Source organism: Pseudomonas sp. S32, from assembly GCF_016648095.1.
Taxonomy (GTDB): Bacteria; Pseudomonadota; Gammaproteobacteria; order Pseudomonadales; family Pseudomonadaceae; genus Aquipseudomonas; species Aquipseudomonas parafulva.
Genome location: NZ_JACVVF010000001.1, coordinates 56,717 through 171,106 on the forward strand (window position 1 = coordinate 56,717; position 114,390 = coordinate 171,106).

108 protein-coding genes and 2 pseudogenes (2 of these 110 only partly in view) are annotated in these 114,390 nt (G+C 60.1%); 60 read left to right on the top strand and 50 right to left on the bottom strand.

Annotated features, from left to right (window positions below):
• From arcC to gltS, 4 genes are all read left to right on the top strand, one after another.
• A protein-coding gene (arcC, locus tag IAE38_RS00260; RefSeq protein WP_201215207.1) for a carbamate kinase crosses the window boundary here: on the top strand, positions 1–123 show its 3' end. Its footprint begins 807 nt before the window's first position; the window shows 123 of its 930 coding nt (coding positions 808–930); the start codon falls outside the window, past its left edge; the stop codon is at positions 121–123.
• A 53-nt stretch (positions 124–176) separates the two neighbouring features.
• A complete protein-coding gene (locus IAE38_RS00265; protein WP_060483420.1) occupies positions 177–545 on the top strand; it encodes a DUF5064 family protein in 369 nt (122 codons plus the stop codon).
• 71 nt (positions 546–616) lie between these two features.
• The gene (locus tag IAE38_RS00270; protein WP_201163268.1) at positions 617–2,125 is read left to right on the top strand and encodes a sigma-54-dependent transcriptional regulator; all 1,509 of its coding nucleotides are present in this window, start codon (positions 617–619) and stop codon (positions 2,123–2,125) included.
• Positions 2,126–2,290: 165 nt separating this feature from the next.
• Positions 2,291–3,490, top strand: coding sequence for a sodium/glutamate symporter (gene gltS, locus IAE38_RS00275; protein WP_201163269.1), 1,200 nt, complete (start codon positions 2,291–2,293; stop codon positions 3,488–3,490).
• 111 nt (positions 3,491–3,601) lie between these two features.
• Here the strand turns inward: gltS and IAE38_RS00280 are convergent, their stop codons facing one another.
• From IAE38_RS00280 to IAE38_RS00290, 3 genes are all read right to left on the bottom strand, one after another.
• Positions 3,602–4,699, bottom strand: coding sequence for an acyltransferase family protein (locus IAE38_RS00280; protein WP_201215209.1), 1,098 nt, complete (start codon positions 4,697–4,699; stop codon positions 3,602–3,604).
• Positions 4,700–5,120: 421 nt separating this feature from the next.
• A complete protein-coding gene (locus IAE38_RS00285; protein WP_201163271.1) occupies positions 5,121–5,387 on the bottom strand; it encodes a bacteriocin immunity protein in 267 nt (88 codons plus the stop codon).
• Between the two features lie 3 nt (positions 5,388–5,390).
• Positions 5,391–7,175: an S-type pyocin domain-containing protein gene (locus IAE38_RS00290; RefSeq protein ID WP_201215211.1), complete on the bottom strand. Its 1,785-nt coding sequence runs from the start codon at positions 7,173–7,175 to the stop codon at positions 5,391–5,393.
• A 672-nt stretch (positions 7,176–7,847) separates the two neighbouring features.
• Between IAE38_RS00290 and gcvH the strand changes: the two genes are divergently transcribed.
• The 5 genes from gcvH (at position 7,848) to IAE38_RS00315 (ending at position 13,430) form a co-directional block, all read left to right on the top strand.
• Entirely contained in the window at positions 7,848–8,231 is a 384-nt protein-coding gene (gene gcvH / locus IAE38_RS00295) for a glycine cleavage system protein GcvH (RefSeq protein WP_201163273.1), read from the top strand.
• A 10-nt stretch (positions 8,232–8,241) separates the two neighbouring features.
• Entirely contained in the window at positions 8,242–11,097 is a 2,856-nt protein-coding gene (gcvP, locus tag IAE38_RS00300; RefSeq protein WP_201215213.1) for an aminomethyl-transferring glycine dehydrogenase, read from the top strand.
• A gap of 64 nt (positions 11,098–11,161) precedes the next feature.
• Entirely contained in the window at positions 11,162–12,283 is a 1,122-nt protein-coding gene (gene gcvT, locus IAE38_RS00305) for a glycine cleavage system aminomethyltransferase GcvT (RefSeq protein WP_442968245.1), read from the top strand.
• Between the two features lie 358 nt (positions 12,284–12,641).
• A complete protein-coding gene (locus IAE38_RS00310; RefSeq protein ID WP_028631500.1) occupies positions 12,642–12,854 on the top strand; it encodes a cold-shock protein in 213 nt (70 codons plus the stop codon).
• A gap of 90 nt (positions 12,855–12,944) precedes the next feature.
• On the top strand, positions 12,945–13,430 hold the full coding sequence (locus tag IAE38_RS00315) for an RDD family protein (RefSeq protein ID WP_028631501.1): 486 nt from the start codon (positions 12,945–12,947) through the stop codon (positions 13,428–13,430).
• Between the two features lie 82 nt (positions 13,431–13,512).
• Here IAE38_RS00315 and lptG read toward each other — a convergent pair whose 3' ends face one another.
• Both lptG and lptF read right to left on the bottom strand, forming a co-directional pair.
• Positions 13,513–14,574, bottom strand: coding sequence for an LPS export ABC transporter permease LptG (gene lptG, locus IAE38_RS00320; RefSeq protein ID WP_028631502.1), 1,062 nt, complete (start codon positions 14,572–14,574; stop codon positions 13,513–13,515).
• The gene (gene lptF / locus IAE38_RS00325; RefSeq protein WP_028631503.1) at positions 14,567–15,682 is read right to left on the bottom strand and encodes an LPS export ABC transporter permease LptF; all 1,116 of its coding nucleotides are present in this window, start codon (positions 15,680–15,682) and stop codon (positions 14,567–14,569) included. The genes lptG and lptF overlap by 8 nt, the downstream gene beginning before the upstream one ends.
• A gap of 298 nt (positions 15,683–15,980) precedes the next feature.
• Between lptF and IAE38_RS00330 the strand changes: the two genes are divergently transcribed.
• The 5 genes from IAE38_RS00330 to rlmF all read left to right on the top strand — a co-directional run bounded on the left by IAE38_RS00330 (position 15,981) and on the right by rlmF (position 22,449).
• Complete coding sequence (locus tag IAE38_RS00330; protein ID WP_201163275.1) at positions 15,981–17,474, top strand: leucyl aminopeptidase; 1,494 nt, start codon at positions 15,981–15,983, stop codon at positions 17,472–17,474.
• A 48-nt stretch (positions 17,475–17,522) separates the two neighbouring features.
• Positions 17,523–17,951: a DNA polymerase III subunit chi gene (locus IAE38_RS00335; protein WP_201215215.1), complete on the top strand. Its 429-nt coding sequence runs from the start codon at positions 17,523–17,525 to the stop codon at positions 17,949–17,951.
• A gap of 5 nt (positions 17,952–17,956) precedes the next feature.
• Positions 17,957–18,322 (top strand): hypothetical protein, encoded by a 366-nt coding sequence (locus IAE38_RS00340; protein ID WP_028631506.1) that lies wholly within the window; start codon positions 17,957–17,959, stop codon positions 18,320–18,322.
• Positions 18,323–18,518: 196 nt separating this feature from the next.
• Entirely contained in the window at positions 18,519–21,365 is a 2,847-nt protein-coding gene (locus IAE38_RS00345; RefSeq protein WP_201215224.1) for a valine--tRNA ligase, read from the top strand.
• 133 nt (positions 21,366–21,498) lie between these two features.
• Positions 21,499–22,449 carry a 23S rRNA (adenine(1618)-N(6))-methyltransferase RlmF gene (gene rlmF, locus IAE38_RS00350; RefSeq protein WP_201215226.1) on the top strand — a complete coding sequence of 317 codons (951 nt, stop codon included), beginning with the start codon at positions 21,499–21,501 and terminating at the stop codon, positions 22,447–22,449.
• A 50-nt stretch (positions 22,450–22,499) separates the two neighbouring features.
• Here the strand turns inward: rlmF and IAE38_RS00355 are convergent, their stop codons facing one another.
• Positions 22,500–22,781, bottom strand: a complete 282-nt coding sequence (locus tag IAE38_RS00355; protein ID WP_028631509.1) for an HU family DNA-binding protein — start codon at positions 22,779–22,781, stop codon at positions 22,500–22,502.
• 372 nt (positions 22,782–23,153) lie between these two features.
• Between IAE38_RS00355 and IAE38_RS00360 the strand changes: the two are divergent.
• From IAE38_RS00360 to IAE38_RS00380, 5 genes and pseudogenes are all read left to right on the top strand, one after another.
• Positions 23,154–23,438 (top strand): annotated as a pseudogene (locus IAE38_RS00360) (nucleoid-associated protein); the annotation flags it as partial.
• Positions 23,439–23,569: 131 nt separating this feature from the next.
• Positions 23,570–24,718 carry a tyrosine-type recombinase/integrase gene (locus tag IAE38_RS00365; protein ID WP_201215230.1) on the top strand — a complete coding sequence of 383 codons (1,149 nt, stop codon included), beginning with the start codon at positions 23,570–23,572 and terminating at the stop codon, positions 24,716–24,718.
• A complete protein-coding gene (locus IAE38_RS00370) occupies positions 24,718–26,397 on the top strand; it encodes a hypothetical protein (RefSeq protein ID WP_201215232.1) in 1,680 nt (559 codons plus the stop codon). The genes IAE38_RS00365 and IAE38_RS00370 overlap by 1 nt, the downstream gene beginning before the upstream one ends.
• On the top strand, positions 26,394–28,247 hold the full coding sequence (locus IAE38_RS00375) for an integrase (protein ID WP_201215234.1): 1,854 nt from the start codon (positions 26,394–26,396) through the stop codon (positions 28,245–28,247). Before IAE38_RS00370 ends, IAE38_RS00375 begins: the two co-directional genes overlap by 4 nt.
• Entirely contained in the window at positions 28,244–28,666 is a 423-nt protein-coding gene (locus IAE38_RS00380) for a TetR family transcriptional regulator (protein WP_201215236.1), read from the top strand. The genes IAE38_RS00375 and IAE38_RS00380 overlap by 4 nt, the downstream gene beginning before the upstream one ends.
• Here IAE38_RS00380 and yejK (IAE38_RS00385) read toward each other — a convergent pair.
• The 3 genes from yejK (IAE38_RS00385) to IAE38_RS00395 form a co-directional block, all read right to left on the bottom strand.
• Positions 28,652–29,653, bottom strand: coding sequence for a nucleoid-associated protein YejK (yejK, locus tag IAE38_RS00385; protein ID WP_201215238.1), 1,002 nt, complete (start codon positions 29,651–29,653; stop codon positions 28,652–28,654). The two genes, IAE38_RS00380 and yejK (IAE38_RS00385), sit on opposite strands and share 15 nt — an antisense overlap.
• 177 nt (positions 29,654–29,830) lie before the next feature.
• Entirely contained in the window at positions 29,831–30,868 is a 1,038-nt protein-coding gene (locus tag IAE38_RS00390; protein ID WP_201215240.1) for a nucleotidyl transferase AbiEii/AbiGii toxin family protein, read from the bottom strand.
• Positions 30,817–31,473 (bottom strand): DUF6088 family protein, encoded by a 657-nt coding sequence (locus IAE38_RS00395; protein WP_236403164.1) that lies wholly within the window; start codon positions 31,471–31,473, stop codon positions 30,817–30,819. Before IAE38_RS00395 ends, IAE38_RS00390 begins: the two co-directional genes overlap by 52 nt.
• A 1,235-nt stretch (positions 31,474–32,708) precedes the next feature.
• Here IAE38_RS00395 and IAE38_RS24190 point away from each other — a divergent pair.
• The 4 genes from IAE38_RS24190 to IAE38_RS23775 all read left to right on the top strand — a co-directional run bounded on the left by IAE38_RS24190 (position 32,709) and on the right by IAE38_RS23775 (position 35,414).
• On the top strand, positions 32,709–32,900 hold the full coding sequence (locus IAE38_RS24190) for an AbrB/MazE/SpoVT family DNA-binding domain-containing protein (protein ID WP_442968247.1): 192 nt from the start codon (positions 32,709–32,711) through the stop codon (positions 32,898–32,900).
• Between the two features lie 243 nt (positions 32,901–33,143).
• A complete protein-coding gene (locus IAE38_RS00400) occupies positions 33,144–34,190 on the top strand; it encodes a hypothetical protein (RefSeq protein ID WP_201215242.1) in 1,047 nt (348 codons plus the stop codon).
• Between the two features lie 22 nt (positions 34,191–34,212).
• The gene (locus IAE38_RS00405) at positions 34,213–34,521 is read left to right on the top strand and encodes a hypothetical protein (RefSeq protein ID WP_236403166.1); all 309 of its coding nucleotides are present in this window, start codon (positions 34,213–34,215) and stop codon (positions 34,519–34,521) included.
• On the top strand, positions 34,518–35,414 hold the full coding sequence (locus tag IAE38_RS23775) for an alpha/beta hydrolase (RefSeq protein ID WP_236403167.1): 897 nt from the start codon (positions 34,518–34,520) through the stop codon (positions 35,412–35,414). The genes IAE38_RS00405 and IAE38_RS23775 overlap by 4 nt, the downstream gene beginning before the upstream one ends.
• A gap of 36 nt (positions 35,415–35,450) precedes the next feature.
• Here IAE38_RS23775 and IAE38_RS00415 read toward each other — a convergent pair whose 3' ends face one another.
• On the bottom strand, positions 35,451–35,759 hold the full coding sequence (locus tag IAE38_RS00415) for a hypothetical protein (RefSeq protein WP_201215243.1): 309 nt from the start codon (positions 35,757–35,759) through the stop codon (positions 35,451–35,453).
• Between the two features lie 253 nt (positions 35,760–36,012).
• Here IAE38_RS00415 and IAE38_RS00420 point away from each other — a divergent pair, with 253 nt between their 5' ends.
• Genes IAE38_RS00420 through IAE38_RS00435 form a run of 4 tightly spaced genes read left to right on the top strand, consistent with a single transcriptional unit; the run spans position 36,013 to position 38,818 of the window.
• Entirely contained in the window at positions 36,013–36,336 is a 324-nt protein-coding gene (locus IAE38_RS00420; RefSeq protein WP_201215245.1) for a hypothetical protein, read from the top strand.
• A gap of 19 nt (positions 36,337–36,355) precedes the next feature.
• On the top strand, positions 36,356–37,564 hold the full coding sequence (locus IAE38_RS00425) for a PfkB family carbohydrate kinase (protein ID WP_201215247.1): 1,209 nt from the start codon (positions 36,356–36,358) through the stop codon (positions 37,562–37,564).
• A complete protein-coding gene (locus IAE38_RS00430) occupies positions 37,561–38,166 on the top strand; it encodes a 7-cyano-7-deazaguanine synthase (RefSeq protein ID WP_201215249.1) in 606 nt (201 codons plus the stop codon). Before IAE38_RS00425 ends, IAE38_RS00430 begins: the two co-directional genes overlap by 4 nt.
• A complete protein-coding gene (locus IAE38_RS00435; protein ID WP_201215251.1) occupies positions 38,144–38,818 on the top strand; it encodes a nitroreductase family protein in 675 nt (224 codons plus the stop codon). Before IAE38_RS00430 ends, IAE38_RS00435 begins: the two co-directional genes overlap by 23 nt.
• Here IAE38_RS00435 and IAE38_RS00440 read toward each other — a convergent pair.
• Entirely contained in the window at positions 38,759–39,586 is an 828-nt protein-coding gene (locus tag IAE38_RS00440) for an 8-oxoguanine DNA glycosylase (RefSeq protein ID WP_201215253.1), read from the bottom strand. The two genes, IAE38_RS00435 and IAE38_RS00440, sit on opposite strands and share 60 nt — an antisense overlap.
• Positions 39,586–40,224, bottom strand: a complete 639-nt coding sequence (locus IAE38_RS00445) for a DNA adenine methylase (RefSeq protein WP_236403170.1) — start codon at positions 40,222–40,224, stop codon at positions 39,586–39,588. The genes IAE38_RS00440 and IAE38_RS00445 overlap by 1 nt, the downstream gene beginning before the upstream one ends.
• A gap of 205 nt (positions 40,225–40,429) precedes the next feature.
• Between IAE38_RS00445 and IAE38_RS00450 the strand changes: the two genes are divergently transcribed.
• Together IAE38_RS00450 and IAE38_RS00455 are read left to right on the top strand one after the other, a co-directional pair.
• Positions 40,430–40,618 (top strand): hypothetical protein, encoded by a 189-nt coding sequence (locus tag IAE38_RS00450; RefSeq protein ID WP_201215256.1) that lies wholly within the window; start codon positions 40,430–40,432, stop codon positions 40,616–40,618.
• 170 nt (positions 40,619–40,788) lie between these two features.
• Entirely contained in the window at positions 40,789–41,553 is a 765-nt protein-coding gene (locus IAE38_RS00455) for a GIY-YIG nuclease family protein (protein WP_236403171.1), read from the top strand.
• On the opposite strand, the gene IAE38_RS00460 is transcribed toward IAE38_RS00455, so the two are convergent.
• Complete coding sequence (locus tag IAE38_RS00460; protein ID WP_201215258.1) at positions 41,542–41,931, bottom strand: antitoxin Xre-like helix-turn-helix domain-containing protein; 390 nt, start codon at positions 41,929–41,931, stop codon at positions 41,542–41,544. The genes IAE38_RS00455 and IAE38_RS00460 overlap by 12 nt on opposite strands.
• A gap of 162 nt (positions 41,932–42,093) precedes the next feature.
• Here IAE38_RS00460 and IAE38_RS00465 point away from each other — a divergent pair, with 162 nt between their 5' ends.
• Entirely contained in the window at positions 42,094–43,827 is a 1,734-nt protein-coding gene (locus IAE38_RS00465; protein WP_201215260.1) for a hypothetical protein, read from the top strand.
• A gap of 1 nt (position 43,828) precedes the next feature.
• On the opposite strand, the gene IAE38_RS00470 is transcribed toward IAE38_RS00465, so the two are convergent.
• From IAE38_RS00470 to IAE38_RS00490, 5 genes are all read right to left on the bottom strand, one after another.
• Entirely contained in the window at positions 43,829–44,692 is an 864-nt protein-coding gene (locus IAE38_RS00470) for a hypothetical protein (RefSeq protein ID WP_236403174.1), read from the bottom strand.
• Positions 44,693–45,260: 568 nt separating this feature from the next.
• Positions 45,261–46,382: a TniQ family protein gene (locus IAE38_RS00475; protein ID WP_201215262.1), complete on the bottom strand. Its 1,122-nt coding sequence runs from the start codon at positions 46,380–46,382 to the stop codon at positions 45,261–45,263.
• Entirely contained in the window at positions 46,340–47,230 is an 891-nt protein-coding gene (locus IAE38_RS00480; RefSeq protein WP_201215263.1) for a TniB family NTP-binding protein, read from the bottom strand. Before IAE38_RS00480 ends, IAE38_RS00475 begins: the two co-directional genes overlap by 43 nt.
• Positions 47,227–49,149: a Mu transposase C-terminal domain-containing protein gene (locus IAE38_RS00485; RefSeq protein WP_201215265.1), complete on the bottom strand. Its 1,923-nt coding sequence runs from the start codon at positions 49,147–49,149 to the stop codon at positions 47,227–47,229. Before IAE38_RS00485 ends, IAE38_RS00480 begins: the two co-directional genes overlap by 4 nt.
• Positions 49,146–49,694 carry a TnsA endonuclease N-terminal domain-containing protein gene (locus IAE38_RS00490; protein ID WP_201215346.1) on the bottom strand — a complete coding sequence of 183 codons (549 nt, stop codon included), beginning with the start codon at positions 49,692–49,694 and terminating at the stop codon, positions 49,146–49,148. Before IAE38_RS00490 ends, IAE38_RS00485 begins: the two co-directional genes overlap by 4 nt.
• A gap of 627 nt (positions 49,695–50,321) precedes the next feature.
• Here IAE38_RS00490 and IAE38_RS00495 point away from each other — a divergent pair.
• The 8 genes and pseudogenes from IAE38_RS00495 to yejK (IAE38_RS00530) all read left to right on the top strand — a co-directional run.
• The gene (locus IAE38_RS00495) at positions 50,322–51,635 is read left to right on the top strand and encodes a GTPase-associated system all-helical protein GASH (RefSeq protein WP_201215267.1); all 1,314 of its coding nucleotides are present in this window, start codon (positions 50,322–50,324) and stop codon (positions 51,633–51,635) included.
• A gap of 172 nt (positions 51,636–51,807) precedes the next feature.
• On the top strand, positions 51,808–52,593 hold the full coding sequence (locus tag IAE38_RS00500; protein ID WP_096425623.1) for a TRAFAC clade GTPase domain-containing protein: 786 nt from the start codon (positions 51,808–51,810) through the stop codon (positions 52,591–52,593).
• A gap of 3 nt (positions 52,594–52,596) precedes the next feature.
• The gene (locus tag IAE38_RS00505; protein ID WP_201215269.1) at positions 52,597–53,433 is read left to right on the top strand and encodes a hypothetical protein; all 837 of its coding nucleotides are present in this window, start codon (positions 52,597–52,599) and stop codon (positions 53,431–53,433) included.
• 4 nt (positions 53,434–53,437) lie between these two features.
• Positions 53,438–55,921: a GAP1-N1 domain-containing protein gene (locus IAE38_RS00510; protein WP_201215271.1), complete on the top strand. Its 2,484-nt coding sequence runs from the start codon at positions 53,438–53,440 to the stop codon at positions 55,919–55,921.
• A 27-nt stretch (positions 55,922–55,948) separates the two neighbouring features.
• Positions 55,949–57,049, top strand: coding sequence for a caspase family protein (locus IAE38_RS00515; protein WP_201215273.1), 1,101 nt, complete (start codon positions 55,949–55,951; stop codon positions 57,047–57,049).
• Between the two features lie 188 nt (positions 57,050–57,237).
• Positions 57,238–57,882 (top strand): hypothetical protein, encoded by a 645-nt coding sequence (locus IAE38_RS00520; protein ID WP_236403176.1) that lies wholly within the window; start codon positions 57,238–57,240, stop codon positions 57,880–57,882.
• 223 nt (positions 57,883–58,105) lie between these two features.
• Positions 58,106–60,277 carry a hypothetical protein gene (locus IAE38_RS00525; protein ID WP_201215275.1) on the top strand — a complete coding sequence of 724 codons (2,172 nt, stop codon included), beginning with the start codon at positions 58,106–58,108 and terminating at the stop codon, positions 60,275–60,277.
• Between the two features lie 166 nt (positions 60,278–60,443).
• A pseudogene (gene yejK / locus IAE38_RS00530) lies at positions 60,444–61,178 on the top strand (nucleoid-associated protein YejK); the annotation flags it as partial.
• Positions 61,179–61,191: 13 nt separating this feature from the next.
• Here the strand turns inward: yejK (IAE38_RS00530) and IAE38_RS00535 are convergent.
• Entirely contained in the window at positions 61,192–61,458 is a 267-nt protein-coding gene (locus IAE38_RS00535) for a GIY-YIG nuclease family protein (RefSeq protein ID WP_236403231.1), read from the bottom strand.
• 82 nt (positions 61,459–61,540) lie between these two features.
• Between IAE38_RS00535 and IAE38_RS00540 the strand changes: the two genes are divergently transcribed.
• Positions 61,541–62,413, top strand: a complete 873-nt coding sequence (locus tag IAE38_RS00540) for a hypothetical protein (protein WP_201215277.1) — start codon at positions 61,541–61,543, stop codon at positions 62,411–62,413.
• Here the strand turns inward: IAE38_RS00540 and IAE38_RS00545 are convergent.
• The 13 genes from IAE38_RS00545 to IAE38_RS00605 form a co-directional block, all read right to left on the bottom strand.
• Positions 62,392–62,877, bottom strand: a complete 486-nt coding sequence (locus IAE38_RS00545; protein WP_201215279.1) for a nuclear transport factor 2 family protein — start codon at positions 62,875–62,877, stop codon at positions 62,392–62,394. The genes IAE38_RS00540 and IAE38_RS00545 overlap by 22 nt on opposite strands.
• Positions 62,878–62,944: 67 nt before the next feature.
• Positions 62,945–64,225 carry a CynX/NimT family MFS transporter gene (locus tag IAE38_RS00550; protein WP_201215281.1) on the bottom strand — a complete coding sequence of 427 codons (1,281 nt, stop codon included), beginning with the start codon at positions 64,223–64,225 and terminating at the stop codon, positions 62,945–62,947.
• Positions 64,226–64,237: 12 nt separating this feature from the next.
• Positions 64,238–64,885: a FadR/GntR family transcriptional regulator gene (locus tag IAE38_RS00555; protein WP_060482213.1), complete on the bottom strand. Its 648-nt coding sequence runs from the start codon at positions 64,883–64,885 to the stop codon at positions 64,238–64,240.
• A 134-nt stretch (positions 64,886–65,019) separates the two neighbouring features.
• A complete protein-coding gene (hisC, locus tag IAE38_RS00560) occupies positions 65,020–66,066 on the bottom strand; it encodes a histidinol-phosphate transaminase (RefSeq protein WP_201215283.1) in 1,047 nt (348 codons plus the stop codon).
• A 2-nt stretch (positions 66,067–66,068) separates the two neighbouring features.
• A complete protein-coding gene (gene hisD, locus IAE38_RS00565; RefSeq protein ID WP_201215285.1) occupies positions 66,069–67,394 on the bottom strand; it encodes a histidinol dehydrogenase in 1,326 nt (441 codons plus the stop codon).
• A 130-nt stretch (positions 67,395–67,524) separates the two neighbouring features.
• Positions 67,525–68,160 (bottom strand): ATP phosphoribosyltransferase, encoded by a 636-nt coding sequence (gene hisG / locus IAE38_RS00570; RefSeq protein WP_201215287.1) that lies wholly within the window; start codon positions 68,158–68,160, stop codon positions 67,525–67,527.
• A gap of 91 nt (positions 68,161–68,251) precedes the next feature.
• A complete protein-coding gene (gene murA, locus IAE38_RS00575) occupies positions 68,252–69,517 on the bottom strand; it encodes a UDP-N-acetylglucosamine 1-carboxyvinyltransferase (RefSeq protein ID WP_028631518.1) in 1,266 nt (421 codons plus the stop codon).
• A 23-nt stretch (positions 69,518–69,540) separates the two neighbouring features.
• Positions 69,541–69,780, bottom strand: a complete 240-nt coding sequence (locus IAE38_RS00580; RefSeq protein WP_028631519.1) for a BolA family protein — start codon at positions 69,778–69,780, stop codon at positions 69,541–69,543.
• 117 nt (positions 69,781–69,897) lie between these two features.
• A complete protein-coding gene (locus IAE38_RS00585) occupies positions 69,898–70,200 on the bottom strand; it encodes an STAS domain-containing protein (protein WP_201163281.1) in 303 nt (100 codons plus the stop codon).
• Positions 70,197–70,844, bottom strand: a complete 648-nt coding sequence (locus IAE38_RS00590; protein ID WP_201163282.1) for an MlaC/ttg2D family ABC transporter substrate-binding protein — start codon at positions 70,842–70,844, stop codon at positions 70,197–70,199. The genes IAE38_RS00585 and IAE38_RS00590 overlap by 4 nt, the downstream gene beginning before the upstream one ends.
• A gap of 9 nt (positions 70,845–70,853) precedes the next feature.
• The gene (gene mlaD / locus IAE38_RS00595; protein ID WP_028631522.1) at positions 70,854–71,339 is read right to left on the bottom strand and encodes an outer membrane lipid asymmetry maintenance protein MlaD; all 486 of its coding nucleotides are present in this window, start codon (positions 71,337–71,339) and stop codon (positions 70,854–70,856) included.
• Positions 71,339–72,136, bottom strand: a complete 798-nt coding sequence (gene mlaE / locus IAE38_RS00600; protein WP_028631523.1) for a lipid asymmetry maintenance ABC transporter permease subunit MlaE — start codon at positions 72,134–72,136, stop codon at positions 71,339–71,341. The genes mlaD and mlaE overlap by 1 nt, the downstream gene beginning before the upstream one ends.
• Positions 72,136–72,945, bottom strand: a complete 810-nt coding sequence (locus IAE38_RS00605; RefSeq protein WP_201163283.1) for an ATP-binding cassette domain-containing protein — start codon at positions 72,943–72,945, stop codon at positions 72,136–72,138. Before IAE38_RS00605 ends, mlaE begins: the two co-directional genes overlap by 1 nt.
• 247 nt (positions 72,946–73,192) lie before the next feature.
• Here IAE38_RS00605 and IAE38_RS00610 point away from each other — a divergent pair, with 247 nt between their 5' ends.
• The 10 genes from IAE38_RS00610 to IAE38_RS00655 all read left to right on the top strand — a co-directional run bounded on the left by IAE38_RS00610 (position 73,193) and on the right by IAE38_RS00655 (position 80,206).
• A complete protein-coding gene (locus tag IAE38_RS00610; RefSeq protein ID WP_028631525.1) occupies positions 73,193–74,167 on the top strand; it encodes a KpsF/GutQ family sugar-phosphate isomerase in 975 nt (324 codons plus the stop codon).
• A gap of 12 nt (positions 74,168–74,179) precedes the next feature.
• Complete coding sequence (locus IAE38_RS00615) at positions 74,180–74,704, top strand: KdsC family phosphatase (protein WP_201215289.1); 525 nt, start codon at positions 74,180–74,182, stop codon at positions 74,702–74,704.
• 8 nt (positions 74,705–74,712) lie between these two features.
• On the top strand, positions 74,713–75,285 hold the full coding sequence (gene lptC, locus IAE38_RS00620) for an LPS export ABC transporter periplasmic protein LptC (protein WP_201163286.1): 573 nt from the start codon (positions 74,713–74,715) through the stop codon (positions 75,283–75,285).
• Positions 75,272–75,796: a lipopolysaccharide transport periplasmic protein LptA gene (lptA, locus tag IAE38_RS00625; RefSeq protein WP_028631528.1), complete on the top strand. Its 525-nt coding sequence runs from the start codon at positions 75,272–75,274 to the stop codon at positions 75,794–75,796. Before lptC ends, lptA begins: the two co-directional genes overlap by 14 nt.
• A complete protein-coding gene (lptB, locus tag IAE38_RS00630) occupies positions 75,797–76,522 on the top strand; it encodes an LPS export ABC transporter ATP-binding protein (RefSeq protein WP_028631529.1) in 726 nt (241 codons plus the stop codon).
• Between the two features lie 176 nt (positions 76,523–76,698).
• Positions 76,699–78,192: an RNA polymerase factor sigma-54 gene (locus tag IAE38_RS00635; protein ID WP_201163287.1), complete on the top strand. Its 1,494-nt coding sequence runs from the start codon at positions 76,699–76,701 to the stop codon at positions 78,190–78,192.
• Positions 78,193–78,271: 79 nt separating this feature from the next.
• Entirely contained in the window at positions 78,272–78,580 is a 309-nt protein-coding gene (gene hpf, locus IAE38_RS00640) for a ribosome hibernation-promoting factor, HPF/YfiA family (RefSeq protein ID WP_003255135.1), read from the top strand.
• A gap of 12 nt (positions 78,581–78,592) precedes the next feature.
• Positions 78,593–79,057 carry a PTS IIA-like nitrogen regulatory protein PtsN gene (gene ptsN / locus IAE38_RS00645; protein WP_028631531.1) on the top strand — a complete coding sequence of 155 codons (465 nt, stop codon included), beginning with the start codon at positions 78,593–78,595 and terminating at the stop codon, positions 79,055–79,057.
• A 2-nt stretch (positions 79,058–79,059) separates the two neighbouring features.
• Positions 79,060–79,914, top strand: a complete 855-nt coding sequence (gene rapZ / locus IAE38_RS00650; protein WP_201215291.1) for an RNase adapter RapZ — start codon at positions 79,060–79,062, stop codon at positions 79,912–79,914.
• Between the two features lie 19 nt (positions 79,915–79,933).
• Positions 79,934–80,206, top strand: a complete 273-nt coding sequence (locus IAE38_RS00655; protein WP_028631533.1) for an HPr family phosphocarrier protein — start codon at positions 79,934–79,936, stop codon at positions 80,204–80,206.
• 52 nt (positions 80,207–80,258) lie between these two features.
• On the opposite strand, the gene IAE38_RS00660 is transcribed toward IAE38_RS00655, so the two are convergent.
• The 6 genes from IAE38_RS00660 to pmbA all read right to left on the bottom strand — a co-directional run bounded on the left by IAE38_RS00660 (position 80,259) and on the right by pmbA (position 85,525).
• Complete coding sequence (locus IAE38_RS00660; RefSeq protein ID WP_028631534.1) at positions 80,259–81,152, bottom strand: ZIP family metal transporter; 894 nt, start codon at positions 81,150–81,152, stop codon at positions 80,259–80,261.
• A gap of 11 nt (positions 81,153–81,163) precedes the next feature.
• Entirely contained in the window at positions 81,164–81,775 is a 612-nt protein-coding gene (locus tag IAE38_RS00665) for a superoxide dismutase (protein WP_201163289.1), read from the bottom strand.
• A 1-nt stretch (position 81,776) separates the two neighbouring features.
• Complete coding sequence (locus IAE38_RS00670) at positions 81,777–82,232, bottom strand: hypothetical protein (protein WP_201215293.1); 456 nt, start codon at positions 82,230–82,232, stop codon at positions 81,777–81,779.
• Positions 82,233–82,258: 26 nt separating this feature from the next.
• Complete coding sequence (locus IAE38_RS00675; protein ID WP_201215295.1) at positions 82,259–83,635, bottom strand: class II fumarate hydratase; 1,377 nt, start codon at positions 83,633–83,635, stop codon at positions 82,259–82,261.
• The gene (locus tag IAE38_RS00680) at positions 83,628–84,029 is read right to left on the bottom strand and encodes a hypothetical protein (RefSeq protein WP_028631538.1); all 402 of its coding nucleotides are present in this window, start codon (positions 84,027–84,029) and stop codon (positions 83,628–83,630) included. The genes IAE38_RS00675 and IAE38_RS00680 overlap by 8 nt, the downstream gene beginning before the upstream one ends.
• Before the next feature lie 149 nt (positions 84,030–84,178).
• The gene (gene pmbA, locus IAE38_RS00685) at positions 84,179–85,525 is read right to left on the bottom strand and encodes a metalloprotease PmbA (protein ID WP_201215297.1); all 1,347 of its coding nucleotides are present in this window, start codon (positions 85,523–85,525) and stop codon (positions 84,179–84,181) included.
• Between the two features lie 156 nt (positions 85,526–85,681).
• On the opposite strand from pmbA, the gene yjgA reads away from it, so the two are divergent.
• Positions 85,682–86,203: a ribosome biogenesis factor YjgA gene (gene yjgA / locus IAE38_RS00690; RefSeq protein WP_028631540.1), complete on the top strand. Its 522-nt coding sequence runs from the start codon at positions 85,682–85,684 to the stop codon at positions 86,201–86,203.
• Positions 86,204–86,272: 69 nt separating this feature from the next.
• Here the strand turns inward: yjgA and tldD are convergent, their stop codons facing one another.
• The 8 genes from tldD to mreB form a co-directional block, all read right to left on the bottom strand.
• A complete protein-coding gene (gene tldD / locus IAE38_RS00695; RefSeq protein WP_060482225.1) occupies positions 86,273–87,712 on the bottom strand; it encodes a metalloprotease TldD in 1,440 nt (479 codons plus the stop codon).
• Between the two features lie 2 nt (positions 87,713–87,714).
• Positions 87,715–88,566 carry a carbon-nitrogen hydrolase family protein gene (locus IAE38_RS00700; RefSeq protein ID WP_201161936.1) on the bottom strand — a complete coding sequence of 284 codons (852 nt, stop codon included), beginning with the start codon at positions 88,564–88,566 and terminating at the stop codon, positions 87,715–87,717.
• 8 nt (positions 88,567–88,574) lie between these two features.
• Positions 88,575–92,390, bottom strand: coding sequence for a YhdP family protein (locus tag IAE38_RS00705; RefSeq protein ID WP_201215299.1), 3,816 nt, complete (start codon positions 92,388–92,390; stop codon positions 88,575–88,577).
• Between the two features lie 79 nt (positions 92,391–92,469).
• Positions 92,470–93,927 carry a ribonuclease G gene (gene rng, locus IAE38_RS00710; protein ID WP_028631544.1) on the bottom strand — a complete coding sequence of 486 codons (1,458 nt, stop codon included), beginning with the start codon at positions 93,925–93,927 and terminating at the stop codon, positions 92,470–92,472.
• 54 nt (positions 93,928–93,981) lie between these two features.
• Positions 93,982–94,581 carry a Maf family protein gene (locus IAE38_RS00715; protein WP_201161932.1) on the bottom strand — a complete coding sequence of 200 codons (600 nt, stop codon included), beginning with the start codon at positions 94,579–94,581 and terminating at the stop codon, positions 93,982–93,984.
• A gap of 32 nt (positions 94,582–94,613) precedes the next feature.
• On the bottom strand, positions 94,614–95,102 hold the full coding sequence (mreD, locus tag IAE38_RS00720; RefSeq protein WP_060501773.1) for a rod shape-determining protein MreD: 489 nt from the start codon (positions 95,100–95,102) through the stop codon (positions 94,614–94,616).
• Positions 95,102–96,058 (bottom strand): rod shape-determining protein MreC, encoded by a 957-nt coding sequence (gene mreC / locus IAE38_RS00725; protein WP_236403232.1) that lies wholly within the window; start codon positions 96,056–96,058, stop codon positions 95,102–95,104. Before mreC ends, mreD begins: the two co-directional genes overlap by 1 nt.
• A 223-nt stretch (positions 96,059–96,281) precedes the next feature.
• Entirely contained in the window at positions 96,282–97,319 is a 1,038-nt protein-coding gene (gene mreB, locus IAE38_RS00730; protein ID WP_003255163.1) for a rod shape-determining protein MreB, read from the bottom strand.
• A gap of 205 nt (positions 97,320–97,524) precedes the next feature.
• On the opposite strand from mreB, the gene gatC reads away from it, so the two are divergent.
• The 5 genes from gatC (at position 97,525) to IAE38_RS00755 (ending at position 102,343) form a co-directional block, all read left to right on the top strand.
• Positions 97,525–97,812 carry an Asp-tRNA(Asn)/Glu-tRNA(Gln) amidotransferase subunit GatC gene (gene gatC / locus IAE38_RS00735; protein WP_028631548.1) on the top strand — a complete coding sequence of 96 codons (288 nt, stop codon included), beginning with the start codon at positions 97,525–97,527 and terminating at the stop codon, positions 97,810–97,812.
• Between the two features lie 15 nt (positions 97,813–97,827).
• On the top strand, positions 97,828–99,279 hold the full coding sequence (gene gatA, locus IAE38_RS00740; protein ID WP_201161930.1) for an Asp-tRNA(Asn)/Glu-tRNA(Gln) amidotransferase subunit GatA: 1,452 nt from the start codon (positions 97,828–97,830) through the stop codon (positions 99,277–99,279).
• Positions 99,280–99,290: 11 nt separating this feature from the next.
• The gene (gene gatB, locus IAE38_RS00745) at positions 99,291–100,736 is read left to right on the top strand and encodes an Asp-tRNA(Asn)/Glu-tRNA(Gln) amidotransferase subunit GatB (protein ID WP_028631550.1); all 1,446 of its coding nucleotides are present in this window, start codon (positions 99,291–99,293) and stop codon (positions 100,734–100,736) included.
• Between the two features lie 128 nt (positions 100,737–100,864).
• Entirely contained in the window at positions 100,865–101,239 is a 375-nt protein-coding gene (locus IAE38_RS00750; protein WP_028631551.1) for a septal ring lytic transglycosylase RlpA family protein, read from the top strand.
• A 60-nt stretch (positions 101,240–101,299) separates the two neighbouring features.
• The gene (locus tag IAE38_RS00755) at positions 101,300–102,343 is read left to right on the top strand and encodes a calcium/sodium antiporter (protein ID WP_201215301.1); all 1,044 of its coding nucleotides are present in this window, start codon (positions 101,300–101,302) and stop codon (positions 102,341–102,343) included.
• A 71-nt stretch (positions 102,344–102,414) separates the two neighbouring features.
• On the opposite strand, the gene IAE38_RS00760 is transcribed toward IAE38_RS00755, so the two are convergent.
• From IAE38_RS00760 to IAE38_RS00775, 4 genes are all read right to left on the bottom strand, one after another.
• Positions 102,415–103,773 carry an amino acid permease gene (locus IAE38_RS00760; RefSeq protein ID WP_201215303.1) on the bottom strand — a complete coding sequence of 453 codons (1,359 nt, stop codon included), beginning with the start codon at positions 103,771–103,773 and terminating at the stop codon, positions 102,415–102,417.
• Between the two features lie 55 nt (positions 103,774–103,828).
• Positions 103,829–104,770: an AEC family transporter gene (locus IAE38_RS00765; RefSeq protein WP_201161927.1), complete on the bottom strand. Its 942-nt coding sequence runs from the start codon at positions 104,768–104,770 to the stop codon at positions 103,829–103,831.
• A 90-nt stretch (positions 104,771–104,860) separates the two neighbouring features.
• Positions 104,861–105,421 carry a response regulator transcription factor gene (locus IAE38_RS00770; protein WP_028631555.1) on the bottom strand — a complete coding sequence of 187 codons (561 nt, stop codon included), beginning with the start codon at positions 105,419–105,421 and terminating at the stop codon, positions 104,861–104,863.
• Positions 105,418–106,677 (bottom strand): ATP-binding protein, encoded by a 1,260-nt coding sequence (locus tag IAE38_RS00775; RefSeq protein ID WP_028631556.1) that lies wholly within the window; start codon positions 106,675–106,677, stop codon positions 105,418–105,420. The genes IAE38_RS00770 and IAE38_RS00775 overlap by 4 nt, the downstream gene beginning before the upstream one ends.
• Positions 106,678–106,878: 201 nt before the next feature.
• Between IAE38_RS00775 and IAE38_RS00780 the strand changes: the two genes are divergently transcribed.
• From IAE38_RS00780 to IAE38_RS00800, 5 genes are all read left to right on the top strand, one after another.
• Positions 106,879–107,595, top strand: coding sequence for an SIMPL domain-containing protein (locus IAE38_RS00780; RefSeq protein ID WP_201161926.1), 717 nt, complete (start codon positions 106,879–106,881; stop codon positions 107,593–107,595).
• A gap of 330 nt (positions 107,596–107,925) precedes the next feature.
• Positions 107,926–109,551, top strand: coding sequence for an ABC transporter substrate-binding protein (locus IAE38_RS00785; RefSeq protein WP_060482234.1), 1,626 nt, complete (start codon positions 107,926–107,928; stop codon positions 109,549–109,551).
• Positions 109,552–109,695: 144 nt separating this feature from the next.
• Positions 109,696–111,288: an ABC transporter substrate-binding protein gene (locus IAE38_RS00790; protein ID WP_201215305.1), complete on the top strand. Its 1,593-nt coding sequence runs from the start codon at positions 109,696–109,698 to the stop codon at positions 111,286–111,288.
• A gap of 173 nt (positions 111,289–111,461) precedes the next feature.
• Positions 111,462–112,841, top strand: a complete 1,380-nt coding sequence (locus tag IAE38_RS00795; RefSeq protein ID WP_201215306.1) for an OprD family porin — start codon at positions 111,462–111,464, stop codon at positions 112,839–112,841.
• 77 nt (positions 112,842–112,918) lie between these two features.
• Positions 112,919–114,390, top strand: partial view of an ABC transporter substrate-binding protein gene (locus tag IAE38_RS00800; protein WP_201215308.1) — the 5' portion only. The gene runs 139 nt beyond the window's last position; only the first 1,472 of its 1,611 coding nucleotides appear in the window; the start codon lies at positions 112,919–112,921; its stop codon lies beyond the right edge, outside the window.

The window sequence follows — 114,390 nt, forward strand, 5'->3', positions numbered from 1 at the left end:
GATTTCGCCCGGCATACCGGCAAGGTGGCAGTGATCAGTTCACTGGCCAACATCGAAGACATCGTCAAGGGCACTGCCGGCACCCGCGTTTCAACCGCAACCCCCGGGATCAGCTACCGTTGATTGCAGTCGGCGGGCGTGCAGCGCCCGCCATAACCTTTGCGTAGGAGACCCCCATGGCCAAGTACGAGCCCGGTCACGTACACATCGAGCGCACAGCGCTCAACAAGAACGACCACAGTTATGACCTGAAAGTGGACTACGAGGCGTCTACCGACCCCACTGAGGGCCGAGGCATCCAGTTCCGCATGCACGGCAGCATCGAGGGCAAGCCGGTGGATGAGGCCTTCTTCCTGCCCAAGGACCAGGTACTGCCCAGCTTTCTCATGCAACTGACGCGCAGGGCCCAGGCCTACCTGGCTGCGCCGAAGAAATTCGAAAGCCTGGCCTCGCCCCACCGCATCTACGACTGGATGTTCGAAGACATCCGCGCAAAACTGGATGTGAAGTCTGGCGACCCGATCAAGCCCGAACACCTGGGGTAGGCCGGGGCCGTCACGGGCGCGGCGATGTTGAGGCATACTAGCGCCCTCCCCGGCCATATCCGATTGCCCCAATGCGTATCCACGTCAGCTTCATCGACCGTGTCGGCATCACCCAGGAAGTCCTGGCCCTGCTCGGTGCCCGCCACCTCAACCTGGATGCGGTGGAGATGGTGCCGCCAAACGTCTACATCGACGCCCCCACCCTGAGCCCGGCGGTACTCGAAGAGCTGCACGATGCCTTGTTCGACGTAGCAGGCGTACAGGCCGTAGAGGTGGTCGACATCCTGCCGGGCCAACGGCGCCACCTGCAGCTCGATGCCCTGCTCACGGCCATGAGCGACCCTGTGCTGGCTGTAGACCGTGCGGGCAAGGTGCTGCTGGCCAACCCCGCCTTGATCGCCCTGTGCGGCCGCGAGTCCACCGGGCGGTCGGTGGGCGAGCTGTTCGGCGACCCGGCCTTGCTGCCCACCCTGCTGGAAAGCAACTTCCACCTGCCCATGCGCGAGATGCAGCTCAACGGCCAGAGCCTGCTGCTCGATGCCATGCCGATCACCCACACCGGCGGCCTGCTGACCCTGTACCCGCCAACACGCATGGGCGAGCGCCTGTCGGCCCTGCGCCACGACCACGCCGAAGGGTTCGATGCACTGCTGGGCGAATCGCCTGCCATTCGCACCCTCAAGGCACGGGCCCTGCGGGTAGCGGCGCTGGACGCACCGCTGCTGGTGCATGGCGAAACCGGCACCGGCAAGGAGCTGGTGGCGCGCGCCTGCCATGCCATCAGCAGCCGCAGCAGCGCCCCGTTCCTGGCCCTGAACTGCGCCGCGCTGCCCGAGAGCCTGGCCGAGAGCGAACTGTTCGGCTATGCCCCGGGCGCCTTTACCGGCGCACAGCGCGGCGGTAAGCCGGGGCTGATGGAGCTGGCGAACCAGGGCACGGTGTTCCTCGATGAAATCGGTGAAATGTCGCCCTACCTGCAGGCCAAGCTGCTGCGTTTTCTCAGCGATGGCAGCTTCCGCAGGGTGGGTGGGGACCGGGAGGTGAAGGTGAATGTGCGCATCATCAGCGCCACCCACCGCGACCTGGAGCAAATGGTGGCCGAGGGTACGTTCCGCGAAGACCTGTTCTACCGCCTGAACGTGCTCAACCTGCAGGTGCCGCCGCTGCGCGACCGGGGGCAGGACATCATCATGCTGGCGCACTTCTTCATGCAGCAAGCCTGCACGCAAATCCAACGCCCGGCCTGCCGGCTCACCCCGGAAACCCATTCAGCACTGCTGGCCAACCCATGGCCGGGCAACGTGCGCCAGCTGCAGAACGTGATATTCCGCGCTGCGGCCATCTGCGAGAGCAACCTGGTGGATATCGGCGACCTGGATATCGCCGGCACCTCGGTCGCCCGTGGCCACGACGGCGACGTGGCCAGCCTGGCGCAGGCGGTAGGCGATTTCGAGCGCGAGCTGCTGCAACGCCTGTACGCCAGCTACCCTTCAACCCGGCAACTGGCGGCCCGCCTGCAAACCTCCCACACCGCCATCGCCCAGCGCCTGAAAAAGTACGGCATTCCGGGGAAAGGCTGATTTTGTCGGCAGTTTCCCTGAATTGTTCAGACTTTTCCTAGGATTTCGCCAGATACGCTCTGACGTGTGCCTCGTAGAATGACAGCAGTGCAATCCTGCCTGTCACCCCGCTAAACCGCCCAAGAGCGGTCTGTGGTTCGCTACTGGATATAACGAGAGTACCTGATGTTAGAACTCGATTTTTACGGCACGCTGGTGGCTGCCTCCCTGGTGTTGCTGCTCGGGCGCGGCCTGGTCGCGCGCATTGGTTTTTTGCGCGCCTACAACATTCCCGAGCCTGTGGCCGGTGGCTTGGTGGTAGCCATCGCGCTGCTGGCGATGCGCAGTTTCGACCTGCACGTGCAGTTTGACACCTCCCTGCAAACCCCACTGATGCTGGCCTTCTTCGCCACCATCGGCCTGAGCGCCGACTTCGCCAGCCTGAAAAAAGGCGGCAGGGCGGTAGGTGTGTTCCTGCTTGCGGTCACCAGCCTGCTGGTGGTGCAGAATGCGCTGGGCATCAGCCTGGCTACAGCGTTGGGCCTGGACCCGCTGATGGGCTTGCTGGCCGGCTCCATCACGCTGTCGGGGGGCCACGGCACCGGTGCCGCCTGGGGCGCGACGTTCTCAGAAACCTACGGCCTGGCTTCAGCGTCGGAACTGGCCATGGCCTCTGCTACCTTCGGCCTGGTACTCGGTGGCCTGATCGGCGGCCCGGTTGCCCGCCTGCTGATCAAGCGGGTTACCCCACCCGGCCTTGCGGGCGATGCACCGCAACTGCCCACGGGTTTCGAGCAACCTGAAAAAGAACGCCTCATCACGTCCTTTTCCTTCATCGAAACCCTGGCCCTGATTGCCGTGAGCCTACTGGCAGGCACACTACTGAACGGGTTGCTGAAAGGCACCCCCTTCGAACTGCCGAACTTCGTGTGCGTGCTGTTTGTGGGCGTGGTGCTGCGCAACGGGCTCTCGGCCTTTGGTTTCTATCAGGTGTTCGAGCGGGAAGTATCGGTGCTGGGCAATGTCAGCCTGTCGCTGTTCCTGGCCATTGCCCTGATGTCGTTGAAGCTGTGGGACCTGTCAGCCCTGGCCCTGCCCTTCTTCGTGCTGCTAGCCGCGCAGACCTTGGTGATGGCACTGTTTGCCATCTTCGTGACCTTCCGCGTGATGGGGCGCAACTACGATGCTGCCGTGCTCGCTGCCGGGCACTGCGGTTTCGGCCTGGGCGCTACGCCAACTGCAATCGCCAACATGCAAGCGGTTACCCAGCGTTTCGGGCCGTCCCATGTGGCGTTTCTGGTGGTGCCGATGGTAGGGGCGTTCTTTATTGACCTGATCAATGTGGTGGTGATCAAGCTGTACCTGGCGTTGCCGTTTTTTCAGTGAGCCAAGCTGGCTTATGACGCTGCGGGTTATACCGTGAACTAGCCCCTCACCCGGGTACGGGCGGGGGGCATTAGCTGAGGTCAGGCGGCGCCCGGAGAACACTTATGACGCTCATTCTTGGCCGAGCGCTGCCGGGCGACGTTGACGCAGATAGCGCTGAACAGGGCGTTCAAGCCAGCGGTGGCTTACCAAGCTCAATGGAATGAGGATGGCAAAAAACAGCAGCATCACCCATTCCTGGTAGAACACCGCCCGCGGAAAAGCAAAGGCATCGAGCACTAGGGCAAAGATGATTTGCAGCGGAAAGTGAATGAGGTAGGACGCGTAGCTGATATCCCCCAGCCAGCCCCAACGCCGTCCGAGCCCTTGCCAACGAAAGCCCAGCCCCGCCAGCGCCGCCACCAGAAGCGGATAGCACACATATAGAAGCAGGTTACCGTTCAATGCATCGGCCCCATGGATCAACCACGCCCACGCAACGATGCATAACGGCACCGTAACCCACACGGCGCCGGTGTCGCCTGCCCAGCGCCTGATCTGTTGCAGCAACCCATAGGTCACACCGCCGATGAAAAAGCAGAGCACGCCGCTGCCAAGCTTGTACACCTGCGGGTAAAGATAGCTTCCCAATGCCAGTGCTAACAGGGTCAGCGGCCATCTCCAGCGGCGGCTCAGGCAGACCAGAAAGAATACGGCATACAACAACATCTCTACTGACACGGACCAGATCGGCGCGTTGAACGACCAACCTTTTTCCAGCCCCCACGCAGGCATCATCAACAGATTGAGTACGGCGTGGTAAGCATCATTGAAGGGGTAGACGAAATAGCCCTCATGACTGTTCGAATAGGCACTTTGTAACCCAGCCACTACCAGGAAGGTCACCAGGTGCAAAGGATACAACCGAGTTAAACGATCCCAGGCGAAGCGCGCAGCAGGAAGGGAGCGGCTGGCCACCTCGTTAGCGAAAAGCCAATAGAAAACAAACCCGGAAAGCGTGAAGAACAGCTGAACTGCCAGGCCCCCGTGCTGGTACAGCAGCGTAAAAGGCTTGAAGAACGGCTGCTGGGCAGGATCGAAATTGACAGGCGCGCCGCCGTCGTAGAAAAAATGCTGCCAATGCCAGAATACGACGCACAAAGCAGCCACGCCACGTAGCACATCTAGCGTGTAGAGCCTGTTTTCACGGTTGGGTAGAGCCACGTTCACTGCCTCGTTCGCTTGGCCATCACGGCCCTCACGTTACTTCAAATGCCTTACAGGCCCTGAAAATGTCTGACATCGTTGCATTTCAATGATGAGGTGCCTGAATACGGTTAGGACCGCAGGAGCAGCCGAGACAACCTCCTAGACAACGGCATTCGCATGCGGGGCGAGAATAGGTTTTGCGTTTTCTATCTGCAATGAAAACCGAGGCAGGCCTTGATCTTTGGGAAATGGATGACGAATGACTGACCGCGATGGCTGCCCCAATTTTTCCATTCGTGAGGCGTTCCTCAGTGACCTGATCAATCTGATGGTGATCAAGCTGTGCTTGGGGTTGCCGTTTTTTCAGTGAGCCAAGCGGGCTTATGACGCTATGCCGTGAAGTAGCCCCTCGACCGGATACGGGCGGGGGGCTATAGGGAGGTCAGGCGTCTTTGAAACCTGGCAGGCCTTGTTCTTGGCGCCAGCGTTTGACTTCATCGACAATAGCTTGAGGTGAATCTTTGATACCCACCTTGCTAGGTTTGAAAATCACATCACATCCTTTAGGGTGTTCCGAAAGCTTCTCGAATTTGATAATCCCGCTTGAGTGAGCACGGTCAGAGGGATACAACACCGGATCTGCATGATAGATACCGTAAACAAGTCTAAAAAATTCCTGTTCGGTATAGTCAGATATTTTTTCCTGCATAATTTATTTACCTTTATGCCTCTGGATGTGATGATGTGTACCCATTAAAACAAGGTTATCGAAATCATAAACACCTCCCCCATCAGAAATACTTACGATATGATGTAGCTCCCACTTATTCCGATGACCGACTCGCTCGCTGGCGAAAGCGACGGGGGCTCGCCCACGTCGCATCGCCAAAAGATCAGCAGTATCAAATTGCCCTTCAAACAGTGGGCTTCTTCCAATCATTTGCCAAAACCTTCGACGAAAAGCGCCCCAGCTACTAAATTTTTTTCCTCGCAACTTACTGGCAATCTGAGCAGGAATAGGTATGCCCTCCCGAGCGCCTTCGACAAGAAGCGTACCATCGATAAGTTTACCTTTCCCCGTCACGACCCCCGGAAGGTTCCGGCGGCTCTTGAACATCACATAAAGCGGAGCCAACCCGGAGTCGATCGGGAAAATGATGACGTAGTCATCGAACCCGACGTCAGGCAGGTCCGGGTAAACATCCAGCCGGCCGTCAAGCGGCTCCAGTGTCGGGCCTGCCAGTTTGTTGTCGCTGGGCGAGGTAGGTGGTAATACTGTGGAGCTGCCCGACGACTCTACCGCAGGCGTCCAGACCACTGTTCTGGAGGGTATGTCGTCCGTGGTAACGGTGTAGCTGCCGGTCTGCGCGTCATACTGGGCGACCAGTACCGGCACCGCCGAAGGAAGGGCTGAGCCGTCGGTACGCGCGGCGAACAACTCTGCAGGGCCATCGAGGTCCTGCCTCTCGCCCATGCGAAATGGAAGGTCTAGCGCCCCTCGTTCGACCGCCTCGGCCTGGGCCGCAGCATCAAGCTCAACCGAAAGCTCGCCCAGCGGCAGGGTGAGTAGATAGTTCCCCAAGGGCTTCGCTGGGCGCCGTCGTTCGGCATTACCCAATTTGGGCGCGTACAACAGGGCGGCGAGGCCAACCAGAAACGGCGCGACCAGCGCCTCCACCGGCGCCACACTCAATGAGCTGACAGCAGCCCTGATGGCACTCCCCAGCGCTGCGCCAGCGACCACTGCGGGCGGCGCACCGGACGACATGACCACCTTGGGCTCGGACACTGGCCCTGCAGGTGGCACAAGGTAGGTATTGGCCTGCCGAATAGCCTGCTCTGCCAAGGCCTTTTCGGCAGCCGCCTTGGCTGCCGCAGCCTGCCGCGCCTCGGCCTCAGCCTGGGCTCGAGCCAGCGCCGCTGCGTGCGCCGCCTTCAGGGCTTCCTCATGGGCCCGGCGCTGAGCCTCCTCATGGGCCCGCGCCTGCGCCTCGGCCTCGGCAAAGGCTTGAGCTTCGGCGTGGGCGCGAGCCTGGGCCTCGGCTAACCGTTCTGCCTCGGCCTGGATGGCAGCCTGGGCAACGGCATTCGCAACCTCTTGCCGCAGCGCTGCAAGCTGCCCTTCGAGCTGCTGAATTTCTGCATCGCGCAGCTGTACCGTATAAGCGGCGAGGTAAGCATCATTCAACGCCTGCTGCAGGTCCGATGACTTGATACGGCCCGACGCGATATTTTGAAATGCAGCATGAGCGTACGTCGATGGATGCTTGCCCAAAGGGCTGGAACCGTAAAAACGGTTGGCCAGTTCGGTGCGGTACGCGCGATCGGCATGTTTCAAGGCCAGTAGTTTTGATCGCCCCTGTATTCCATTGTTTAACCTTTCGACAACGGTTGCCGAGGGGGGGCAGTGACGCTGCGGCAAGGGCATTGACTTCCTGCTCAAGCGAACTGGGCAGGCGGGATAATTGTTCTGAATAAAAACGTCTGGCAACTTCATCTGCGATCCTGAATGCATTGCCAGCGGTGGCAGTGAACCCATCCAAAATAGGACCCGTTTGATTAGGTAAGTTACCTGAAGAACTATAGGCCCCTGGCCGACTGGGTTGCGCCCCGACGAACGTGGGTGGCAGGGTAACCTGTCTTTTTTTACGAGACACGCCATGACTCCTTTTCAATTATTGAATAGTGCTTTCCCTCCTCATTAACCTGACCAATGCAAATATAAATTCCCAGCGTGCACAATTACCTAAGGAAACCCAACTAATAACTATGAACGAAGGTTATCCCATTCCCGTTCGACAAATATTTCAGAAGCCGAATATAGGAAATTTCCGACTTATCTCTAAGTCGATTCCTAGCGTGAAGAATCAAAGGAAGAGTCAATGCACAATAAAAACAAGCGCCAAGCCGTATCGAATTCGTAACGACGTAACGAAAACGAAACGACCCTTATAAGGCGCACCCTCCCAACGGACTGAAGGGAAAAGGCTTTTTAGGTCGAAGCCAATCGTAATGAATTCGCTACACACCACCCCCACCAATAGCCTCATGACCCGCTCAACCCGCTGGTTTAAAGGGGCTTTCATCAGTTGGCCACATTATTGCTAGCAATCTTCTACCTAGAGCGCGAGCCCAATCGCGCCACTGTCCCGGTTCACGAGGAGCCCCCATGAGCGAGTTGCGTTTCACCGAAGATCACGAATGGCTGCGCGTCGAAGCCGATGGCACTGTCACTGTGGGCATTACGGCCTATGCTCAGAATGCCCTCGGCGATGTGGTCTACGTGCAACTGCCCGAGCTTCAGCACTACGAGAAGGGTGCCGAAGCGTCCACCGTGGAATCGGTGAAAGCGGCCAGCGGGGTGTACATGCCCCTGGCCGGCGAGGTGGTCGCCGTCAATGACGCCCTCAACGACAGCCCTGAGCGGGTCAACGAAGCGCCCATGGGTGATGGCTGGTTCTTCCGCTTCAAGCCAGCCGACATGAACGATGTCACCGCCCTGCTCGACCAGCAGGCCTATGACCGCCTGCTCAACGCCAACGACGACGCCTGAGGAAACCGCCATGACCATCAACCTCGGCACTGCCAACGAATTCATCGCCCGCCATATCGGCCCGCGCGCCGAAGACGAGCAGGCCATGCTCGCCACCCTGGGTTTCGACTCGCTGCAAGCCATGACAGACGCCGTCATCCCTGCGTCCATCAAAGGCACCAGCGTGCTGGGTGAGCACAACGGCCAGAGCGAAGCTGATGCGCTGGCAGCGCTCAAAGCCATCGCCAGCAAGAACCAGCTGTTCAAAAGCTATATTGGCCAGGGTTACTACAACACCCACACCCCTGCGCCCATTCTGCGCAACCTGCTGGAGAACCCGGCCTGGTACACGGCCTACACGCCTTACCAGCCAGAAATTTCCCAGGGGCGCCTGGAAGCACTGCTCAACTTCCAGACGCTGGTCTGCGACCTGACCGGCCTGCCGATTGCCAACGCGTCCTTGCTGGACGAAGCCACCGCAGCCGCCGAAGCCATGACCTTCTGCAAGCGCCTGTCGAAGAACAAGGCCAGCCACAGCTTCTTCGCATCGGTCCACTGCCACCCGCAAACCCTCGATGTACTGCGCACCCGTGCAGAACCCCTGGGTATCAGCATCGAGGTGGGGGATGAACGTGAGCTGGGCGATGTCAGTGCGTATTTCGGCGCGCTGCTGCAATACCCGGCCAGCACCGGCGAAGTGCTGGACTACCGCGAAGTGGTGCAGCGGTTCCATGATGCCAACGCGCTGGTGGCCGTATCAGCCGACCTGCTGGCACTCACCCTGCTGACGCCGCCTGGCGAATTCGAGGCCGACGTGGCCATCGGCAGCGCCCAACGGTTCGGGGTGCCGCTGGGCTTCGGCGGGCCACACGCGGCCTACTTCGCCACCCGTGACGCGTTCAAGCGCGACATGCCGGGCCGGCTGGTGGGCGTGTCCATCGACCGCTTCGGCAAAACGGCCCTGCGCCTGGCGATGCAGACCCGCGAGCAGCATATTCGCCGCGAGAAAGCCACCAGCAACATCTGCACGGCGCAAGTACTGCTGGCCAACATCGCCAGTATGTTTGCCGTGTACCATGGCCCCCAGGGCCTCAAGCGCATCGCCGAGCGCATTTATGGGCTGACCTCGGTGTTGGCAGCAGGCCTGCGTGCGCTGGGTATCCAGCCGGTGGGCAGCAGCGCGTTCGACACCCTCACCCTGGCCACCGGCGGCAATACTGCCAGCCTGCACGAAACGGCTCGCGCCCAGGGCATCAACTTGCGCCAGGTGGATGCCGGGCATGTGGGCATTTCGCTGGACGAAACCAGCACCCAGGCCGATGTGCAAAGCCTGTGGCAGCTGTTGGGCGGCGATCAGCCTCAACCTGATTTCGACGCACTGGCCGCCACCAGCACGGCGCTGCTGCCAGAGACGCTGCTGCGCAGTTCGGCCTACTTGGAACACCCGGTGTTCAACCGCTATCACAGCGAAACCGAACTGATGCGCTACCTGCGCCGGCTGGCCGACAAGGACCTGGCGCTTGACCGCAGCATGATCCCGCTGGGTTCATGCACCATGAAACTCAACGCTGCCAGCGAAATGATCCCCGTAACCTGGGCCGAATTCGGTAACCTGCACCCCTTCGCCCCGGCCGAGCAAAGCCAGGGTTACCTGCAGATGACCAACGAGCTTGAAGCGATGCTGTGCGCTGCCACCGGCTACGATGCCGTGTCGCTGCAGCCCAATGCCGGCTCACAGGGCGAGTATGCCGGCCTGCTGGCGATCCGCGCCTACCACCGCAGCCGCAATGAAGGGCATCGCGATATCTGCCTGATCCCATCGTCGGCGCACGGTACCAACCCGGCCACTGCCCACATGGCCGGCATGCAGGTGGTGGTCACCGCCTGTGACGCCCGCGGCAATGTCGATGTGGCCGACCTGCGGGCCAAGGCGCTGGAGCACCGCGACCGCCTGGCCGCGCTGATGATCACCTACCCGTCCACCCATGGCGTGTTCGAAGAGGCGATCGGTGAGATATGCTCGATCATCCACAGCAACGGTGGCCAGGTGTATATCGACGGCGCCAACATGAACGCCATGGTCGGCCTGTGCGCACCGGGCAAGTTCGGCGGCGACGTGTCCCACCTCAACCTGCACAAAACGTTCTGCATACCCCATGGCGGCGGTGGCCCGGGTGTTGGCCCGATTGGCGTCAAGTCGCACCTGGCGCCGTTCCTGCCGGGCCATGCTGCGCTGGCCAACCCGACAGGGGCCGTGTGTGCGGCACCGTTCGGCAGTGCCAGCATCCTGCCCATCACCTGGATGTACATCCGCATGATGGGGGGCGCAGGCCTCAAGCGCGCCTCGCAGATGGCGATCCTCAATGCCAACTACATCGCCCGCCGCCTGGAAGAGCACTACCCGGTGCTGTACACCGGCAGCAACGGCCTGGTTGCCCACGAATGCATCCTCGACCTGCGCCCGCTCAAGGACAGCAGCGGCATCAGCGTGGACGATGTAGCCAAGCGGCTGATCGATTTCGGCTTCCACGCCCCGACCATGTCCTTCCCGGTGGCTGGCACGCTGATGATCGAGCCGACCGAGAGCGAGTCCCGGGAAGAACTCGACCGTTTCTGCAACGCCATGATCCAGATCCGCGAAGAAATCCGCGCCGTCGAGAATGGCACCCTGGACAAGGATGACAACCCGCTGAAAAACGCACCGCACACTGCCGCAGAGCTGGTGGGTGAATGGGCCCATGGTTACACCCGCGAACAGGCGGTGTACCCGCTGCCGAGCCTGATCGAGGGCAAGTACTGGCCACCGGTAAGCCGCGTCGACAACGTGTATGGCGACCGCAACCTGGTGTGCGCATGCCCACCGATCGAAAGCTACCAGGATGCATGAAGCCGTTGCCTGGCCTGGCCGTTGCCAGGTCAGCCAGCCCTACCCGAGTCGCAAGGAGTCACTGATGTCCCAAGCACTGCTCAAGACCCCGCTGCATGCCCTGCACCTTGAACTGGGTGCGCGCATGGTACCGTTTGCCGGGTACGACATGCCCGTCCAGTACCCACTGGGTGTGCTGAAGGAGCACTTGCACACCCGCGAACAGGCCGGCCTGTTCGATGTTTCACACATGGGGCAGATTCTGCTGCAAGGCAGCGATGCCGCCCGTGCCCTGGAAACCCTGGTACCGGTCGATATCCTCGACCTGCCGGTGGGCCTGCAGCGTTATGCCATGTTCACCAACGAACAAGGCGGCATTCTCGACGACCTGATGGTGGCCAACCTGGGCAATGACACCTTGCTGCTGGTGGTCAACGCTGCGTGCAAAGACCACGACCTGGCCCACCTGCAAGCACACATTGGCGCGCGCTGCAGCGTGCAACCCCTGTTCGAGCAGCGTGCCCTGCTGGCCCTGCAAGGCCCCGCAGCAGCGCAGGTGCTGCAGCGCCTGGCACCCGAAGTGGCCGGGATGACGTTCATGCAACTGCATGCGGTGCGGTTGCTGGGCGAAGACTGCTGGGTCAGCCGCTCCGGCTACACCGGGGAGGACGGCTACGAAATCTCGGTGCCGGCCAGTGCAGCCGAGGCCTTGGCGCGCAGGCTGCTGGCCGAACCCGAGGTACAGCCGATCGGCCTGGGGGCACGTGACTCCCTGCGGCTAGAGGCCGGCCTGTGCCTGTATGGCCACGACATGAACCCCGAAACCACGCCGGTTGAAGCCAGCCTGCTGTGGGCTGTGTCCAAGCCGCGCCGTGCAGACGGTGCCCGTGCCGGGGGCTTCCCAGGCGCTGAGGCCCTGTTCAGGCAGCAGCGCGAGGGCGTCGCCCGCAAGCGCGTGGGGCTATTACCGCAGGAACGCACCCCCGTACGTGAGGGCGCCGATATCGTAGATGCCCATGACAACCCAGTCGGCAAAGTGTGCAGCGGCGGTTTTGGGCCGACACTCGGTGCCCCCGTGGCAATGGGTTATATCGACAGTGAACAGGCGGCAGTTGATACGTCGTTGTTTGCAGTTGTCCGCGGTAAGAAAGTGGCCCTGAAGGTGAGCAAAATGCCTTTTGTGACGCCACGTTACTACCGCGGTTGATGGGCATTGAGGCAGGTGACAAAACCCCGTTGTATAGACGTTTTCGAACCTGCCTAATAACTTTTTGAACACGGCGCCAGGCCAGCCACCATGCCGTTTCCGACACATTGGTCGGTAACGGGCAAGGCGCCGATTTTAGCCCCTGCCCAGGGCTTGTTTTTCGTTCGGGAGTTGGCGTAGAGTCACCTCACTGTGTTTGCATGGGTCGCAACAGTTCGTGACCTGGGCCAGTAGCCGCATTCTGCTACAACCCGTTCGACGTCTCTTACTTTCCTGCAACCCAGCCCGGTAATCTTTCGCGTACTCATAACGTGAAAGAAACTGTCATCAAAATTTAAGCGTCATAGGAAATAAGACAATGGCTGAGCGTCAGAACGGTACCGTCAAGTGGTTCAATGACGAAAAAGGTTACGGTTTCATCACCCCAGAAAGCGGTGCTGATCTGTTCGTGCACTTCCGCGCCATCGAAGGCAACGGCTTCAAAAGCCTGAAGGAAGGCCAGAAAGTCTCCTTCGAAGCTGTCCAGGGCCAAAAAGGCCTGCAGGCAGACAAGGTCCAGGTGCTCGGTTAACCCGCACCAGACCCACAGAAAAGCCCCTGCCAAGTGCAGGGGCTTTTTTTTGCCCGTAGAATAGGGCTCCGTTTTCTGGAGCTGTCCTGCATGTCCAAGCCTCTGCTGTTACCTCAGGGTGATTTTCCACCGGTTGGCCTGGGCCGACGCCTGGCTGCAATGTTCTATGACTTTTTGCTGTGTACGGCACTGCTGATCGTCACTGCCGGCGCCTACAAGATGATCCAGATGGCCATCATCGGCGAAGCACGCATGCGCACGCTGACCGAGGCCGGTGCACTGGATGGCGACCCGTTACTGTCCACCGTGCTGGTGTTCGTGCTGTTCGGTTTCTTTGCCAAGTTCTGGACCCACGGCGGGCAGACACTGGGCATGCAGGTATGGGGGATACGGGTACAGAACCCGGATGGTACGGCCATCAGCCTGTGGCAGGCGCTGCTGCGCTTCGTGGTGTCGATAGCGTCGTGGCTATGCCTGGGGTTGGGGTTTTTCTGGGCGCTGGTGGACACGCGCAAACGGGGCTGGCACGACATCTATTCCGAGAGCCAGTTGGTGCGGGTGCCGAAGCGGCGCTAGGGTGTCAGGGGCTTGGGGCTGCTGGGCAGCCCATCGCGACCTGCGGTCGCTCCTACAAGGGGACCGCAGGTCGGCGGGGGTATTACCCTGCTCTACGCAGTAACCACAACCCGGCCAAGGCGCAGATGCCGGCCGGCAACACCACGGCCAACAAGGGCGGGAAGCCGAACACCTGGCTGGATGGCCCCAGCAGGTCCTGGGCAATGCGGAACACGAAGCCCACCAATACGCCGGTGAACACGCGTTGGCCCAGGGTGACCGAACGCAGTGGCCCGAAGATGAAGGAAATGGCCATCAGTACCAGCGCTGCGGTCACAGCCGGTTGCAGCACCTTGGTCCAGAACGCCAGCCAGTAGCGCGCGTTGTTCAGGCCCTGGTCGGACAGGTAGTGGATGTAGTCCCACAGGCCGGTGATCGACAGCGACTCCGGTGCGACGACAACGGTATTGAGCAACTGCGGCGTAACCGACACATCCCACTTCTCTTCAGGGGCCTGCACTACCTCGGTATGGTCGCCGCGGAAGAACGTGGTACGCACATCGCTGAGTACCCACTGCTCGTTTTCATAACGGGCCCGGCGCGCGAAGCTGGAACTGATGATCTTGCGCTGGTCGTCGAAACGGTAGCGTGTCACCCCCAGCAGCAGGTTGTTCGGCTGCACCGAGTTGATATGGACGAACTCCTCGCCCTGGCGGTGCCACATGCCGCGCTTGGAGCTCTGCGCTTCACCGCCACCTTGCGCCAGTGAGCGATCGGCCTGGGCCGTATTCTCGGTGACCGGCGCCACGTATTCGCCAATCAGCAGGCCGACCAGCATCAGTACCAGCATGGGCTTCATCACCGCCCAGACGATACGGCCGATGGAAACACCCGCCGCACGCATGATGGTCAGCTCGCTGCTGCTGGCCAGGGTACCCAGGCCAATCAGGCAGCCGATGAGCGCCGCCATCGGCAGCATGTCGTACACACGGCGCGGGGCGGTAAGCAGCACATACTTGCCTGCATCCATCACCGTGTAGGTATCGCTCAGGTCACCCATCTCGTCGATGAAGGCAAACAGGGACGCCAAACCGAGGATGATCCCCAGTACGGCCAGAATGGCCATGAGCACGCTCTGGCCGATGTAGCGGTCGAGCTTAGCCACGGGTCACCTCCGCACGGCGGGCAGCACGCTTGAGGCGCAGGGGCTCCCAGTACATGATCCCCAGCCCGATCAGCAGGAACAGACCGTGGACCCACCACATGCCCAGGCCAATGGGCAGCTTGCCTTTCTCGAGGGCACCGCGAACGGAAATCAGCATTGTCAGGTAAGCCATGTACAGAAGAATTGCCGGCAGCAGCTTGAGGAAGCGCCCCTGCCGAGGGTTGGCGCGGGACAGCGGCACCGCCAGCAGGGTCACGATGAAGACCAGGATGGGCAGCGACAGCCGCCACTGCAGCTCGGCGCGCTCGCGCAGGTCCGTCGAGCCGAACAGCTCGGTGGTGGGGATGGCTTCGCGCTCGGTGACCTCTTCGCTCACCTCCGGCTTGGGCAGCAGCACACCGTAGGTGTCGTACTTGATGGCGCGGTAATCGGCCTGGCCCGGGTTGCCGTCGTAGCGGTAGCCGTTTTCCAGCACCAGATAGCGGTTGCCGTCGGCCTGGATTTCCTGGTGACCACGCTCGGCCACCAGCACCGATGGGGCGCGGTCCTTGGTCTTGTCCTGGTTGAAGCGTTTTTCCGAAATGAACACCCCGGCCAGGTTCACCCGGTCATCCGACAGCTGTTCGGTGTAGGTCACCCGGGAACCGTCGCGCAGGGTCTGGAAGCGGCCCGGCACCAAGGTGTCGAACTCGGTCAGGGCGTCCTGCTGGCTGATGATCTTCTGCACCTGGGCAACGCCCAGCGGTGCCAGGCTCAGGCTCAGCCAGGCAACCAGCAGTGCCACCAGCGCGGCAGGCGCCATGGTCATGCCCAGCAGACGCTGCTGGCTCATGCCCGTGGCCGACAGCACAGTCATTTCGCTTTCCAGGTACAGCCGGCCATAGGCAAGCAGGATGCCCAGGAACAGCCCCAGCGGCAGGATGAGTTGCAGGAAACCTGGCAGGCGGAAGCCCATGATCAGGAACAGCACGCCCGGGTCGAGCACGCCCTGGGCAGCCTGGGCCAGGTACTTGATGAAGCGGCCGCTCATGATGATCACCAGCAGCACTGCGCTGACGGCGCTCAAGGTCACCAGGACCTCGCGGGACAGATAACGAAAGACGATCAAACCAGACACTCCTGGGCTGTCAGCACGGACTGCCATTGAATGGCACCAGACGATGACTTAGTACATCCAAGGCCAATGCGGGTTCGCCACAGGCGAACCTTCATATAAAGTGCGCGCATTATCCTGTGATTGATCGCCCCTGTCACTTGGTGCGCATCAAGCCGCACAACGGGGTTGTCAGCACGCTTGCCGCAGGCTCAAACTGGCAGCTTTTCCGCTGGCGCGCCATGGCGCGGCCAGCCCCGTCCAGAGCGCCGGCACACGGCGCCACACGTATCGATCATTCGGGGACCCTCACATGGAACTGGTTGTAAAAAGCGTAGCCGCTGCATCCGTAAAAACTGCAACGCTGGTGATCGCAGTTGGTGAAAAACGTACGCTGGGCGCCGTGGCCAAGGGCGTAGACCAGGCCTGCGAAGGCGCCATCAGCGCCGTGCTCAAGCGTGGCGACCTGCTCGGCAAGCCGGGCCAGACCCTGCTGCTGCACAATGTGCCGGGCCTCAAGGCCGAACGTGTGCTGCTGGTTGGCTGCGGCAAGGATGAAGCCCTGGGCGACCGCGCCTGGCGCAAGCTGGTGGCAAGCGTTGCCGGCGTACTCAAGGGCCTGAATGGCGCCGATGCCGTGCTGGCCCTGGATGATATCGCAGTCAACAACCGCGACGCCCACTACGGCAAATACCGCCTGCTGGCCGAAACCCTGCTGGACGGCGAATACGTATTCGATCGTTTCAAAAGCCAGAAAGCCGAGCCCCGCGCCCTGAAAAAAGTCACCCTGCTGGCCGACAAGGCGGGTCAGGCCGAGGTCGAGCGTGCCGTGCAACATGCCAGCGCCATCGCCACCGGCATGGCCTTCACCCGCGACCTGGGCAACCTGCCGCCAAACCTGTGCCACCCAAGCTTCCTGGCCGAACAGGCCAAGGACCTGGGCAAAGCCCACAAGGGCCTGAAGGTCGAAGTGCTGGACGAGAAGAAAATCAAGGACCTGGGCATGGGTGCGTTCTATGCCGTGGGCCAGGGCAGCGACCAGCCGCCACGCCTGATCGTGCTGAACTACCAGGGCGGCAAGAAGGCCGAAAAACCGTTCGTGCTGGTGGGCAAGGGCATCACCTTCGACACCGGCGGCATCAGCCTCAAGCCAGGTGCCGGCATGGACGAAATGAAATACGACATGTGCGGCGCGGCCAGTGTGCTGGGTACGCTGCGCGCCGTGCTGGAACTGCAACTGCCGATCAACCTGGTGTGCCTGCTGGCCTGCGCCGAGAACATGCCCAGCGGTGGCGCAACCCGCCCGGGCGACATCGTCACCACCATGAGCGGGCAGACGGTTGAAATCCTCAACACCGACGCCGAAGGCCGCCTGGTGCTGTGCGACACCCTGACCTACGCCGAGCGCTTCAAGCCCCAGGCCGTGATCGACATCGCCACCCTCACCGGCGCCTGCATCGTTGCCCTGGGCAGCCACACCACCGGCCTGATGGGCAATGACGATGCGCTGGTGGGCCAGTTGCTCGATGCCGGCAAGCGTGCCGACGACCGCGCCTGGCAATTGCCGCTGTTCGACGAGTACCAGGAGCAGCTGGACAGCCCGTTCGCCGACATGGGCAACATCGGTGGGCCCAAGGCAGGCACCATCACGGCTGGCTGCTTCCTGTCACGCTTTGCCAAGGCCTACCAGTGGGCGCACATGGACATCGCGGGCACCGCCTGGGTCAGCGGCGGCAAGGACAAGGGCGCCACTGGCCGCCCGGTCCCCCTGCTCACCCAGTACCTGCTGGACCGCGCCGGCGCCTGACGCCCTCAGCCGGTGGCGCGCGGTGCGCCACCGGCCGGCGATATCCCCATGAGCAAAGTCGATTTCTATATCCTGCCCACCGACGCCCTGTCGGCGCGCCTGGATTTCGCCTGCAAGCTGTGCGACAAGGCCTGGCGCCTGGGCCACCGTGTGTACCTGCACTGCCAGGATGAGGCCCAGCGCATGGCGTTGGACCAACTGCTGTGGGCGTTCAGGGGTGAAGCCTTCGTGCCCCACGACATGGCCGAGACCCAACCCGATGCCAGCGTGGCGCTGGGGCTGGGCGAAGACGCAGGCGCGCACTGCGACCTGCTGATCAACCTGGGGGCAGCTGTGCCAGGCTTCGTCGGGCAGTTCGAGCGGGTGGCGGAAATCGTCGTGGAAGAGCCCGGCATCCGCCAATCAGCCCGTGAGCGATTCCGTTTCTACCGTGAACAGGGCTATGCTCTGCAAGACCACCGCTTACAGCGATTTTGACGACGATGGACAAGCACTCCCCCCTGCCAGATTCCAACCATCTGCTCGATGACCTCGAGTCGATCCGCCAGTTGCTCGGTGATGCCGACCTGCAGCCACCGCTGCTCACCGACACTGTGGAGCAGATGCCTTTGCACCTCGACGAGCCGGCCGGCAACGCTGCCCCCGCGGTTGACGGGCAACCCGCCGCAGCCGATGACAACCCGCAAGCGCGCCGCCAGGACACCCTGTTGCACCTGGAAAGCGAGCTGCGCGCTGCCGCACAGATGATCATGCAAGATGTGATCAACGACTTCACCCCGCACATCGAGAACGAGATCAAGCGCCGGCTGGACGCGCGCATCGAGCGGTTGATCAAGCGTTCGGAGTAACGTCAGTATTTGGTGGCGCCTGCTTAGCGGGTGAACCTGCTCCCACAAGGCATCGACGTGTTGCGGGCCGGTGGGCGCAGGTTTACCCGTGCAGGCTACCCCTGCCCCGCCAGATAGCAGCAGCCTGTCGCCTGCGGCCCCCAGCTTGGTTATACTTCTCGGCTTTCCCGAATTAATGCACAGGGTCCCGCCGCGCATGGATAAGACCTACCAGCCGCACGCCATCGAAACTTCCTGGTACAACACCTGGGAGGCCGAGAATTATTTCGCCCCACAAGGTGCAGGCGAGTCCTACACCATCATGATTCCGCCGCCGAACGTGACCGGCAGCCTGCACATGGGCCACGGCTTCAACAACGCGATCATGGACGCCCTGATCCGTTTCCGTCGCATGCAGGGCCGCGACACCCTGTGGCAACCTGGTACCGACCACGCCGGTATCGCCACGCAGATGCTGGTAGAGCGCCAGCTCGAAGCGAAAGGCCAGAACCGTCATGACCTGGGCCGCGAACAGTTCCTGGAAAAGGTCTGGGAGTGGAAGGACCAGTCCGGTGGCAACATCAGCCGGCAGATCCGCCGCCTGGGGTCGTCGGTGGACTGGAGCCGCGAGCGCTTCACCATGGACGACGGCCTGTCCGACGCTGTCAAGGAAGCCTTCGTGCGCCTGCACGAAGACGGCCTGATCTACCGTGGCAAGCGCCTGGTGAACTGGGATACCAAGCTGCACACGGCCATCTCCGACCTTGAGGTGGAAAACCACGACGAGAAAGGCCACCTGTGGAACCTGCGTTATCCGCTGGCCGACGGCGCCACCACGGCCGAAGGCCTGGGCTACCTGGTGGTCGCAACCACCCGCCCGGAAACCCTGCTGGGCGATGCGGCCGTTGCGGTGAACCCGGCTGACGAACGCTACCAGGCGCTGATCGGTAAATTCGTCGAACTGCCCCTGGTTGGCCGCCGCATCCCGATCATCGCCGATGACTACTGCGACCCAGCGTTCGGCACTGGCTGCGTGAAGATCACCCCGGCTCACGATTTCAATGACTACGACGTGGGCAAGCGCCACAACCTGCCGCTGCTGAACATCTTCGACAAGAACGCCAGGGTGCTGGGTGCCGCGCAGGCGTTCAACCTCGATGGCAGCGTCAACGAGCAGGTCGACACTGGCCTGCCAGCCCAGTACGCCGGCCTGGACCGCTTCGTCGCCCGCAAGCAGATCGTCGCCGACCTGGACGCCCAGGGCCTGCTGGTCAGCATCGATGACCACGCGCTGAAAGTGCCCAAAGGTGACCGCTCGGGGACCGTCATCGAGCCGTGGTTGACCGACCAGTGGTATGTCTCTACCAAGCCGCTGGCAGAACCTGCGATCGCCGCCGTGGAAGACGGCCGCATCCAGTTCGTGCCCAAGCAATACGAGAACATGTATTTCTCCTGGATGCGCGACATCCAGGACTGGTGCATCAGCCGCCAGCTGTGGTGGGGCCACCGCATCCCGGCCTGGTACGACGAAGCCGGCCAGGTGTATGTAGGCCGCAACGAGCAGGAAGTCCGCGCCAAGCACAACCTGGGCGCCGAGGTTAATCTGCGCCAGGACGACGACGTGCTCGACACCTGGTTCAGTTCGGGCCTGTGGACCTTCTCCACCCTGGGCTGGCCGGAGCAAACCGAATTCCTCAAGAAATTCCATTCCACCGATGTGCTGGTAACCGGGTTCGACATCATCTTCTTCTGGGTGGCGCGCATGATCATGCTGACCATGCACCTGGTGAAGAACGAGGACGGCACCCCGCAGGTACCGTTCAAGACCGTGTATGTACATGGCCTGGTGCGTGATGGCCAGGGCCAGAAAATGTCCAAGTCCAAGGGTAACGTGCTGGACCCTCTGGACATCGTCGACGGTATCACCCTCGACGCCCTGCTGGAAAAACGCACCAGCGGCATGATGCAGCCCAAGCTGGCCGAGAAGATCGCCAAGCAGACCAAGGCCGAGTTCCCCGAAGGTATCGCCAGCTACGGCACCGACGCCCTGCGTTTCACCTTCTGCTCGCTGGCCTCCACAGGCCGGGACATCAAGTTTGACATGGGCCGCGTCGAAGGCTACCGCAACTTCTGCAACAAGATCTGGAACGCCGCCCGCTACGTGCTGGACAAGGGTGAAGACTGTGGCCAGAACGGCGAAGCCTACGAGCTGTCGCTGGCTGACCGCTGGATTATCTCGCAGTTGCAGCGCACCGAAGCCGAGGTGACACGCCAGCTGGAGCAATTCCGCTTCGACCTGGCCAGCCAGGCGCTGTACGAGTTCATCTGGAACCAGTACTGCGACTGGTACCTGGAGCTGTCCAAGCCTGTACTGTGGGACGAGAACGCCCCGGTCGAGCGCGCCCGCGGCACCCGTCGCACCCTGGTGCGCGTACTGGAAGTGGCACTGCGCCTGGCGCACCCGTTCATGCCGTTCATTACCGAAGAAATCTGGCAGCGCATTGCGCCGCTGGCCGGCATCGAAGGCAAGACCATCATGCTGCAGCCATGGCCGGTAGCCGTTGAAGCCCGCATCGATGCCGCCGCCGAAGGCGATATCGAATGGCTCAAGGAACTGATGGTAGGCCTGCGCAACATCCGCGCCGAAATGAACATCGGCCCAGGCAAACCACTGCCGCTGTTCCTGAAGAACGCCAACGCCGACGACCAGCGCCGCCTGCAGGAAAACGAAGCGCTGCTGAAGAAGCTGGCCAAGGTCGAGTCGTTCACCGTGTTGGGTGATGCTGACGAACCACCTTTGTCGGCCACTGCCCTGGTGGGCGACCTGCAGGTACTGGTACCCATGGCCGGGCTGATCGACAAGGATGCCGAGCTGGCACGCCTGAACAAGGAAATCCAGCGCCTGCAAGGCGAAGTGGCGCGCGTGGGTGGCAAGCTGTCCAACGCTGCCTTCGTCGACAAGGCACCGCCTGCGGTGATCGAGAAAGAGCGTGCGAAGCTGGCCGAGTCCGAACAGGCGCTGGCCAACTTTACCGAGCAGCACGCGCGGATTGCAGCGCTGTAACCTGACATTGCGGATGTGACCGGCGGGGGCCATGCCCTCGTTCGCGGCCAAGGCCGCTTCCACAGGGGACGAACATCCCAGTGGAAGCGGCCTTGGCCGCGAATGGGCCGGCACCGTATCACCGGACCCAACCATGACTGAAAAGCCCACCCTGCACCCGCGTAACCGCCATCAGGGCCGTTATGACTTCCCCAGCCTGATCAAGGCACACCCCGACCTGGCCCGCTTCACCATCACCAACCCCTACGGCAAACCCAGCATCGACTTCGCCAACCCCGAAGCCGTGCGGGTGTTCAACCGCGCCCTGCTCAAGGCGCAGTACGGCATCCAGCACTGGGACATTCCCGCCGACTACCTGTGCCCGCCTATCCCGGGCCGCGCCGACTACCTGCACGTGGCCGCCGACCTGCTGGCGGAGGACAATGGCGGCGAAATCCCCAGAGGGGCCCAGGTACGCGTTCTGGATGTGGGGGTAGGGGCAAACTGTATCTACCCGTTGCTGGGCCACAGCGACTATCGCTGGCGCTTTCTGGGCTCGGACATCGACCCCGTCGCGCTGGCCTCGGCCAAGGCCATCGTGCAGGCCAACGGCCTGAGCAAGGCCATAGCCCTGCGCCAGCAGGCAAACGCTGCGCATATCCTCACCGGGCTGCTGCAAGCGGAAGAGCGCCTGGAATTGACGCTGTGCAACCCGCCCTTCCATGCCTCACGCGACGAAGCCACCCGGGGTAGCCAGCGCAAATGGAAGAACCTTGGCAAGCAGGACCCTAGACGCAAGTTGCCTGTGCTGAACTTTGGTGGCCAGAACAACGAGCTGTGGTGCGAGGGGGGTGAAATCCGCTTCGTCACCCAACTGGTTGGCGAAAGCGTGCAGTACGCGCAGCAGGTGCTGTGGTTCACCAGCCTGGTGTCCAAGGCCAGCAACCTGCCCGGCATCGAGGCCGCGCTGAAAAAAGCCGGGGCGAAGGCAGTACGCATCAGCGAAATGGGCCAGGGGCAAAAGCAGAGCCGCATGGTGGCCTGGAGCTTCCATGCGCAAGCGGCGCGCCAGGCCTGGTACGCCCGACCAGAATCGAAGGCATGAAAAAACCGCGCCCGGGCAAGCCGGGCGCGGTTTCGTCAAACCAACAAGAATTACTTGTTGATAGCGTCGGTCAGCACTTTGGCTGGCACGAACTTGACGACTTTCTTGGCAGCGATTTCGATGGCAGCGCCAGTCGAAGGGTTGCGGCCGGTACGGGCAGGACGCTCGGAGACTTTCAGCTTGCCGATGCCTGGCAGGGTGATTTCAGCGCCGTTTTCCAGCTGGTCGGCAACGATCTGGCCCAGTTGCTCCAGAGCGTTCTTGGCGGTGGCTTTCGGTGCAGAGATCGATTCGGCGATGTCGGCAATCAGTTGGTCTTTGGTCAATGCCATGGTGGTGTTCCTTCCCTATCAAATTCGATGGTTTTGCAGCGAACGACGACGTTATCGGGCCAGCCCCGTCAACTTGGCGGGCCGCGCCAATTGGGTATGTAGATACACAAATCGGCGTTTGGTTCGACGTGGCGAGCGTGCGCTGCCAGCAATGCGCCACAGCAGGGGCGCAAGACCGCGCAAAGCTATCACACGAATGAACAAATATCCGCTGCGCACCCTGATTTAATGCGGGTTTTTCGGGGGTTTTTCGCCTTAAAGCCACAAAGTTGCTTAAAAAACGAGCAACTGGCATTTGCGCCAACTTCCGGCCACTGCATCCCCCTGCGTCTGAGGTAAACTTCAGGCCTTTTGCAGCCCGTTGAGAATCCCATGCCAATCCGCCATTGCATCGTTCACCTGATCGACAAAAAGCCCGATGGCAGCCCCGCCGTGCTGCACGCCCGCGACACTGAACTGGCCGCCTCCGACGCCATCGAAAACCTGCTGGCCGACCTCAATGACAGCTACAACGCCAAACAAGGCAAGGCCTGGGGGTTTTTCCACGGCGAGTCAGGGGCCTACCCCCTGAGCGGCTGGCTTAAACAGTACCTGGATGCAGACAAGGATTTCACCACGTTCAGCCGCATGGCCGTCGAACACCTGCAAAAGCTGATGATCCGGCACCTGGAGAACGTTAAATATTTGTGCTATGCGTTATAGACATTTAAAAGCTCTGGCGCTTAAAGGTGCTCAAGGTCACTAGCTCTGCCTGAGACCACGCCAGGCGCCAGTGCTGGGGGCCACAGATGGAACTTGTGTGGGCTACTGAAGACTTGGTGATCGCAGGGCAGCCCTATCCTGGGTTTCCGATTCTGCTTTGGAACTCGATGGAGAGTTGCGCCCCCGCCAATCAGTTCTTCCGTCACTACCTGCTTCGCGGAGCCATTGGTTCCAAGCGCTCCTGGCCCAGTACAGGACGCGCACTGTACGACTTCTTCAGCTTTCTTGAAGCCCATGGTCTTGGCTGGCTCGACGTAGAACGCGGCGAGGCCAAAAGCCTTGTGGCGGCCTATCGGGACTATTGCTTGACGACATGCAAGCTGGCACCGAACACCACTCGCCAACGCCTGACTTACATCTGCAAGTTCTACGAATACGTGCTGAAGGAGGGTTGGGTGAAACGCCTACCCTTTGGCTACGAAGAACGTACCGTACGAAGTAAAAAGACCTTTCTTGAACATGTCCGCGCCAGCGGCGGCAAGACCTTCGCAAACGACGTGATGCCGCGCAGCTACAAAGCCCTGCCCAAGTTTTTGAGCATGCCTGAAATCAAGTCGCTCTTGGCCGCTGCGGAAAACCCCCATCATCGAATGATGATGCGCCTTGCTTTGCACACGGGCCTACGCCGCGAGGAAATCGCAGCCTTCCCACTGGCCTATGTTTTCGACCCAGACAAGGCGCAACGAACCGAGCGTAACCTGAGCATTTGTCTCGATCCCTTTGACGGAAGCGGCATGTTGACGAAGGGCAGCAAGCCGCGAACCATTTACCTCAGCCGCACGTTCATCGCCGAACTCTATCGCTACGTAGTGAAGGTGCGTGGCCAGCGCGTTTCGCCGAGCAAGCCTCCACAAAAAGCGCTATTTCTCAATCAATTCGGAGAGCCCTACGCCGAGGACGGTAAGAGCCTTAATCGGATCATCAACAACACCGGTATGCGGGCAGGCATTAAGGTCCATACGCATATGCTCCGGCACACCTACGCTACGCACACATTGGTCAGCCTTCAGCGCAACCCCGCGAACAGACTGGACCCCCTTGTGTTCCTTCAGCGACAACTTGGCCACAGCTCGATTCAGACGACCATGGTGTACCTGCATCTGATCAACGAAATGGCCGACGAAGCGGTGCTGGCCTATGACGATGAATTGAACGCACTGGCGGGGACAGCCTGATGGCCAAGCGCAAGGTGTTTGTCAGGAGCGACCTTAGCGTTCCTCAGGTCGAGCATTGCCACGACGCGGCCGGCAATTTGACCACCCTGCCCCAGTCTATCTCTGAGATTAACACTATCGTCGAGCTTGGACTGAATACGTCCAGGAGCCGTCGCTTCAACTTTGCTCGCTGGTACGGCGTCGGCATTGATCCCATCACCCACGCCTGTCAGCGCCAAATCGAACGCTTCCTCGCCAGACAGGATGGCGCCATCACCGCCACCACCGTGGCGAGCTACTGCGTAAATGGACTGCGCAACTTCCTAGACTGCTGCGTGCTGCAGGCAACCGCTTACGGCCGTGACTTACTCTTGAACGACATAAACCGGGTCCTAATCGACGGTTACCTCGGCCATCTGGCAGGGCTAGGCGTAGCAACAACGTCTCAAAAGGCGCTTTACGCGCAAACTAAGCCGGTACTACTTGCCTTGGGACGACGCGGGCTGATTCCTCTGATCGCCTTCGGCGATATGGCAACCTTCCCAAGCACTCCCTTCCCGAATAGTAATCGCAAGTTCAAGAGCGAGATCGCATTCACCACAAGAGAACGACAAGCCTTCAGTGCGGCATTGCGGCAAGCCATCAAGCCGATATGGATCGACGGCGTGACTGTAACCGGCGAGCTGCTGGCATTCGCATTGTTGATTGTAGCGCTGCACACCGGGCGTAATAGCACGCCACTCTTGGAAATGGACCGTAACTGCCTTCGCCCGCACCCGAAAGATGACACCATGTTCCTGGTTCTGTGGAAGCGGCGAGGATACAACACCAGCAAGGTGGTCCTCCGCGCCGAGCCGGACGCTGAACGCCTTCTTGCATCCACGCCGAGCGTAAGAATCAGCGTGGAACGTCTGATTCGTCGCGTTATGGTTCTGACCGAACCTCTGGATGCGGAGGCTCCGGCCAACCTCAAGGGCCGTATATGGCTGTATCGCACTCGCGGCTCGAAAAATGCCGGCAACGTCACAGCACTGACCTCTCCAATGGTGGCAGTCGCCGCAACACGACTTGCGGCGAAATATAGCCTGACCGACAGCGATGGAAAGCCGCTGCGCATTAACATTTCACGTCTGCGCGAGACGTTCGCCAGCGGTATCTTCGAGCTGACCGGCGGAGATGTCGCAACCACCGCCGCAGCACTAGGAAACACCGTTCAGGTCACCGACCAACACTATTTAGCGCCCACTGAAGAGTCCCGTCGCAACTGGCAGTTCATGGGTGAGGTACTGGTGCAGGAGTTGTTGAATCGGACCATCGGTACAACATATCGAGACACTCCCATGGGACGCTGCGCCGACCCGGAGAACGGCCAATACGCACCTAAGCGAGAGGGTGCGACTTGTATGAACTTCATCAACTGCCTGCGCTGCGAGCACTACGCGGTGACCGCCGAAGATTTGTACAAAGTGTTCAGTTTCTACTTCCGCACACTGACCGAACGCTCGCGCATAGATAAACGGCGCTGGGCACGAGAATACGCCCACATTCCCCGCTTAATCGATCACTACATCATTGATGAAGGGCTGAGACGCGGCATATTCAAAGCCGCAGAGGTAGAGGCCGCCCGTGAGCATGCTCGCACCCAGCCACATCCGTTTTGGTCAGTCGATCTGATCGAAAGCCTAGAGGTATTTGCATGAACGACAACCTTCTGGCAGCACTACCATGGACCACCTTCACAGCCCAGCCTGACGATGTGCGTGGACTCCGCGAATGCGACACCTTGATCATTAGCGCGGCCCAAGTCGATGGTATTTGGGTAATCCTCAGCCGCTATGGAGATGACATCTGGCAGCTCGACGGCTTCACCAGCAACGTGCCGCCCTGTCAGAAACGACTGAATTTCAGCCTCGTACCAAAGGCGTTTCGAGCTGTAATGAAGGCGATGCTGTACCGCTACCTAAGACGTGGACGACGACGAGGAACACGGCCTAAAGGCGGCGCAATGAAAGGTCTTTTCCATGATGCGACCCCGTTCTTACGTCATCTGGAGGCTCTTAAGCTGAATCATATTGGCGCGGTGACCCCCATGGTCTGCGCGGCCTATGTGAATACCTGCAAGGGTAAGTCACTGTCGCAACGTGGATTGAAAACCCGCTTTGAGGCTGTCGAAGCGCTCTATGAACTTAGCCAATACACCGAAGACCGAATGCCGACACATCCTTGGCCCGAGGCGTCCGCAATGGCGTTGGCGGGGCTTACCGGCGGTGGCGCTCAAGGATGCAAAACGCTACTAATCCCCGATGATGTGTTCTGCACCCTATTCCAGCGAGCCTGCGAGCAGGTTGAGCGCGGTCAACGACTACTTGACCTTCGCGATGCCCTGGATACGCTCACGGCGCATCGAAAGGGGCAGTCATACACAACAGTCAATGTCGCAAAGAACCGCCACCTGGATGCCTCTGGTTGGGAGGGTGGCCTGAAAACACTCAACAAAGCACTGATTGATCTGCGTACGAGCTGTTACATCGTTCTGGCCAGCACCTCCGGCTGCCGCAACCACGAGCTGGCCAATGTACAATCGGGTTCGCACGTGCGCACCCAAGACAATCAGGGCACGGTCTATCACTGGATGCGTTCAAGCTCGAATAAGACTGATGCGGGCATCCATCATTGGATGGTCCCCGAGGCGGCTGTACGCGCGTTGCGTGTGATGGAGCGCTGGGCTCTGCCATATCAGGCCATGATCATCGCCGAACTCCTGCAGCGACGCAGGTCTAACCCGTCTGATCCGCAGATCGTCGAGGCAAACAAACACCGCCATGCGCTGTTCCTCGGCGTGGCTCCGGGAGGCGACCGAGTACGCACGCTTTCCCTCGTTAGTTGGAACATTTACCTGAAGGCATTCGTTAAAGATTGCGGGCTGAGGTGGAACCTTAGCAGCCACCAATTCCGGCGCAAGTTCGCCAACTACGCCGCGCATAGCCGCTTCGGTGACTTGCGCTATCTCAAGGAGCATTACGCGCACTGGACGCTGGACATGACCTTAGGCTACAGCATGGACGACAGCTGGGGGCAGCACTTGGATCTTGAGCTGTATACCGACATTCAGACCGAGTTGGATGATATCAAGCTCGGGGTTGTCGACGGCTGGTTCGGTGATGCGCCTCTGGCCGGAGGCTATGGCCGCACCTTCAAGCAGTGGCAGCGAGAGCCGCAGAATTTGCTAATTTTCAAGGATCATGCCTCAATGTTGAAGTCCATTGCCGAGAGCACTGCAATTCGTAGCAATGGACATGCTTGGTGCACGGCGGACAATGACGGTTGCATCGGCAATACTTTTGAGCGCACAAGATGCGGCAACTGCAATAACGCCGTGATCGGGCGCACACACACGGCGATCTACCAGCGGCTCTACGACGAGCTGAAAAGTCTGCTGAACTGCTCAGACATTGGGGACGGCGGCCGCCAGCGCGTTGAGCGCGACCTGATTCGATGCCACAACGTACTAACACAGTTAGGAGTTCCTCTGGAGCGCCCGCCTTCATGAAATTCACGAAGAAGGCAGCCCACTACAAGCCGGCTGAGGATCGCGAGAAGGATCTGCGGCTCGCCCTTTATCGTATCCAGAAAGGGCGCCCCCATTCCGGAGAAACCAAAATTACCATCGCCGCCGTCGCCCGCGAGGCAGGCGTATCGACAGCGTTAATCCATAACTACTATCCAAAAGTTGCTGAGGCTATTCGCGAAGCTCAGGGGCGCTCCAGCCGCGCTATGCGTGATGTGAAACATCATGACCTCGTTGCCGAGCGCAAGATATCCGCAGCCTACCGCCATGAGATTGAGGAACTACGTGCCAAAATAGCCAGCCTGGCGTCACTCAATGAGGTGCTATTGGACGAGAACCGTGTGCTCAAAGCGAAAGTGAAGGACCGCAAAGTAACGGATCTGGGTTCAGCGGCGCTTTAACTGATCAATGAGTTGAGTGGGCAAGCCCTTAATGATCAAGGTACCGGCGGCCTCGTCGTATTCGATCTTTTCACCAAGTAGGTGCGCCTCGAAGCTGATCGACAGGCCTTCTGCGCGTCCGGTGAAGCGGCGGAACTGGTTCAGGGTGCGTTTGTCGGCCGGGATCTCTGGCGACAAACCATAGTCACTGTTGCGGATGTGATCGTAAAACGCCTGGGGGCGGTCCTCGTCGATCAGGCTGGAGAGTTCTTCGAGGGTGACCGGCTCGCCCAGCTTGGTCTGGGTGGTGGCGTAAGCGACCAGGGTCTGGGTTTTTTCGCGCGCGGATTCCTCCGGCAGGTCCTCTTTTTCGACGTAGTCGCTGAAGGCCTTGAGCAGAGTGCGGGTTTCGCCCGGGCCGTCGACGCCCTCCTGACAGCCAATGAAGTCGCGGAAATACTCCGAGACCTTCTTGCCGTTCTTGCCCTTGATGAACGAGATGTACTGCTTGGAGTTCTGGTTGTTCTTCCACTCCGACAGGTTGATCCGCGCCGCCAGGTGCAACTGGCCAAGGTCTAGGTGGCGCGAGGGGGTCACCTCCAGTTCGGCGTTCACCGCCACGCCTTCGCTGTGGTGCAGCAGGGCGATGGCCAGGTATTCGGTCATACCTTGTTGGTAGTGGGCAAACAGGACATGACCGCCGGTGGAGAGGTTGGATGCCTCCATCAGCGCCTGCAAATGCTTTATGGACACGCGGCTAAAGCTAGTGAAATCCTGGTTACCGTCGACATACTCCTTCAACCAGCCGCTGAACGGGTACGCGCCAGACTCGGCATGAAAGAACCCCCAAGCCTTGCCTTGTTTGGCGTTATAGCTGTCGTTGAGATCAACCAGCAGGTTCTCGATAGCGACTGACTCCCCAAGCTCCGAGTCGCGGGCATGGAGAACTGCCGGTGTGCCGTCTGGCTTTTTGTCGATCAGATGAACAATGCAATGACGGATAGACATCAGAGCGTTTCCTGTAAGGGGGCGTTGTTAAGAAAATATGCAGGGAGTGGCTTGATGGCTCTGATTGAACCGCACGACCCAAAGCCCGGTGGTGGTCTCAAGGCGAGCAGCACAGGCCTTTAACATCCAGGCGGTTCACTATTCTGCCCCTGGCAGCTATTTCGCGGCACCGAGCGCCTACGAGGCCTCCCTAGCCCCGAGGGTTATCCGGTTGATCTGGTCCTGCAAAGCCGCGAGTTCGGTGAGGATCTGATCTAGCGGCACAAAGTACTCGTTAAACATCCTCGCTTCGTTCATCGCCGCGTAATCGGACGCAAGCTGCTCCAAGCTCTGGGCATCCGGAATGAGTACCAAGCCACCGGCCAGGCAGTCCTCATATCGGCTAGTCGATCTGCGGAAGAAGACCTGCTTGATCCCAATCACGTCTGCCAAGAGATCAAGATCTGCAACAGCCTGCTGGCCAGTGGCATGACGCGCGAGCATCACCAGGTCGTACCAGTGACGCGATTGCCGCGATGAGTCCTGCTGCAGGCCGCGGTTGCACTCGTCATGAATCAGCGTGACCTTCTCCCAGTACGAACGTTGCGCGGCAAGCACCACAACGCCAACAGCCACCGGGAAAGCCACGCTCGGGAACAGATCAGCCACATCAGGGACAATCGTGTGCTCAGCATTCGGGTCGATGATGTTTCGGCCGCCAAACTCGATCTTCACATGGTCAAGCATGTAGCCATCTCGCTCGACTACACGGGAAGGGTACCCAATTAGAAGCGTGTCTTCATCGCGCCCGCTGACTGTGATCGCGCACTCCCCTCCACATCCCAGCGCTTGGAGCCGACCCAGTAAGTAGGGTTGGACAGTACCCGCAACGTACTCCCTCACCTGCGCTTTGAGCCCATCACTCAACCGTTTGCGCGCATTGGTAGAAAGCTTTGCCATCTCGGCGGAAGTCATCGCGCAGCCCAGCTCCTGGTAATCGATCGTGATATCGATGTCCTCGGAGAAGCGATGGATAACGGAGAAAACCTTCGATAGAGAGGTGCCGCCTTTGAAGGCCATTCTCTTGCGATCAGGCATCGAGAAAAGTTCACGAAGCACGACCGAAACCCAGATATCCTTCTCGATAATAGCTTCAGAACGCCCGGTTTTAATCGCCGCTTGGGCTAGCAGGCCGCTTTGATCTTCTGCAGACAGCTGGAAGTAACAGGTAGCCACTCAACGTCCTTAGCAGCCAACTCCAAGGCTGACTGCATCCATTCAGGCTTCCTAGAAGCCTGGAGAGTTTTGAATTCCTCAAGGCTCAACGACGTCAAGACACGCTTGATGAGTATCGTGGAGGCCTCTTTCTTGCCGAGATAGAACAATGCAGTAAGCACCACTCCAACTCGAGTACCAGCATGCTGCAGATGTTCATCCGGCGCGTGCTGAAGCCGCACTACCGCTTTACCCACGCGTATCAAGCGGGTGGTGCCGCTGGTGTAGTAGATCGGCTGAGTCTGCATTTGAGTGCTAATGCCAAGCCGCCTCACCGCTTCCGCGCCGTGGATCTGGAGCCTCTCTTTCCGCGCCCGAGCCACGGCCTCCACAACCTGAATCGGACTAGGAGCCAGGGGACCCAGAATTTTGCTCACCTTCGGACGCATGTACACGCCACGAATCACGCGCTCGAGGATTCCTTCTTGAACCAGGCGGGAGAGCGCTTTGTCCACAGATGTACGCGGACCAGCATTGAGGAACAAAGCGCCAGCGAACGGCTGACCCTTCCTCATGCGTTTGATCCGGTTGGAAATTTTCTCTGCGACAGAAATTTCTTCAGGCATTGTGAGCCCTCCCATGTCAGAAGTTAAAGCCTCTGTTCCTGACTTACAGGTGTACTATAACCCTTATAGCTCGTGGCTTCCAGCGCCACAACCACCACCTTTAAGCAAAGGGCAGTGATCCTCATAGTTGGCATGCCTACTGTTCCCAGCTCGAGCTGGTCACAGCAATCTCAATCGCCGGCTCGATTAGCGCCTCCAGCATCACCGCCGCGACTGTCTCCAGCTCAAGCTCGGTCGGGTCGGCTCATCTGTTCGAGCTCTGCCTGAGCGACATCTTGAGCCTGCAATAGCCGATCCGGGCCGTCATCATAGTGCAGCAGGTCACGATAAGATGTTTACCTGCAGCGTCTGGCGCTCTTGTTTGGCAGGTAAGCTGCGGTGATCGGATGCAAACCGACGTTTTGAGCCGACAAACTAGCAATGCCTGTCAAAAGGAAGCATCGCTGGCCTTGACCTCTCAACTTGCTTGAGCGGCTGCAGTGAGCATGTCTGCTCCTTGTAACGATAAACGCCCTCTGCGGGTTGAGCGACCACTATCCCTCCTTTGGCCAACAGCGCTAGTCGTGTGCCAACAGGTAACCCGGTCATCGCGCAGTCTTCAGGCCCGAGGTAAAAAAACGCATACACCATGACTCGTGCGAAACCCACCGTAGCTTGCTGTTGATGTAGGTTTTCGAATTAAATGCGAAATTTCCGAAATAGATGCGACTGGAATAGTCGTGCAAGCTGATCATGGCCTGACACACGGTTCGGTCATGGTGTTTGGATGAGGTTCGGATGAATGCGGGGTTGATGTAGCAGTGAACATCCTCACCAGCCAAATCACCGCGGTACCTCAGGTCGAGGGCTTCGCTCTCAGCGGCTAGCCGGGTCGGCGGCTAGACTGGAGGGATGACCTCACATCTAAGTGACGGGAGTTTCGATGGACAGGTCCACACTCGCGGCCAATGCCGACCACCGACTCGGTACCTCCCGACTGTCCGACCAGGGCTCGAGTACGAAAGCTCTCGGTCTTCTGGAGCAGTATCATCTTGGGCAAATATCATCCGCCGAACTGACTGCGGCGATCAGAGCCCATTCTGGGTTGCGGGGCAGTCCCAGTGAGGTCCATCCTTCACAGCGTGATACGGACGATTAGCTTGCCTGCGCAATGTTCCGTGCGCATATTGTCGATCGGGACATCTGTCCACAGCCTGGCGGGTAAAGTGAGGTGGCCTATGGATAAATCAGGGCGGATGACTGCTACGGCTCTAGATCCCGGAGATGGCAGTGGCGACGTCATCATCGAATTACCTCCCAAACTCCTCTCTGAGATGGGTCTGACCGTGGGTGATTTGCTGACCATCGAGCTCATAGATGGCGCCATTGTCTTGAAGCCTGTTCGTCAGAGCGCAAGCCAAACGACTCCAGAAGCAGGCGGCCCATAGCCTGCCGATGCCTAGCATCCGCAGCGCTTTCCAGTGCATTCCAGACGGAGCGGCATCGTCTCGATGGCAATCTGATGGTGTTTTTTGATTGTGCTCTACAGATCAATAAAGTGAGAATACGCGTGCTAAGGAAGCATGGCGCGCGCAGGTCGGCGCTCTCGTGGCAGGATGTCACCGGCTTCATGCCTCCGCAGCGATGGCTCCTCCGAGCCGGTGAGCAAATGCCAACTAGTGGAGAGTGATGTGCTGAGTGACGACGATAAAAACCTAGCCAAGATCCTGTTTGGCCTTCTCAAAACCGCGACCAGCCAGACCGTCGTCAAGGACTTTCTCAGGAGCAAGGGTATTCCGGTTTCCGCGCAGAACTGGGACGACCTGTACGAGAAGCGGATTGAGCCAGCACTCGCCGAGAAGAGGATTGCGACAAAGGACCTTCGTGACCTACTGCAGCAGGTAGAAGAGTTCGGCAAGCAACACACCTTCCTGTTCAAATGCTCGCAAGACCGCGCTGAAGGTTTGCTCAACCCGAACCGCATCGCCTCCATCGCAGAGGCTGAGGGCCTGGCTGAGCTGTTCACCAACCCGCTTGATCTGGAAATGCCCGACCATCCCACGGTCGTGGATATTCGCCTGCACCGGCCTGACCCACAAAAGCAGCCCGCCTCGCTGACAATCAAAGTCGTGGAGAGCCGAGAAATCCGGCGCCTGCACTCCGAGGAAAGGGACGCTGAATCCGGTCAATACCTGCGTCGCTACGCTACAACCAAAAAGCGTGCGGTGAACATCGTTCACCTGGACCATACTGGGCTTTTGGAATTCCGCATCGCTTCGCAGGATAACCAGGCTAAACGGTACGCAGAACTTCTGCTTGCCCTGAAAACCAAGGTTAGAAAACTGCTGCCAGATGAGGGGTTTGAAGAAATTTCCTTGCGAACGGCTAAGAATAAAATTCATAGCGATCGCGACAATCTTTCTGGAGAGCTTAGATATAGCAACTCCACGGCGAGAAATGAGTTTGGCGCCATGATGCAAATTGCATCATCGAGCACGGAAGAGAATCTTTCTGCCGATGAGGGCTCAATGAAAGCACTGGACCACTTCGTAGAACGTAATGGCGAAGTGACGGGAGCCAATATTTACGTTAAACTACCAGACAGTGATCCTCCCCGGGAATTGCGTCTTTTGATTTCGGGTGAGAGAAACGAGTTTGCGGTGACCGTAGCGTGCTCCGCCGGAGAATACGAATATGTTCGCGGAAAAGTTATCGCCTTTAATACATCGCCATCCTAACGAGGCCGAAGGCCTCAGAAGAATGGCAACTTACATCCAAGGCTTTGAATCCCAGGATGGCGAAGCTTTGCCGCGAATCCGCCTAAACCCGAATCGCATGTTTGACATAATGCAAGCGGGCACAGCTGCGCATCTCGCTATCTTGATCAAGATCTTGGTGACGGGCCATATCATCAAGCGATTTTTGATTGTTAGATGCCCGAGCGGCGAAGGCCTTTCGTTCCAGTCGTACGGCGAAATCCCCGAAATTGTACGCGACCCTGGCCATGACGTAGACGTTGAGGTCAGCGCAGACATCGTTGAACCGACGTACCGGCTGGTGCTCGATTGAAACCAGTCGACATCGTCACCCTCGTCAGAAGCACCTGGGACAACACCCTTCCGGCCCAACGGCTTGCGCAGCTGCAAGTGGTCCGTCGAGGGGTGCCAGATGAGCACCTGGAATTGTTCGAATCATTGATCGACATGCAGGTAGCCAGTATCAAGGACAGCACCGAGGTGATCACCCTCATGCTGGTCCATGGCATTCAAACCGATGGTGCTTGGCACGAGCTGGTTGAGGCAGCCTTTCGAGATGTGGCGTACGTCCGTGTTAAGCCCATCGGTTACAACTGCGTAACAGCCGCTCAGCTCGCGTGTCCTTTTCGCTCTGCGCCTATCAATCATGTTGTGCAGCAGTTCCGTGATGCCCAAACCATGGAGCCTACCGCTCGGGTTATGGTCATCGCACACAGCTTCGGCACCTACATCATCAGCCACATTCTGTCGAAGTTCTCAGACATCAAGATTGAGCGCGTCGTGCTCTGTGGCTCGATCATCAGCAACAGCTACCCATGGGACCTGCACACTCGACACATGGCGGCGGGTAACATCCTGAACGACGTAGGGACACGTGACCTATACCCTGTCCTAGCCTCCGTCTCTACGCTCGGATACGGTGGTAGCGGGCGTAATGGCTTCAAGAATACACGGGTCACCGATAGGTTCTTTAACTACGGTCACAGCGATTTCTTCGTCCCGGACAACGACCACATTGCCAGGTACTGGAAGCCCTACATCATCGACGGCACTGTGATCGAGTCGGAGTGGGACACGCAGAAACCCAAAACCCCTCTTGGGATTATGATGGCGTGCCACCCTTGGATCGGTAGACCTATTTTTGCTGTAATTGCAGCGTCTCTGCTAGGAGGTGCTGCATTGGGTGTGCTCAGTTTATTTAGCTAAGTGCTGCTGCCCTTAGGCAGCAGCACTTAGTAGAACCTATTTTGACGTATACTCGTATTCGATACCCTTCTTCACAAACTGGGCCTCAAACGGAAGGTTGTTTCCGATCTGGGCTACAAAGTCTATCCGATAAGGTTTGTATTCAGCTACTGCCGCGCGCATCATCGCCCTTATTTCGCGCTCGACTCTTTCTGCATCAGTCGACAAGTAACCATGCGACTTGCACCACACAGTATCTACATCATTTAGCTTTACCCACCCATTACTCTTCAAGTACTCATAAAAATCATCTCGATTGGGCTCTTTTTCCGCATAGTCCAGCGACAGCATTGCATACAGCGCCATAAAACGTCTCTCGCACTTATATTGCAGGGAGCCTGGCGATAACTTCGCCATCCAAACTCGCCGGCCTTTTTAGTACTGACAGAAGGCCGATTAAGCGTCAAGTAACAGTCAACTTGCTAGCGTCGTGAATGATTTACAAACAGTAACGATTGAGAGTTAACTGCATACGACTAAAGTCTAATAAGCACAAATGGCACTATGCCATTGCTCTGTGCTATTGCTACTGCATCGATAAATTGCAAGGGAACTGCACATGTCAGGCTTAGGTGGAGATCGACGCGGGCCTTCGGCGGACCCGATCGTGGCGTGTGATCAACTGTCGTTCACGGCTCAGATCGCTTCCCCCAAAGAGGAAGTTGTTCAACAGCTGCGCGAAGGCTACATGCTGGAAATCCTCGTCGGTGATCAGAACGGCCAATCCGTCGTGCTGGCTTACTGGAAGGGTCGCGAGGTAGGGGGTATCGCCGATCGCAGGCTGCAGCGCTTGCGCCAATGCATGACCGACGGCCACATGTACTCAGGCCGGGTGGTGTCGATCATCAGCGGGCAAGTCCGCGTGCACATTTCTCCCATCTGACTGAAGCACGGAGGCTTCGATGATCACCATTCTCGGCGGCGTGTACAGCGAGCACTGCGTTCGTCCAAGCTGGGACGATGTCTATGGATCTGCAGGTCGAGCCGCGACTGCTATAGCCCGGTTCGGAGTCCAGGCCGAACTCCATGGAGTCGTTGACGCTGACCAGCGTTTCGTCATGGAAAACCGCGCCGCCCTGGAAGGCTTTGTCTTCCAACCCACAGACATCAGTCAGGGTGTTTTGTTTGAGTATCTCCACGGCCTGTCCGACCCACTTGTGGTCAGCCCTGGAGGCAGCGCCCATTACCTGAATGCTACGGCTGAAAAAGTACTCCGCTTTGGCATGATCGAGGGCTCGGCGGTAGTAGATGCATCCTATGCCGTGTTTGACCCCCAAAGCGCAGACGCTCCTGAGCCATTTTCCGCCAACGGCTCCGAGGCCAAGCATTTGGCACTCGTGCTCAACCGTCACGAAGCCGCTTTGTTTGTGAGCAACCACACCCTGGCGCCCGAAGCGCTGATCGCAACCGTAGCCGATCAGCAACAGGCCGAAGTCGTTGTGCTGAAAATGGGCCCTCTGGGCGCCCTGGTTTACGACAATGGCCTCATCAGCCACGTACCGGTGTTCCGAACGGACCGCGTCTGGAAGATCGGCTCAGGCGACACTTTCGCTGCACATTTCGCCCTGGCCTGGATGGAGCAAGGTATGTCCGCTCGTGACGCTGCGCTTCACGCGTCCAAAGCAACCGCCTATTACTGCGACACCCAAGGCTACCCAAGCCCCCAACAGCTTGCACAGTACCAGGTGCAGCCATTGGTGCCGGCCGAGCGCTATCGCAAGGGCTTTGTGCCCAAGGTCTATCTTGCTGGCCCATTCTTCTCGCTGGCCCAGCTCTGGATGGTCAACGAAGCGCGCAAAAACCTGACCGCACTCGGGCTGCAAGTTCTTTCCCCTTACCACGATATCGGCGTCGGCTATGCCGAGGACGTGGTGCAGAAAGACCTCGACGCGATCCACGAATGCGACCTGCTGTTTGCCATCGGTGATGACCTGGACTCCGGCACCATTTACGAAGTCGGTTACGCACGAGCGATCAACAAACCCGTCGTCTTTTACGCCGAGAACGAGTCTGTCCAGGACAAGAAAATGATGGAAGGCTCTGGGTGCCGGATTACTGCCGACTACGTCAGCGCTATCTACCAAACTGTTTGGGAAGCCTGCACGCTATGAAAACGGCATTGTTGCTTTCCGGGGGTATGGACTCGGTGTCGATCGCCTGGTGGAAACGGCCCTCCGTAGCCATCACGTTGAACTACGGCCAGCTCGCAGCCGAAGCTGAGATAGCGGCATCGCGCGCCATCTGCAAGCAGTTGAACATTCCTCACCACGTCGTCGAAATCGACTGCCGGCATCTGGGTTCGGGCGACATGGCTGGCAGTGAGGCCGACCATCTGGCACAGGCCTCCGACTGGTGGCCGTACCGTAACCAGATGCTGGTCACCCTGGCGGCCATGAAGGCGATCTCGCTGGGTGTGACCCACCTATGGCTGGGTACCGTGAAATCCGACGGTTTCCATCGCGACGGCTCTCCAGAGTTCATGCAAGCCATCAGTCACCTGCTATCGCTCCAGGAAGGCGGCATGGTGGTCGAAGCGCCGGCCATCGAACTGTCGACAGCCGAACTGGTGCGAGCATCTGGCATACCTGCCGGATCATTGGCCTGGGCGCACAGCTGCCACAAGGCCAACGTGCCATGTGGCGATTGCCGCGGCTGCAACAAGTTCTTCCACGTCTTCGACGAGGTTGGCTATGACCTGGATCGACCTGGGTAATCCGGCACCCAAGGACACCATCGAGCCATACGAACTGGTGCGCTGGCCAACAGGACAGATCAAGCGACTCCCTAGCGGGTCAGCGCAGCACGACCACGCATTCGAGCAGGTGATCATCAGCCGGCGGACTGGGCGTGAGTTTCGGAAGATCGATGACGAGCAACTGGGTAGGCTGCTAAGACAAGCCTGCAGCAGTAGGGAAGCTTGGCCTTCAGACCACAGCTTCGACCTTGAGCATCGAGCAGCGCCGTCAGCCGGCGCGATTCATCCCATCCATCTGCTGCTGCACCTGCCCGACGATCCTCGGTGGTGGCTGTATCAGCCTCAAGGGCACTACCTGGTCGAAATCTGCGGAGCGGCTGCCCGACTGGATGTGTTGCTGCTCAAATGTGCCGAAGTCTTGGAGGGCAACAACGCAGTACACATTCTGTTTGTGGCCGAGCCAGGCAAGACGCTTGCGAAATACCAAGATGGCTGCAGCCTGATCTGGCGCGATGCCGGCGCACTGCTGGCCGTCATCGCGCTTACCGCGCATGCCCAGGGGCTCAGCTTCTGCCCGTTGGGTATCACCGGCGAGCCATGGGCCAGTACTCTAGCCGATCAAGGACAGCTGGTTGGTGTCGGGCTTGGCCTTCTTGGGGCGCCGCGCTGAAGCAGCCGGAGCCTGTCCCATACCCATGATCGAATGGACCGTAGCCGGCGAGGACATCATTTCCAGCCAGATGAGCGCGTCTAGCTCAGAAGCACGCACTCCGAGCCCTTTGCTGAAGTGTATGAATTGCTCTTCCAGCTGAAGATAGTGGCGCTCAACGGTCAGGTGGCTTTCGAAAAACTTGCCCAGCAGGCCGGCCCGCAGGATGTGAATGTCAAGGATCGCCACGTCATCGGCGTCCAACCAGTTGCGGGCGACCCAGGAAGCGGTCTTATACCCAATACCCGGTACGTCCAACAGCCAATCACGAAGAGCCCTGCCAGACTGGGTCGGCGCCTCTTCGGCAGCCAGCTTCTGCAGGGCGGCGGCCAGATAGCGAGCTTTCTGTTTGGCAAAACGGTACCGCACCAGGCGCCCATCCAAGGCCATGGGTTCACGCAACCATTCCAGCAGCTGATCCTCGGAGGGTGGCTCGTCACCAAAAGCGCCATGGGCTTTTACATGATGGTAGGCCGCAAGCCCAATCGTGGATGGGATGCCATGGCCGCCCAACAGGCAGGCTCCAACTTCTTCTTTCAGGGTTGAGCCGAGCTTGTAATTGATGCGCTCCCCGGTGAGCCGGCGGGCATAAACCTGGTAGGCCCAGTAGGCCGGCGTAGGGAATGCTTCCACCGCTCCCCATGGCACACCTGGAATGACTTCATCATTGGGTTTAGGCAGCTCGACGTTGAAGACGAGCTGGTCGATGAAAATTGCGCCTAATTGCATCAGGCGGCCTCCTCGGCAGTGCCGTAGTGTTCCTGCATCCATTGCAGGAGCTCATCTCGCTCAAGCGGATCCATACCCTCAATACGAGAGCGTAGGCGTGCCTGGCGACGCTGGATGGTTTGTCGATCTCGGAACGTCTCGCCGCGGTAGCGCGCGTCGTGCAATCGGCTTGGGGCCTCGAAGTTCATCCAGACCACTTCTTCGCGGACATCAACGTGTGTTTTCGCAGGGAAGCTGACCTTGCGCCACCCAGCGAGCTCGCGGTTGTAGAGCTCGTTGTCGTAGCCGGACAACATCACGTTGCATGGCAGCGACATCAGGCAGCGCAGCAACCGCAGGTGATCGTCGTCGGTGTAGTCGCAGCGGTACACCCTAGAGCGGCGGCGTGTCTCCGGCACATAGGGTGGGTCGACGTACACCAGTTCATCGCCGGCAAAGGGAAACGACTCAAGGAACGCCACGGCATCAACCTGATGCAGTTCACACGCGTCTGGCTGCTCGATTCGCCACCGGTCAATGACGCGCTCGTCGAGATCCAACCCAATGCTTCGCTGCGCAGTTTTTTTGTTGCGCATGACGGCGCCACCGCCGAGGTGGGATTCGATGTAGGTCTGATGCGGTGGCATCAGGTTGATCAAGCGCTGATAGCACTTGCCTTTTCCGCCTGAATATCTCATTGGCTAAGCATCGTCAGAATTGACGATGATGTCAATGACCGCTGGTCAAATGCCCGGATTACGGGGGTGGCAGCCATGGCGAACGGTTTTTCTTGCGGATCCTAATTTAGCGATGAGGCCTGCGGTTTGGGCCTCGCGAAACTTTCTAATTACGGAGACGCACCAAATGAAATCGATGAAAAAACGCGACATCAAGGCTGCAACCAAGCGCAAGCCTAAAGCCCCCGCCAAACGTAAATCCGCAATTAAGCCCAAGCGTGCCAAGGGCAAAGGTAAGCCACTGCAGCGCCCGTTCCCGCTCGGCTGCTCCCGCACGTTCACGACTTATGTGCTGACTTACTGCATCGCCCGCTAACCTAACCAGCTCCCAGTGAGAGGTCGCTGGGAGCATCTAGGACATTCGGAACCAGCAGTGGTCAGCGTGGGACTCGTTTCGTCTGACCGTCGCTTTCGACTTGGTGGAATGTCATCGGCAAAAGCATTTGCGTCACTTATTAAGCACCTCGTACGCTTTCGACAACGCTAATGCAAAGCGAAACAGGTGCAGAGATGAACCGAGAGGCAATCGAACAAGCCTACGAGCTCAAGCGCTTCATACAAGCTGCCATTGACGCTGGAACGATCCAGAACCGTGAGCAACTGATGACCGTCGCAACCCGACATGGTTTGTCCGTTACACGAAACGGAGACGATTACGCAGGTTTCAAGCTCGAGAGCGGAAAGCGCTTACGTGTCCACTTTCAATTTAACGACCGTCCACCGAAAGCTCCGAGAGCAAAAGGCCGACGCGAGCGAAAGGTTACAACTGGCTATTGGATTTATGCGCTCGTTGCCCAGAGCAAAGACGGCACGCGTAAGGCCTGTTACGTGGGCCAGGCAGCCGATCTACGCAAGCGTTTCTTTGAGCATCTGCACCGCCAACGTGAAGGATGTTGTTCCTATGCGCTGTTTCGCTGGGCGGCGCGGGAGCAAGTCGATATCCAAGCAACGGTGCTGACACGGGCTGAGGGGACGCAGAGCAATGCAACCCACTATGAGGGTTACTGGCTGCAGCGCGCGCAGAACGCCGGCTATGAAACGCCTGACGATGACAAGTGGGGCCGACTGCCGAGACCAGAATGCCTACCTGGGCAACCCCTTCACTGGCCTGCCGCACAAGTACAGGCCCACGCCATATCGCTGATCGAAGTGGTGATGCACAAGCTTACGCCGCGGGTGCTCTATCGTGAGGAATCGATGGATGTCGAAGACCAGGCCAAGCCAGCAAAAGAACCGTTCTCAGCTGGCTAACTTCAGGTGCTCGATCCGCTTGTAGGTCTCGTAGAGAGAAATCATGTCACCTTGAGCCATGATCTCCAGCGGCGAGCGACCGGCAAAAAACGGGTTATCGTTTTTGAAACCAGGGAAGCCCTTCACATTTTCCTGGTTGGAAAAGACTGTGCGCAGCGAAGCGTGGATGCCCAACACCAGCCCAATACGTTGCTGCTGATCCTGATCAAGCCGCTGCCCTGTGGCAATGCCGCGCGAAGCCCGACGGTAGGTCGAGGGCGAAATCCTTAGAATCCGGCACGCCTGGCTTTGCGTGGCTTCCCAGCCACCGATGATCTGCAGTGCCACCTTCAAGCCAGTGGTGGCCTGCTGCTCAGTAAGACGTTCACCAGTGATCATGCTGTTCTCCTCTGCTGTCAGCAGTTTACCCCCAATCGGTGAAGTAGAGCGGTTCGCTTGAGCAGATCCGTCACGAAACAGGCGCCATTTTTGCGTCGCGCACGGCAATGCAAATGGGTAGACTCCAGCTGATGGCGATCTACAATGATGGGGAGTTTAGGTTTGGCTGAACGGCTTCAACGCATCGATCTCTCATACTACCGGCCGAACCTCAGGCACATCGATAGCCAGGTCAAGATGCTGCAGGGCGACCAGCTTGTCTGGTGGTACGGGCCTGTCCGGCAGAACCCGAGGCTGCGGTCGGTACCCTTGGTCAAAGTTCATTTCAGACAGCTATTCAACGATGAACCAGGCCCACGCACCTCGGCCATCGTGCCCCTCAGCAGCTTGCCGCACTATCGTAAAGGCACCATCTGGCGCGACGGCCTATGCGTCTGCGATACAACCCTGGCCTCGGAGCCGGAAGACTTCGACGTCGACTTCGACCAAGACGGTTGGTCAGTGACGTCCAGAGCAGAACTGGTCCAGCAGACCAACGCTCAAGTTTTTCATCACGATGAATATCCGCTGCAATACCAGCTGGATCGCACTCGACTGCTCAGTTTCAAGCTTCCACAAAAAGGAAAGAATCTGCTCATCCCGTGCACGGAGTACTTCATCCGCGCCTACGCCAGGAACATGGAGGTTTGCCGGGCCCTAGCCACATTACGGTGGTCCGACGCCATGTCGGTTTTCTTTGATGACCCCAACCCCGACGCTTATAGCTGGTTGGTCAAGCCCTCTCGGAAGATGCGTCTCTACGATGCTGTCTTTCTCGCGCACCTGCTGTATGACAAATATGCAGCCCACCGCATCAGGCAAATCAACTCCCAATTCATCTCTCAAGGACCCTCATCCCAGATCTTTTTGGAGGCATCGCCCTGGTTCAAAGGGAAGGGAACACTGCGATGCCGCGGGCGGTGGATCAATGGTGGCAACACCTTCTTGTGCCTGAACCTCATCGGATCAAGCCAACCAGATGGTGGAGAGATCGAATGGGTGACAAAAAAGACCGATAGCAGCGAGGGTAAAGACGGCGGGCAGTACGTTTTGCCAAGGCCAGTGCGCACAGCAGAGGCAGAAGAGTTCCTCAACGAGCACTCCCACCTGGCACCGGATGGCCACTCAGAGACCATTATCGTCAAACCACCGCCCTTCAAAGTGCTCGGTACAAAACGCACGATCATAAAAAAGAAGGAAGTCATCAAGACCGATCGTGGTCGTCTGGGGCCTCATCCGCCTAACGCGGACTCACTCTCTTCAGGTGACGGGACGGGTGCTGGCAAGAACGTTGGTAAGGCTGAGCATGGGGCCGAAGCAGAACTGGAAACGCAGGGTTTCCTCTATGACATTTGGAACGCCTTCAGATCGATCATGGCGGATAACCCAGGTCGCGTGACCAAGGTGAACTGGTACACCCCTCCAAAGTTTCGAGACCAAGGCCCCCTGCGGGCGATCCGGCTTCAACCGGCAGCTGACTGGGACCCTAGGGATGTATCAGCTGCTAACTGGGTATACCTGGATAAGAAGACGGGCGAGCTCCGAGGCCTGTTGGTGCTGCGAATTGAAGTGGATGGGCAAAACTACTTTTGCTTCGAGATTCAGCCGATCAAGCCTGAGAAACCAGAATACCGAGGCGTTCTCATGAGATCACACATATCGACAGTGGAAGAGTTCGACGAATTCATCCAACAGCTATGCTCACGGGTGCGTAGGGTCGCTGGACAGTTCAAGAAGATGGAGTCGTTTTTCCCGCCCGGCACAAAAATCTTCAAGCATCATCAGAAAGATACGAAGGTGCTCTACCGCAGTCGGTTAATCAACGCCTTCGCGGACGTCGGCGTTGCGTTGCAGTGACTTAAGCTGGACGATCGCCGCGCTGATAGCTGCTCGCTGAGGGCACCCATAGGGGCTTGTCCTCGTGAATGACCTGGTAGCCCTCGACACCCTGATATTCCTGGGGCTCGAAAACGAGGCTTTTACGGCTCACCCTCGGCAAATCGTGGAAGTAGGCGAGCCCCTTCACGATCCAGCGAGCCTCGAAACTCTCATCAGCGGTCTCATCCAGCATTGCCACCAGGTCCCGTTCAGCCTTCTGCCGTCGAGCATTGGCCAACCATCTCACGTCCGGTTTCACCTGCAGCTCAAGACCGTGTCGCCTATTCAGATGGCCGATGAACCCGGTAACCGCAGCTACTTGACCAGGCGATCCTCTCCAGAACGACTCGAGGTTCTTCTGAGTAGGAAATGCGCCTGGCTTCACCTGCGCACTCTTGAGCAGGTTCGCGGCCGGACGCGCTGCCAACCTGATTGATCGCAAGTCGATGCCCCCTCGCTCATTTTTTGCACTCAAGGTAGCGACATACTCGCCCAGCAGCTGAGCCGACCAACTGTCCGCTGGCTCTGCGAGGATGGCCTCGAGCCGACGCCGCTCAGTCTCCTGGTCTCGAAGCTGGGTGCTGACGGTTACCACGCCGGTTTCAGTCAAGAAGCGCATGGGGGTTTCGGCTTTGCGCAGCCCTTGAGCAGCAAAATGCTGGAGCAGTTGCTCGTAAGAAGGTACTTCGCCCCAGGTGGCATCCAGCGCCTGGAAAAAGTGATAGTGGCCATTGATGCTCAGCGCAGCTTTGTGCGCACCAGACCTATCGAGCAGCCACTCACAGAACTGGATGTAAAGCGCGGTGATGCGGTCGGTAGTAAAGCCTTTGCTGTTGATGTTCAAACGCCGCTGCAAAAGGTTCTTCCACCCGCACTCTTCGCATTCTCGGCCGCGGCCGGCAGGTACAAGGGTGCCGCAGGACGCACAAGGATGGTCAGGTTTGGAGGTGCAGGGCTCGCAGCGTCCAACACCATCCTCACCGGTGATCAGCACACGGTGGCGTCTACAGCTTGGACACGTCGCCCTTTCGGGACCGCTGCATACCGGGCATTGGCGTAACCCCGTTGCTCTGCTTCGGGCAAGCCGCTGAGAGAGTTTGCCGCAGACCTCGCAGTGCTCGGCGATACGGAAATGGGGCGTGCAAGGTTTGCAGACTGGCCCATGCTCCGTGCGCAGCCCTGTGTCAAATTCGGCTTTCCCGCACCTGATGCAGGGACCAGACCGCTCGCAAGGAAGGCAGCGAGCTGCCGGGTCATGGACGGGGAGCCGAGCGAAATCACCACATCCAAAGCACATGCGCCGCTTGAAGAGTCTTGGATAGCACGTCCCACAGTACCGCTTGCCCGCATGAACCCTTTTGGCCTTAGCCATCTCACGTCCGCACCCATCGCAGGCCAGGTGGTGGGATGTGTCATGAGATGTCATGTCTACGCATCCTTCTCTGCAATCGATTCCACATATGCCACACCTCAAGGGGCGCGCGGGTGTGGCTTGGGCCTGACCGGCCACGCTTGTGCGGGGGATGCTGGCTGAAAGCCGTCGCCATCTGCTTGAAAATCTCGGGTACACCTAACGCCGGCAGTGGGAAGGCAGTTACAGGAAGCTCAGCATCAGCCGCAAGCTCCATAAACCGCTCAGGCCCCGCCTGCATTATCACCCAAGCCTGGCCCAGCAGCCCAGCGCGCTCAGCAGGCGTCGCATACTCGAATGGCAACCCCAGCGATGACGATTTCAGCTGGGACGTATCCACCCCAATGGCCTTGCAGAAGCGCAGCGCTGTAACCGTCGGATGCCGCGTCGCCTTTTTGAGGAAGCTGATCATAACCCGCGCAATGCTCATCCACTCTGAGAAGCTCAACGACACCCCGCCATAAGCCGCAGTCGAATGGCTTGCCGTATCGACGAACGTCTGGAATGCCAGTGCAGATTCGATCGCTGCTTCGGAACTCGAACTACCCAATGAGCAGCCGCAGTGGTGACAATTTGATAAAGGATGTTCAGCGGCTATTCGGCCTGGCTGCAACGCCGAATAGCAGCATGGGCAACGATCAATCAGCAAGGCGCGGTGCCGAGGGCAGGCGGTGTGCCAAGCCAGCCGGTATTGCTGCCTAAAGTAAGGTTGTGGGTCCATGATGCAGACAGGGCAGCACAACAGCCCGCCTGCATGCGACCGATTACGACACCCCAAGGGCAGGATCCAAGGTAGCTGCGACGATCGAAGTACTACAGGGTTTGGATGCAACAGTCGGATGATCGGCAAGAGTGTACTAGCCAGAAGGTCCTGTACGCGGAGACCAGTCATGGCCGCCAAGACCTCGTTATTCGCCCAGGGATGCAGTCGATCAAGATCGAAAGCCCATGCGTGAGTGCCCGGCCAAACGACACTGGTCAACGTACGCGGCTCGCAGCCATGGGCATGCGCTGTTCTCACCAACCAGGATGAGAACAGCTCATCAGGAAAGATCGACGGGGTGAGGGGCCATCGAGGCGTTATGCAATGCGCTCCCGGATGCCACGTGTAGGACGCTTCCACGACTTACTCTCGATGAGCTGTCGATCAATGCATTCCTTCCCAGAGTTGATGGCTTCCTTGGCACATTCAATCAACAGGCCGTGCAAATCGCCGGTGTTGCCGCCTGAAATGGAATGGATCAGCTGAGCCAGCTCAGGCTTGTAGAGCTCCGAGGGTAGCTTGAGTGGTAGCACCGCTTCGAAGGCCTTCAGCAGACGCTGGAAGTCCGCGTTAAGCTTCCAGGTCTCCAGCTTGATCACTTCAAAACGACTGGCGTGTTGAGGATCCAAGTGCAGGATCTGCACTGCTTCGGTCGTCCCCACACCGACGATGGGAATTGCCAACGTGTTGCACAGCAACTTGAGGGCATTCATTACCTCGCGCTGTTTCATGGCTGACCCCGTGAGCATCGAATGCAGCTCGTCGATGATCAGCATTTTCACCTTGAGCTCGCGCAACGCGTGAATGACCTGAAACCTCAACGTCAGCTTGGAATCCGTGGTTTTGTAAGGCATCCACATCTGATCCAAGATGGCGACGTAGAGCTCCTTTTCATCTGCAGACGACGGTGCTTCGGCCAGGATGACCGGTCGCACAGGTTCGGCGTTCTCGTCGACATACCCTTTCCCATGCGTATTCTCGAAATGCCGAACAATGGTGGTCTTGCCGTTGTTCGAATCACCGACAACAAGCAGGTTCGGCATCCGCGGGCGCTTAGGGGCCTCGAGCAGGCACTCCAGGCTGTCCAAGATGTGATGGGCCGCCTGGTAGCCAATCCAGCGGGGCTCACCCAAAAAGCGAATACGCTCGCGAGCGGAGAGCTGCAGGACAGGCCTGAAGTCGGCGTGCAGGTGTGCGTACTCTGTCATTGGATATCACCGATCAGGTCAACGTCGTCGAGCAGCAGTCCTTCGCCTGTAGGAATAAAAGGTACCGCTTCCACTGGTGCTTTAACAGGCCGTGCCGGCGTGGTGTTTTTGCTGTGCACCTTGTGTTTCTGCGCATCTCGCCGTGCCTTCTTAGTGCTAGCAGAGGCGGCGTCTACGATCTGGCGGCGCTCCAGGATCAGCCTGCCAATCAGCGCCTCGTCGACGTGCTGACGCCCTTCATCGACCGCCTGCTTCTTCGCAGCACGGAACTCCCACAGCGTTGCAGCTGGGAAGGCCTGGTTGGCCACCGGGACCCGGAAGTATTGCTTGAGTACAGGGTCGTAGAACCATATTACGCTGATGTCGCGAGGGTCTCGTCTGAAAACGAATTTACGAGCCTGGCCGGTTTCAGGGTCTGTGGTCCCGATCCAGTGACGCAAAGCTTCCGAGTAGTAGTAAACGTCCAACTGAACGCCATAGTGCTGGACCGTCCGGCGGTAGGAGGGCATGAAGTCCAACTGTACAGTCAGTTGATCAGCTGGTCGTGGAGGAATGCTTACCAACGCATCGACTCCACGGCTACCGAAGAAGCCGAGGTGCCATTTGCGCGCGGGGCTCATGTAGATCGCGGAGTGAATGTCGTTGTGATAGAGGATGATCGTTTTTACCAGCCACTCCTCGAATTCACCCATCGTGAGCGCTGCATGTTTGTCTGAGTCGTAGCCGTCTCGATCAGGAACATTGCTGTGCGTGGTGCCGGGCAGTTCATGCAGCGCCCGCATGAACGTGCCAAGAAGGCGTTCAATGTGGCCGCCGTACTTGGGTCGTTTCACTGGCCTGAACTGGTTTTCGATGTTGTAGTTCGCACACGAACGACGGAAGTTTTCGGCTTGGAAGTCAGGACCATTATCGGTGTGCACCACCCGAGGAAAGCCCCAGACCGGCCACTCGCCCTGGACGTTGTGCAGGTTCAGCCAAGCTTCCTTTGGTAATATCGAATGCGCTAAACACATGCCGACGGAAATCTCAGAAGGATCTTCGAGCGCCAGGTAGTAACCGGTAATCATCCGAGAGTGCACGTCGATCGCCAGGCTCAGCCACAGACGCCCTATGGGCTTGCGATGCCGGTCATCCACGATGATTAGGTCAATTGGCGTGTGGTCAATCTGCACAACCGCCAACGGATAGTCAGCGCCAGGGAATTTGCCAACGGAAGGGGTGTGCCGGTTGCGAGCCTGATCAGCGTAACCACGCCTGCGCAGAACGATCTTCTCGGGGATGCGCTTGATCCGGGCCCTGATTGCCGATGCACTGGGTGGGGTAATACCGAGCGCTTTGGCCTGGGATTCGATTTCTTTGATAGTCGACTGGACCGACCTACGCTGGATGGTCAGGTAGTGCTGATCGATCACTTGATCGATGAGCTTGTCAGCCTGGGCGCTCAGCCGGCTATTCCCTGATTGCCATCCGCGCTTGCGAGGGACAAGCGCCAGTACCTCGTTCCAGCTTTGATACCGATCCAGCCAACGATACAGAGTTGCAGTGTCGACGCCAACTTCCTTGGCTCGGTCCTCTACGCTGTTTCTTGGTAACGCAGAGTCGCGCAGAAGTGGCTTGATCGCCGAGAAACGCTGCTGGGCAATTGCCCACTCATCGGAGCTGATCGTCGAAATGTCATAGTTGACGTACAGACCATCAACTCGCTCTTGTTCAACAGGCTGCAACTCAGAAATTCGAAGCGATACGCTTCGGCCAGCTTCGACCTCAACACCGACGACATTCTGAAAGTCGAGTAGCTGGACGATGCGGTAATACTGCTTATCGCACCGAACCATCTCGCCGACCTCGACGCGCACCCGCTCTCTGGATGGCTCGAACGGCTCGAGGTGCTTGTCCGTGTCGATCTCGTAAATGTTCATGGCGTGGCCACCCAAAGCTCAAGGTATTCGTTCAACGGCTCGGTGATGTCGCACTCCACCCGACCTGTGGCGATCAGGTGCCATAGCAGTGCTACACCGCTGTCGCGGTACACACCCCTGAAATGGCGCGCCAGCAAATAATGTACAGGCGCAAACTCCATTTCGCGGAGCGTTTTGAGGACCATTTCGATCTCTTCCCGATCGAAGTCCAAGCGCTCGAACCGCTCTAGAAAGGTAATGTTGTCGAGCGGCAACCCACGGATACGCGACTCGTCGTAAATGCTGAAGGTCCAGCCTTCTTGTCGCGCGTACCGCCGTGCAGCCTTCCATTTACCGAGCCAGGTGCGCCAGTTTTTGCGCCACTCATAGGCAGGTTTGACTTCCACCAGCATCGGCTTGAAGTAGTCCATGTAGTCGACGCCTTCGGGCTGGCGGTGATGGACAAGGAAATCGGGGGTATAGGTCTGAGCGCGCCCGAGCGAGTCAATGAAGTCCACCTGAACAGGCTGAGCGATCACTGACTCGACCCTGTGCGAGAACCTCATTCGCTTGAGAAAATCGCGCTCGAGCAACGATTCGAAAGGGATGCCACCTGCGCCTCGGAAGGGTAGAAATCCAGAGACGCTGCGACGTGTCGGCTTGATCGGACGAACCTGCTGAGGCTTGTCGCAGCTATTTCGAGTAATTTTCAATTCTGTCGCATCCAATTCGGAAATTTTTCGCAGCTATTTGTGCAATCATGAATGGTGCTTAGCGGCCTCTAGCCTAATGGTTTCGCAGCTATTTCGAAAGCCTACAGTTGACCACTTCTGAAAACGCCAGAAGGATCACTGCGGTATAAATCCCCCTGATCACGCACGATGCATGCAGCCACTGGCGCCGGAGCCAGGCTGAGCTGGGTACGAAGAGATTCCAACAAATAGCGGTGCGCGATTACGCCTCATCTGCTGCCTGAATGCCGGCGTCGTCATACCGAATACGAAGGCACCAATAAACATCACCATCGGCATCAGCAAGCTCGTTGCCAGGTACCACCAAACGGGCGACACCGAAAATGGGCATGCTAATGGCGTGGGGTTGCCGCTATATCGCCACCATTCAAGTGGTATCATCGACAGTCAGATTCGGGACCAGTTTGCTTCACATTTTGACGAAGGCCGGGAGACCAAGGAATGGAACAAGAATTTTTAATGAGATTTCTGGAAATTGGCGCTATCGACCTAAAGGGAGATGACACCAAACTCGAAAAGCTTCGATCCACTGCCAAAGACCTGGCCGCCAGCATTCGAAAAGCGCCACCAAAGATTATTAGCTACACAATGGTGGCGGCCGACCCCAATATCGCGAGCACCGATCCGACCATAGAAGAGGCGATGACGTCCCTCCGTAAGCAATGGGAGACCGTTGCAAACGCGTTTTCCGCGCGTCCCGTGGGTGTTTTACGTGCCGTCCTTCTGGACGCGATCATGCAAGCAGCTCGCGCAGATGATGCGACTGCCGTTGCCTTCGTGAATACTGCTCGCAACGCGTTGTCTCATGCCGAAACCTCCGATGAAGCTGAGATTTGGCACGAAGCTGTCAGTGAAATCGAGAAAAAAGTCGATGCCCGTGCCGAGGCCGAGTGGGCAACGCCGGAGATGATTACGATAGATCCGTTGCAGTATACGCCGCCTGCTCCTGTGACTACAGATCACAACACTCCCACCGTTGATCAGGTTGCGCTAGGAGAGGAAATCCATTCGGCCTCGTCGCCGTGGGCACCTAAAAACCCAATTCAGCATGGGCCGAACTACCCTCAGCAGTGGGCTGCTGAATTTGCGCCTCGGATGAGCGTCGCCATCGCAAAAGTGTTGGATGAAATGGCCGAGCAGCTTTCGCCCATGCCGGTCGATTTGTCTGGTCCGCTATCTGCGCTGGCGAAGGCGGTCACGGCTCATGTTGACAAGGCTCTTTCCAGTTTCAGCGGTGCGACGGCCGGTCTGCAGCGTCGTACCAACCTGCTTTGGTGGAAGGAGGCACTGTATTCCCCAAGCGCCCACGCGAGCTACCTTGACCTGCCACCTTTCGAGGCCTCTGCGTTGATGGCGCTTGATCTACATGAGCAGGTGCCAACCTATTCTCCAGCGAGCGTCTCGGCATTCCTTCGTGAGGCGATTCGCTGCCTTCCGATCGTCAATGACGAGCATAACAACGGCGAGCGTGACATCGGCAGTCTAGTAGATGACGCTAGGACTATCGGATTCATGCAGCCTTTCCGCTTACTGGCGGCTAAGTACACTTCACAGCCAGCAGGGAGAGGTCCGCTGCTGTCGGTGATTGGACATTTCACAAATGGCGCAATCGATGCCGCAACTTTGCGAACCCTCAGTGGAGTTGACGCTTCCACCCAAATGAGCCCATCAGAATGGGGAACATACCTGTTCCGTGAGCTTCAGAGCGCACGCGCCATCAGTGAAAGCCAAACCAAACGGCCCAAGAAGAACTAAGACGCCCATGGACAGATGCCCACACCCTCACTGTTTCGCTGATGACAACACGACCTGCACGCTGGGCCACATGCGGCACGACCTATGCCCGGAGTGGAAGCGTGGATGCGACAGTGGAATAACTGCTGCGGCTGATTTCGAACAATTGCTCCTCCCATGGAGCGGTCTAGCGATGGGTGAGTCTGACCTCAACTTTGTCAGCGGTAGGATCAAACCCATCACTGTCGGCATCGTAGGGCCTGAAAGCGCAGGTAAGACGACGCTTCTCGGGGCGTTCTATCTGCTGCTGGGACAAGGTGCATTGACTACTGAGACCAATGTGTTTAGCAACTCTTACACGCTGGCGGGATGGGAAGCGGTAGCGACGTACCTGCGCTGGAAGCCGGGACACCCCCCAAGCTTTCCGCCCCATACACCTAGCGGAGCTGCTCGGGCACCCGGCATGCTTCATCTTGGCTTCCGCCGTGAAGACGGTTCGCTACGCGATCTTCTTTTTGCCGATGCGCCTGGAGAGTGGTTTCAGAAATGGGCGATTAACGAACAGGCTGCAGACGCTGAAGGAGCCCGCTGGATTGCTCGACACGCAGACGTCACGCTACTGATTGCTGACCGTCAGGCTCTTTCTGGATCGAAAATGGGGACCGCTAGAAACGACTTTCAGCTTCTTGCCCAGCGTGCAATAGCTGAATCTCGCGGTAGACGCTTGGCACTCGTCTGGACGAAAGGAGATGTCGATGTGGCAGAGGCTATGGAAGCGCAGATTAGAAAGGCCGTGGCGTCACACTCATCTAGCGTCCCAGAGTTCACAGTCAGTGTATCAGCTAGTGCCCAGGTAGACGCTGCAGAGGGCTTCCGGAAGGTATTCGACTGGATTATCTGCACCAAGCGTGCAGGGCTTGAGTTACCCATGACAGAAGTCGGTGGTCACGATCCGCTTTTTAGGTTTGGTAGGAGATAGCTGGTGGCCGCACAACACACCATCTTGTTAGTCGGCGAGTCGAATGTCGGTAAGACTCACTACGGGGCTCAGTTTTTGAAGCGGCTCATGGTGAAGTCTTGCGAGCTTGAAATGACACGCGCTCCGACGAACCTTGAGGCATTCACTACGGCTCTCAGTTGTCTGACTGAGGGGAAGGCTACCGACCACACACCGGCTAACATCTACGTCGAAAGTGTCTGGCCCATTACGGACCAAACCGGTCGGCGTGCGGAGCTGGTTTGGCCAGATTATGGCGGCGAGCAGATTCGCAGTCTCGTCACACAACGCCGAATTCCGGACGCCTGGCGCGAGCGAGTGGTAGAGGCCACGGACTGGGTAGTGCTAATTCGACTGCACTCTCTTCGCTCCGAAGAGGACTTGTTCTCGCGACCGCTGCAGTCATTCGCGACTGTTGAACCACAGGGTGAAGCAGCAGCACACGAGCTCTCAGATCAAGCCAGGACGATAGAGCTTCTTCAAATGTTGCTCTACTTGGCGCAGTTCAATTTAGATCGGCCTCTTTGTAGACCGCGCCTAACCATCTTGCTGAGCTGCTGGGATGAGCTTGATACGACAGAGATACCGAGTGATCTCTTAGCTTCACGACTGCCGATGCTGTGGTCGTTCGTGCGCAGCAATTGGGCCTCACCTACTGTTTTTGGGCTGTCCGCGCTGGAGCGAGCGCTCAGCAAGACAGATGCGGACCCAGATTATGCAATCCGTGGCCCCGAAGAATTCGGTTATGTAGTGCTACCTAATGGTGTGAAGAACACTGATATTACCCTCCCGATCCAACAGTTGATGGCAGAGGGGAGATAGAACCATGCGAGTTGAGCAGGCGATTTATGGCGAGATCCCTGGACGCGGTCATGGACTTAGAACATCAAGTACAAATGCACCGATAGCTGCGGCGATTGCATCAAAGCTCGACCTACCGGATGTAGTGCCCCCTGGCGTCCAAGCTTGGTCGCCGTTTGTTCGTGGTTTTCCTGTCGACGACTATTACCTTCTTGCTCGCACGTTCCTAGATTCGAGCGCGTCGCGCGGAGGCATGGTACTGACTCATGCGCTAATCGTCAGTTTGGACGACATGTGCAAGGTGGAAACCCTAGCCGCGCTATTTGGCCAACTGGCAACCTCAATTACAGAGTGCCCCACATCGGTGCTAACACTTGAGCTTGAGAGCGCCGGAAGCTCCGTGCTCGCTGCTGACTTGATAGGTGCTGCCAACGCTCTCTCAGCTTCAGGCCCCACTCCAGTGGTTCGACTGGGCGTCGATGGATTTGAGCTACTCCTTGATTCCTTGTGGAAAAATCTCTGGCCGGCTCTAAGACGCACTTTCGCGTTCCGACTAAGCTTTGGTCCGAGCGACCTTGTCGAGCACCCGGGACCGACCCTTGTATGCACGCCAGAACAGCTCCAATCTCGCTGGGTAAAGCACCGAATCGTCAAGTCTGATGACGAGTCAGCTAACTCTGAATCCGCCGGTATTCTTTGCGGCCAGCGCGATGTGCAGCCAATTCTCGACCTCGCTGAGGAGCTAGGCCTAGAAGTTCAGTCGTTCAGAGAATTAAGTCGGCTGGAAAGGCTGCAAGCTCTCCTCTCTGGCGGAGAAAACTTCGATGAATTGCTGGGGGCGATACGCTTAGCAGATGGACTATCAAATCAACCGACATTCGGTGCAACCATCAAAAACAGACTGACCGATCGTTTCACAGCCTTGATTCCAAGCGCAGGCTGCAAGCAGTTGATGCTGTTGAGGAACTTGGCGCTCCCTGGCTTTGCCAACACGCAGCCGTTGTGGTCGGCGGTTGAAATGCTCGTCAGTAATCTCGCATTTGCACGTGAGGACGATAGCGATTTGACGCAGATAATCGCAGCGGCCGATGATAAGGAACTTGCATTGCCGCACTGGTGCGCAGCAGTGAAAAATGGCCTCTCGACTGCAGCTCATCAGGGCAACAAAGCCATCTTCCAAGCACTCTGGAGATGGGCCGAGAATAACCATAGCGCGTTTGTCGTAGCGCTAGAAAACTTTCCGGCTGATGCAACAATTGAGCATCGTTTTGCGGGGCAAGCCCCCAGAAAGCTCCACGTTACATCTACAGACATTCTGCTCTCGCCTCTGCTGAAGAAGCACTGGTTGACCGCATACGGCGCAGTGCTAGCGGCAACGCTCCCCCCTATTGATGCAACTGGCCAGCAGCTAAAGATAGATAAAGACCTAGACCATCGTGAAGGATTGCGGTCGGCCCTTCGGTATGCGAGCCCGCTTGAAATATTGAATTGTGCGCTCGCGCATAAGGATCCACGTGTAGTCGACTTGTGCTCAGAGCAGGCTACTCTCCATCCTGAGATTCTGTCTCATATCCGCTGCGATGACATTATCGAGCAACGGTTGTGGGGTATGGTGATTGCTAGGGCCCCCTCCCTTTGGAACGCACCTGAAAATGCCATTGGTGCGCGTGACACGGTGTTCGCTCAACTAATCGCAGGACTACCTGTTGACACCGGTTTACTCAAGGCTATGGCGAATACACCCTTGGCTGACCTCTGTGCCACTCCAGAGCGGGCGCGACTCTGGTCAAAACTGCCCCCTTTGCAGCTTGGACATTACCTCCAAGCAACCGCATGCGGCTGGCTGGAAGTCGCGGCGAAAGGCCATGTGATGAGCACTCCTGAAGCCCCGCTAGAACAAGCAATCATGGCGAGCCCGAATCTGCGATCAATCCTTGAAAGGTCTTCGGTTCCCCTTGATACAAGTCTTGCGATCATTAGTAGCCTCCAGTCGTTTTCCGAAGAGAGATTTATTACCTGGCTAAACAACTTCTTGAAAAGTGCTCAAAAAATATCTTATGGGGTATCTGAGCAGTTGGGAGCTCTCATCGCGTCTCGACATTGGGAACGGGCAGCTATGTATCTTTCGGATCGGATTTCCGACCGGCCTGATATCAAGCCAGGGCTCAGGTTGTGCGCCGGCTTGCTTAGTTTTTATACGCGCTGGAAGCTTGGCATCACAAAGCTCAGCGTTGACGACAAGTGGAAGGCTTTCGAAGATGAGGCCCGTGAGCTCTATCCAAGCGGTCCGGATAGTGGAGAACTCTGGTCTCGCGCCGGAGGTAAAAACTCCGAACTACCCGGTCACTATCAAAATGGATCAACGCGTTGGCATACTACATTGTATTCAGTCCGCTCTGGCAGCCGTCCGACAGCCCGCGATCTTCTTAAGATTATGTCCCAAGACTTCCCCATGAACGAGAAGCTACGCCTCTTCATTGGCGATACGGACATTGTTGGTTGGCGTTAAACCTCTCACCTACCCTTGGCATGAATCATGAACTCGAACGGCTACCCGCAAGGCCATGCCCTACTTATTGGTGTGGCGAATTATCAGCATATTTCCAGACTGCCTAAAGCGATTCTGAACGATGTCAATGACGTCGCCGCTACGCTCTCATCGCCGGACTACTGCGGTTACCATCCTACCAATGTCGTCACCCTCCTAGACGCAAACGCAACGCGGACAGCGGTACTGGCAGGGCTAGACGAACTGGTTACTCGGGCCGGGCCTGATGATACGGTCTGCGTGTTCTTCTCCGGCCACGGTGGCATCGTAGGCGAACCGGGCATTGAGGACACCGTGCTGCTCACTGTGGATGGCGATCTCGCTGACATTGAAAACACCTCCATTAGCTCAAACGAGTTAGCGGTTGCGCTTGCACGAATAAAAGCAAAGCGACTATTGGTCTTGATCGATGCTTGTCATGCGGGCGGCGCTGCGATATCAAAATATTTGACTGATAACAGCGGCCACGAACTCAAGTCCGGCTACAGCCAGAATACATTTTCGAAGCTGGCAGTAGGTAGCGGGCGCGCATTAATGGCATCATGCCGCTCTGATGAATTGTCGTCTGTATTCTTTAATGCAAGAAACAGTGTGTTCACAACAGCGTTACTAGCAGGCCTACGCGGTTCTGCCGACAGGACTGCAAGCGGTTTCATAAAGGTTTTTGACCTATTCCACTATGTATCCGAAGAAGTACCTAAACTAATTCCCGATGAGCAGCATCCGATTTTTAAGGCAGACAACGTCGAAGGTAACTTCCCCATCGCACTGAGCAGAGGTGGAAAAAAGTCGGCGGATAATGCTGGAGCAACACCACTGATAAAAGATGAATCTTCTTGGTCGGCATTAGAGAAGATCTTGATCGAGCTCTATCCATTTGGCCCTAGAGATCAAGAAGTATGGAGCCGCGCCGGTGGAGACCTATCACGCCTGCAGTTTCACCCCTCAGGTCAGGCTGCGTGGCATGCATCACTTCGCACTCTCAAGCAAGGCGGCGGGGGCAGAGATATCAGCTTTGGCAGCTTACTGAGCACAGCGAAGGAGGACTTTTCAAACCACCCAGGTTTGGCTACGTTAGCGGAGCCTTAACCAGGGCTTTAAGTTCATAAAAAAATTTGAGAGCAGCACCTACTAATTTCGCAAGCTTGGCTCGTTGAGCAAAACTCAGCCAGCACTAGGCTATTTCGTTATATAGAGCAATAAGTTTCGGCATTTAGTATTTACTGGCTGTGTAGTGTTCACCACATCTCAAAGCCACCAAATCAGGACCGTCATTAATGGACGATAAAGAGAAATTTACTTTTTACGAGAAGGTCTTTTACCAAGAACTCGATCGCAAGGAAAAGCTGTACGCTAGGTTGAGCATGCCACTAGCAATGTTAGTTGCAATAGTCACATTTCTTTCTTACATGCTTAATAAAGCACCGACCACTGAGGGCGGTTTCGCGAGTGTTTTTTTCTGGATCTTCTACCTTAGCACATGCCTGATGCTTCTTATCGGCGCCCTGTATTTCCGTGCTGCATGGTCATTAAGGGACTCCGATAGAGGCCTTCCCACACTGATGGACCTTGAAACTCACCGGCTAAGCTTACGGAGTGACTACGAGAAATACTGGGAAACTCCAGAAGAAGCCGACGCTCATTTTAAAACCGTGCTATTAAACTACTTCATAGAAGGCGCCACGGTGAATGCAGAAAACAACGACAAACGTGGTATCTATCTCCGCTCGCTTACGAATTATGTGACGTCTGCACTGTTTGTCTCAGTGCTATCATTCCTTCCGTTCTACATACATCAGCAGGAGCAAACCATTAATGACCCAAAAGCCACCACCGCCTCCTCCTCCCCCGATGCGCTATGTAAAGGATCACCAGCCGAGGAAAGAGCCGCCTCCACCACCGCCGCGGCCCACCCCACCTAAAAATTGACTTTGTAGCTTCAATTCTCCCGGCTCTCATCGCTTAAGTCGGGGGTTCTTTTTCTGCTGGGGTTAAGCTCGGTTGTACAGCCGAGCATTACCCCACGTTGACTCTGCAAGCGCTGAAGGACGATCTGAGCTTCAGCGATTTTCTAGCGCAAATAGTTAGCAGTGATCGAGTATCACGATTGCAAAAAATATGGACAAGTTAAATTAGGGAGTGAATATGCTTACTAGATACGCTAATGAAATACGGATACTTTCAAAAAAGCATGTGGACGTCGATCTGGCTAATCAAGCGATCGCAAAAATAGTTGATAAACTACCTAGCTCGACAAAAAAACGTTACGAGCTAATAAAACTTGCAACCTCTGATCTTCTACGGAGTATCGGAGATAAAAAATATGATGCTTCTTTCGGGATGTTCAGATTTTTATTCTTCACTGGGTTAGAAAATCCACTTGCAGAAGCGCGCAAGCAAGGTGTCTTTAGGGCTTCAAAATCAAAGTTTAACCCTAAACTGATTAGGGAGTTATTATTAGAGTTATTCTATAGCCAAACACTCTCTGACGAAGAATTGCACTATGTTCAGTCGGTTCACGGACTGCTGCAGGTTGCTCCAGATATTCTCGACTTCAAAAATAAAATCATAGCTGCGATTAAAGCACGACGTTACTTTCTGAAAACAGTGCTTACCATCGCAGAAATGAAGTACAGTGATTTGCTTTTGTATTTTGATGAAAGGCTCGAAAAGCCATATGTTGATACGCTCTATAACAACAACAAGGAAAGCATATTGACGGCAGCCTCGTATTTGGTCCAGGTTTATAGGGAGGTGACTCCCGGCTTGAAGCTTAAAGATAGTAATGACATAGATGAAAGCACTAGCCAAACATTATACGACGATCTGTTTAAGACGGCGTTTGCAATAACTACTTATCTTGAGGCTGAAATCAAAGTCGACTTCTTTGACTATGAGGTCGTGGTGGATGAAACCAGAAAAAGAATCGCAGTAGATCGTCAAGACTTTGAGATTGCCAAGAGCTGTGGTTATACGAAAACTGATTTGAGATTGCTTGCGCAGGCGAGAATTTACTCAAAAATTGCAACCTCAAAAAGTTATAATGATTTGCTTGAGGAATTTTGGGATAGCGATAGCTTAGGAGAGGAAAGCGTAGTCTATGCCATTAAGAAAAATCCGCAGGAAAGGATTGTTCTAAAAGCAATTTTAGCCGCATATGGTCACGAGGCAAATATCTTTAGTCACAACACGCCATTCAGAGAAGAGCAGATGCAAATGCTGGCCCTGATGGATGAGAGCTATAATCCCAATGTGTTTGAGACAAAGATTTACAACGACTTCACTTGCATTGATTTGTTTAAACTGCAACGTTTTTTTGGGTTTGTGGCATTTGTATATAAAAAGGCATCGGAAAAACTGAAGGTCGATGGGAATCCAAATGCAGAGTCAATAAGACGGCGATCGCATCTTCCTGTATTTGACAGAGCGCAGCTTGTTGAGATATTTCAGAGCATTACTGGAAAAAACCAGACAGATTGCAAAGGGTTACTTGAACGATTATCAAATGACAGAGTGATTTCCGATGAGGTAATTGATCTCCAATACAGGCCTATACTCGCGATTGAACATCGCTGCTTAGTGATGCCAACCGTGTTCGCATATTCGAATCTTTGGAGGTCATTAGCAATTAGCGAGAATGTGCACTTTTCAGTATTTGGCAAACATGACCATATGGTGAAAAGCGTTTCTGACATCTTGATTGAGCAAGGTTTTAGAGTTGAGTGTGACTTCATATTTGGTGAGGACGAGGTCGATATTGCTGCAATTCTTGGTGGCCACTTATTCCTTTTTGAATGTAAGAATCCGTACCACCCAGTAAATGACTTTGAGTTGCGCAATACGTACGCCCATATTGTTAAGGGCTTTTCGCAATTAGAAAAATTTAGAAAGCGCTTTGAAGATCGTTTAGTGCGGGATCAGTTTCTGCGAAACATGAAGGTAGAGCCGAAATCGATAATTAAGGTTCATTATGGTGTAATCAACGCTAACAGGGCTTTGTCGGGCTTATCAAAAAATGGCGTTCGAGTGATTCATGCAAACGAGTTCATGCGTTTCGTGTCGACGGGTACGATTTCATCTGGAGATAGCGAATACGCATGCTGGCAGTCAGATGAATTTAGTGTGAATGATATGATCTCCTACATAAATGGGGAGCTTTTATCAGACGATATGGTTAGCTGCAAAGCTCCAATGCCATATTGTACAATTTTCAGAATCTATAAGATGTTTTTTTGTACGTTCCAGTACGATCTTAATGAAATGAATCTGCTGCACAAACGGAAATATAGGTATTTAGGGCCCGCGCTCGTTGAGTGAGGGTTATCTATCTCTAGCCTACTCTTCAACGCCCCTGGTCTCGTAGACACCTCCAAGCCTCATAGTGAGACTTGGAGGTGTCTACGAGACCAAAGGCGATTCATAGTTAGGTTAGGTAACCACTTGATTCTCTTGATCTAAACGTGAGGTAACTGTTAAGAAGGCTCCAGAACTGATGGAAGAGTCCAACCTCTCTACGGGCGGGCACATCCTGTTCGCCCACTACCAGCAGGGCATGACCGAGTACCTGGCCATCGCCCTGCTGCACCACAGCGAAGGCGTGGCCGTGAACGCCGAACTCGACGTCACGCCATCACGGCACCTGGACCTGGGCCAATTGCACCTGGCAGCACGCATCAACCTGTCGGAATGGAAGAACAACCAGAACTCCAAACAGTACATCTCGTTCATCAAGGGCAAGAACGGCAAGAAGGTATCGGACTACTTCCGTGACTTCATCGGCTGCCAGGAAGGGGTCGACGGCCCGGGCGAAACCCGCACCCTGCTCAAGGCCTTCAGCGATTTCGTGGAGAGCGAGGACCTGCCTGAAGCGTCCGCCCGGGAAAAAACCCAGACACTGGTGGAGTACGCCACGACCCAGACCAAACTGGGCGAACCGGTCACCCTGGAAGAATTGTCCAGCCTGATCGACGAAGAGCGCCCCAAGGCGTTCTACGACCATATCCGCAACAAGGACTACGGCCTGTCGCCGGAAATACCTGCCGATAAACGCACCCTCAACCAGTTCCGCCGCTTCACCGGGCGCGCCGAGGGGTTGTCGATCAGCTTCGAGGCCCATCTGCTGGGTGACAAGGTGGAGTATGACGAAGCCGCGGGGACGCTGATCATCAAAGGGCTGCCGACTACCTTGGTCGACCAGCTCAAGCGGCGCAAGGACTAAGGCCCAGGCTACCCTACACAGCGGCGGGTGCGGTATAGGAGGCCACCAAGGCCTCCTTCGCCGACTTGCGCAGCCGTTTGACCAGCCGCTCCTGACGCAGGGCCTCGCCCTTGTCCGGCCATTGCTCCACATACACCAGCGCCTGGGCCGGGCTGGTCTTGAAATACCGCGCCCCCCTGCCGTTCTGGTGCGCCACGAAGCGCCGCTGCGGGTCGTCGCTGATACCGCAGTACAGCGAACCGTTTGCGGCCCTGACCAGGTACACATACCAGGGTTTCATTGCCTGACCCGGCACTTGTTCACTCACGACGCCTGCCCTTTCCATCATTAATTTGATGAGCCCACACATCGAGGGCTTCATCATGCTTGCTTGTAAAACCCGTACGTGGCTGACCGTCGCACTGCTGGCGGCAGCCTCTGCCACCCAGGCGTCCATCGGCGAGAAAACCGCGCAGCGCATGCAGCGCAACTACGACGCTACCCCAGCACAGTGCGAAGGCAACGCCGTACCGGCCCATGCCTGCTCGGGGGTACTGCTCAGGTCCACCCGGCCATCCCCGCACTATCACACCTGGCATCATAGCCAGAACAGCAAGGATAAGGGCGGCGTTTCTTTCTCGTACCTGCGTCGCGATTTGCCTGTCACCCGGCTGGCCGCCGACGGGCGCAGCGGCTTCACCCTCTACCCCCTGCTGCAGCGGCCCAAGGGCTCGCTGCACTACGAGATGCTGTGCGCCTGGCCCACCGACGGTGACACCTGGGAGCGAGACAACCGGGGCTGCGGCGATAACCGCCAGACCCCTGAACGCGAAGCCGCCTGCCACGAGCAGGGTGTGGTTAGCGCCGAAGACTGGATAGCCCACTACAGGAAAACCGGCGACTACAAACGCCAGTGTGCCTTCGACATCCGCCGCACACGCGTGCCGGAACGGGCCGACGCCTTCTACCAAAGCCTGCGCGGCCAGCAGCTGTTCGCACAGGAAATGCCGTTCCCCTGGAACGAAGTGGTGGTGGGCGCCTGGGAAGAAGCCAGCGCCAATACCCTGCCCATCCAGTCGTTTTTCCACATCGAGGGCGAGTATGGGGCCTTGCAGCAGGCTCAGACCGACCAGCAAGACTGGCACAAGACCTACGGCGGCTTCATACCGGTGATACGCATCCGCCTGCCGCAAGATGGCACTGAACGCGCCACCTTCAGTTACTACGAAAGCGATCAGGCCGTCGCGCTACCTTGAGCATGCTGGAACGCTCGCAGGCCCTTGAAGGCCTGCTGGCGTACCTTACCCTGCAGCCAGGGTGTCCAGCCCAGCAGCAAACCCGGCGTGCCCAGCGCCTGGCGCGACCACCCCCACAGGTCGAAACTGTCGTCGTGCTGGTAGATCAGCCCGTCCCGAATCAGAAAACGCGCCTGAATGCGGTTGACCACCGTGCGCCCGGTCTGGGCAAACGTGTAGGTCGCCACCCACTGCGCCGCACCGCCGTGCTCATCCGCCCGCACCTTGTCGAAGGTAAGGGAGAACGCCTTTGCCCGCTGGGTCAGCATGCGCCACATGTCTGCGGCATCCTTGCCGCGCAGGGTGCCGAACACCGGGTCACTGAAGACGACATCGTCGCTGTAGCAGGCAGCCATGGCCTCGGCATCGAGGCGCTGGAAGGCCTGGTAGAAGCGGGTAATCAGTTCACGGTTGGCGTCGCTCATGGGCTAAAGGTCCTGGAAGGGCAAAGCCGCACGATAATCCGCCCGGCTCGCTTGCGCCAGCGGCCTTTCAGACCTTCTCGCTGGTGACCTGGACATGCAGGGCACGCCCCGCCCCCAGGCCGAACACGATGGCCCCCAGGCCGATAATCGCAAATACCCAGCCCAGGGCTGCCCAGCCACCGGTCAGGTCATGTACCAGCCCCACCGCGAAGGGCCCCATGGACGCCAGGGTATAACCCACGCCCTGAGCCATGCTCGACAGGTTCGCCGCCACATGGGCATCCCGGGAGCGCAGCACGATCAAGGTCAGCGCCAGGGCGAACGTGCCACCCTGCCCCAACCCCAGCACCACCGCCCAGCCCCACAGCCCGGAGAGCGGCGCATACAGGCAACCGAACAACCCGCAGAGGGTCACCAGCATGACCAGCACGATCGCCAGCCGCTGGTCTTTGCCACGCGTGGCCAGCCAAGGGGCTGCAAGGGAGCTTGCCAGTTGCACGATCACCGAACCCGACAGCACCAGCCCCGCTTGAGTGGGGCTAAGGCCACGCCCGATCAGAATCGACGGCAACCAGCCAAAGACGATATAGGCCAGTGACGACTGCAGGCCCATGTACAACGTCACCTGCCAGGCCAGCGGGTCGCGCCACAGGCCGCGCACGCGGTAAGCAACCTTGTGCTGGCCGTGGCCTTGGCGAGCCTGGGGCAGCCACACCAACATGGCCACCAAGGCAGGCAGCATCCAGAACCCCAGCCCCAGGGCCCAGCTGTTATCGAAATACTGGGCCAGCGGCACCGTGGCCCCGGCCGCCATGGCTGCGCCGAGGCATAGCGCCATGGTGTACACGCCCGTCAGGGTGCCAGCATGCTGAGGGAAGTCACGTTTGACGATACCGGGTAGCAAGACCCCGATGATGCCGATGCTGGCCCCTGCCACCAGGCTACCCATGAACAGCCCTGTTACCCCCAGCGTACTGCGCAGCACAATGCCCAGCGCCAGGGTGACAAGAATCACCAGCACCACGCGCTCGCTGCCCAGACGACGCGCCAGTACCGGCGCCAGTGGCGCGAACAGGCCCAGGCACAACACCGGCAAGGTGGTCAGCAACCCGGCCTGCGCGGCGCTGAGCCCCAGCCCGTCGGACACCTGGCCCAACACGGGTGCCATGCTCGACAATGCCGGGCGCAGGTTCAATGCCACCAGTACCAGGCCGAGCAACAGCAGCCAGGGGCGCGGCGTAACCGCCGGTTGCGCCTGCACCTGCTCGTCATCGGCCTCGGCATCGATCAGCAACGGGTCGAGGTCTGCCGTGCCGGGTGGGTTGGTACGGGTCGTGGAATCAGACATGGGCTTCTCGTATCAGGATTCGATGAGGGTACGGCTCAGGCGCTTGGCCCGCTGGGCATCGCGTTGTTCGATAGCGTCGAGGATTTGCCCATGCAGGTCGAACGTGGCCTGGCAACGGGGGACCGTGGCCATGTTGTGCTGCAAGGCCGCAGCTACCACACCGGAAAAATAGCGGTACAGCTCACTGAGTGCCGGGTTGTGGGCCGCATCGACCAGACGCTGGTGGAACACCAGGTCGCAGGCGACGTAGGCGTCCACATCACCGTGGAAATGGCCGGCGCTGCCCTTCAGGGCCTCCCGCAGGCGCTGCAGATCCGTGTCGGTACGGCGCAGGGCTGCCAGTGCAATGGCCTCGGTTTCCAGAATATGGCGGGTTTCCCGTGCCTGCTCGGGGGTGCACTGGGTCATGGCCTGTACAGCGTGCAAAGGGTCCTGAGCGGTGCGCAGGTAGCTGCCATCCCCCTGGCGAATTTCCACCAGGCCACTGAACGCCAGCACGCGCATGGCCTCGCGCACGGTATTGCGGCTGATCCCCAACTGAAGGGCCAGTTCAGGCTCGGTGGGCAGCCGCTCACCAACCAACCAGGCGCCTTGCGAGATACGCTCGCGCAACTGATCCACCGCCTGCTCGACCAACGAGCGTTTTATCAACAAGGACATCGGTACATCCAGTCATCGGACGAATCAGCGATCAAAATAAAGCATCTCTGATCGCTCAACAATCGTTTATCGCCAGATAAGGTGGGGTAGCCGGTTTGCACCGCACCTTATCCCGGCCAGCCTCTAACTGTGTGTCAGCCCAGTGCATCCAGCAACGCCTGGTTCATCTCAGGCGTACCGATGGTAATGCGCAGGAACTGATCAATACGCGGCTGCTTGAAGTGGCGCACGATCACGCCTTGCTCGCGCAAACGCGCCGCCAACTCCCCGGCATCCTGTTGTGGATGGCGAGCGAATACAAAGTTGGCAGCAGACGGCAGCACTTCGAACCCCTTGGCCTGCAGCTGCGCGACCAGCTTTTCGCGGCTGTTGATAACCTTGCGGCAGGTCTGGTCGAAATAGGCGCGGTCCTCGAATGCCACTGCCGCGCCGACGATGGCGGCGCGGTCCAGCGGGTACGAGTTGAAGCTGTTCTTGATCCGCTCCAGCGCCTCGATCAGGTCCGGGTGGCCCACCGCCAACCCAACCCGTAGGCCGGCCAGCGACCGCGATTTGGACAGGGTCTGGGTCACCAGCAGGTTGTCGTAGCGGTTCACCAGGCTGATGGCCGTTTTGCCGCCGAAGTCGATGTAGGCTTCATCCACCACCACCACCGAATCCGGGCTGGCCTGCAGCAACTGCTCCACGGCCTGCAGGGGCAACAGGCAGCCAGTGGGCGCGTTGGGGTTGGGGAAGATGATGCCCGCGTTCGGCTTGCGGTAATCCTCCACGCGGATCTGGAACTGCTCATCCAGCGGCACCTGTTCGAAGGCGATGCCATACAGGCCGCAGTACACCGGGTAGAAGCTGTAGCTGATATCCGGGAACAGCAGCGGCGCGTCGTGCTGGAACAGGCCATGGAAGATGTGCGCCAGCACCTCGTCCGAGCCGTTACCTACAAACACCTGCGCCGGGGTGACGCCGTAGTATTCCGCGACCGCCTGCTTGAGACGGTCACCGTTGGGGTCCGGGTACAGGCGCAGGTTGTCGCCCAACTCCCCGCGCATGGCCTCCACCGCTTTAGGCGATGGGCCGTAGGGGTTCTCGTTGGTATTGAGCTTGACCAAGCGCGCCAGCTTGGGCTGCTCGCCGGGGACGTAAGGCACCAAGTCCTTGACGAAAGGGCTCCAGAATCGACTCATGCTCAGTTCCCCTTCTCTTGGCTCAGGATGCGGTATTCGGCGCTACGGGCGTGGGCGGTCAGGGACTCACCACGGGCCAGCACCGAGGCAGTGCGCCCCAGTTCGGAGGCGCCTTGCTCGGAGCAATAGATGATCGACGAACGCTTCTGGAAGTCGTACACCCCCAGCGGCGACGAGAAGCGCGCAGTGCCGGAGGTGGGCAGTACGTGGTTGGGGCCTGCGCAATAGTCGCCCAGCGCTTCGCTGGTGTGGCGGCCCATGAAGATCGCACCGGCGTGGCGAATGTGCGGCAACCAGGCCTGCGGGTCAGCCACCGACAACTCCAGGTGCTCAGGGGCGATACGGTTGGCCACCTCGATTGCCTGCTGCATGTCCCGCACCTGGATCAGGGCGCCGCGACCATTCACCGATTTCTCGATGATCTCGGCGCGTTCCATGGTCGGCAGCAATTTGCTGATGCTGGCTGCCACCCGGTCGAGGAAATCGGCATCCGGGCTGACCAGAATGGCCTGGGCGTCTTCGTCGTGCTCTGCCTGGGAGAACAGGTCCATGGCAATCCAGTCCGGGTCGGTCTGGCCGTCACACACCACGAGAATTTCCGACGGCCCGGCGATCATGTCGATGCCTACCTGGCCGAACACGTGACGCTTGGCGGTGGCCACGTAGATGTTGCCCGGGCCGACAATCTTGTCCACCTGGGGCACGCTCTCGGTGCCATAGGCCAGGGCAGCCACCGCCTGGGCGCCGCCCACCGTGAACACCCGGTCCACACCGGCAATGCAGGCTGCGGCCAGCACCAGCTCGTTGACCTCGCCACGCGGGGTCGGCACTACCATGACCACTTCGGTGACACCCGCCACCTTGGCCGGAATCGCGTTCATCAGCACCGAGGACGGGTAGGACGCCTTGCCGCCCGGCACATAAAGGCCGGCGCGGTCCAACGGCGTGACCTTCTGCCCCAGTACGGTACCGTCAGCCTCGGTGTACTGCCACGAGTCCTGCTTCTGCCGCTCGTGGTACATGCGCACGCGGTCGGCTGCCTTCTCAAGGGCTGCACGCTGCTCGTCGGTGATACGGGTAAGCGCCAGCTCAAGGCGCTCGCGGCCCAGAATGAGGTCGTCGATGCGGCTAGCCTCTACCCCGTCGAAACGCTGGGTGAACTCTACAAGGGCAGCATCGCCACGCTCGCGCACGGCCTTGATGATATCGAGTACACGCTGGTTGACCGCTTCGTCGGACACGCTCTCCCAGCTCAGCAGATGATCCAGATGCCGAGCGAAATCCGGGTCAGCAGCGTTGAGACGGGCAATTGCGGTGGACACGGTCATGGCGAGGGCCTCGATTGATAGCGAATGCTCAGGCGCCCTAAGCTACCAGTCCATCCGCACGGGCACCCGAGAAAAGTGGCTATGACGCGGATAGACGGGCGCGACAGCCAACGCTGCGCGCAGGAAGTCGTCAGCCGCGGTGTCGCGATTCGACCGCTTGGCGCAGCGTGTCGATCAGGCTCTGGATGCGGGCGTGCTGCATTTTCATGGAGGCCTTGTTGACCACCAGGCGCGAGCTGATGTGCGCGATCATTTCCTGGGGTTCCAGGCCGTTGGCACGCAAGGTGTTACCGGTGTCGACCACATCGATGATCTTGTCGGCCAGGTTGATCAGGGGTGCCAGCTCCATCGAGCCGTACAGCTTGATGATGTCGACCTGGCGACCCTGCTCGGCATAGTAACGCTTGGCCACATTCACGAACTTGGTGGCCACGCGCAGGCGGCCCTTGGGCTCGGGCACGCCGACCACGCCAGCGGTCATCAGCTTGCAGCGGGCAATCTGCAGGTCCAGGGGCTCGTAAAGGCCCTGCCCACCGTACTCCATCAGCACGTCCTTGCCTGCTACACCCAGGTCGGCAGCGCCATGTTCGACATAGGTCGGCACGTCGGTGGCACGCACGATCAGCAGGCGCACGTCGTCCTGCGTGGTCGGGATGATCAGCTTGCGGCTCTTGTCCGGGTTCTCGGTGGGAACGATACCGGCCTCGGCCAGCAATGGCAGGGTATCGTCGAGAATACGGCCTTTGGAAAGCGCGATGGTCAACATTGGAACGTCGGTCCTTAAGCAGCTACTGCCGGCCAGGTGGTGCACCTGGCCGCATTCAATTCGAACGGCGCGTCCTTGCGCCCCAGGGCAATCAGCCCGGTACGCGGCGAATCTTGGCGCCGAGCATCTGCAGTTTTTCCTCGATGCACTCGTAGCCACGGTCGATATGGTAGATGCGATCGATCAGGGTGTCGCCTTCGGCCACCAGTGCCGACAGCACCAGGCTGGCGGATGCGCGCAGGTCGGTGGCCATTACCGGGGCACCTTTCAGGGCGTTGACGCCGGTCACGATGGCGGTGTTGCCCTCGACCTGAATCTGGGCGCCCATGCGGTGCATTTCGTACACGTGCATGAAGCGGTTTTCAAAGATCGTTTCGATCACCGCACCGGTGCCTTCGGCAATGGCGTTGAGCGAAATGAACTGCGCCTGCATGTCGGTCGGGAACGCTGGATACGGGGCCGTGCGCAGGTTGACGGCTTTCGGCCGCTTGCCGTGCATGTTCAGCTCGATCCAGTCTTCACCGGTGGTGATGTCGGCGCCTGCTTCCTTGAGCTTTTCCAGAACCGCCTCAAGGATGGTGGGGTCGGTGTCCTTGACCTTGACGCGGCCACCGGTAACGGCAGCGGCTACCAGGTAGGTGCCGGTTTCGATGCGGTCCGGCATGACGCGGTAGTGGGCCGAACCCAGCCGCGCAACACCCTCGATGGTGATGGTATCGGTGCCGGCGCCCTGCACATTGCCGCCCATGGCGTTGATGAAGTTGGCCAGGTCGACCACTTCCGGCTCGCGGGCCGCGTTCTGCAGCACACTGCGGCCGTTGGCCAGCGCTGCGGCCATCATGATGTTCTCGGTACCGGTCACACTCACGGTATCGAAGAAGAAGTGCGCACCGCGCAGGCCACCCTCAGGCGCCTTGGCCTTGATGTAGCCACCTTCAACCTCGATCTTCGCGCCCATGGCCTCCAGGCCACGTATGTGCAGGTCGACAGGTCGCGAGCCAATGGCGCAACCGCCTGGCAACGCCACCTCGGCCTCGCCGAAACGGGCAACCATGGGGCCGAGTACCAGAATGGAGGCACGCATGGTCTTCACCAGCTCGTAGGGTGCGACCAGGGTCTTGATGGTACGGGGGTCGATTTCCACCGCCAGCTTTTCGTCGATCACAGGCTCGATGCCCATGCGACCGAACAGCTCGATCATGGTGGTGATGTCGTGCAGGTGCGGCAGGTTGCCCACGGTGACCGGGCCATCGGCCAGCAAGGTCGCAGCCAGAATGGGCAGGGCTGCGTTCTTCGCGCCCGAAATGCGGATCTCGCCATCAAGGCGAGCGCCACCAGTAATAATCAGTTTGTCCATTGGAATCTCGCCGCCAAGTTGGCTCAGGTGCGCTCAGCCCAGGCTGCGCTGCTGAAAAATTTCATGGTTACCGCATGGATGCTGCCGTTTGCGATCCACGGATTCAGGTGAGCGTAAATCGCCTGCTGGCGTTTGACCGGGCTCAGGCCGGCCAACTCGTCGCTGATCACGTTCAGCTGGAAGTTGCAGCCTTCGCCTTCAACTTCGACCCGGGAACCCGGCAATTTTTCTTCAAGGAAGCTTTTAACTTCTATGGCCTGCATGCTCAACCTCAATCGGCGCCCGATGCGCACGGGTCGGCCATCATACAAAAAAGCCCCTCGCCTGCGAAGCCCAACAACGGGTTCGCTGACCGAGGGGCCATCATCCCAGCAGAGCCATCAGGTGGCCAGCACCTCGTCGAGGTCGTACACCTCGGCGATTTCCCGCATGTCATCGGGCATGCCGCGCACCTGGCAGCGTTTGCCGGCAGCGCCAGCATCGCGCATGAACGCCAGCAGCAGCGAAAGCCCGACGCTGGTGGAGCGCTGCACGGCGGAGCAATCAATCACGATGTCCACCCCGCCGCTGCCCGCTATCAATGCCTTGCCTTGCTTGCGCAAGGCAGGCCCGCTGCGGTAGTCCAGCACGCCGGCAAGGCGGACCACACCTGGCTCGCTCATGCTCGCGGTCGCTTCACTCATTTGACGGCCTTTTCTGGCGAACTGTCGGCGGTCTGCTTGGCCTTGGCCACTTCACCCGCCCAGCCGTCGATGGTCTTGTCCAGGTTGTTGCCATTGCGCTGCATGGCGTCAGCGAACTGATCTCGGAACAGCTTGCCGATGTTGATGCCATTGACGATGACGTTACGCACCTTCCATTCGCCAGCGAGGTTCTCCAGCGTGTACTGCACCGGGTACACCGCACCGTTGTTACCGGTGACCTTCATGCCGACACTGGCCCGCTTACCATCGTCAGACTTGGCCGGATCCACCACGATGCCCTGGTTGTTGTACTCCAGCAAGGCGTTGCCGTAGAACTGCATCAGGCTGCGCTTGAAGTTGTCCTGGAAGCGCTGCATCTGCTCAGGGCTGGCCTTGCGCGAGTACTTGACGGTCATGATGCTGCGCGAGATGCCATCGGCATCCACCACCGGGCCCAGGATGCGGTTCAGCGCGTCGTAGAACGCGCTCGGGTTGGCCTGGTACTGCTGCTTGTTGGCCTTCAGATCACCCAGCAATTCATTGGTGGTGCTTTGAATCACGTCATGAGGGGACTGGGCAGCCATGCTCATGAGAGGCAAGGCTGCCAGCAGGACCAGCAAGCCACGTCGCAGAATCGATATCATGGAAACTCCTCAATTAGCCGGTTGCGCGTCTCGGGGTTCCTTGCCAACAGTGTTGAGCAGGAACTTGCCAATCAGATCTTCCAGCACCAGCGCGGACTGGGTGTCATGGATGGTACCGCCGTCCTTGAGCACCTCTTCCTCACCGCCTACGCTGATGCCGATGTACTTCTCACCCAACAGGCCTGCGGTCAGGATCGATGCAGTGGAATCGGTCGGCAGGTTGTTCACCGACTTGTCCAGCTGCAAGGTCACCCGACCGGTGAAGGAATCACGGTCCAGGTCGATGGCGGTGACTTTGCCGATGGTGACACCGGCCATGGTCACTTTGGCTCTGACAGTCAAACCGGCGATATTGTCGAAGTAGGCGTAAACTTTATAGGTATCGCTGGTCGGGCTTGCCGACAGGCCGCTGACACGCAGGGCCAGCAGCAGCAACGCCAGGATCCCGGCCAACAGAAACAGGCCTACACCGATTTCCAGGGTGCGGTTTTGCATCAGAAATCTCCAAACATCAAGGCGGTCAGAATAAAGTCCAGACCCAGTACAGCCAGCGAGGCATAGACCACGGTCCTGGTAGTGGCACGGCTGATCCCTTCTGAGGTGGGCTCACAGTCATACCCCTGGAATACGGCGATCCAGGTGGTGACGAAGGCGAACACCAGGCTCTTTATCAACCCGTTGAGCACGTCGTCGGTGAACGAAACACTGTTCTGCATGTTGGCCCAGAACGAGCCCTCGTAGACGCCCAGCCAGTCGACTGCCACCCACGACCCGCCCCAGATGCCTACCACGCTGAAGATCAGTGCCAGCAACGGTAGCGAGATGAAGCCGGCCCACAGGCGCGGGGCAACGATGTACTTGAGTGGGTCGACGCCGATCATTTCAAGGCTCGACAGCTGCTCGGTGGACTTCATGTTGCCGATTTCAGCCGTGAGCGCGGACCCGGCGCGGCCTGCGAACAGCAGGGCGGTGACGACCGGACCAAGCTCGCGCAGCAGGGTAAGGGCGACCATCTGGCCCACTGCCTGCTCCGACCCGTATTTGGTGAGGATGCTGTAGCCCTGCAGGGCCAGCACCATGCCAATGAAGGTACCGGACACCACGATGATGGCTAGCGACAACACACCCACTGAGTACAGTTGCCTGGTCAGCAGTTGGAAACCGCCGCCAATGCCACCGCGCCCGACCAGGGCGTGGAACAGGAACAGGCAGGAGCGGCCCAGCACGGCCACTACATCGATTGCCGCGCGGCCGAACAGGCGCACGCGCTCAAGCATGGATTTTCTACGCATCAGCGCGCCCCCAGCAGATCGGCGCGGTAATCGGGCGCAGGGAAGTGGAAGGGTACAGGGCCATCCGGGTCGCCTTTCATGAACTGGCGGATACGCGGGTTATCCGACCCCATCAACTCGTCGGGGGTGCCCTGCCCCAGCACCTGGCCATCACCCACCACGTAGATGTAGTCGGCGATGCTGGCGGTTTCTGCCAGGTCATGGGACACGACGATGCTGGTGATGCCCAGGGCATCGTTGAGCAGGCGGATCAGGCGCACCAGCACACCCATGGCGATCGGGTCCTGACCGACGAACGGCTCGTCGTACATGAGGATCTGCGGGTCCAGCGCAATAGCCCTGGCCAGCGCCACGCGGCGTTTCATGCCACCCGACAGCTCGTCCGGCATCAGGTCGATGGCACCACGCAGGCCCACGGCCTGCAGCTTCATCAACACGATGTCGCGGATCATTTCATCCGGCAGCTGGGTATGCACGCGCAGCGGGAAAGCGACGTTCTCGAACACATCCAGGTCGGTGAACAGCGCGCCACTCTGGAACAGCACGCCCATCTGCTTGCGCGCGTCGAACAGGTCGCTGCGCGACAGGGTCGGCAGGTTCTGCCCGGCGACCCACACTTCACCGCTGGCTGGGCGCAACTGGGCGCCCATCAGACGCAGCAATGTGGTTTTACCGCACCCGGATGGCCCCATGATGCCAGTGACCTTGCCGCGTGGGATGCGGATGTCGACATTGTTGAAAATGCTGCGCGAACCCCGTTTGAAGGAAACCCCCTTCAACTCGACCGCGCAGGCGCTATCCACACTCATCTAGACTCCTTGCTAGTGCAGCCTCGTCCTAGTGGACGTCGGCCTTCATCTGGAAGGCACACGCCCCTGGGCAGGCTGAATAGCGGCGAACTATAGCACCGCTGGCAGCGCCGCCCCAAGGCTGCCAAACGCATCGTTCAGCGTCACGACAGCCTGGGGGTACATTGCCTACGACAATCGAAAGCGTGAGGGTTTCATTCAATACCGCTATAATCGCCGCCTTTTCATCAGGCACTGCTTTTTCGACATGAGCCAATCCAGCGAGCTGATCCAATCCGCCCAACGCACCCTGCGCCTGGAACTCGAGGCTGTAGAGGCCCTGCTGGCGCGCATCGACGCTACCTTCGTCAAGGCCTGCGAGCTGATCCTGGCCAGCAAGGGCCGCGTGGTCGTGGTGGGGATGGGCAAGTCCGGGCACATCGGCAACAAGATCGCCGCCACCCTGGCCAGCACTGGCACACCGGCTTTCTTCGTGCACCCGGCCGAAGCCAGCCATGGCGACATGGGCATGATTACGCGCGATGACGTTATCCTGGCCCTGTCGAACTCGGGCAGCACTGCCGAAATCATCACCCTGCTGCCGCTTATCAAGCGCCTGGGCATCAAGCTGGTCAGCCTGACCGGCAACCCGGCTTCACCGCTGGCCCAGGCTGCCGACGTCAACCTCGACGCCGGCGTCGAACACGAAGCCTGCCCGCTGAACCTGGCGCCGACATCGTCCACCACAGCATCGCTGGTGCTGGGCGACGCCCTGGCCATCGCCCTGCTCGAAGCCCGCGGCTTCACCGCCGAAGACTTCGCCTTCTCTCACCCGGGCGGTGCCCTGGGCCGGCGCTTGCTGCTCAAGGTCGAGAACGTGATGCACGCTGGCGACGAACTGCCGCAGGTCGCCCGCGGCACCCTGCTCAAGGAAGCACTCCTTGAAATGTCCCGCAAAGGTTTGGGCATGACCGTCATCGTCGAGACCGATGGCACGCTGGCCGGGGTGTTCACAGACGGTGACCTGCGCCGCAGCCTGGACCGCAACATCGACGTGCATACCACCCTGATCGAAGACGTCATGACCGTGCACGGCAAAACCGCCCGTGCCGAGATGCTGGCGGCCGAGGCCCTTAAAATCATGGAAGACAACAAGGTGGGCGCCTTGGTGGTCGTAGACAGCCAGGACCGCCCAACCGGCGCCCTGAACATGCACGATCTGCTGCGTGCCGGCGTACTGTAAAGGAGCGATGCAATGCACCAGGACCTCATGCAACGGGGCAAATGCGTCAAGCTGGCCGTGTTCGACGTGGACGGCGTACTCACCGACGGGCGCCTGTATTTCCTCGAAGACGGGAGCGAGTTCAAGACCTTCAATACACTGGATGGCCAGGGCATAAAAATGCTCATGGCGTCCGGTGTGACCACCGCCATCATCAGCGGGCGCAAGACACCGGTCGTCGAGCGGCGGGCGAAGAACCTCGGCATCCCGCATCTGTTTCAAGGGCGCGAAGACAAACTGGTCGTACTTGACGGCCTGCTCGCCGAGCTGGGCCTGAGCTATGATCAAGTGGCCTACCTGGGCGATGACCTGCCCGACTTGCCGGTTATCCGCCGGGTGGCACTGGGCATGGCGGTCGCCAGCGCGGCACCGTTCGTGCGCCAGCACGCCCATGGCGTCACGCAGTCACGGGGTGGCGAGGGTGCCGCCCGTGAATTCTGCGAACTCATCATGCAGGCCCAGGGCACCCTGGACGCTGCCAACGCCAACTATCTGTAAGGTTGCCCATGTTCAGCAAGAAAGCCAGAAACATCGTGCTGCTCGGGGCCATCGCCGCCCTGCTGATAGCCGTCGGCTACTGGAACGTCAGCCCCGAGAGCTTCCTGGAGCAGCCCGCGGCGCAGGTGGACGAAAGCGCCATCGATTACTACGCCATCAATGCCCACAGCGTGCAGTTCTTGCCAGACGGCAAGCTGCAGTACGAAATGACCGCCGACAAGGTCGAACACCTGAAGGCCAGCGAAGTCACACTGCTGACCACCCCGGACCTGCACATGTATCGCGGTACGGAATACCCGTGGCATGTGCAGAGCGTGCGCGCGGAGGTCAACCCTGACGGCAGCGAGGTCGAACTGATCGACAACGTGCGGATCGCCCGCACGGACGAAAAGAAGCGTGAAACCATCATTACCAGCTCGCGCATGACCGTGTTCCCGCAGAAGGAATATGCGCAGACCGAGCAAGCCGTTAGAATCGACGGCGCCGGTGGCACGACTACGGGCAAAGGTATGAAAGCGTATTTGAAAGAAGGCAGGATGGACCTGCTCTCTAACGTAAGAGGACAGTATGAGGCTCGTTAAAACCCTCCCCCTTTTGCTCAGCCTGAGCGCAGCACTGGGAAGCGCGAGCGCCCTCGCCCTGCCGAACGACCGTGATCAGCCCATTCGCATCCAGGCCGACAACGCTCACCTGGACGACAAGAAAGGCGTGGCCACCTATACCGGCGACGTCATCATCACCCAGGGTTCGATGATGATCAAAGGCAATACCGTGACCATCACCCGTACCGCTTCCGGCGATATCGACGTGGTGACCTCGGTGGGCAACCTGGCCTACTTCGAGCAGCAGCAGAGCGCCGCCAAAGCCGACAAGATGAAAGGCTGGGGCGTGACCATCCAGTATCAGTCGCAGAAGGACCTGGTAGTGCTCACCGACCGCGCCAAGGTCGAAAACGAAGGCAACACCACCGAAGGCGAGAAGATCGTCTACAACACCCAGACCCAGGTTGCCACCGCAGGTCGTGGCGGCAATGTGACCACACCGCGTCAGCGCATCGACATGGTGATCCAGCCCAAGAAGAAGGCCGAGTAAATGGCAACCCTCAAAGCCCAGCACCTGGCCAAGAGCTACAAGGGCCGGCAGGTGGTACGTGACGTCAGCCTGTCCATCGACAGCGGCCAGATCGTGGGCCTGCTCGGCCCCAACGGCGCCGGCAAGACCACCTGCTTCTACATGATTGTCGGGCTGGTCCAGGCCGAACAGGGCCGTGTGCTGATCGACAACCTCGATGTCAGCCACCAGCCCATGCACGGGCGCGCCCGGGCGGGTATCGGCTACCTGCCACAGGAGGCGTCGATCTTCCGCAAGCTGTCCGTGGCTGACAACATCAAGGCCATCCTGGAAACCCGCAAGGACCTCGACCGCGAAGGCCGTCGCCAGGAGCTGGAAAGCCTGTTGCAGGAATTTCACATCAGCCACATCCGCGACAACCTGGGCATGAGCCTGTCCGGTGGTGAGCGTCGCCGCGTCGAAATTGCCCGCGCACTGGCCACCGCGCCCAAGTTCATCCTGCTGGACGAACCCTTCGCCGGCGTGGACCCGATTTCGGTAGGCGACATCAAGCAGATCATTCACCACCTCAAGGCCAAGGGTATCGGCGTGCTGATCACCGATCACAACGTGCGTGAAACCCTGGATATCTGCGAAACCGCCTATATCGTCAACGATGGCCGCCTGATCGCCGAAGGGGATGCAGAAACGATCCTGGCCAACGACCTGGTCAAAGAGGTGTACCTGGGCCACGAGTTCCGCCTCTGATCCCGGGACGGGCCTGGGGCACGGCAAAAAAGCCTATCTATTGCGGGTCAAGTTGTTACAGTGCTCTAGGCAAACGCTACAATTTAAGGCATAAAACTTGCTTGATTTGGCGCCCCGGCGCCCTCGTGTAGTGGATGGCGCATGCGCGCCGGCGAACAAGGTACCAAGCCCCTGCCATGAAACCATCGCTCGTCCTAAAAATGGGCCAGCAACTGACGATGACACCGCAGTTGCAACAGGCCATCCGCCTGCTCCAGCTTTCCACCCTGGACCTGCAGCAGGAAATCCAGGAAGCCCTGGAGTCGAACCCGATGCTCGAACGCCAGGAAGACGGCGACGACTTCGACAACAACGACCCGATGGCCGACAACGCCGAAAACAAGCCGGCCGCCGAAACGCAGGACAACAGTTTCCAGGAAACCACCGTCAGCACCGAAAACATGGAAGACGGTGAGTGGAGCGAGCGCATCCCCAACGAGCTTCCCGTGGATACCGCGTGGGAAGACATCTACCAGACCAGCGCCAGCAGCCTGCCCAGCAACGATGACGACGAATGGGATTTCACCACCCGCACGTCCGCGGGCGAGAGCCTGCAAAGCCACCTGCTGTGGCAGTTGAACCTGGCGCCCATGTCCGACACCGACCGCCTCATCGCGGTCACCTTGATCGACAGCATCAACGGCCAGGGCTACCTGGAAGACACCCTCGAGGAAATCTGTGCAGGTTTCGACCCCGAACTGGACATCGAACTGGATGAAGTCGAAGCGGTGCTGCACCGTATCCAGCAGTTCGAGCCCGCAGGGGTAGGCGCCCGCACGCTGGGCGAATGCCTGCTGCTGCAACTGCGCCAGTTGCCTGGCAGCACCCCGTGGATGGCCGAGGCCATGCGCCTGGTGAGCGACTTCATCGACCTGCTGGGTAGCCGCGACTACAGCCAGCTGATGCGCCGCATGAAGCTCAAGGAAGACGAACTGCGCCAGGTGATCGAGTTGGTGCAGAGCCTCAACCCCCGCCCCGGCTCGCAGATCGAGTCCAGCGAGCCCGAGTACGTGGTGCCCGACGTGATCGTGCGCAAGGACAGCGAGCGCTGGCTGGTGGAACTGAACCAGGAAGCCATCCCGCGCCTTCGCGTCAACGCGCAGTACGCAGGCTTTGTACGCCGTGCCGACACCAGCGCCGATAACACCTTCATGCGCAACCAGTTGCAGGAGGCGCGCTGGTTCATCAAAAGCCTGCAGAGCCGCAACGAAACCCTGATGAAAGTGGCCACCCAGATCGTCGAACACCAGCGCGGCTTCCTCGACCACGGTGACGAGGCCATGAAACCCCTGGTACTGCATGACATTGCCGAAGCGGTAGGCATGCACGAGTCGACCATTTCCCGGGTTACCACGCAAAAGTACATGCACACCCCGCGTGGTATCTACGAACTGAAATACTTTTTCTCCAGCCATGTGAGCACTGCCGAAGGCGGCGAATGCTCGTCCACGGCGATCCGCGCGATCATCAAGAAACTGGTTGCCGCGGAAAATCAGAAAAAGCCATTGAGCGACAGCAAGATCGCTGGTTTACTGGAGGCACAAGGCATCCAGGTAGCCCGTCGTACCGTCGCCAAGTACCGCGAGTCTCTCGGTATTGCACCGTCGAGCGAGCGTAAGCGGCTGATGTAACCCTGAGATGCGCCACAGCGTTTGTGTGGCAGGTGCAACACCTGCCTCTTTATGCACGGGCAACAAAAGGAGAAGCTGTATGCAAGTCAATATCAGTGGACAGCATGTAGAAGTCACCCAGCCACTGCGCGATTATGTGCTTGAAAAGCTCGCCCGCGTGGAGAGTCACTTCGACAAGATCACCAACGTGCAGGTCATCATGAAGGTCGAGAAACTGCAGCAGAAGGTCGAGGCGACCTTGCAGATTCCCGGCGGTGAAGTGGTTGCGAATGCCGAACACGAAGACATGTATGCAGCGATCGACGCCTTGGCCGACAAGCTCGACCGTCAACTGAAAAAACACAAGGAAAAACAGCAAAGCCTGCTGCAAGGTGCGGCTGCCCGCTGATCCCCCTCATCCATGATCCGACTTGAAACCATCCTGACCCCCGGCCGTTCCCTCGCGAACGCGCCGGGCGGCAGCAAGAAACGCGCCCTTGAAAAGGTCGCCGAGCTGATTGCCAAAGAAGTGCCAGAACTGGACGGGCAAACTGTATTCGAAAAACTGATCGCTCGGGAAAAACTCGGCTCCACCGGTTTCGGTAATGGCATTGCCATTCCCCATTGCCGGCTCGAAGGCTGCACAACCCCGGTCAGTGCCTTGCTGCACCTCGAAGCCCCTATCGATTACGACGCCATCGACGGCGCCCCCGTGGACCTGCTGTTCGTGTTGCTGGTACCCGCGGCCGCCACCGATGCTCACCTGGAGCTGCTGCGCCAGATTGCCAGCATGCTCGACCGCAAAGAGGTTCGCGAGCGCCTGCGTGCGGCCCCCAGCAGTGAGGCCCTGTTCCAGGTTGTCCTGGACGTACAGAACGAGCACTGAACATGCGCCTGATCATCGTCAGCGGCCGGTCTGGCTCCGGCAAGAGCACCGCCCTCGATGTCCTGGAAGACAACGGTTTCTACTGCATCGACAACCTGCCCGCCAGGTTGTTGCCGCAACTGGCAGAAACCGCCCTGTTGAACACCGAACTGCCGCAACCCAAGGTGGCCGTTTCGATTGACGCGCGCAACCTGCCCAGCCACCTGTCACGCTTCCCCGAACTGCTTGAGGAGGCCCGGGCCCGGCACATCAAGTGCGATGTGTTGTACCTGGACGCCGACGAGGACACGCTGCTCAAGCGTTTTTCCGAAACCCGTCGCCGCCATCCGCTGACCAACGCCGACCGCTCGCTGGCAGAAGCCATACGTGTGGAGCGCGAATTGCTGGGCCCCATCGCCGACCTGGCCGACCTCAAGATCGATACCACGCGCCTGAACCTGTACCAGTTGCGGGACACCATCAAGCTGCGCCTGCTGGACACCCCCGAACCGGGTACGGCGTTCCTGGTCGAGTCGTTCGGCTTCAAGCGTGGCATGCCGGTTGATGCCGACCTGGTATTCGATGTGCGCTGCCTGCCCAACCCGTACTGGAAACCTGAGCTTCGGGAGCACTCCGGCCTGGAGCAGCCGGTGATCGATTACCTTGCTGCGCAACCCGATGTGCAGGAGATGTTCAACGACATCTCCAGCTACCTGCTGAAGTGGCTACCCCGCTTCGCCGCCAGCAACCGGGCCTACGTTACCATTGCCATCGGCTGCACCGGTGGCCACCACCGTTCGGTATACATCACCGAACGTCTTGGCCAGTTGCTGCAGCAAACCCTGAAAAACGTTCAGGTCCGTCACCGCGACCTCTAGCCCAAGGATCCGCCACGCCATGCCCGCCCGTGAAATCACCATCATCAACAAGCTGGGGCTGCATGCTCGGGCGGCAGCCAAGTTCGTCGGTGTTGCTGGCCGCTTCCCCTGCCAGGTCAAGGTTGGCCGGGCGCCGGACAAGCTGGTAGACGGCAAGAGCATCATGGCCGTGATGATGCTGGCGGCCGGCAAGGGCACACAGGTGCACCTGCACACCGAAGGCGAGCAGGACCAGCAAGCCATGGACGCCCTGGTAGCGCTGATCGAGAACTTCTTCGACGAAGGCGAGTAAATCGGCGGGGCCGCCGCAACCTTGTCGCCGATCTTTCGGCGACAAGGTGTGGTCAGGACATCGCAGTGTCCATCACCATCATCAGGCAGAAGCCCGTACACAGCCCCAGGCTGGCCAGGCGATGATGACCATTGCTGCGTGACTCCGGGATGATCTCCTGCGTGACCACCAACAGCATCGCACCTGCAGCGCACGCGAGCCCCAGCGGCAAGAGCAGTTCCGCCACGTTCACCAGCCACGCGCAGATCACCGCGGCCACCGGCTCCACCAGCCCGGATGCAGCACCGATGAGAAACGCCTTGAAGCGTGGCATCCCTGCCCCAGCCAGCACCAACGCGATAACCAGGCCTTCGGGCACGTCCTGCAGGGCAATGCCCATGGCCAGGCTGTCGGCATCGGCCATGCCACCCCCAGCTGATACGCCAATGGCCATGCCCTCGGGAATGTTGTGGGCAATGATCGCGAATACGAACAACCAGATGCGCGCTGCAATCACGGGCTGCCCCTGGGACGCCACGAGCGCCTGGGGCGAAGCACTGGAGATTCTGAGGTCAATCAGAAACAGGCACAGTGCACCGCCCAGCAGGCCGGCACTGATCAAGCCGCCGGCGCCCCACGCGCTGAACCCGATGGCTTGCGCGGCCTCGAGCCCTGGCACGATCAGCGAAAAGGCCGTGGCGGCGAGCATGACCCCGGCGCCAAAACCCAGCAGGGTATCGGCCAGTGCCACCGGCATGTTGCGGATGACCAACACCGGTACAGCACCCAGCGCCGTGCCCAGCGCACACAGTGCACCACCCTGCAGGGCACGCAACATGCGCGGCTCGAGGTCTAGCCAGGCCAGGCCGCGAGCCACCAGCAATGCAGTGCCAGCCAGCATCAACAGGGTGCCAAGCGCCAACCTGAACAACCGCACACTGTTGACCGACATTACCTGGGAGGGCATACCGATCCGACTCACTGAATGGCGGCGTGGTAACGGCGCTCCACTTGCGCCCAGTCGATGACGTTGTAGAACGCCCCGATGTATTCAGGGCGGCGGTTCTGGTACTTCAGGTAGTACGCGTGCTCCCAGACGTCCAGCCCGAGGATGGGTGTGTTGCCGTGCATCAACGGGCTGTCCTGGTTGCCGCTGCTTTCGACTACCAGTGTTTTCTGCGGGGTCACGCTGAGCCACGCCCAGCCACTGCCGAAGCGCGTCAAGGCGGCCTTGGTAAAGGCGTCCTTGAACGCCTCGAACCCGCCCAGCTGTGCAGTGATCGCCTGGGCCAGCTCGCCTTCAGGTTCACCGCCGCCCTGTGGCGACATCACGGTCCAGAACAGGCTGTGGTTGGCGTGGCCGCCGCCATGGTTGGTCACCGCGCCACGCAGGTTTTCGGGCAAGCTCGCTACCGCTGCCACCAGTTTCTCCACCGGCCACTCTGCCCACTGCGTCCCCTCGACGGCGGCGTTAAGGCCGTTGACGTAGGTCTGGTGGTGCTTGGTGTGGTGAATTTCCATGGTCTGCGTGTCGATGTGCGGTTCCAGCGCGGCGTAGGCGTAGGGCAGTGCAGGCAAGGTATGCGGCATGTCAGTGGATTCCGTAGGTCTGGTTATTGGGCGTTGCATCCGGCACCCGTGTGCTGGCCGGAGTGCTGTGGCGATTGAGCAAACGTTCGGTGCGGGGGTATTGCCCATACTCGGCAATGAAACTGAGCAATTCGCTGTAGGTGCGCGAACTGTGACGCAGCGCGGCGTCGCGCAGTGCCTGGGGCAGGCGCAGGTCCTGGCAGGCCTGCAGCAGCCGCTGGTGGGCGGCGCACAGGTAATCAGCACTCTCCTGCGGCTGGTTAAGCCGCAGGTGCAGGTCGGCCAGGTTGTGGTGCGCAACGACCAAGGCGGCTACTGCCTCGTCGACGTCATGCCAGCGCTCGAACAGCACCTGGGCCAAGGCCAGGGCCTGCAGGTAATGTTCACGGGCATCGACCAGCTGTCCTTGCTCGAACAGCCGGTTGGCGGCTTGCGTGGTGCGTTTCCAGTGCTGCATGACGGGCCTCCAGGCGGTGACGCGAGTCAGATGCCGCCAGCGGTGAGTTTTTCCGGGTCGAGCAACGCCTGCAGCTGATCGCGGGACAGGTCTGTGTGCTCCAGCGCGACGTCGATGATGGGGCGCCCCTGCTTGTAGGCGGTTTTGGCAATTTCGGCGGCCTTGAGGTAACCAATGATCGGGTTGAGCGCGGTCACCAGAATCGGGTTGCGCGCCAGCGCTTCCTTGAGCTTGTCCTCGTTGACCTTGAAGGTGGCAATGGCCTTGTCCGCGAGCAGCCTGCTGACATTGGCCATCAGCTCGATGCTCTCCAGCAGGTTGCGTGCGATGACGGGCAGCATCACGTTCAACTCGAAGTTGCCAGACTGCCCGGCCACAGCGATGGTGGCGTCATTGCCGATGACTTGCGCCGCCACCATGGCGGTGGCCTCGGGGATGACCGGGTTGACCTTGCCAGGCATGATCGAAGAGCCGGGCTGCAACCCCTGTAGTTCGATTTCGCCCAACCCGGCCAGGGGCCCGGAGTTCATCCAGCGCAGGTCGTTGGCGATCTTCATCAATGCCACGGCAGTGGTCTTGAGCTGACCGGACAAAGCCACCGCAGTGTCCTGGGAGCCGATGAGGGCAAACAGGTTCTGCCCAGGGGTGAACGCCACGCCGGTCAGCGTGCTGAGCTGCTGGGCAAAGCTGGCGGCGAAGCGCGGGTGGGCGTTGATCCCGGTACCCACCGCCGTACCGCCCTGGGCCAGCGCCTGCAGGCTTGGCAAGGTGGCCTCGATATGCGCCTTGGCAGCATTGACCTGCGCGGCCCAACCATCGAGTACCTGGCTCATGCGCACGGGCATGGCGTCCATTAGGTGGGTGCGGCCAGTCTTCACGAACTGATGCACCTGCTGGGACTTGTGCTCGATCACCTGCACCAGGTGGCTCAAGGCCGGCAACAGCTGCTCATGCAAGGCCAACGCCGCGCTGACGTGGATGGTAGTGGGGATGATGTCATTGCTGCTCTGGCCGCAGTTGACGTGATCGTTGGGGTTGACCGCCTCGCCCAGCACGCGAGTGGCCAAGGTGGTGATCACCTCGTTGGCATTCATGTTGGAACTGGTGCCGGACCCGGTCTGGAACACATCGACCGGAAAATGCCCGATGAAGTCTTCCGCCAGCAATTGCTCTACCGCCTTCACGATGGCTTGCCCCTGGGCGACAGGCAGCTGCTCCAACTGGATGTTGGCCTTGGCGGCAGCAGCCTTGGCCAGCAGCAGGGCACGAATGAACTGCACCGGCATACGTTGCCCGCTGACCGGAAAGTTGTCGACCGCGCGCTGGGTCTGTGCACCGTACAGGGCCTGGGCAGGCACCTGCAGTTCGCCCATGCTGTCGCGCTCGATTCGGGTATCACTCATCATCAAGTCCTTGCATCAGTTCTTCAGGAGAAATCGACGGCAACAGGCGGCAATTAGCCAGTTGCAGGGCATAGGGTTGCCAGCGCTGGTTCTGCTCCTGGCGGTCGAGGTTGCGCAGGTCCAGCAACGGGCGCCATGCCTGGTCCAGGCACAGGCATCGCCAGTGCCAGGGCAGCATGCGGTCACAGGCGGTATCGAGCAGCAGGCGGAAGGAAGTCAGCGCCACCGTCCATGGCGAGGTCTCGGTGCAACACACCAGGTAGCGGCCCTCGGCAAGGTAGTGCTCGATCAGGCGCGGCTCATCGGCTTCAAGCGCGCAACGGATGCGGCGGCTCAACCAGCGCCAGTTTTCCAGGTAGGGGAGTTCGCGTAGGACGGTATTCATGAACATCATCGCCGGGTGACTGGATAATGATATTCATTATTAATTGATAAATAGAATCAATTCAAGCGAAGCATGGAGTAAAAAAAACCGGCGCTTGGCCGGTTCAGTGATTTGTAGCACCAAGGGCCGCACAGCGGCCCCAACAAAACGAGGGGCCGTTAACTGCCCGCTACCGTCATCCGCTCGATCAACACCGAGCCTGTATGAATATTGCTGCGGGTTTCAAGATCGCTGCCGATGGCGACAATTTGCTGGAACATGTCCTTCATGTTGCCGGCAATGGTCACTTCTTGTACAGCGTGCTGGATTTCGCCATTTTCAACCCAGAAGCCCGCAGCACCGCGGGAGTAATCGCCGGTTACCATGTTCAGGCCGTGCCCCATCAGCTCGGTTACCAGCAAGCCACGCCCCATGCGCCGGATCAGGGCCGCCTGGTCGTCTTCACCATGGGTAACGAACAGGTTGTGCACGCCACCCGAGTTGGCGGTGCTCGGCAGCCCCAGCTTGCGGCCGGAATAGGTGCCCAGCAGGTAGGACACCAGCTCGCCTTTGTCGACGAATGGCTTGGCATACGTGGCTAGGCCGTCGCCATCGAATGCGGCACTGCCCAATGCCCGGGGAATGTGCGGCCGCTCATCCAGGGTCAGCCAGGACGGGAACAGGCGCTGGCCCAGCGCCCCTTCGAGAAATGACGACTTGCGGTACAGGTTGCCGCCTGAAACTGCTGCCAGGAAGCTGCCGAACAGCCCCCCCGCCAGCTCTGCCGAGAACAGCACCGGCACCTCGCAGGTGGGCACCGGGCGCGCGCCCAGGCGGCTGGCCGCACGCTGGGCAGCGCGCACGCCAATGCTGCGCGGGTCTGCCAGCAGGTTGCCTTGACGGTTGACGTCGTACCAGTAGTCACGCTGCATCTGGCCATCGCCTTCAGCGATCATGACGCAGCTCAGGCTATGCCGGGTGGAGGCATAGCTGCCGATGAAGCCATGGCTGTTGCCGTACACACGGCAGCCCTGGTGAGTATTGAGGGTGGTGCCGTCGGCATTGAGGATACGGGGGTCGGCATCGAACGCGGCCGCCTCACAGGCAAGGGCCATCTCGATGGCCCGCTCGGGCTCCAGATTCCAGTCGTGATAGAGGTCCAGATCTGGGATGTCGCGCGCCATCAATGCGGCGTCTGCCAGGCCCGAACACGCGTCCTCGGAGGTGTGTTTGGCAATGGCCAGGGCCGCCGCAACGGTTTCCCTGATCGCGTCGGGGCCGCTGGCCGATGTGCTGGCCGACCCCTTGCGCTGGCCCACATACAAGGTGATGCCAAAGCCCTGATCGCGGTTGAACTCGACGGTTTCAACTTCCCGCTGGCGTACCGTGGTGGACAGGCCCTGTTCCAGCGACACAGCCACTTCGCAAGCGCTGGCGCCCTGGCGGCGTGCCTCGGCGATTATCGCCTCAACCTGCTCCTGCAATGCTGGCAGGTCTTTCGGACCTACGCTCTGGACTGCACTCATGGTGATCTCCACTCAAATTCTGCATTCACCGGGGGTCAATCTACGACCGGGCCGGACAAGCGGCCCCCGGGTGGTTATCATGGCGGCAATTTTCAGGCCTTGTACGAAAAGTGCCTACGTGGCGACTTTTCATAAATACCCAAGCGGACTGCCCCCATGGTTGATTCAAACGACGACGCCTTCGACGGCGAAAAAAGCAAAACCCAGATCAAGCGTGAACTGCACGCGCTGGTCGAACTTGGCGAACGCCTCACAACCCTCAAAGCCGACACGCTGGCCCGCCTGCCGCTCACCGACGAGCTGCGCAAGGCCCTGGCCGAGGCCAGCAAACACACCGCTCACGGCGCCCGCAAACGGCATATGTCGTTCGTCGGCAAATTGATGCGGGTACAGGACCTGGATGCCATCCAGGCGCTGCTCGAACAGATGGACAGCTCCACGCGCCAGTACAACGAACGCTTCCACGGCCTTGAGCGCTGGCGCGACCGGTTGATCGATGGCAATGACGAAGACCTTGAGCGCTTCGTCAACGAATACCCTGATACCGACCGCCAGCAGCTGCGATCGCTGGTGCGCCATGCCCAGCACGAGAAGGCACGTAACAAACCACCGGCTGCATCGCGCAAGGTATTCAAGTACATCCGCGACCTCGACGAGCTGCAGCGCGGCTTGCGCTGACCCTCCAGGCGGCCGCTGCACCAGCCTTGGTGCCAGCGGCCGCCCCCGGCCGGCAGCCTGCGGGCGTATTCACGCGCCGGTACCACCGACGGTGATTGCGTCCAGCTTCAAGGTTGGCTGGCCCACACCCACCGGCACCGACTGCCCATCCTTGCCGCAGGTGCCTACGCCGCTGTCCAGGGCCAGGTCGTTGCCGACCATCGACACCCGGCTCATGGCTTCCGGGCCATTGCCGATCAGGGTAGCGCCCTTTACCGGTGCGGTGATCTTGCCGTCTTCGATCAGGTAAGCCTCACTGGTTGAAAACACAAACTTGCCGCTGGTGATATCGACCTGCCCACCACCGAGGTTGGCGCAGTAGATGCCTTTTTTCACCGACGCGATGATTTCCTGCGGGTCGCTCTCGCCTGCGCGCATGTAGGTGTTGGTCATGCGCGGCATCGGCAGGTGCGCGTAGGACTCACGGCGCCCGTTGCCCGTCACCGCCATGCCCATCAGGCGCGCGTTGAGCTTGTCCTGCATGTAGCCCTTCAGCACCCCGTTCTCGATCAGGGTGGTGCATTCGGTCGGGGTCCCTTCGTCGTCCACGCTCAACGAACCGCGCCGCCCTTCCAAGGTGCCGTCGTCGACGATGGTGCACAGGCTGGAGGCCACCTTCTGACCGATGCGACCACTGAACGCCGAACTGCCCTTGCGGTTGAAGTCACCTTCCAGGCCGTGGCCCACAGCCTCGTGCAGCAGCACACCGGACCAGCCGGAGCCCAGCACCACCGGCAGAGTACCTGCCGGCGCCGGTATGGCCTCCAGGTTTACCAGGGCCTGCCGCAGGGCCTCGCGGGCATAGCCCATCACCCGCTCTTCGGTGAAGAAGCGGTAGTCGGTACGCCCGCCACCGCCCTGCCCGCCCCGCTCGCGGCGGCCATTCTGCTCGACGATGACACTGACGTTGAAGCGCACCAGCGGGCGCACGTCTGCAGCCAGGCTGCCATCGGCTGCCGCAACAAGGATGCGTTCCCAGACCCCGGCCATGCTCACGCTGACCTGCTGAATACGCGGGTCCAGCGCGCGGGTGGCCACATCGACACGCTTGAGCAGCTCGACCTTTTCGGCACGGCTGAGCACGTCCAGCGGGCTGTCCGCCGTGTACAGCGCTGGCACCTGCTGTGTGCGGAAGGCCTGCACGCTGCCGTTCTGCCCGGCGCGGGAAATGGAACGCGCGGCTCGAGCAGCGGAGGTCAGCGCCTCAAGGTTGATCGCATTACTGTAGGCAAAGCCGGTTTTTTCACCGGCCTGGGCGCGTACGCCGACGCCTTGATCGAGGTTGAAGCTGCCTTCCTTGACGATGCCGTCTTCCAGCGCCCAGGTTTCGGATACCTGGCCCTGGAAATACAGGTCGGCCGCATCGATACCGGGGCCGGCCAATTCACCCAGCACGCTCTGCAGGCTGTCCAGGGTCAGGCCGCCTGGGGTCAGGAGCTGTTCGCTGACGGTGGATAACATCTGGCTCATAGTCACTCCGAGGTGTGCGCAGGCCGCAACGCGCCCTGCGAGAAAAAGCGCCGGTGTTCGATCACCGGCATGCGCGCCCGGATGGACGCCTGTTGTTCGCTGTCGCGCTCGGCAAGCAGTACCGCTTCGCCTTGCGCCTGTTGTGCAACGACCCGCCCCCACGGGTCCACGATCGCTGCATGGCCGTAAGTGTGGCGCTCGCCAGGGTGCGTACCGCCCTGCGCCGCCGCCAGTACATAGCACTGGGTTTCGATGGCACGGGCACGCACCAGCACGTCCCAATGCGCCGCTCCCGTCACAGCGGTGAAGGCGGCAGGTGCTGTAATCAGTTCGGCACCCGCCGCCCGCAATTCGCTGTACAGCTCGGGGAAGCGCAGGTCGTAGCACACGCTCAACCCCACACGCCCCGCCGGTGTATCTGCCACCACCACCTGGGCGCCGTGGGCATAGTCATCAGACTCGCGGTAGCGGCCACGGTTATCGGCCACATCCACGTCGAACAGGTGCAGCTTGTCGTAACGTGCCACCTGCTCGCCGTGCTCATCGATGAGCAGCGAGCAGGCATGCGCCTTGGCATCCGGTTGACCTGCAGGCGGCAATGGCAATGTACCTGCCACTACCCATAACTTGAGGTCGCGGGCGACGCGTTTCAACCATGGCAATATCGGCCCCTGCCCCAGCGCTTCGGCGCGACCAATGGCGGCGGCGTCCTTGCGGCCCATGGCGGCGAAGTTTTCCGGCAGCACGGCCAAGCGCGCGCCGCCTGCTGCTGCCTGCTCCAGCAAGGCACTGGCACGCGCCAGGTTTTCCAGTACGCCGTCCTGGCTGACCATCTGGATGACCGCAGCCTTCATGGGCACTCCTAGCGGGACTTCTCGAAAGGTTTCACAAAGGTGATTCTAGGCTCTTTCCACGGGCCTTCTACCCGGTAGTGCACACTGGCGATGCGTGAGACGCGGTCACCAATCAGCCGATCGACCAGGAACAGTGCGCCCCCCACTGCCGGGGCACCCACGATCAGCGCCGCCAGTGGCAGGTTGTTGGTGACCGGGAGGCTGACCTGCAGGTTGGCCGCGACCGTGTCGCGCACCATGTCCAGCGTGCCATCGAGTTCGAAATCGCTCGAAGGCCCGGTGACCGAGATCGGCGTGCGCGTCACGTATACGCCGTTGCTCGCCACCAGCAAGCCTTTGAGCCGGTCGTAGGCCAGGCCCTTGTCGAACAGGTCAGAGAAGTCCAGGCGCAGGCGCCGCCCAATCGAGTTGAAGTTGAGCAGGCCGAACACCCGCAATGCCTGGGCACCACCGTCCACTTCGACGAATTGGCCGGACCGCAGTGCTGCGTCCAGGCTCCCCGAGAAGCGCTTGAGGCTGATCGCAGCCGGCGACCCCGGCCAACGGCCGTCCACATCCAGGCGGAAATCGCGGCTGCTCACGGTCGGGGCAAAGCCCCAGGCAGTGAGTACATCGGCCAGGTTCTTGCCCTGCAACCGCCCCTTGTACCAGCTACTGGCACTGCCCACACCTCCCTCCCAGCCGCCGCCGCCATTGATGCGCAGGCCCTTGAGGTCCAGGTCCAGGTCGCTGGCAGCAACGCCGCGCGTGGTTGGCCGCAGCTTGATGGCGGCGCTGCCGTACAGTTCATCCCCGCGGTACAGCTTGTCGATGCGCAGGTCCAGCGGTGGCACTTTGCGCGGGTCGAAAGACGCCAGCGGGTCGGCACCCTCTTCGGCCTGTGCCTGCCCGGCATCGCTGGCCGGCAGGCGAAGCGTTTGCAGGTGCACCGTCATGGGCGCGCCCTTGGCGTCAGGCAGGCGGGCGTCCCCAATCACTTCGCGGCTGTCCAGGCGCAGCGCCCAGGCCGGGCCACTGCGGGCCAGGCGCACCACGGCCTGGTTCAGCTGCGTGCCAAACGCCTTGAGCTGGCCAATGGTCAGGTCCACGCTCTGCAGAAGTTGCTTGGCACTGCCACCAGGGTCGCTGCCACCCAGCTTTTCGGCTTGCGCCTGCCAGGGCGCCAGGTCGAGGGCCTCCAGCCGGCCCCGTACCCGCAGCCCCTGGCCTGCAGGAGGCTGAGCCCGCCCCGGGCCAAGCAGCAATTCACCGCCGCCTTGGGTCAGCTTGTCGGCTGGCGCAGTGTAGGCCAGCTGGGCAAGGTCGGTGTAGGCGGCATCGATCCGTCGCTGCGGGCCCTGTAGTGTCATGCTGAAGCGGCTGGCGCGGCTATCACCTGCGGCTTTACCGAAAGGCGCAGGCAGGTCGATTGCCAGCCCTTTGAGGGTGGAATTGACGGTGAGCAGGTTTTCCCGGCTGCCCAGGCTCAACTGCAGGTCATATGGCAAGTCGCCGGATGCCGGTAGAGCCTGATCGAACTGCAGCCATCGGGTCAACGCATTGAGCGGCACCTGGCCGTTAGCACTGATGCGCGTCTGCATCTCCCCCGGCTGGCCTTCTGCGGCAATTTGCGCCGTCACCGGCTTGCCGAAGGCCTGCAAGGTGATGCCCTTGCCGCTCAGGCCCTTGTCGTAGTCGAAGCTGAAATCACCCTTGAGCCGGCTCAGTTCCAACGTGGGCGGCGCAACCTTCAGCCGGGCATCGCGCGTGGCGAAGTCCACCTGCACTTTTGGCTGCTGCCCATGCGCCAGGGGGATGTCGAGCTTGACCTTGCCCTTGAGCGGGCCCTCGCCGTCCCAGCCGGCAAAGATGTCGCTGGTGCCGATGGGAGCTTCCTTGAGGATGCTGAGGCCGTCGGCCAGGCGACCATCGAAGCTGCCGTCCAGATACAGGTGGCTGTCCCGGCCCTCTGCAACGTGGGGGATATCGACCTTGACGTCTCTGACCTTGGTATTGAGCAACAGGCCCTGCCGCGCCCGGATACGCACCCCGCTGTCTTCGATGAACACGTCACCGGCCACCTGCTGCACCTGTGGCCAGCCAGGCTGGAAGTCCAGGGCAGCGTCATGCACCTTGAAGAACAGGCTGATGCTGCGCGCCTCAGGCACGGCACCGTGGTTGAGCGACCCCTGGTACTGGAAGTAGCCTTCGTCCACTGCCCCCTTGACGATGGCGCTGCGCAGCCACTGGTCAAGGGCCGGGCTCAGCACCTCGGGCAAGTATTTGGCAGTGTAGCGGCCGTCGCCGTCGGTCAGGCCGACACGCAGGTCCATGTAATCCTCGCGGCCTTTTTCGAACCACAGGCGGATGAGGAAATCACCGGCAATCTTGCCCTCGTCGCCCACTACCTTGAGGTATGGGGCAACCAGGGTGAACCCTTGCTTGTCGAGGGCCCAGGTGAGGCGCGCGTTGGCCTTCTGGTAGTGCCAGGGCTTGGCGAAGATAGGGTACAGGTGCAGCATGAACGCGTCGGTGTCCAGGCGCAGCTCGCCGTGGCCCAGGTCGCCACTGATGCTGCCGCTGACGTTTCCGGCGGCAGGCGCGTTGTGGTAGGCGTTGAAGCCGACCTTTTCCAGGTTGGCTTCGAACTGCAGGCGCTGATCACCTTCAGCCTTGGGTTTGGCCTGCATGCGCACATTGCGCAGCGCACCGGTCACCTGCAACCCATCAACCACGGCCATCGCCTGTGAGGGCAGCGGCGCCAGCGCATGGATCAGCGGGGTCAGGGGCGTGAGGTCGAGGCGGTCTGCCTGCAGATGCCAGGTTTCATCGGCGGGCGCTTGGCCTGCACGTTGCTGCAGTTGCAGGTGCGACTCCCAGCGTTGCTTGGCAAGGTCCATGGCCAGCGAATCGACCACCACATCAAAACCGTCGCCCTGGCGCTGGAACCAGGCATTGAAGGCGAGGTTGTTCACTTTCGCCGGCTTGCGGCCCTCGAGCGCGCCTTGCAATTGCGGCGCGTTGAGCCGCACTGTCGCCTGTTGCAACTGGCGGTCGCGCCAGTCTACCCAGAACTCACCACCGGCCTGCAACGTGTCGGCGTGCCATTGGCCCAGCAGGCGGGGCGGTAACCAGCGCGCCCAGTCGCTTTGCGGCAGGCTCAGGTAGGTTTGCACCTGGGCATCGCGCCAGGCGTCGGCGGAGGCGCGGCTGCGCAGGTTGAGTGCCAGGGGCTGCCCATCAGGCAGGGTGGCGCGCAGTTCCAGCACCTGGCGAGCGCTGCCGGCACGCAAACCTGCACTCATATAAGTGAGGGTCAACGGGTCGCGCTGCCAGGCCTGCAAGGTCACCTGGCTATCGAAAATATCGAGGCGCCCGAGCTGGCCAAGGCGCTGCAACAGTTTTGCCGGGTCCAGTGGCGCGTCGTCCTGCTTGGGCAGGCCCTCAAGTTGCCAGCCGCCCTGCTCGTCTTCACGGGCAATCAGTTGCAGGCCGCTGAGCTGAATGCGTGACAGCCTGACTTCACGGGCCAGCAGGCTGCCCCAGATGTCCGGCACTACCCGCACATCGTCCAGGCGCAGGGCCGATGCGCCCTCGCCCAATTGCAGGTCGCGTACTTTGAACACCGGGGCCAGCCGGCTCCAATGGCCCTCCAGGGCGCCGATGTGCACGGGTACACCGAGCGCCTCGGCCGCTTTGCGCTCCACGTCGGCGCGGTACTCGGCCACCAGGGGTACCAGTTCGCGCCCCAGGCTGGCGTAAAGCGCCAGCAATACCACCAGCAGGGCGCAAACGCCCAGCCCCCAGCGGGTCAGGACGACAAGAACGCGGCTTACACGCGCCATGGCCAAGGCCCTCCAGGTCGTCTATGCAGCATGGCCCGTGGAATGGGTTTTGCCAGGCCACGGCGGGCGTCAGGCGGCCTCAGAGCAGCACCACGTCATACTGCTCCTGCGAATACATCGACTCGACCTGAAAGCGAATGGTTCGACCGATGAAGGCCTCCAGTTCAGCGACGTTGCCGGATTCCTCATCCAGCAGACGGTCCACTACCTTCTGGTTGGCCAGCACGCGGTAGCCCTCGGCCTGGTAGGCGCGAGCCTCGCGCAGAATCTCACGGAAGATTTCGTAACAGATGGTTTCAGGGGTTTTCAACTTGCCGCGGCCCTGGCACGCCTGGCACGGCTCACACAGCACCTGCTCCAGGCTCTCGCGGGTCCGCTTGCGGGTCATCTGCACCAGCCCCAGTTCGGTGATGCCGATGATGTTGGTCTTGGCGTGGTCACGCTCCAGCTGTTTTTCCAGGGTGCGCAGCACCTGGCGCTGGTGCTCTTCATCTTCCATGTCGATGAAGTCGATGATGATGATGCCACCGATGTTGCGCAGGCGCAGTTGCCGGGCGATGGCGGTAGCGGCTTCCAGGTTGGTCTTGAAGATGGTTTCTTCGAGGTTGCGGTGGCCGACAAAGGCACCGGTGTTCACGTCAATGGTGGTCATGGCTTCGGCCGGGTCGACCACCAGGTAGCCACCAGACTTCAACGGCACCTTGCGCTCCAGGGCACGCTGGATTTCGTCCTCCACGCCATACAGGTCGAAAATTGGCCGCTCGCCCGGGTAGTGTTCGAGGCGGTCGGCGATCTCCGGCATCAGCTCTTCGACGAACTGCGTGGTTTTCTGGAAGGTTTCCCGGGAGTCGATGCGGATCTTCTCGATCTTGGGGTTTACCAGGTCACGCAGGGTGCGCAGGGCCAACCCCAGGTCTTCGTAAATGACCATGGGGGCACCGCAGCTTTTGATCTGCGCGCCGATTTGCTCCCACAGCCTGCGCAGGTAGCGGATGTCCTGCAGGATTTCCTCGGCCCGGGCACCTTCTGCAGCGGTGCGCAGGATGAAACCACCGGCGTCCTTGATATTTTCGCTGTCCATGCAGTCACTGACCACACGCTTGAGGCGCTCGCGCTCGGCTTCGTCCTCGATCTTCAGGGAAATGCCCACATGGCTGCTGCGCGGCATGTACACCAGGTAGCGCGAGGGGATCGACAGCTGGGTGGTCAGGCGCGCGCCCTTGGTGCCGATCGGGTCCTTGGTGACCTGAACCACCAGGGCCTGGCCTTCATGGACAAGGGCCGTGATGTTTTCCACCGCAGAGCCTTCGCGCTGGGAAATTTCCGATGCGTGAATGAACGCCGCCCGCTCCAGCCCGATATCGACAAAGGCCGCCTGCATGCCCGGCAATACCCGTACCACCTTGCCCTTGTAGATGTTGCCGACGATGCCACGGCGCTGGGTGCGCTCGACGTGCACCTCCTGCAGTACCCCGTTTTCCACCACCGCCACGCGTGACTCCATCGGGGTGATGTTGATCAGGATCTCTTCACTCATGGCACGCTCTCGTCAAGGATGTTCGGTAATGATGGATCGCAGTGGGGTGGCTGGCTAGCGCGGCGCTGATACGCCGTGTTGCTGCCAGCACGCGATGGAAAACGCATCCAGCAGGCGCGCAGTTTCGAACAGGGGCAGGCCGACCACGGTCGAGTAACTGCCCATCAGTTCCCTGACGAAGACTGCGCCCAGGCCCTGGATGGCGTAGCCGCCGGCTTTGTCATGGGGCTCACCGGTGGCCCAGTAGCGCTGCGCTTCTTCTGGGCTGATGGCACGGAAATAGACATGAGTACCTACGCACACGTCCAGGCAGCGAGCGCCGTCGGTCACGGCCACGGCGGTGATCACCTGATGATGGTCATCTGACAGCTGCGCGAGCATGGCCAACCCGTGTTCGCGGTCACGGGGCTTGCCAAGGATCTGGCCGCCAATCGACACCACGGTATCGGCACCCAGCACCACACCGGGGCCGTCGAGCCCGGCCAAGCCGGCAGCAGCCTTCGCACGGGCAAGGCGCAGGGCGTACTCGGAGACGCCTTCATCCGGCAGCGGGGTTTCGTCGACAGAGGCACTGACAACGGAAAAGTCGACACCGATCTGAGCCAACAGTTCGCGCCGACGGGGTGAGCCAGAAGCCAGGTAAAGCGGGGTCATCGGACATCTCCCTGTCAGTGGCACCGTGGCCGTCAATTGATGTGCAGGCGTCGGCGTGCGTCGCGCAAGGCAAAGCTTATCCATGGCCAGAGCAGAGCACTGATCACGGCCGACCAGACCAGTGCCAGGGTCGGCAGGCGGTTACCGGTGAGCGCGCTGAGCCACAGCTGAACCAGCTGGGCAATACCGAACACCACCAGGATGACCAGGCTCTGCTGCCACATGGGGAACATGCGCAAGCGCTGTTGCAGCGACAGCACGAGGAAGGTGATCAGGGTGAGAATAAGCGCGTTTTGCCCAAGCAGGGTGCCGTAGAGCACATCTTCGGCCAGGCCGAGCACGAATGCCGTGGTCATGCCGACCTTGTGCGGCACGGCGAGGGTCCAGAACGACACCAGCAAGGCCAGCCACATGGGGCGGAACACTTCCATGAACTGAGGCATGGGCGACACGCTGAGCAGCAGGCCGATGGCGAAGGTCAGCCAGATGAACCAGCCGTTGTTGCGGCGCGACGCTGCCATCACGGCCTCCTGGGTTGAGCGGTTGCCGCCGGCGCCGCAGCCGGTGTGGCAGGTTGCGCTGCGGGTGTGGCGGGCGTGGTCGCTGCCGGCGCAGCCTGCTCGGGTGCGGCTGTGCCCTGCCCGGCTGCCGGCGCACCCTTGCGGTCGGCCTCTTCCTGAGCGATGGCAGCATCGGTGGCGCGCTCTTCAGGGGTGCGGCGATCACTGAACACCAGCAACATGTAGCGGCTGCGGTTCAGCGCGGCAGTGGGGATGGCGCGCACGATGGCAAACGGCTGGCCGGAGTCGTGGATCACTTCGTTGACCGTGGCAACGGGGTAGCCTGCCGGGAAACGCTGGCCCATGCCGGAGCTGACCAGCAAATCCCCTTCCTTGATGTCTGCCGTGTCGGCCACGTGACGCAGCTCCAGGCGCTCGGGGTTGCCGGTACCGCTGGCAATGGCGCGCAGGCCGTTACGGTTGACCTGTACCGGAATGCTGTGGGTGGTGTCAGTGAGCAGCAGCACCCGTGAGGTGTAGGGCATCAACTCGACCACCTGGCCCATCAGGCCACGCGCATCGAGCACCGGCTGGCCCAGGAACACACCGTCACGCTCACCCTTGTTGATCAGGATACGGTGGGTGAACGGGTTGGGGTCGACACCGATCAGTTCGGCCACCTCGACCTTTTCGTTAACCAGTGCCGATGAGTTGAGCAACTCGCGCAGGCGCACGTTCTGCTCGGTGAGGGCTGCCAGCTTCTGCAGGCGCCCCTGCAGCAGCAGGGCTTCGGTCTTGAGTTTCTCGTTTTCGGCAATCAGCTCGTTGCGGCTGCCGAACTGCCCCGCCACCCCTTGCCAGGCACGCTGTGGCAGGTCGGTGATCCAGTAGGATTCCATGAGCACCAGGCCCATCTGGCTGCGCACAGGTTTAAGCAGGTCGAAGCGCGCGTCGACAACCATCAACGCGACCGACATCACTACCAGAACAAGCAGGCGCACGCCCAGCGAAGGGCCCTTGGAGAAAAGCGGTTTAATGGGCCGTTCCTCGTGGACGACTCAGGAGGTCATTGGACATGGGACAACGCACCAGCCTGGTTGCGGGTTGACGGATAAGGCGCCCGGGCGGGCGCCAGCCCAGCACATACAGGTAGCACTGTGCGCACTACCTGTAAACCGGGGCTCGTGAACAGCGAGGGGATCACTCGCTGGAGAGCAGGTCCATCGCGTGCTTGTCCATCATTTCCAGGGCGCGACCGCCGCCACGGGCAACACAGGTCAGCGGATCTTCGGCAACGATCACCGGCAGGCCGGTTTCCTGGGCCAGCAGCTTGTCCAGATCGCGCAACAGCGCACCACCACCGGTCAGCACCAGGCCACGTTCGGCAATGTCCGAGGCCAGCTCTGGCGGAGACTGCTCCAGGGCGCTCTTGACCGCCTGAACGATGGTGGCCAGCGATTCCTGAAGGGCTTCGAGCACCTCGTTGGAATTGAGGGTGAACGCGCGTGGTACGCCTTCGGCCAGGTTGCGGCCGCGCACATCGACTTCACGCACTTCGCCACCTGGGTAGGCAGTGCCGATTTCCTGTTTGATGCGCTCGGCGGTGGATTCACCGATCAGGCTGCCGTAGTTGCGGCGTACGTAAGTGACAATGGCTTCATCGAAACGGTCGCCGCCCACGCGGACAGATTCTGCGTAGACCACACCGTTCAGGGAGATGAGCGCGATTTCGGTGGTGCCACCACCGATATCCACCACCATCGAACCGCGGGCTTCTTCAACCGGCAGGCCAGCACCGATGGCAGCGGCCATGGGCTCTTCGATCAGGAACACTTCACGGGCACCTGCACCCAGGGCCGATTCGCGGATGGCGCGGCGTTCAACCTGGGTGGACTTGCACGGTACGCAGATCAGCACACGGGGGCTGGGCTGCAGAAAGCTGTTCTCGTGAACCTTGTTGATAAAATATTGCAACATTTTTTCGCAAACGCTGAAGTCGGCGATAACGCCGTCCTTCATCGGACGAATGGCAGCAATGTTGCCAGGCGTACGGCCCAGCATGCGCTTGGCTTCGGTACCGACGGCGACGACGCTTTTCTGATTGCCATGGGTACGGATGGCAACAACCGAGGGCTCATTCAGGACGATACCGCGCTCACGCACGTAAATAAGGGTGTTGGCAGTACCCAGGTCGATGGACAGATCGCTGGAAAACATGCCACGCAGTTTCTTGAACATGGGAAAGTGACCCTGGGGAAAGCGTGGGTAAAAAAGTGCGGCAAACTCTAACAATGGCAGGGATTTTGGGCAAGGAGCCAATATGTTAAATTGGCTGTTTTTCCGAGCATGCCAGCCGATGATCGCGGCCGTTGGACCGCCAAAAAGCTGACATGTTCCTCACCGCGGACACTAATTCCGTTCTTTGTTTCCCTTGGAGATCACCATGGCGCTTGAACGCTGCGACGTGGAAAAGATCGCCCATCTGGCCCGACTGGGGCTGAATGATGGCGAACTGCCACGCATTACCGACGCCCTGAACAGCATCCTCGGGCTGGTCGACCAGATGCAAGCGGTCGATACCACTGGCATCGAGCCCCTGGCTCACCCCCTGGAGGCCAGCCAGCGGCTGCGTCCCGACCAGGTCACCGAGCACAACCAGCGCGAGGCCTACCAGGCCATCGCACCGAAGACCGAAAGCGGTCTGTACCTGGTTCCCAAAGTCATCGAGTAAGGGATAGCGCCTGCCATGCATCAATTGACCCTGGCCGAGATCGCCCGCGGGCTCGCCGACAAGTCGTTTTCTTCCGAAGAGCTGACCAGCGCCCTGCTGGCCCGCATCAAGCAGATCGACCCGCAACTCAACAGCTTCATCAGCGTCACCGACGACCTGGCCATCAGCCAGGCACGTGCCGCCGACGCCCGCCGCGCTGCCGGTGACACCGGCGTGCTGCTGGGTGCGCCCATTGCCCACAAGGACCTGTTCTGTACCCTGGGCGTGCGCACCAGCTGCGCGTCGAAGATGCTCGACAATTTCAAGGCGCCTTACGACGCCACCGTGGTAGCCAAGCTGGCCGAAGCCGGCATGGTCACCCTGGGCAAAACCAACATGGACGAGTTCGCCATGGGTTCGGCCAACGAATCCAGCCACTATGGCGCGGTGAAAAACCCCTGGAACCTCGACCACGTGCCAGGCGGTTCTTCTGGCGGTTCGGCCGCTGCCGTAGCGGCCCGCCTGCTGCCGGTGACCACCGGCACCGACACCGGCGGCTCGATCCGCCAGCCTGCCGCGCTGACCAACCTCACCGGCCTCAAACCGACCTACGGTCGCGTTTCGCGCTGGGGCATGATCGCCTACGCCTCCAGCCTCGACCAGGGCGGCCCGCTGGCCCGTACCGCCGAGGACTGCGCCCTGCTGCTGCAAGGCATGGCCGGTTTCGATGCCAAAGACTCCACCAGCATCGATGAACCGGTGCCGGACTACAGCGCCAACCTCAATGCGCCCCTGCAGGGCCTGCGCATCGGCCTGCCCAAGGAGTACTTCGGCGCGGGCCTCGACCCGCGTATCGCCGACCTGGTCCAGGCCAGCGTCAAGGAACTGGAACAGCTTGGCGCGGTGGTGAAGGAAATCAGCCTGCCGAACATGCAGCATGCCGTCCCGGCTTACTACGTGATCGCGCCGGCCGAAGCGTCTTCGAACCTGTCGCGTTTCGACGGCGTGCGCTTCGGCCACCGCTGCGACGCCCCGAAAGACCTCACCGACCTGTACAAGCGCTCCCGTGGCGAAGGGTTCGGCGCCGAAGTGCAGCGCCGCATCATGGTCGGCACCTATGCCCTGTCGGCCGGCTACTACGATGCCTATTACGTCAAGGCGCAGCAGATCCGCCGCCTGATCAAGAACGACTTCATGGCCGCCTTCAACGATGTCGACCTGATCCTCGGCCCAACCACGCCGAACCCGGCCTGGAAGCTGGGCGCCAAGAGCAGCGACCCGGTCGCCGCCTACCTTGAGGACGTCTACACCATCACCGCCAACCTCGCCGGGCTGCCTGGCCTGTCGATGCCGGCCGGCTTCGTCGATGGCTTGCCGGTCGGTGTACAGCTGCTGGCACCGTACTTCCAGGAAGGCCGCCTGCTCAATGTCGCGCACCGCTACCAGCAGGTGACCGACTGGCACACCCGCGCCCCTAACGGCTTCTGAGGAATTCACACATGCAATGGGAAGTTGTGATCGGGCTGGAAATCCACACTCAGCTCGCCACCCAGTCGAAGATCTTTTCCGGCAGCGCCACGACGTTTGGCTCGGAACCGAACACCCAGGCCAGCCTGGTCGACCTGGGCATGCCCGGCGTACTGCCGGTACTCAACCAGGAAGCCGTGCGCATGGCGTGCATGTTCGGCCTGGCCATCGATGCTGAAATCGGCAAGCGCAACGTGTTTGCCCGCAAGAACTACTTTTACCCCGACCTGCCCAAGGGCTACCAGATCAGCCAGATGGACCTGCCAATCGTCGGCAAGGGTCACCTGGACATCGCCCTTGAAGACGGCACCCTCAAGCGCATCGGGGTCACCCGTGCGCACCTGGAGGAAGACGCCGGCAAGAGCCTGCACGAAGACTTCAGCGGCTCCACCGGCATCGACTTGAACCGCGCCGGCACACCCTTGCTGGAGATCGTTTCCGAGCCAGACATGCGCAGCGCCAAGGAGGCCGTGGCGTACGTCAAGGCCATCCACGCCCTGGTGCGCTACCTGGGCATCTGTGACGGCAACATGGCCGAAGGCTCGCTGCGCTGCGACTGCAACGTGTCGATCCGCCCCAAGGGCCAGACCGAGTTCGGCACCCGCTGCGAGATCAAGAACGTCAACTCGTTCCGCTTCATCGAGCGCGCGATCAACAGCGAGATCCAGCGCCAGATCGACCTGATCGAAGACGGCGGCAAGGTGGTGCAGGAAACCCGCCTGTACGACCCGAACAAAGACGAAACCCGCTCCATGCGCAGCAAGGAGGAAGCCAACGACTACCGTTACTTCCCCGACCCAGACCTGCTGCCAGTGGTGATCGAAGACAGCTTCCTGGCAACCGTGCGTGCCGGCCTGCCGGAACTGCCGCCGCAGAAAGTCGAGCGCTTCCAGAGCCAGTACGGCCTGTCGGCCTATGACGCCAACGTGCTGGCCTCCAGCCGTGAGCAGGCCGACTACTTCGAGGAAGTGGTCAAGATCGGTGGCGATGCGAAGCTTGCGGCCAACTGGGTCATGGTCGAGCTGGGCAGCCTGCTGAACAAGCTGGGTATTGAAATCGACCAGGCCCCGGTCAGCGCTGCGCACCTGGGTGGCATGCTGCTGCGCATCCGCGACAACACCATCAGCGGCAAGATCGCCAAGACGGTATTCGAAGCCATGGCTGCCGGCGAAGGAGATGCCGACAGCATCATCGAAAGCCGCGGCCTGAAACAGGTCACCGACAGCGGTGCCATCGAACAGATGCTCGACGAGGTGCTGGCGGCCAACGCCGAACAGGTCGAGCAGTACCGGGCAGCCGATGAGGCCAAGCGCGGCAAGATGTTCGGCTTCTTCGTTGGCCAGGCGATGAAAGCATCCAAAGGCAAGGCCAACCCCGGGCAGGTGAACCAACTGCTCAAGGCCAAGCTCGAAGGCTGACTGTTTTACCCATGTAGACCTGCGAGGGCCTGGCCCTCGTTCGCGGCCTGACCCGCGCTCACAGCGGCCCCATTCAATGGGCTGTGGGCGCGGTTTACCCGCGATGTGGCCACACTGGAGCGCCCCACTTGCTGAAACGATCCCTGGGCACCTTCGCCCTCTTCGCCCTTCTGGCAGGCTGCGCCAGCCATGACATCGACCCACGCGGTTATGACAAGACCGGCACCGCCTCGTATTACGGCTCACGCCACCACGGCAAACGCACAGCCAGCGGCGAGCCCTTCAACCAGCACGGCCTGACCGCCGCCCACCGCTCCTTGCCATTCGGCAGCCGCGTACTGGTGACCAACCTGGCCAACCAGCGCAGCGTGGTGGTGCGCATCAACGACCGCGGCCCACATGCCCGCAATCGCCTGATCGACCTGTCACGCGCCGCCGCAGAAAAAATCGGCATGCTGCGTAGCGGAACAGCGCGCGTGCGGGTACAAGGGCTTAGTGACTGACGCGACTGGAGCCCTATCATCTTCGACCTGGCCACCCTTCCCACCTTCAGCCTTCTGCAGTTGGGCATCGCCCTGCTGCTGCTGGTCGGCGGCGCCGAATTACTGGTGCGTGCGTCGCTGCGCCTGGCGCAAAGGCTGCATGTTCGCCCGCTGATCATCGGCCTGAGCCTGGTGGCCTTCGGCAGCACGGCACCCCAGCTCACCGTCAGCCTGCAGGCCGCCTACCAGGGCGCGCCGGACGTTGCCGTAGGCAGCGTGATCGGCAGCAACATCTTCAACGTACTGGCCATCCTCGGCCTGGCCGCGCTGATTATTCCGCTGCGGGTATCGCGCCAGCTGGTGCGCCTGGACATCCCTCTGATGATCGTGGCAAGCCTGCTGGTCTACGGCTTGGCCGCCAACGGCTACCTGGGGAGGCTGGAGGGGGCCTTGCTGCTGCTTGGGCTAGTGGGTTACCTGGCGATGCTGTGGCACCAGTCCCGCCATTACGCCCGCACGTACCCGGCCCCGCGCACGGCCACCTCCAGCGCCGGCCGTTTCTGGGCGGGCACGGCCCTGCAGGTGCTGACCGGCCTGGGCCTGTTGACCCTTGCCGGCCACCTGTTGCTGGACGCCGTGGTGGAAGTGGCCACCGACCTTGGGCTGTCGGAACGAGTGATCGGCCTGACCGTGGTGGCCATCTGCACCTCTTTGCCCGAACTGGCGGCGGCGCTGATCGCCGCCCTGCGCGGCGAGCGCGAAATTGCCGTGGGCACGGTAATCGGCAGCAACCTGTTCAACCTGCTCGGCGTGCTGGGGCTCACAGCCCTGGTCACCCCCGAGCCACTGTCGATATCGCCCAACGCACTGGATTTCGATCTGCCTGTGATGCTTGGCGTGGCGGTGCTGAGCCTGCCCGTGTTCTATTCGGGCTACCGCATCACCCGCGCAGAAGGGCTTGTGTTTCTGTGCCTGTACCTGGCGTATGGACTGCACGTTGCAGCATTCACCATGGGCATGCCACTGGCTGGCCGCCTGGAACGCCTGATGCTGCTCTATGTACTGCCAGTGCTTGCACTGGTGCTGCTGTACACCACCGTGCGAGCCTGGCGCCGCCAGCATTAGCGGCAGGCGACGCCCTTTTCGCGGGTAAAGCCCTGTAGATGCGGGTTTACCCGCGATGAGGCCAGCCCTGCCTAGCTAGCCTGGCGAGCCTTTTTCAGCCTGAACGCCACCCACAACGCAGCAATCCAGGCCGGGATCAGCATCACCGAAATGCGAATCGGCGGGGTCAGGTACATCACCACCAAGATCAACACGATGAACGCCAGGCACAGGTAATTGCTCAGCGGGTGCCACAGGCTCTTGTAGAACGGCGTCACCCCTGCTGCGAGCTTGGCCTTGCGGAACTTCAGGTGGGTAATGCTGATGCTCGCCCAGTTGATCACCAGCGCCGACACCGCCAGGGCCATCAGCAAACCAAAGGCTTCACCCGGCATCAGGTAGTTGATCACCACACACAGGCCCGTAGCCAGTGCCGACACGCCCAGGGCTGTAAGCGGTACGCCACTGCGGCTGACCTTGAGCAACTGGCGCGGCGCATCACCCTGGCTGGCCAGGCCGAACAGCATGCGGCTGTTGGCATACACGCAGCTGTTGTAGACCGACAGGGCTGCCGTGAGCACCACGACGTTGAGGATGGTGGCCACCACATCGCTGTTGGCATTGTGGAAGATCATCACGAAGGGGCTACCGCCCTGCACCACCTTCTGCCACGGGTACAGCGACAGCAACACGGCCAGCGCGCCGATGTAGAAGATCAGGATGCGATACACCACCTGGTTGGTGGCCTTGGGGATGCTCTGGCGCGGGTTGTCGGCTTCTGCTGCGGTGATGCCCACCAGCTCCAGGCCACCGAACGAGAACATGATCACAGCCAGGGCCATGACCAGCCCGGTGACGCCATTGGGGAAGAACCCGCCGTACTGCCACAGGTTGGCGACACTGGCATCCGGGCCGCCCGTGCCGCTGGCCAACAGCCAGGCGCCAAAGCCGATCATGCTGAGGATGGCCACGACCTTGATCAGGGCGAACCAGAACTCCATTTCGCCATACACCTTCACCTGGGTGAGGTTGATCAGGTTGATCACCACGAAGAAGATCGCCGCTGTCGCCCAGGTGGGGAAGTCTGGCCACCAGTACTGCACGTAAATGCCCACAGCGGTCAGCTCTGCCATGCCCACCAGCACGTAGACCACCCAGTAGTTCCAGCCTGAAACAAACCCTGCGAACTCGCTCCAGTAGCGGTGGGCAAAATGGCTGAAGCTGCCGGCTACCGGCTCCTCCACCACCATTTCACCCAGCTGGCGCATGATCAGGAAGGCCATCAGGCCGGCGATGGCATAGCCCAGCAGCACGGAGGGGCCGGCCAGCTGGATGGTCTGGGCGATGCCCAGGAACAACCCGGTGCCAATGGCGCCGCCCAGTGCGATCAGCTGGATATGGCGGTTCTTCAGCCCGCGCTGTAACTGCTCGGGCCTGTTCTGGTCTTGCATGAAGTGTCCTTTCGCTGGTGGGGCAGTGTTATTGCTTTGGTTGTCGGCCAAGGATCTAGATCCATCCGCCCCACTGCAAGATGAAAATACCAATATTGGTGGTAATTGCCGCCATTAGCGTAGTAATCACGATGATAGAGGCTGCCAGTTCATGGTTGCCATTGGCCGCCCTGGCCATCACGTAGCTGGCCGCAGCGGTGGGGCTGCCGATGTACAGGAACAGGATGCCCAACTCGGCGCCACGAAAACCGCACAGCCACGCACCCAGGGTGCCGGCCAGCGGCAGCCAGACCATTTTCACCAGGCTGGCATCCATGGCCAGCCGGCCGCTGTCGCGCAGCGCCGTTAGCGACAGGGTGCCGCCAATGCAGATAAGCGCCAACGGCAGGGTCATCTGGGCCAGGTAGTCACCCGAGGTGAGCAACCAGTTGGGCAGCGGTACCTGGCCGTAGGCCATGGGGGTAGCCACCAGCACGCTGATGATCAGCGGGTTCCTGAAGATGCTCTTGCAGATGCTCCACGGATCGGACTTGAGGTCTGGGCTGTAGACCGCCAGCACCACCGCCGACAGCGAGTTGTACATGAGGATGACCAGCCCGGCGAGCACTGCCCCCAGAGAAATGCCGTAGTCCCCATACAGGCTTGCTGCCAGGGCCAGGCCGATGACGCCGTTATTGCCGCGAAACGCACCCTGGGTGTAGATACCACGGTCTGCCACCGGGCTGCGCCATACTGCCATGCCCCAGGCGATGGCAAACCCGACCAGGGTGGCAATCACGAAGTAGAGCATCACGCCTGGTTTTACTGCGGCGGCCAGGTCGGCGTGGTAGATGCCCAGAAACAGCAACGCGGGCATGCAGACGTTGAACACCAGCTGTGAGGCAACACGGTTGAAGTTGTCGTCGATAAGGTTGATGCGCCGCAGCAGCACGCCCATGAACAGCATGGCAAAGACAGGCGCCGTAATGTTCAGCGTCTGGACGAGAAGGGCAAGCATGCGCGCACCATCCGGGTGGGGGTTACCGTTAGGCGGCTAATGATACACCGGTCGGCGCGTGCATGGCGCGCGCCAACTAGGGGCAGCGACTCAGCGGCGGACGGGGCGCTTCTGCAGCTTGCGTTGCAGGGTACGGCGGTGCATGCCCAGGGCGCGTGCGGTGGCCGAGATATTGCCCTCGTGCTCATTGAGCACGCGCTGGATGTGCTCCCACTGCAAACGGTCGACCGACATGGGATTTTCCGGCACCAGGGTGTCCAGGTCGGTGTGCTCCGACAGCAGCGCCGCCAGTACATCGTCAGCATCGGCCGGCTTGCAGAGGTAATTGCAGGCACCGCGCTTCACGGCTTCCACCGCTGTGGCGATGCTGGAATAACCGGTCAGGATCACCACACGCATCTCCGGGTCCAGGGCCAGCAGCTTGGGCAGCAACACCAGCCCTGAGTCGCCTTCCATTTTCAGGTCCAGGGTGGCGTAGTCCGGCAGGTCCTGCTGGGCCAGCACCAGGCCCTCTTCGGCAGAGCTTGCGGTGCTCACCCGGAAGCCGCGGCGGCTCATGGCCCGGGCCATCACCCGGGTGAAGGTGGCGTCGTCATCCACCAGCAACAGGTGGGGCAGCTCTTCGCTTTCGACCTGGTTTTCTTCGCTCATCTTTCTTCTCCTCGCGTGCCGTGGGGCAGGCGCAATTCGGTCAGGGTGCCACCTTGATCATGACTATAGAGTTTCACCGAACCACCCGCACGGGTCACGCTGGCCTTGCTCAGGAACAGGCCCAGGCCAAAACCCTTGCCCTTGGTGGTGATGAAAGGTTTGCCAATGGCTTCGGCAATGGCCGGTGGCACACCCGGGCCATGGTCGCGGATGCTGATGACGATGTCCTGGGCGTCCCAGTCCAGGCGCACTTCCAGATCATCGGGGCAGGCATCGGCAGCATTGTTCAGCAGGTTCAGCAACGCCTGGGTCAGGTCTGGCGGTGGGGTCAGGCGCGGCACCTGGCCATCGCGCAGACGCTGGAAGCGGTAGCTGGCTTCGGGCCGCATCAGGTGCCAGCGGTTCAGCGCCTCGTCCAGCCAGGCGGTCACGTCCTGCTCAACCAGCGCCAGGCGCCGATTGGCTTCAGCAGCGCGCACCAGGTGCTGCAGGGTCTGCTTGCACAGCTTTACCTGGTCTTGAAGGATCTGCAGGTCTTCCTGCAGCAGCGGGTCGTGGTGGTCCTGGCGCATTTCGTTCAGCAGCACACTCATGGTCGCCAGCGGCGTGCCCAACTCGTGGGCGGCGCCGGCAGCCTGGGTGGCCACCGCCAGCAATTGCTCGTCGCGCAGGCTTTCTTCGCGCCGCTCGGAACGCAGTTGCTCCTGGCGCCGCAGCTCTTCGGCCATGCGTGCGGCAAAGAAGGTGATCACCGCAGCGGCCAGGGCAATGCTCAGCCACATGCCGTACACCTGCATCTTGTCCCGCGCCAGGGGCAGGCCTTCCAGCGGGTAGAACTGCACCAGCAGCAGGCTGTAGGCGGTCAGCGCGATGCCGGACAGTATCAGCGAGTACAGCCAGGGCAGCGTCACCGCCGCGATCGCCAGGGGCACCAGGTAATAGGACACGAACGGGTTGGTGGAACCGCCCGAGTAATACAGCAGCGCACTGTGGATCAGCAGGTCGCAGGCCAGTTGCAGGGCGTATTCCAGTTCGGTGACCGGGAGCGACAGGCGCAGGCGCAGGGCCGTGAACGCGCACAGCAACGAGGACAAGGCCAAGGTGCCAGCCAACGACAGCCAGGGCAGCGGCAGCAGTTCGGTCCAGTAGGCCACGCCCACGGAACCCGCCTGGGCGGCCAGGACCAGAACCCGGATGACAGTCAGGCGCCAGAGGTTCTGGCGGGTAGCGGACAGCGGTTGTACGGCGGCGAGCATGAGCTCTCCTGATGAGTGCTCCAGAAAATCGGCTGGAGTATACCGAAGCCGGGCGCCTCGCTGCAGCAATGCGGCAAAGCGCCACACTTTGTCACAGGTTGCCGATGGCACCGCTGAACCCACTACACTGTTTTCCGGTCTGACTGCCATGCGTGGAATGGATGGCCACACCCCACGCCTTTCTCTGCCAAGGAGCACCTTATGCAAATTCAACGTCGCGGCGCCGCCCTTCTGCTGTCCTGTGGTCTGCTCGCCAGCCTGCCGGCCCTGGCCGCCGATGAGCCGCGCTTCAACCAGGTCTCGCTGCGCGCCGAAGTCAGCAAGGAAGTGGCGCGCGACCTGATGGTCGTGACCCTGTACAGCGAAGCGCAGAACACCGACCCAGGCAAGCTTGCCAAGCAGATCACCGAAACCATGAACAAGGCCGTGCAGCAGTCGCGCCAGGTCAAGGACGTCAAGATCAGCCAGGGCAGCCGTAACAGCTACCCCGTTTACGACACCAAGGGCCAGAAGATCACCGGCTGGCGCGAGCGCGCCGAACTGCGCCTGGAAAGCGCTGACTTCCCCGCCCTGTCCCAATTGACCGCCGACCTGCTGCAGGACCTGAAAATGGGCGGCATGGACTTCTCCATCGCCCCGGCTACCCGCAAAGCCAGCGAGGACGCCCTGCTCAAGGATGCGGTGGATGCCTTCAAGGCACGTGCGCAACTGGCCACCGAAGCCCTGGGCGGTACCGGTTACAAAGTGGTCAACCTGAACCTCAACAGCAGCGGCTATCCACGCCCGTACCTGCGCAGCGCACCGATGGCGATGAAAGCCATGGCGGCTGACGAAGCAGCACCCGCGCCAGACATCGAGGCCGGCACCAGCGAAGTCAGCATGAACGCCGATGGCCTGATCGAGGTGCAAATGCCCTGAAGGCAGCGCGCTGTAAACAGGGGCCCGGTCGTGAATGCGATCGGGCTTTTGCGTGTCTGGGTGCACATATCAGCCCTGTCCTACACATATTTGAGATGTGTCCTACATCATTCCCTGCGCAGAAATAATCCGAAAAACGCCATCATTTTGCCAACGCAAACGTTTAACTTCGCCTAAAGTTACATGAATGCGACATCCATGTACGGCCGTACTACCTTTCTGGTGCCATCTATCCTTGTGCCTGTTGCATTGGCAATCAGCCGTGCATGAGTATCCGCAGGTCGGCTCACGAGGCCACCTCATCCGAACAATGACAACAATGAGGCCATCATGCTCAAACATGCAGTCATTCCGTTCCTGCTAGGCGCAGGCATGCTCACCGGCGCACCGTCAGCACTGGCCGCGTCCAACCTGGTGTTCTGTTCGGAGGGCAGCCCGGCCGGGTTCGACCCGGGGCAATACACCACCGGGACCGACTTCGATGCGTCGGCCGAGACCATGTTCAACCGCCTGACCCAGTTCGAGCGCGGTGGCACTGCAGTGGTGCCGGGCCTTGCCACCCGCTGGGAGGTGTCCGACGACGGCAAGGCCTATACCTTCCACCTGCGCGAAGGCGTGAAGTTCCATACCACTGACTACTTCAAGCCCAGCCGGCCCTTCAACGCCGACGACGTGCTGTTCACGTTCAACCGCATGCTCGACAAGGACCAGCCGTTCCGCAAGGCGTACCCCACCGAGTTCCCCTATTTCACCGACATGGGCATGGACAAGAACATCGCCAAGGTGGAGAAACTGGACGAACACACGGTCAAGTTCACCCTCAACGACGTCGACGCCGCGTTCATCCAGAACCTGGCCATGAGCTTTGCTTCCATTCAGTCGGCCGAGTACGCCGACCAGTTGCTCAAGCAGGGCAAGCCGGCCGACATCAACCAGAAGCCCATCGGCACCGGCCCGTTCGTGTTCAGCAAGTACCAGAAGGACGCGCAGATCCGCTTCAAGGGCAACAAGGACTATTGGCAACCTGATGACGTGAAGATCGATAACCTGATCTTCGCCATCACCACTGACGCTTCGGTGCGCATGCAGAAGCTGAAGAAGAACGAATGCCAGGTCACCCTGTTCCCCCGCCCCGCCGACATCGAGCCGCTGAAGGCCGACAAGAACCTGCAGATGCCCCACCAGGCCGGTTTCAACCTCGGCTACATCGCCTACAACGTGATGGACAAGGTAAAGGGCAGCAACGAGCCCAACCCGCTGGCCCAGCTGAAGGTGCGTCAGGCGCTGGACATGGCTGTGGACAAGCAGAAAATCATCGAGTCGGTGTACCAGGGCGCCGGCCAGCTGGCGGTCAACGCCATGCCGCCAACCCAGTGGTCGTATGACACCACTATCAAGGACGCCCCCTTCGACCCGGAAAAAGCCAAGCAACTGCTGAAAGAAGCAGGCATCAAGGACGGCACCGAAATCACCCTGTGGGCCATGCCCGTGCAGCGCCCCTACAACCCCAACGCCAAGCTGATGGCCGAGATGCTCCAGTCAGACTGGGCCAAGATCGGCATCAAGGCCAAGATCGTCAGCTACGAGTGGGGCGAATACATCAAGCGCTCCAAAGGCGGCGAACAGGGCGCCATGCTGATTGGCTGGAGCGGCGACAACGGCGACCCGGACAACTGGCTGGGCACCCTGTACGGCTGCGATGCGGTCGACGGCAACAACTTCTCGAAATGGTGCTACAAGCCTTACGACGACCTGATCAAACAGGCCAAGGCCACCCCCGACCAGGCCAAACGTACCGAGCTGTACAAACAGGCCCAGCACATCCTCAAGGAGCAGGTGCCGATCACCCCGATCGCCCACTCCACCGTCTACCAACCCATGAGCGCCAAGGTGAAGGGCTTCAAGATCAGCCCCTTCTCGCTGAACGCGTTCTACGGCGTCAGCGTGGACCAATAGCCTGATCGGGCACCCGCCAGCATCGGGTGCCCGGGTTTTCCGCTAGTCAACGTGTTGCCCGGCCGCCTCTGGCTGCGGGGTCGACGAACTGTTGCCGCCATTCCTGCCACACGGCGGTGCAACCCTGACGCACAAGGATTTGCCATGCGTAACGCTACCTGCTTCACCACCCTGCTCGCCCTGGGCGTGCTGGGCCTTTCCCCTGCGCTGCAGGCCCGCAACCTGGTGTTCTGCTCCGAGGGCAGCCCTGCCGGTTTCGATACCGCCCAATACACCACGGCTACCGACAACGATGCCGCCGAGCCCCTCTATAACCGCCTGGTGGAGTTCGAACGCGGCGCCACCGCGGTGCAGCCGGCGCTGGCCACCCACTGGGAGGTTTCCGATGATGGCCTGCGCTACACCTTCCACCTGCGCGAAGGGGTGAAGTTTCACAGCAACAAGGGGTTCACCCCCAGCCGCGACTTCAACGCCGACGACGTGTTGTTCACCTTCAACCGCATGCACGACAAGGCTCACCCGTTCCGCAAGGCCTACCCCACCGAGTTCCCTTACTTCGTCAGCATGGGCCTGGACAAGAACATCGCCCGCGTCGAAAAGACCGACCCGATGACCGTGGTGTTCACCCTGCACACGGTCGATGCGGCGTTCATCCAGAACCTGGCCATGAGTTTTGCCTCCATTCTGTCTGCCGAGTACGCCGAACAATTGCTGGCAAGCGGCCGCCCCAGCGACATCAACCAGCACCCTATCGGTACCGGCCCGTTCGTGTTCCAGCGTTATCAGAAGGACTCGCAGATTCGCTACAAGGGCAACCAGAACTACTGGGCGCCGGAAAACGTGAAGCTCGACAACCTGGTGTTCTCGATCAACGTCGACCCGTCGGTGCGGATCCAGAAGCTGCGCCGCAACGAATGCCAGGTCACCCTGCACCCACGCCCGGCCGACCTGCCAGCGCTGCGCCAGGACAGCAAGCTGCAGGTCATGCAGCAGGCAGGCTTCAACCTGGGCTACATCGCCTATAACACCCAGCATCCACCCTTTGACCGCCTGGAAGTACGCCAGGCCATGGACATGGCGGTGAACAAGCAGGCCATCCTGCAGGCGGTGTACCAGGAGGCCGGGCAGCGGGCGGTCAATGCCATGCCGCCTACCCAGTGGTCGTATGACGAGCGCATCAAGGACGCCCCCTACGACCCGGAAAAAGCCCGGCAACTGCTGGAGCAGGCCAAGGTGGCACCCGGTACCGAAATCACCCTGTGGGCCATGCCCGTGCAGCGCCCCTACAACCCCAACGCCAAGTTGATGGCCGAGATGCTGCAGGCGGACTGGAGCAAGCTGGGCTTCAAGGTGCGCATCGTCAGTTACGAGTGGGGCGAGTACGTCAAACGCCTCAAGAGTGGTGAGCACGACGTGGCCCTGATCGGCTGGACCGGCGACAACGGCGACCCGGACAACTGGCTGGGCACGCTCTACAGCTGCGATGCCATTGGCAGCAACAACTACTCGCTGTGGTGCGACCCGCAGTACGACAGCCTGGTCAAGCGTGCCAAGCAGGTCACCGACCCAGCCCAGCGCACCACGCTGTACCAGCAGGCCCAACAGCGGCTCAAGCAACAGGTGCCCATCACCCCCGTCGCCCATTCAACCGTCAACCAGCCCCTGAGCACCCAGGTGAGCGGGTTCAAGGTGAGCCCATTCGGCCGCAACAACTTTTCTGGCGTGAGCGTCGACTGACGCGCCGTCGGCCGCGCCGCCCTGCAGGGGGGAGGGACCTGCAAGGCGGGCCTGCGCAGCAGGCGTAAAGCCCTGTTTCAGCCATGGCGATCCCATGGCGCCCCAGGCAACACCGCAGCAACCACCCGGCCCACGAGGCCGGCAATAACTAGAAATGAAAAGGAGCTTCCAACGTGAGACTGTTCACTTCAAGCGCACTCGCCCTAGCGATTGGTGCCGCAACCACCGTGGCCCAGGCCGAGCCGCAAAGCCAGGCCTACCAACCGCTCACACTTGCCTCAGGCAATGAGCAGAGCCAGGCCAGCGGCTTTCTGGAAGGCCAGAGCCTGTCTGGCAGCACGCGCAACTGGTACGCCCGTGAGCGTGCCGCCCGCGCGCCGCTGTGGAAGTACTACAAAGGCGACGGCACCCGCCACCCGACACACAGCCGCGAGAACTGGGTGCAGGGCAGCATCCTCAATTACAGCTCCGGGTTTACCCAGGGCACCGTGGGCTTCGCCGTGGAAGCCGCTGGCTACAATGCCATCGCCCTGCAGCAAAGCCGCCAGGCCATCGCCGGGCCCAACAACCGTACCCTCACCCACAGCGATGGCGACCCGCTGGGGCAGTGGAGCAAGCTCGGCCTGGGCAACGTCAAGGCGCGGGTGTCCAACACCACCCTTACCCTGGGCCGCCAGGACGTAGACACCCCGATGATCGCCTTCATCGGCAACCGGGCCCTGCCCTCGAGCTTTCAGGGTGCCTTTCTGCACAGCGCCGAGTTCGAGAACCTGACGTTCGACGTGGGCACCTTCGACCGGGTATCGCCGCGCACCGAGCAGAGCCTGAGCAAGTTTCGCAGCGAGTACGGCGCCCTGGGCGTGGAAACCGACCGCGCCAGTACCGCCGGCATCAACTACCAGCCCTTCAAGAGCCTGACCACCAGCCTGTACGCCACCAAGGTGGACGACTTCTGGAACCAGTACTACTTCGGCGCCAGCCACGTGCTCGGCGACAGCGGGGTGCTAAGCCTGACCACCGGCTTGAACTACTACAAGACCAAGGACGCCGGCAGCCGCAAGATGGGGCAGATCGACAACGATACCTACAGCCTGTCGCTGGGCCTGACGCACCAGGCGCACACCCTGACGGCCTCCTGGCAGCAGGTCAACGGCAACGAGTACTTCGACTACCTGCACGAAACCAATGGCATCTACCTGGCCAACTCGCTGCTGTCGGACTTCAACGGCCCCAACGAGAAGTCGCTGCAGCTGTCCTATGTGCTGAACATGGCGCCCTACGGCGTGCCAGGCCTCAAGTTCAACCTGTACAACGCGCGCGGCTGGGGCATTGACGGCACCCACTACCGAGGCACCGCCTACGACGTGAGGGGCCTGGATGGCGAAACCCATTACGAGTGGGGTATCGGCACCAGCTATGCGGTGCAGAGCGGGCCGCTGAAAGACACCAGTATCCGCGCCACCTACACCACGCACCGGGCCAGCAAGGCCCAGGGCGACGGCAGCCTGGACGAGTTCCGGGTCGTCACCACCATTCCGTTCAACATCCTCTGACCGCAGCCGCCCCGGCCAGCTTCCTGGCGGGCCGGGGCAGCTACGCTGGAATCAGTCACGCAGGGAGACATCAACCCATGCACAAGGTAGTCAACAGATCACTGGCACTGCGCCTGGCAGTGGCCGCAATGATGATGGGCGCCGCCGCGCAGCTGGCGGCCAAACCACTGGTGGTATGCTCCGAAGCCAGCCCGGAAGGCTTCGACGTGGTGCAGTACACCACCGCCGTCACCTTCGATGCAGCCTCCGAAACACTGTTCAACCGCCTGGTCGAGTTCAAGCCTGGCACCACCGACATCCAGCCATCGCTGGCCGAGCGATGGGAGGTGTCTGCCGACGGCCTGACCTATACCTTCCACCTGCGCCAGGGGGTGAAATTCCACACCACCGGCTACTTCACCCCCACCCGCGACTTCAATGCCGATGACGTGCTGTGGAGCCTGCGTCGCCAGCTCGACCCGGCCCATCCGTGGCACGACAAGACCAGCATCGGCTTCCCGTACTTCGAAAGCATGGCCTTCAAGCAATTGCTCAAATCGGTGGAAAAGACAGACGACCATACCGTAGTCATCACCCTCACCCGCCCAGAAGCGCCGTTCTTGCGGGACATGGCCATGGCCTTCACCTCCATCTATTCCGCCGAGTACGGCGACCAGCTGCTCAAGGCCGGCAAAACCGCCGAGCTCAACAGCAAGCCCGTCGGTACCGGCCCGTTCATCTTCCAGCGCTATAACAAGGACGCCCAGGTGCGCTTCAAGCCCAACCCTGACTACTTCCGCGGCAAGCCGCCTGCCGACGCGCTGATCTTCGCCATTGCCACCGACAGCAACGTGCGCCTGCAAAAACTGCGTGCCAACGAATGCCAGGTGGCGCTCTACCCCAAACCGGATGACGTGCCGTCAATCATCAAGGACCCCAACCTGAAGGTGGCGCAGACCGAAGCGCTGGTCACCGGCTACATCGCCATGAACACCCAGCACCCGTACCTGAGCGACGTGCGCGTGCGCAAGGCCATCAACATGGCCTTCGACCGCCAGACCCACGTGGACCAGCTGTTCGGCAAGGGCAATGCGCTGGTGGCGGTGAACCCCTACCCGCCGACCATGATGGGCTACAACACCACCAACCATAACCTGCCCCGCGACCTCGACCAGGCACGTGCCCTGCTGCGCCAGGCCGGCGTGCCGGAGGGCACCGTGATCACGCTGTTCACCCGCAACGGCGGCGGCCCCACCAACCCCAACCCACGCTTGTCTGCCGAAATGCTGCAGGCTGACCTGGCGCAGATCGGCCTGAAGCTCGACATCCGCGTCATGGAATGGGCCGAGATGCTGCGCAGGGCCAAAAAAGGCGAGGCAGACCTTGTGTCCAGCGGCTGGGCCGGCGACAACGGCGAACCGGACAACTTCCTTACCCCGTTGCTCAGTTGCGAGGCGGCCAAGAACGGCGAGAACTATGCCCGCTGGTGCAACTCGAAATTCCAGCAACTGATTACCCGCGCCCGCGAGGTGATCGACAACGACGAGCGTGCAACGCTCTATAGCGAGGC

What these genes read in the sequence shown, in the direction of transcription:
- lptA (WP_028631528.1), top strand. Translation starts at nt 75,272, where the DNA reads ATGAGGCTCGTTAAAACCCTCCCCCTTTTGCTCAGCCTGAGCGCAGCA.
- IAE38_RS00605 (WP_201163283.1), bottom strand. Translation starts at nt 72,945, where the DNA reads ATGAGTGTGGATAGCGCCTGCGCGGTCGAGTTGAAGGGGGTTTCCTTC.
- IAE38_RS00705 (WP_201215299.1), bottom strand. Translation starts at nt 92,390, where the DNA reads ATGGCGCGTGTAAGCCGCGTTCTTGTCGTCCTGACCCGCTGGGGGCTG.
- IAE38_RS00500 (WP_096425623.1), top strand. Translation starts at nt 51,808, where the DNA reads ATGGGTGAGTCTGACCTCAACTTTGTCAGCGGTAGGATCAAACCCATC.
- IAE38_RS00790 (WP_201215305.1), top strand. Translation starts at nt 109,696, where the DNA reads ATGCGTAACGCTACCTGCTTCACCACCCTGCTCGCCCTGGGCGTGCTG.
- hpf (WP_003255135.1), top strand. Translation starts at nt 78,272, where the DNA reads ATGCAAGTCAATATCAGTGGACAGCATGTAGAAGTCACCCAGCCACTG.
- IAE38_RS00455 (WP_236403171.1), top strand. Translation starts at nt 40,789, where the DNA reads ATGCAAAGCGAAACAGGTGCAGAGATGAACCGAGAGGCAATCGAACAA.
- IAE38_RS00335 (WP_201215215.1), top strand. Translation starts at nt 17,523, where the DNA reads ATGAGCAAAGTCGATTTCTATATCCTGCCCACCGACGCCCTGTCGGCG.
- IAE38_RS00375 (WP_201215234.1), top strand. Translation starts at nt 26,394, where the DNA reads ATGAACGACAACCTTCTGGCAGCACTACCATGGACCACCTTCACAGCC.
- IAE38_RS00290 (WP_201215211.1), bottom strand. Translation starts at nt 7,175, where the DNA reads ATGAAGTTGCCAGACGTTTTTATTCAGAACAATTATCCCGCCTGCCCA.
- mreD (WP_060501773.1), bottom strand. Translation starts at nt 95,102, where the DNA reads ATGGCAGCGTCGCGCCGCAACAACGGCTGGTTCATCTGGCTGACCTTC.
- IAE38_RS00680 (WP_028631538.1), bottom strand. Translation starts at nt 84,029, where the DNA reads ATGATGTTCATGAATACCGTCCTACGCGAACTCCCCTACCTGGAAAAC.
- rlmF (WP_201215226.1), top strand. Translation starts at nt 21,499, where the DNA reads ATGACTGAAAAGCCCACCCTGCACCCGCGTAACCGCCATCAGGGCCGT.
- IAE38_RS00440 (WP_201215253.1), bottom strand. Translation starts at nt 39,586, where the DNA reads ATGCAATTAGGCGCAATTTTCATCGACCAGCTCGTCTTCAACGTCGAG.
- yejK (WP_201215238.1), bottom strand. Translation starts at nt 29,653, where the DNA reads ATGTCTATCCGTCATTGCATTGTTCATCTGATCGACAAAAAGCCAGAC.
- IAE38_RS00670 (WP_201215293.1), bottom strand. Translation starts at nt 82,232, where the DNA reads ATGCAGCACTGGAAACGCACCACGCAAGCCGCCAACCGGCTGTTCGAG.
- IAE38_RS00515 (WP_201215273.1), top strand. Translation starts at nt 55,949, where the DNA reads ATGAACTCGAACGGCTACCCGCAAGGCCATGCCCTACTTATTGGTGTG.
- IAE38_RS00535 (WP_236403231.1), bottom strand. Translation starts at nt 61,458, where the DNA reads ATGAAACCCTGGTATGTGTACCTGGTCAGGGCCGCAAACGGTTCGCTG.
- yjgA (WP_028631540.1), top strand. Translation starts at nt 85,682, where the DNA reads ATGGTTGATTCAAACGACGACGCCTTCGACGGCGAAAAAAGCAAAACC.
- IAE38_RS00585 (WP_201163281.1), bottom strand. Translation starts at nt 70,200, where the DNA reads ATGAGTGAAGCGACCGCGAGCATGAGCGAGCCAGGTGTGGTCCGCCTT.
- IAE38_RS00490 (WP_201215346.1), bottom strand. Translation starts at nt 49,694, where the DNA reads ATGAGGTTCTCGCACAGGGTCGAGTCAGTGATCGCTCAGCCTGTTCAG.
- IAE38_RS00415 (WP_201215243.1), bottom strand. Translation starts at nt 35,759, where the DNA reads ATGGCGCTGTATGCAATGCTGTCGCTGGACTATGCGGAAAAAGAGCCC.
- gatB (WP_028631550.1), top strand. Translation starts at nt 99,291, where the DNA reads ATGCAATGGGAAGTTGTGATCGGGCTGGAAATCCACACTCAGCTCGCC.
- mreC (WP_236403232.1), bottom strand. Translation starts at nt 96,058, where the DNA reads ATGTCGGTCGCGTTGATGGTTGTCGACGCGCGCTTCGACCTGCTTAAA.
- IAE38_RS00770 (WP_028631555.1), bottom strand. Translation starts at nt 105,421, where the DNA reads ATGAGCGAAGAAAACCAGGTCGAAAGCGAAGAGCTGCCCCACCTGTTG.
- IAE38_RS00655 (WP_028631533.1), top strand. Translation starts at nt 79,934, where the DNA reads ATGCCCGCCCGTGAAATCACCATCATCAACAAGCTGGGGCTGCATGCT.
- IAE38_RS00555 (WP_060482213.1), bottom strand. Translation starts at nt 64,885, where the DNA reads ATGTCCTTGTTGATAAAACGCTCGTTGGTCGAGCAGGCGGTGGATCAG.
- IAE38_RS00420 (WP_201215245.1), top strand. Translation starts at nt 36,013, where the DNA reads ATGTCAGGCTTAGGTGGAGATCGACGCGGGCCTTCGGCGGACCCGATC.
- IAE38_RS00520 (WP_236403176.1), top strand. Translation starts at nt 57,238, where the DNA reads ATGGACGATAAAGAGAAATTTACTTTTTACGAGAAGGTCTTTTACCAA.
- IAE38_RS00495 (WP_201215267.1), top strand. Translation starts at nt 50,322, where the DNA reads ATGGAACAAGAATTTTTAATGAGATTTCTGGAAATTGGCGCTATCGAC.
- IAE38_RS00540 (WP_201215277.1), top strand. Translation starts at nt 61,541, where the DNA reads ATGCTTGCTTGTAAAACCCGTACGTGGCTGACCGTCGCACTGCTGGCG.
- IAE38_RS00365 (WP_201215230.1), top strand. Translation starts at nt 23,570, where the DNA reads ATGGAACTTGTGTGGGCTACTGAAGACTTGGTGATCGCAGGGCAGCCC.
- IAE38_RS00370 (WP_201215232.1), top strand. Translation starts at nt 24,718, where the DNA reads ATGGCCAAGCGCAAGGTGTTTGTCAGGAGCGACCTTAGCGTTCCTCAG.
- mreB (WP_003255163.1), bottom strand. Translation starts at nt 97,319, where the DNA reads ATGTTCAAGAAACTGCGTGGCATGTTTTCCAGCGATCTGTCCATCGAC.
- rng (WP_028631544.1), bottom strand. Translation starts at nt 93,927, where the DNA reads ATGAGTGAAGAGATCCTGATCAACATCACCCCGATGGAGTCACGCGTG.
- gcvT (WP_442968245.1), top strand. Translation starts at nt 11,162, where the DNA reads ATGTCCCAAGCACTGCTCAAGACCCCGCTGCATGCCCTGCACCTTGAA.
- IAE38_RS00340 (WP_028631506.1), top strand. Translation starts at nt 17,957, where the DNA reads ATGGACAAGCACTCCCCCCTGCCAGATTCCAACCATCTGCTCGATGAC.
- IAE38_RS00525 (WP_201215275.1), top strand. Translation starts at nt 58,106, where the DNA reads ATGCTTACTAGATACGCTAATGAAATACGGATACTTTCAAAAAAGCAT.
- IAE38_RS00450 (WP_201215256.1), top strand. Translation starts at nt 40,430, where the DNA reads ATGAAATCGATGAAAAAACGCGACATCAAGGCTGCAACCAAGCGCAAG.
- mlaE (WP_028631523.1), bottom strand. Translation starts at nt 72,136, where the DNA reads ATGCGTAGAAAATCCATGCTTGAGCGCGTGCGCCTGTTCGGCCGCGCG.
- IAE38_RS00610 (WP_028631525.1), top strand. Translation starts at nt 73,193, where the DNA reads ATGAGCCAATCCAGCGAGCTGATCCAATCCGCCCAACGCACCCTGCGC.
- IAE38_RS00270 (WP_201163268.1), top strand. Translation starts at nt 617, where the DNA reads ATGCGTATCCACGTCAGCTTCATCGACCGTGTCGGCATCACCCAGGAA.
- IAE38_RS00315 (WP_028631501.1), top strand. Translation starts at nt 12,945, where the DNA reads ATGTCCAAGCCTCTGCTGTTACCTCAGGGTGATTTTCCACCGGTTGGC.
- IAE38_RS00480 (WP_201215263.1), bottom strand. Translation starts at nt 47,230, where the DNA reads ATGACAGAGTACGCACACCTGCACGCCGACTTCAGGCCTGTCCTGCAG.
- IAE38_RS00330 (WP_201163275.1), top strand. Translation starts at nt 15,981, where the DNA reads ATGGAACTGGTTGTAAAAAGCGTAGCCGCTGCATCCGTAAAAACTGCA.
- murA (WP_028631518.1), bottom strand. Translation starts at nt 69,517, where the DNA reads ATGGACAAACTGATTATTACTGGTGGCGCTCGCCTTGATGGCGAGATC.
- gatA (WP_201161930.1), top strand. Translation starts at nt 97,828, where the DNA reads ATGCATCAATTGACCCTGGCCGAGATCGCCCGCGGGCTCGCCGACAAG.
- IAE38_RS00380 (WP_201215236.1), top strand. Translation starts at nt 28,244, where the DNA reads ATGAAATTCACGAAGAAGGCAGCCCACTACAAGCCGGCTGAGGATCGC.
- hisG (WP_201215287.1), bottom strand. Translation starts at nt 68,160, where the DNA reads ATGTTGACCATCGCGCTTTCCAAAGGCCGTATTCTCGACGATACCCTG.
- ptsN (WP_028631531.1), top strand. Translation starts at nt 78,593, where the DNA reads ATGATCCGACTTGAAACCATCCTGACCCCCGGCCGTTCCCTCGCGAAC.
- IAE38_RS00545 (WP_201215279.1), bottom strand. Translation starts at nt 62,877, where the DNA reads ATGAGCGACGCCAACCGTGAACTGATTACCCGCTTCTACCAGGCCTTC.
- IAE38_RS00580 (WP_028631519.1), bottom strand. Translation starts at nt 69,780, where the DNA reads ATGCAGGCCATAGAAGTTAAAAGCTTCCTTGAAGAAAAATTGCCGGGT.
- gatC (WP_028631548.1), top strand. Translation starts at nt 97,525, where the DNA reads ATGGCGCTTGAACGCTGCGACGTGGAAAAGATCGCCCATCTGGCCCGA.
- IAE38_RS00550 (WP_201215281.1), bottom strand. Translation starts at nt 64,225, where the DNA reads ATGTCTGATTCCACGACCCGTACCAACCCACCCGGCACGGCAGACCTC.
- IAE38_RS00265 (WP_060483420.1), top strand. Translation starts at nt 177, where the DNA reads ATGGCCAAGTACGAGCCCGGTCACGTACACATCGAGCGCACAGCGCTC.
- rapZ (WP_201215291.1), top strand. Translation starts at nt 79,060, where the DNA reads ATGCGCCTGATCATCGTCAGCGGCCGGTCTGGCTCCGGCAAGAGCACC.
- IAE38_RS00510 (WP_201215271.1), top strand. Translation starts at nt 53,438, where the DNA reads ATGCGAGTTGAGCAGGCGATTTATGGCGAGATCCCTGGACGCGGTCAT.
- lptB (WP_028631529.1), top strand. Translation starts at nt 75,797, where the DNA reads ATGGCAACCCTCAAAGCCCAGCACCTGGCCAAGAGCTACAAGGGCCGG.
- IAE38_RS00665 (WP_201163289.1), bottom strand. Translation starts at nt 81,775, where the DNA reads ATGCCGCATACCTTGCCTGCACTGCCCTACGCCTACGCCGCGCTGGAA.
- IAE38_RS24190 (WP_442968247.1), top strand. Translation starts at nt 32,709, where the DNA reads ATGACTGCTACGGCTCTAGATCCCGGAGATGGCAGTGGCGACGTCATC.
- IAE38_RS00355 (WP_028631509.1), bottom strand. Translation starts at nt 22,781, where the DNA reads ATGGCATTGACCAAAGACCAACTGATTGCCGACATCGCCGAATCGATC.
- IAE38_RS00715 (WP_201161932.1), bottom strand. Translation starts at nt 94,581, where the DNA reads ATGACCCCGCTTTACCTGGCTTCTGGCTCACCCCGTCGGCGCGAACTG.
- IAE38_RS00660 (WP_028631534.1), bottom strand. Translation starts at nt 81,152, where the DNA reads ATGCCCTCCCAGGTAATGTCGGTCAACAGTGTGCGGTTGTTCAGGTTG.
- tldD (WP_060482225.1), bottom strand. Translation starts at nt 87,712, where the DNA reads ATGAGCCAGATGTTATCCACCGTCAGCGAACAGCTCCTGACCCCAGGC.
- mlaD (WP_028631522.1), bottom strand. Translation starts at nt 71,339, where the DNA reads ATGCAAAACCGCACCCTGGAAATCGGTGTAGGCCTGTTTCTGTTGGCC.
- IAE38_RS00285 (WP_201163271.1), bottom strand. Translation starts at nt 5,387, where the DNA reads ATGCAGGAAAAAATATCTGACTATACCGAACAGGAATTTTTTAGACTT.
- gcvP (WP_201215213.1), top strand. Translation starts at nt 8,242, where the DNA reads ATGACCATCAACCTCGGCACTGCCAACGAATTCATCGCCCGCCATATC.
- IAE38_RS00780 (WP_201161926.1), top strand. Translation starts at nt 106,879, where the DNA reads ATGCAAATTCAACGTCGCGGCGCCGCCCTTCTGCTGTCCTGTGGTCTG.
- IAE38_RS00615 (WP_201215289.1), top strand. Translation starts at nt 74,180, where the DNA reads ATGCACCAGGACCTCATGCAACGGGGCAAATGCGTCAAGCTGGCCGTG.
- IAE38_RS00765 (WP_201161927.1), bottom strand. Translation starts at nt 104,770, where the DNA reads ATGCTTGCCCTTCTCGTCCAGACGCTGAACATTACGGCGCCTGTCTTT.
- lptC (WP_201163286.1), top strand. Translation starts at nt 74,713, where the DNA reads ATGTTCAGCAAGAAAGCCAGAAACATCGTGCTGCTCGGGGCCATCGCC.
- IAE38_RS00700 (WP_201161936.1), bottom strand. Translation starts at nt 88,566, where the DNA reads ATGAAGGCTGCGGTCATCCAGATGGTCAGCCAGGACGGCGTACTGGAA.
- IAE38_RS00760 (WP_201215303.1), bottom strand. Translation starts at nt 103,773, where the DNA reads ATGCAAGACCAGAACAGGCCCGAGCAGTTACAGCGCGGGCTGAAGAAC.
- hisC (WP_201215283.1), bottom strand. Translation starts at nt 66,066, where the DNA reads ATGAGTCGATTCTGGAGCCCTTTCGTCAAGGACTTGGTGCCTTACGTC.
- IAE38_RS00405 (WP_236403166.1), top strand. Translation starts at nt 34,213, where the DNA reads ATGGCAACTTACATCCAAGGCTTTGAATCCCAGGATGGCGAAGCTTTG.
- hisD (WP_201215285.1), bottom strand. Translation starts at nt 67,394, where the DNA reads ATGACCGTGTCCACCGCAATTGCCCGTCTCAACGCTGCTGACCCGGAT.
- IAE38_RS00435 (WP_201215251.1), top strand. Translation starts at nt 38,144, where the DNA reads ATGACCTGGATCGACCTGGGTAATCCGGCACCCAAGGACACCATCGAG.
- IAE38_RS00345 (WP_201215224.1), top strand. Translation starts at nt 18,519, where the DNA reads ATGGATAAGACCTACCAGCCGCACGCCATCGAAACTTCCTGGTACAAC.
- IAE38_RS00310 (WP_028631500.1), top strand. Translation starts at nt 12,642, where the DNA reads ATGGCTGAGCGTCAGAACGGTACCGTCAAGTGGTTCAATGACGAAAAA.
- IAE38_RS00485 (WP_201215265.1), bottom strand. Translation starts at nt 49,149, where the DNA reads ATGAACATTTACGAGATCGACACGGACAAGCACCTCGAGCCGTTCGAG.
- IAE38_RS00675 (WP_201215295.1), bottom strand. Translation starts at nt 83,635, where the DNA reads ATGAGTGATACCCGAATCGAGCGCGACAGCATGGGCGAACTGCAGGTG.
- pmbA (WP_201215297.1), bottom strand. Translation starts at nt 85,525, where the DNA reads ATGAGTGCAGTCCAGAGCGTAGGTCCGAAAGACCTGCCAGCATTGCAG.
- IAE38_RS00395 (WP_236403164.1), bottom strand. Translation starts at nt 31,473, where the DNA reads ATGCCTGAAGAAATTTCTGTCGCAGAGAAAATTTCCAACCGGATCAAA.
- IAE38_RS00785 (WP_060482234.1), top strand. Translation starts at nt 107,926, where the DNA reads ATGCTCAAACATGCAGTCATTCCGTTCCTGCTAGGCGCAGGCATGCTC.
- IAE38_RS00590 (WP_201163282.1), bottom strand. Translation starts at nt 70,844, where the DNA reads ATGATATCGATTCTGCGACGTGGCTTGCTGGTCCTGCTGGCAGCCTTG.
- IAE38_RS00460 (WP_201215258.1), bottom strand. Translation starts at nt 41,931, where the DNA reads ATGATCACTGGTGAACGTCTTACTGAGCAGCAGGCCACCACTGGCTTG.
- gltS (WP_201163269.1), top strand. Translation starts at nt 2,291, where the DNA reads ATGTTAGAACTCGATTTTTACGGCACGCTGGTGGCTGCCTCCCTGGTG.
- IAE38_RS00635 (WP_201163287.1), top strand. Translation starts at nt 76,699, where the DNA reads ATGAAACCATCGCTCGTCCTAAAAATGGGCCAGCAACTGACGATGACA.
- IAE38_RS00430 (WP_201215249.1), top strand. Translation starts at nt 37,561, where the DNA reads ATGAAAACGGCATTGTTGCTTTCCGGGGGTATGGACTCGGTGTCGATC.
- gcvH (WP_201163273.1), top strand. Translation starts at nt 7,848, where the DNA reads ATGAGCGAGTTGCGTTTCACCGAAGATCACGAATGGCTGCGCGTCGAA.
- IAE38_RS00425 (WP_201215247.1), top strand. Translation starts at nt 36,356, where the DNA reads ATGATCACCATTCTCGGCGGCGTGTACAGCGAGCACTGCGTTCGTCCA.
- IAE38_RS00775 (WP_028631556.1), bottom strand. Translation starts at nt 106,677, where the DNA reads ATGCTCGCCGCCGTACAACCGCTGTCCGCTACCCGCCAGAACCTCTGG.